At 51.5% G+C, this 115,343-nt stretch carries 81 protein-coding genes (2 of these 81 cut by a window edge); 45 read left to right on the plus strand and 36 right to left on the minus strand.

The window, feature by feature from the left end; genetic code table 11:
• The 4 genes from CRP01_RS15865 to CRP01_RS15875 all read left to right on the plus strand — a co-directional run.
• Positions 1-3,580, plus strand: partial view of a T9SS type A sorting domain-containing protein gene (locus CRP01_RS15865; RefSeq protein ID WP_099151051.1) — the 3' portion only. Its footprint begins 1,295 nt before the window's first position; the window shows 3,580 of its 4,875 coding nt (coding positions 1,296-4,875); its start codon lies beyond the left edge, outside the window; the stop codon is at positions 3,578-3,580.
• Between the two features lie 158 nt (positions 3,581-3,738).
• Complete coding sequence (locus CRP01_RS43450; RefSeq protein ID WP_099151052.1) at positions 3,739-7,968, plus strand: HYR domain-containing protein; 4,230 nt, start codon at positions 3,739-3,741, stop codon at positions 7,966-7,968.
• A 223-nt stretch (positions 7,969-8,191) separates the two neighbouring features.
• Positions 8,192-8,359, plus strand: a complete 168-nt coding sequence (locus CRP01_RS42310) for a hypothetical protein (RefSeq protein WP_170110390.1) — start codon at positions 8,192-8,194, stop codon at positions 8,357-8,359.
• 29 nt (positions 8,360-8,388) lie between these two features.
• A complete protein-coding gene (locus CRP01_RS15875) occupies positions 8,389-8,838 on the plus strand; it encodes a DUF4395 family protein (RefSeq protein ID WP_099151053.1) in 450 nt (149 codons plus the stop codon).
• Between the two features lie 69 nt (positions 8,839-8,907).
• On the opposite strand, the gene cysS is transcribed toward CRP01_RS15875, so the two are convergent.
• The 9 genes from cysS to CRP01_RS15920 all read right to left on the minus strand — a co-directional run bounded on the left by cysS (position 8,908) and on the right by CRP01_RS15920 (position 20,906).
• A complete protein-coding gene (gene cysS, locus CRP01_RS15880) occupies positions 8,908-10,398 on the minus strand; it encodes a cysteine--tRNA ligase (protein WP_099151054.1) in 1,491 nt (496 codons plus the stop codon).
• A gap of 293 nt (positions 10,399-10,691) precedes the next feature.
• Positions 10,692-12,743, minus strand: a complete 2,052-nt coding sequence (locus CRP01_RS15885; protein ID WP_170110391.1) for a tetratricopeptide repeat protein — start codon at positions 12,741-12,743, stop codon at positions 10,692-10,694.
• A gap of 170 nt (positions 12,744-12,913) precedes the next feature.
• On the minus strand, positions 12,914-13,540 hold the full coding sequence (locus tag CRP01_RS15890) for a response regulator transcription factor (RefSeq protein ID WP_170110392.1): 627 nt from the start codon (positions 13,538-13,540) through the stop codon (positions 12,914-12,916).
• Between the two features lie 163 nt (positions 13,541-13,703).
• Complete coding sequence (locus CRP01_RS15895) at positions 13,704-15,392, minus strand: tail fiber domain-containing protein (protein ID WP_099151057.1); 1,689 nt, start codon at positions 15,390-15,392, stop codon at positions 13,704-13,706.
• A 160-nt stretch (positions 15,393-15,552) separates the two neighbouring features.
• Entirely contained in the window at positions 15,553-16,632 is a 1,080-nt protein-coding gene (locus tag CRP01_RS15900; RefSeq protein ID WP_099151058.1) for an endonuclease/exonuclease/phosphatase family protein, read from the minus strand.
• 3 nt (positions 16,633-16,635) lie between these two features.
• Positions 16,636-17,583 carry a rhomboid family protein gene (locus tag CRP01_RS15905; RefSeq protein WP_099151059.1) on the minus strand — a complete coding sequence of 316 codons (948 nt, stop codon included), beginning with the start codon at positions 17,581-17,583 and terminating at the stop codon, positions 16,636-16,638.
• Between the two features lie 14 nt (positions 17,584-17,597).
• The gene (locus tag CRP01_RS15910; RefSeq protein WP_099151060.1) at positions 17,598-18,401 is read right to left on the minus strand and encodes a rhomboid family intramembrane serine protease; all 804 of its coding nucleotides are present in this window, start codon (positions 18,399-18,401) and stop codon (positions 17,598-17,600) included.
• 163 nt (positions 18,402-18,564) lie between these two features.
• Positions 18,565-20,472, minus strand: coding sequence for a DNA mismatch repair endonuclease MutL (mutL, locus tag CRP01_RS15915; RefSeq protein ID WP_099151061.1), 1,908 nt, complete (start codon positions 20,470-20,472; stop codon positions 18,565-18,567).
• A 95-nt stretch (positions 20,473-20,567) separates the two neighbouring features.
• Entirely contained in the window at positions 20,568-20,906 is a 339-nt protein-coding gene (locus tag CRP01_RS15920) for a hypothetical protein (RefSeq protein WP_143473406.1), read from the minus strand.
• 401 nt (positions 20,907-21,307) lie between these two features.
• Between CRP01_RS15920 and CRP01_RS15925 the strand changes: the two genes are divergently transcribed.
• The 4 genes from CRP01_RS15925 (at position 21,308) to CRP01_RS42315 (ending at position 26,416) form a co-directional block, all read left to right on the plus strand.
• On the plus strand, positions 21,308-23,929 hold the full coding sequence (locus CRP01_RS15925; RefSeq protein ID WP_170110393.1) for a DUF5686 and carboxypeptidase regulatory-like domain-containing protein: 2,622 nt from the start codon (positions 21,308-21,310) through the stop codon (positions 23,927-23,929).
• Between the two features lie 40 nt (positions 23,930-23,969).
• Positions 23,970-25,871, plus strand: coding sequence for a DUF3857 domain-containing transglutaminase family protein (locus CRP01_RS15930; RefSeq protein WP_099151064.1), 1,902 nt, complete (start codon positions 23,970-23,972; stop codon positions 25,869-25,871).
• A gap of 61 nt (positions 25,872-25,932) precedes the next feature.
• Complete coding sequence (locus CRP01_RS15935; protein WP_394337764.1) at positions 25,933-26,214, plus strand: 4a-hydroxytetrahydrobiopterin dehydratase; 282 nt, start codon at positions 25,933-25,935, stop codon at positions 26,212-26,214.
• Positions 26,215-26,260: 46 nt separating this feature from the next.
• On the plus strand, positions 26,261-26,416 hold the full coding sequence (locus CRP01_RS42315; RefSeq protein ID WP_170110394.1) for a hypothetical protein: 156 nt from the start codon (positions 26,261-26,263) through the stop codon (positions 26,414-26,416).
• A 145-nt stretch (positions 26,417-26,561) separates the two neighbouring features.
• On the opposite strand, the gene pgl is transcribed toward CRP01_RS42315, so the two are convergent.
• Together pgl and zwf are read right to left on the minus strand one after the other, a co-directional pair.
• Positions 26,562-27,278, minus strand: coding sequence for a 6-phosphogluconolactonase (pgl, locus tag CRP01_RS15940; protein ID WP_099151065.1), 717 nt, complete (start codon positions 27,276-27,278; stop codon positions 26,562-26,564).
• Positions 27,278-28,792 carry a glucose-6-phosphate dehydrogenase gene (gene zwf, locus CRP01_RS15945; protein ID WP_099151066.1) on the minus strand — a complete coding sequence of 505 codons (1,515 nt, stop codon included), beginning with the start codon at positions 28,790-28,792 and terminating at the stop codon, positions 27,278-27,280. The genes pgl and zwf overlap by 1 nt, the downstream gene beginning before the upstream one ends.
• Before the next feature lie 112 nt (positions 28,793-28,904).
• Here zwf and CRP01_RS15950 point away from each other — a divergent pair, with 112 nt between their 5' ends.
• The 6 genes from CRP01_RS15950 (at position 28,905) to CRP01_RS42990 (ending at position 38,864) form a co-directional block, all read left to right on the plus strand.
• Complete coding sequence (locus CRP01_RS15950; protein ID WP_099151067.1) at positions 28,905-29,360, plus strand: RpiB/LacA/LacB family sugar-phosphate isomerase; 456 nt, start codon at positions 28,905-28,907, stop codon at positions 29,358-29,360.
• 139 nt (positions 29,361-29,499) lie between these two features.
• The gene (locus CRP01_RS15955; protein WP_099151068.1) at positions 29,500-31,620 is read left to right on the plus strand and encodes an alginate lyase family protein; all 2,121 of its coding nucleotides are present in this window, start codon (positions 29,500-29,502) and stop codon (positions 31,618-31,620) included.
• 129 nt (positions 31,621-31,749) lie between these two features.
• Positions 31,750-33,162, plus strand: coding sequence for an NADP-dependent phosphogluconate dehydrogenase (gene gndA / locus CRP01_RS15960; RefSeq protein WP_099151069.1), 1,413 nt, complete (start codon positions 31,750-31,752; stop codon positions 33,160-33,162).
• Positions 33,163-33,218: 56 nt separating this feature from the next.
• Positions 33,219-34,622 carry a tRNA uridine-5-carboxymethylaminomethyl(34) synthesis GTPase MnmE gene (gene mnmE / locus CRP01_RS15965; RefSeq protein ID WP_099151070.1) on the plus strand — a complete coding sequence of 468 codons (1,404 nt, stop codon included), beginning with the start codon at positions 33,219-33,221 and terminating at the stop codon, positions 34,620-34,622.
• Between the two features lie 373 nt (positions 34,623-34,995).
• Complete coding sequence (locus CRP01_RS15970; RefSeq protein ID WP_099151071.1) at positions 34,996-36,138, plus strand: SIR2 family protein; 1,143 nt, start codon at positions 34,996-34,998, stop codon at positions 36,136-36,138.
• Positions 36,135-38,864, plus strand: a complete 2,730-nt coding sequence (locus tag CRP01_RS42990; protein ID WP_099151072.1) for an SUMF1/EgtB/PvdO family nonheme iron enzyme — start codon at positions 36,135-36,137, stop codon at positions 38,862-38,864. The genes CRP01_RS15970 and CRP01_RS42990 overlap by 4 nt, the downstream gene beginning before the upstream one ends.
• Before the next feature lie 405 nt (positions 38,865-39,269).
• Here the strand turns inward: CRP01_RS42990 and CRP01_RS15985 are convergent, their stop codons facing one another.
• Positions 39,270-39,512 carry a beta/alpha barrel domain-containing protein gene (locus CRP01_RS15985; protein ID WP_099151074.1) on the minus strand — a complete coding sequence of 81 codons (243 nt, stop codon included), beginning with the start codon at positions 39,510-39,512 and terminating at the stop codon, positions 39,270-39,272.
• A gap of 782 nt (positions 39,513-40,294) precedes the next feature.
• Between CRP01_RS15985 and CRP01_RS15995 the strand changes: the two genes are divergently transcribed.
• Positions 40,295-41,605 (plus strand): hypothetical protein, encoded by a 1,311-nt coding sequence (locus CRP01_RS15995; protein WP_099151076.1) that lies wholly within the window; start codon positions 40,295-40,297, stop codon positions 41,603-41,605.
• A 39-nt stretch (positions 41,606-41,644) separates the two neighbouring features.
• On the opposite strand, the gene CRP01_RS16000 is transcribed toward CRP01_RS15995, so the two are convergent.
• The 5 genes from CRP01_RS16000 to CRP01_RS16020 form a co-directional block, all read right to left on the minus strand.
• Positions 41,645-44,869: a fatty acyl-AMP ligase gene (locus CRP01_RS16000; protein WP_099151077.1), complete on the minus strand. Its 3,225-nt coding sequence runs from the start codon at positions 44,867-44,869 to the stop codon at positions 41,645-41,647.
• Positions 44,870-45,075: 206 nt separating this feature from the next.
• Positions 45,076-46,140 carry a fatty acid desaturase family protein gene (locus CRP01_RS16005; RefSeq protein ID WP_099151078.1) on the minus strand — a complete coding sequence of 355 codons (1,065 nt, stop codon included), beginning with the start codon at positions 46,138-46,140 and terminating at the stop codon, positions 45,076-45,078.
• A 367-nt stretch (positions 46,141-46,507) separates the two neighbouring features.
• Positions 46,508-47,809 (minus strand): TRAP transporter large permease, encoded by a 1,302-nt coding sequence (locus CRP01_RS16010; RefSeq protein WP_099151079.1) that lies wholly within the window; start codon positions 47,807-47,809, stop codon positions 46,508-46,510.
• Between the two features lie 3 nt (positions 47,810-47,812).
• Positions 47,813-48,286, minus strand: a complete 474-nt coding sequence (locus tag CRP01_RS16015; RefSeq protein WP_099151080.1) for a TRAP transporter small permease — start codon at positions 48,284-48,286, stop codon at positions 47,813-47,815.
• 21 nt (positions 48,287-48,307) lie between these two features.
• Positions 48,308-49,333, minus strand: a complete 1,026-nt coding sequence (locus CRP01_RS16020; RefSeq protein WP_099151081.1) for a TRAP transporter substrate-binding protein — start codon at positions 49,331-49,333, stop codon at positions 48,308-48,310.
• Positions 49,334-49,609: 276 nt separating this feature from the next.
• Here CRP01_RS16020 and CRP01_RS16025 point away from each other — a divergent pair, with 276 nt between their 5' ends.
• Entirely contained in the window at positions 49,610-52,321 is a 2,712-nt protein-coding gene (locus CRP01_RS16025; RefSeq protein ID WP_099151082.1) for a DUF6797 domain-containing protein, read from the plus strand.
• A 61-nt stretch (positions 52,322-52,382) separates the two neighbouring features.
• Here the strand turns inward: CRP01_RS16025 and CRP01_RS16030 are convergent, their stop codons facing one another.
• The 5 genes from CRP01_RS16030 to CRP01_RS16050 all read right to left on the minus strand — a co-directional run bounded on the left by CRP01_RS16030 (position 52,383) and on the right by CRP01_RS16050 (position 57,560).
• The gene (locus tag CRP01_RS16030; protein ID WP_099151083.1) at positions 52,383-54,254 is read right to left on the minus strand and encodes a prolipoprotein diacylglyceryl transferase family protein; all 1,872 of its coding nucleotides are present in this window, start codon (positions 54,252-54,254) and stop codon (positions 52,383-52,385) included.
• Entirely contained in the window at positions 54,251-55,015 is a 765-nt protein-coding gene (locus tag CRP01_RS16035; protein ID WP_143473407.1) for an ABC transporter permease, read from the minus strand. Before CRP01_RS16035 ends, CRP01_RS16030 begins: the two co-directional genes overlap by 4 nt.
• On the minus strand, positions 55,012-55,611 hold the full coding sequence (locus tag CRP01_RS16040; protein ID WP_099151085.1) for an ABC transporter ATP-binding protein: 600 nt from the start codon (positions 55,609-55,611) through the stop codon (positions 55,012-55,014). Before CRP01_RS16040 ends, CRP01_RS16035 begins: the two co-directional genes overlap by 4 nt.
• A 1-nt stretch (position 55,612) precedes the next feature.
• A complete protein-coding gene (locus CRP01_RS16045; RefSeq protein ID WP_099151086.1) occupies positions 55,613-56,422 on the minus strand; it encodes a hypothetical protein in 810 nt (269 codons plus the stop codon).
• Between the two features lie 262 nt (positions 56,423-56,684).
• Positions 56,685-57,560 carry a hypothetical protein gene (locus CRP01_RS16050; RefSeq protein ID WP_099151087.1) on the minus strand — a complete coding sequence of 292 codons (876 nt, stop codon included), beginning with the start codon at positions 57,558-57,560 and terminating at the stop codon, positions 56,685-56,687.
• 221 nt (positions 57,561-57,781) lie between these two features.
• Between CRP01_RS16050 and CRP01_RS16055 the strand changes: the two genes are divergently transcribed.
• A complete protein-coding gene (locus tag CRP01_RS16055) occupies positions 57,782-58,222 on the plus strand; it encodes a hypothetical protein (protein WP_099151088.1) in 441 nt (146 codons plus the stop codon).
• 128 nt (positions 58,223-58,350) lie between these two features.
• A complete protein-coding gene (locus tag CRP01_RS16060; RefSeq protein WP_099151089.1) occupies positions 58,351-58,920 on the plus strand; it encodes a dihydrofolate reductase family protein in 570 nt (189 codons plus the stop codon).
• 60 nt (positions 58,921-58,980) lie between these two features.
• On the opposite strand, the gene CRP01_RS16065 is transcribed toward CRP01_RS16060, so the two are convergent.
• The 5 genes from CRP01_RS16065 to CRP01_RS16085 form a co-directional block, all read right to left on the minus strand.
• Complete coding sequence (locus tag CRP01_RS16065) at positions 58,981-65,163, minus strand: gliding motility-associated C-terminal domain-containing protein (protein WP_170110395.1); 6,183 nt, start codon at positions 65,161-65,163, stop codon at positions 58,981-58,983.
• Between the two features lie 337 nt (positions 65,164-65,500).
• Positions 65,501-66,454: an alpha/beta fold hydrolase gene (locus tag CRP01_RS16070; protein WP_099151091.1), complete on the minus strand. Its 954-nt coding sequence runs from the start codon at positions 66,452-66,454 to the stop codon at positions 65,501-65,503.
• Between the two features lie 42 nt (positions 66,455-66,496).
• Positions 66,497-67,336 (minus strand): ester cyclase, encoded by an 840-nt coding sequence (locus CRP01_RS16075; RefSeq protein ID WP_099151092.1) that lies wholly within the window; start codon positions 67,334-67,336, stop codon positions 66,497-66,499.
• Between the two features lie 268 nt (positions 67,337-67,604).
• Positions 67,605-68,432 (minus strand): hypothetical protein, encoded by an 828-nt coding sequence (locus CRP01_RS16080; protein ID WP_099151093.1) that lies wholly within the window; start codon positions 68,430-68,432, stop codon positions 67,605-67,607.
• A 463-nt stretch (positions 68,433-68,895) separates the two neighbouring features.
• Entirely contained in the window at positions 68,896-72,963 is a 4,068-nt protein-coding gene (locus CRP01_RS16085; RefSeq protein ID WP_170110396.1) for a hybrid sensor histidine kinase/response regulator transcription factor, read from the minus strand.
• A 254-nt stretch (positions 72,964-73,217) separates the two neighbouring features.
• On the opposite strand from CRP01_RS16085, the gene CRP01_RS16090 reads away from it, so the two are divergent.
• Positions 73,218-73,613 carry a DoxX family protein gene (locus CRP01_RS16090; protein WP_099151095.1) on the plus strand — a complete coding sequence of 132 codons (396 nt, stop codon included), beginning with the start codon at positions 73,218-73,220 and terminating at the stop codon, positions 73,611-73,613.
• A 24-nt stretch (positions 73,614-73,637) separates the two neighbouring features.
• Here CRP01_RS16090 and CRP01_RS16095 read toward each other — a convergent pair whose 3' ends face one another.
• Both CRP01_RS16095 and kduI read right to left on the minus strand, forming a co-directional pair.
• Positions 73,638-74,402 carry an SDR family NAD(P)-dependent oxidoreductase gene (locus CRP01_RS16095; RefSeq protein ID WP_185154568.1) on the minus strand — a complete coding sequence of 255 codons (765 nt, stop codon included), beginning with the start codon at positions 74,400-74,402 and terminating at the stop codon, positions 73,638-73,640.
• Positions 74,403-74,414: 12 nt separating this feature from the next.
• Positions 74,415-75,245, minus strand: a complete 831-nt coding sequence (gene kduI / locus CRP01_RS16100) for a 5-dehydro-4-deoxy-D-glucuronate isomerase (protein WP_185154566.1) — start codon at positions 75,243-75,245, stop codon at positions 74,415-74,417.
• A gap of 293 nt (positions 75,246-75,538) precedes the next feature.
• Here kduI and CRP01_RS16105 point away from each other — a divergent pair, with 293 nt between their 5' ends.
• Entirely contained in the window at positions 75,539-77,032 is a 1,494-nt protein-coding gene (locus tag CRP01_RS16105; RefSeq protein WP_222845747.1) for an alkaline phosphatase D family protein, read from the plus strand.
• Positions 77,033-77,196: 164 nt separating this feature from the next.
• Here the strand turns inward: CRP01_RS16105 and CRP01_RS16110 are convergent, their stop codons facing one another.
• A complete protein-coding gene (locus tag CRP01_RS16110) occupies positions 77,197-78,177 on the minus strand; it encodes a GlxA family transcriptional regulator (protein ID WP_099151097.1) in 981 nt (326 codons plus the stop codon).
• Between the two features lie 157 nt (positions 78,178-78,334).
• On the opposite strand from CRP01_RS16110, the gene CRP01_RS16115 reads away from it, so the two are divergent.
• The 3 genes from CRP01_RS16115 (at position 78,335) to CRP01_RS16125 (ending at position 82,547) form a co-directional block, all read left to right on the plus strand.
• On the plus strand, positions 78,335-78,742 hold the full coding sequence (locus tag CRP01_RS16115; RefSeq protein ID WP_099151211.1) for a VOC family protein: 408 nt from the start codon (positions 78,335-78,337) through the stop codon (positions 78,740-78,742).
• A 408-nt stretch (positions 78,743-79,150) separates the two neighbouring features.
• A complete protein-coding gene (locus CRP01_RS16120; protein ID WP_099151098.1) occupies positions 79,151-81,496 on the plus strand; it encodes a glycosyltransferase family 4 protein in 2,346 nt (781 codons plus the stop codon).
• A 25-nt stretch (positions 81,497-81,521) separates the two neighbouring features.
• Positions 81,522-82,547 carry a glycosyltransferase family 4 protein gene (locus CRP01_RS16125; protein WP_099151099.1) on the plus strand — a complete coding sequence of 342 codons (1,026 nt, stop codon included), beginning with the start codon at positions 81,522-81,524 and terminating at the stop codon, positions 82,545-82,547.
• A gap of 39 nt (positions 82,548-82,586) precedes the next feature.
• Here CRP01_RS16125 and CRP01_RS16130 read toward each other — a convergent pair whose 3' ends face one another.
• Positions 82,587-84,050 carry a glycoside hydrolase family 130 protein gene (locus CRP01_RS16130; RefSeq protein WP_099151100.1) on the minus strand — a complete coding sequence of 488 codons (1,464 nt, stop codon included), beginning with the start codon at positions 84,048-84,050 and terminating at the stop codon, positions 82,587-82,589.
• 194 nt (positions 84,051-84,244) lie between these two features.
• On the opposite strand from CRP01_RS16130, the gene CRP01_RS16135 reads away from it, so the two are divergent.
• The 5 genes from CRP01_RS16135 to CRP01_RS16155 all read left to right on the plus strand — a co-directional run bounded on the left by CRP01_RS16135 (position 84,245) and on the right by CRP01_RS16155 (position 89,630).
• Positions 84,245-84,808, plus strand: coding sequence for a hypothetical protein (locus tag CRP01_RS16135; RefSeq protein ID WP_099151101.1), 564 nt, complete (start codon positions 84,245-84,247; stop codon positions 84,806-84,808).
• Entirely contained in the window at positions 84,809-85,519 is a 711-nt protein-coding gene (locus CRP01_RS16140) for a DUF2490 domain-containing protein (RefSeq protein ID WP_099151102.1), read from the plus strand.
• A gap of 43 nt (positions 85,520-85,562) precedes the next feature.
• Complete coding sequence (locus tag CRP01_RS16145; RefSeq protein WP_099151103.1) at positions 85,563-86,993, plus strand: pyridoxal phosphate-dependent decarboxylase family protein; 1,431 nt, start codon at positions 85,563-85,565, stop codon at positions 86,991-86,993.
• A 157-nt stretch (positions 86,994-87,150) separates the two neighbouring features.
• Positions 87,151-87,897 carry a LytR/AlgR family response regulator transcription factor gene (locus tag CRP01_RS16150; RefSeq protein ID WP_099151104.1) on the plus strand — a complete coding sequence of 249 codons (747 nt, stop codon included), beginning with the start codon at positions 87,151-87,153 and terminating at the stop codon, positions 87,895-87,897.
• A 35-nt stretch (positions 87,898-87,932) separates the two neighbouring features.
• Positions 87,933-89,630 carry a carboxylesterase family protein gene (locus CRP01_RS16155; protein ID WP_222845748.1) on the plus strand — a complete coding sequence of 566 codons (1,698 nt, stop codon included), beginning with the start codon at positions 87,933-87,935 and terminating at the stop codon, positions 89,628-89,630.
• Positions 89,631-90,025: 395 nt separating this feature from the next.
• Here CRP01_RS16155 and CRP01_RS16160 read toward each other — a convergent pair whose 3' ends face one another.
• Positions 90,026-91,672, minus strand: a complete 1,647-nt coding sequence (locus tag CRP01_RS16160) for an apiosidase-like domain-containing protein (protein WP_099151106.1) — start codon at positions 91,670-91,672, stop codon at positions 90,026-90,028.
• A 190-nt stretch (positions 91,673-91,862) separates the two neighbouring features.
• Between CRP01_RS16160 and CRP01_RS16165 the strand changes: the two genes are divergently transcribed.
• Both CRP01_RS16165 and CRP01_RS16170 read left to right on the plus strand, forming a co-directional pair.
• Entirely contained in the window at positions 91,863-92,825 is a 963-nt protein-coding gene (locus CRP01_RS16165) for a bile acid:sodium symporter family protein (protein WP_222845749.1), read from the plus strand.
• Positions 92,826-92,892: 67 nt separating this feature from the next.
• Entirely contained in the window at positions 92,893-93,807 is a 915-nt protein-coding gene (locus CRP01_RS16170; protein ID WP_099151108.1) for an RraA family protein, read from the plus strand.
• A gap of 56 nt (positions 93,808-93,863) precedes the next feature.
• On the opposite strand, the gene CRP01_RS16175 is transcribed toward CRP01_RS16170, so the two are convergent.
• Positions 93,864-94,904: a quinone-dependent dihydroorotate dehydrogenase gene (locus CRP01_RS16175; RefSeq protein WP_099151109.1), complete on the minus strand. Its 1,041-nt coding sequence runs from the start codon at positions 94,902-94,904 to the stop codon at positions 93,864-93,866.
• A 365-nt stretch (positions 94,905-95,269) separates the two neighbouring features.
• On the opposite strand from CRP01_RS16175, the gene CRP01_RS16180 reads away from it, so the two are divergent.
• The 11 genes from CRP01_RS16180 to CRP01_RS16230 all read left to right on the plus strand — a co-directional run bounded on the left by CRP01_RS16180 (position 95,270) and on the right by CRP01_RS16230 (position 108,058).
• Entirely contained in the window at positions 95,270-96,694 is a 1,425-nt protein-coding gene (locus CRP01_RS16180) for a TlpA family protein disulfide reductase (RefSeq protein WP_099151110.1), read from the plus strand.
• A 279-nt stretch (positions 96,695-96,973) separates the two neighbouring features.
• On the plus strand, positions 96,974-98,332 hold the full coding sequence (locus tag CRP01_RS16185) for an alpha/beta hydrolase family protein (RefSeq protein WP_099151111.1): 1,359 nt from the start codon (positions 96,974-96,976) through the stop codon (positions 98,330-98,332).
• 67 nt (positions 98,333-98,399) lie between these two features.
• Entirely contained in the window at positions 98,400-99,422 is a 1,023-nt protein-coding gene (locus CRP01_RS16190) for a sensor histidine kinase (RefSeq protein WP_170110397.1), read from the plus strand.
• A 20-nt stretch (positions 99,423-99,442) separates the two neighbouring features.
• Positions 99,443-100,156, plus strand: coding sequence for a LytR/AlgR family response regulator transcription factor (locus CRP01_RS16195; RefSeq protein WP_099151113.1), 714 nt, complete (start codon positions 99,443-99,445; stop codon positions 100,154-100,156).
• A gap of 10 nt (positions 100,157-100,166) precedes the next feature.
• Complete coding sequence (locus CRP01_RS16200) at positions 100,167-100,667, plus strand: DUF1648 domain-containing protein (RefSeq protein WP_099151114.1); 501 nt, start codon at positions 100,167-100,169, stop codon at positions 100,665-100,667.
• A 324-nt stretch (positions 100,668-100,991) separates the two neighbouring features.
• Positions 100,992-101,384 (plus strand): hypothetical protein, encoded by a 393-nt coding sequence (locus CRP01_RS16205; protein ID WP_099151115.1) that lies wholly within the window; start codon positions 100,992-100,994, stop codon positions 101,382-101,384.
• Between the two features lie 86 nt (positions 101,385-101,470).
• On the plus strand, positions 101,471-103,822 hold the full coding sequence (gene secA2 / locus CRP01_RS16210; RefSeq protein WP_099151116.1) for an accessory Sec system translocase SecA2: 2,352 nt from the start codon (positions 101,471-101,473) through the stop codon (positions 103,820-103,822).
• A gap of 96 nt (positions 103,823-103,918) precedes the next feature.
• Positions 103,919-104,851 (plus strand): DUF4271 domain-containing protein, encoded by a 933-nt coding sequence (locus CRP01_RS16215; protein ID WP_099151117.1) that lies wholly within the window; start codon positions 103,919-103,921, stop codon positions 104,849-104,851.
• 29 nt (positions 104,852-104,880) lie between these two features.
• Positions 104,881-105,663: a uroporphyrinogen-III synthase gene (locus CRP01_RS16220; RefSeq protein ID WP_099151118.1), complete on the plus strand. Its 783-nt coding sequence runs from the start codon at positions 104,881-104,883 to the stop codon at positions 105,661-105,663.
• 11 nt (positions 105,664-105,674) lie between these two features.
• A complete protein-coding gene (gene aat, locus CRP01_RS16225; protein WP_099151119.1) occupies positions 105,675-106,376 on the plus strand; it encodes a leucyl/phenylalanyl-tRNA--protein transferase in 702 nt (233 codons plus the stop codon).
• A gap of 173 nt (positions 106,377-106,549) precedes the next feature.
• The gene (locus tag CRP01_RS16230; RefSeq protein WP_099151120.1) at positions 106,550-108,058 is read left to right on the plus strand and encodes a serine hydrolase; all 1,509 of its coding nucleotides are present in this window, start codon (positions 106,550-106,552) and stop codon (positions 108,056-108,058) included.
• 7 nt (positions 108,059-108,065) lie between these two features.
• On the opposite strand, the gene CRP01_RS16235 is transcribed toward CRP01_RS16230, so the two are convergent.
• Both CRP01_RS16235 and CRP01_RS16240 read right to left on the minus strand, forming a co-directional pair.
• Positions 108,066-108,803: a TetR/AcrR family transcriptional regulator gene (locus tag CRP01_RS16235; protein ID WP_099151121.1), complete on the minus strand. Its 738-nt coding sequence runs from the start codon at positions 108,801-108,803 to the stop codon at positions 108,066-108,068.
• A 26-nt stretch (positions 108,804-108,829) separates the two neighbouring features.
• Positions 108,830-109,363, minus strand: coding sequence for an RNA polymerase sigma factor (locus CRP01_RS16240; protein ID WP_170110398.1), 534 nt, complete (start codon positions 109,361-109,363; stop codon positions 108,830-108,832).
• Positions 109,364-109,575: 212 nt separating this feature from the next.
• Here CRP01_RS16240 and CRP01_RS16245 point away from each other — a divergent pair, with 212 nt between their 5' ends.
• From CRP01_RS16245 to CRP01_RS16255, 3 genes are all read left to right on the plus strand, one after another.
• Positions 109,576-111,135, plus strand: a complete 1,560-nt coding sequence (locus CRP01_RS16245) for a pyruvate kinase (protein WP_170110399.1) — start codon at positions 109,576-109,578, stop codon at positions 111,133-111,135.
• A 132-nt stretch (positions 111,136-111,267) separates the two neighbouring features.
• Positions 111,268-111,618, plus strand: a complete 351-nt coding sequence (locus CRP01_RS16250; protein ID WP_099151124.1) for a PadR family transcriptional regulator — start codon at positions 111,268-111,270, stop codon at positions 111,616-111,618.
• Positions 111,612-114,368 carry an ABC transporter permease gene (locus tag CRP01_RS16255; RefSeq protein ID WP_099151125.1) on the plus strand — a complete coding sequence of 919 codons (2,757 nt, stop codon included), beginning with the start codon at positions 111,612-111,614 and terminating at the stop codon, positions 114,366-114,368. Before CRP01_RS16250 ends, CRP01_RS16255 begins: the two co-directional genes overlap by 7 nt.
• A gap of 45 nt (positions 114,369-114,413) precedes the next feature.
• Here the strand turns inward: CRP01_RS16255 and CRP01_RS16260 are convergent, their stop codons facing one another.
• The gene (locus tag CRP01_RS16260) at positions 114,414-115,118 is read right to left on the minus strand and encodes an NUDIX hydrolase (protein WP_099151212.1); all 705 of its coding nucleotides are present in this window, start codon (positions 115,116-115,118) and stop codon (positions 114,414-114,416) included.
• Positions 115,119-115,221: 103 nt separating this feature from the next.
• Here CRP01_RS16260 and CRP01_RS16265 point away from each other — a divergent pair, with 103 nt between their 5' ends.
• Positions 115,222-115,343 carry the start of a carboxylesterase/lipase family protein gene (locus CRP01_RS16265; RefSeq protein WP_099151126.1) on the plus strand. 1,513 nt of this gene lie beyond the right edge of the window, so 122 of the gene's 1,635 nt are visible here — the first part of the coding sequence; the start codon lies at positions 115,222-115,224; its stop codon lies beyond the right edge, outside the window.

Below are 115,343 nucleotides of genomic sequence, written 5' to 3' on the forward strand. Positions count from 1 at the left end.
CGAATTTTCGGTAGAAATCGAGCAGGGCCCCTCGGGCACTTTAGCCTGCCCGGCCTCCATCATCGTGCAGCCCGAAGACTGTTTACCGATCATTGGCGAATACCTGATCTATTACTACGAAGGCGAAGCTTATTTCCCCGATTTTGAGCCGCAATCCTATCCGGCCTGCAATACGCAAATCGAAAATTACATCATCCGACCGGATGGCAGTATCGATACGACCCAGATCACGCCCACTAACGAACCACTGGGGCGGGATACCTTCGATTTCGGTATCAGCACCGTGGTCTATACCGCTACCTTTGAAGATGAAAATGCTGTAGAACAGATCCAGAGCTGTGCCTTTACCATCACGGTTGAGGCCGCAACCCTTGCCCCACGCTGTCCGACCATTCCACCGGTCCAGTATCCCGATGGCTGTGGGAAAGAGGTTTCCGGACTGCTGCCGGACTACGAATGCGGCGAACTGGCCTATCGCATTACCGGACCGGAACTGGAAAACCCAACCATTACGGAGGGTACGGGTGAGTTGAACAGCTTTTTCTTCCAGTCCGGTACCAGTACCGTCGAATGGTGGTTGGCCGATATCGGCGAATCGGAAGCCAAATGTTCCTATACGGTGTACGTGGAGGAAAGTTTTTTTATGGATCGGCCTACCTTTACCAACTGCCCCGGTACCACCTATCCCGAAATTTACGAGTATATCAGTCCGGAAGCCATCCTGGCGCAGATTGACTTTGCGGCCACCGACGACTGTGGGGTGGCGTACTACGAGCTCAAGGCGAACGGCGGTAGTGCCCCCGTACTCAGGTGCGATGACATCGGCAACAGTAAACGAATGGAGATCTGGGCGTACGACCACTCCGGAGAGTATACGGTTTGTGATTTTTTCGTCGTGGCACAGGACGCCGACCGGGTAGCCTGCCCGGATGATGTAACGGTAGAAGTTGACAATCAGTGCGATGCAATGGTCAATGTGCCGGCGGCTTCCCTGGCACCCCTATGGACGGGATGTAATGTAAGCCATCGCTACACCTTACTTGACGGTAATGGGGTGCTCCTGGCTAACGGTGACGGTGATATGGCCGGTCAACCCCTGGGCAGGGGGGAATATCTGGCCTCCTATTGGTGGATCGAGAACTCGGGGGTTACAAAAAATTGCTCTTTTACGGTGAAGGTAAAAGGAACGCAAGCGCCGGTAGCCGTCTGTCAGAATCTCGCGGTACAATTAAGTGATGTACCGGAAGACCTGGCCGCCCAGGTTGGGGCCGGCTCTACCGATGATTGTGACAGCCAGCTGGACTACGATTTGGCGCTGGAACTGGACTGCGCTCAACCCGGCCTGAACACGGCCTACCTGACTGTTACGGATCAGGACGGCAACAGCAGTGAATGTGTGACGGTGATCAACGTTATTGATGATCTGCCGCCCATCATCACTTCCTGCCCGCCAGATCGAACGGTGGACCTCCTGGCCGATACCTGTGCCGTTCGGATCCCCGACCTGACCGGCGAGATCACGGGTACGCTGGAATGTGGTGATTTTGCAATTGTACAGTTTCCGGAGGCCGACAGCCTGATCGGTGCAGCTCACGGGGATGTACTGGAGGTGCTGGTGAGCTTGTTTCGCGACAATGGGGTACAGCCGGTTACCCCCTGCACCGTATCGCTAAGCGTGGCGGATACGGATGCCCCCGTAGCGCAGTGTACTGCTCCCAACGATGTGGTCGTCCAACTCAGCGCCATACCCGAGAATCTGGCCGAGACGATCGCCGCCGGTTCGACGGATAACTGCGGGATCGTCAGCTACAGCCTCGAACGGACCACCTTTGACTGTACGGATGTAGGCGACCGGCCGGTAACCGTTACGGTAACCGATGCCGCCGGTAATTCCGACCAGTGTTCTACCTACATTTCCGTGAATGATGATATCCCACCCACGTCGGCCTGCTACGAAACGCTTATCGTAAAACTGAACAGCAGCGGAACGGCCACGTTGACCGCCAAAGACCTGGACAACGGTTCCAGTGACAATTGCAGTACAGCGGAAAACCTTAATTACTATCTTCTGGATGCCAACGACACGCCCTTATCCGGCACGCAAACTTTTGACTGCGATGATATCGGTCAGTTTGCGCTGCAACTACAGGTTGAAGACGAATTTAACAATACGTCAGCATCCTGTACTACGCTGGTCACGGTAGTCGATGTCGAACTACCGCAGATCAATTGCGTAGCAAGCCATACTGCCTCGCTGGATGAGAACGGGCAACTCACCTTATCCGCCACCGGCTTGATCACGGCCGTTGACAATTGTACGCCGACCGAAGCTTTACAGTTGCTCCTGGTACGGGAGCTGGCCGACGGTACCTTTGAATATGCTCCGACTTTATCTTTTGACTGCGAAGACGTAGGTACTCAACTGATCGGGGCCTTCGCACTTGATGCTTACGAGAATGCGCCTATTCCCTGTGAGATCAATCTCACGGTGGAAGACAATACGGCACCCACGGCGGTTTGCCAGGACCTCATTGTCCAATTGGGGGCCAATGGGCAAGCCAATCTTACCGCTGCGGAAGTCGACAAAGGTTCGGCTGATCTTTGCGGACCGGTCAGTCTGTATCTTGACCGAACGTTTTTTGATTGCGATGATATCGGCACCGTGCAGGCCAATTTATTTGTTACCGATGCGAATAATAATAGGTCTTCGTGTCAAACAAATTTACAGGTATTCGATGTTACTGGACCTCAAATTGACTGTTATGTGGATTATACAGTCAGCCTTGGAGCAAACGGACAGGCCATTGTTTTACCCGAAGATGTGATCTTTAACGCCACTGACAACTGTACACCCTACCTCGGGATTCAGTTCAAATTAGTAGTGGATAACGGGGCGGGAGGATTTACGACCGTGGATAGTCTGGAGCTGGATTGTAACGATCTCGGCAACCAGTTGGTAGGGGGATTTGTCGTTGATGCTCATTCCAATACTTCTTCCACCTGCGAAGTCAACCTCACCGTGTATGACCGTGACGGCTTTTGTACGGACTGCGAGTCGACCCTTACTCTTACCGGAGATATGGCTGAAGGTACTTACCGGGCTGCCGACTGGATCGAATCTGACGGTACGGTGCAAACGGGAACGGTGGTACATTTTAGGGCCGGTAATTCCATTCGTCTCGTACCCGGCTTCCACGCCGAAGCGGGCAGCGATTTTACCGCCCGGATTGAAGATTGTGAAACGGCACCTGCGGAAATAGCCGCCGCTAGCGATCCGTCAACCACACTTAAAGAGGCTCAGCCATTAACAGCTACCGCTAACGTTCAATTCGGAGTGTTTCCCAATCCGTTCACGCAACAGTTTACGCTGCAATACGAAGTGGTGGAAGCAACCGAAACGGAAGTTAGAATGATCAGTATGGACGGTAAAATGAGACTGCAATTGTTGCTTCCGCAGCTTCAGTCGTCGGGCAGGCAACGATTGGAGTGGGACGGGAGCAAACTAGTGGCCGGCATTTATATCGTACAGTTGCGATTGGGTGATGTCTGGTATAGTCGGAAAGTGATCAAGATGAAATAGCTGGCTAAGCTACGGTTTCCCCCAAGGCCTCAGAAATTGGTCAATCGATATTCAAATAATCATTGTAAGCGCGTATTGGGAAGTCATTCCTACTAATCAAAAGTAGACAGTTCCTCTTCCGGAGATACCTGCTGAAACAAACAAAAAATCAAATGATAATGCAGCAATTGAAACCTTTATTTTTGCCAGTTGTCCTTTTGCTCTTTATTTTTTTAGCGATAGATGGACGTGCACAAAGTTTGCTCGAAGCGGATACGGAGGTACACCGCGTCAGCTATACCGGTAGCTATAAGGATTACAAAATTCCGGATGCCACTACGCTAGGCGAATTAAATCGTATCGAGTTTTATTTAAAAGGAGCCGATGGTGGCCGCCGCAGACTCTACGGTGGCACGATCGGTAAAGGAGGAGGAGGAGCGAATATCCGGGCAACATTCGATATCGGCACGGGATTACGGCAGCTTGCACCCGGTGGTACCGTGCGCATGGTGGTGGGGCAAAAAGGGAGTGGATTTAATGACATCCAGGATGGCGGGGCCGGTGGCGGCGGTGGTACTGCCGTACTTTACCGGGCTCCGAATAGTAATATTACGTGTAATGATGTCTCTACTGAATTTGAAGATGCAGATAACTGTTGGATCTTGTTAGCAGTAGCTGGCGGCGGCGGCGGTGCCTACGGCACTTTAATAGGGGGCGAACGAGGACGGAGCGGGCAGGCCGGTACTTGCGGTGGCGACGGCAAAGGGCTTTTCGGTGGCAAGGGCGGCTGTAATGGTAATGGGGGAGAAGAAACCTTGATTCAAAATGATGCAGCCGCTGGTGCTGGTGGTGGTGCTTACCAAAGTGGAAACTCGTCTTATGCTGGGGGGAAAAGGGGCAAATTCAATGGAGGAGAAGGTGGTTACAGTAGTTTTAGTACTGCGCCGTTGAACGCTTATATCAGAGGTGGGTTCGGTTACGGTGGCGGTGGTGGCGGATTTGTTACTTCCGCTACTATATACCAATACTATCCTGGCGGTGGTGGTGGCGGCGGTTACTCCGGTGGCGGTTCCGGCAATAATGGCGGCGGCGGTGGCGGCGGAAGCTTCGTCAATGCCGCAGCGGTTGATTCCGCAAAAGAAAATGGCTCGGCTGACGGTACGCCAGATCACGGAAAGGTTACTTACAATTTCGATAGAGAGACAAAACTGCTGGATGCCAAATGTAAGGATGTCACCGTAACCTTGGCCAGCGATGGTACGGCCCAGGTCTTGGCCGGCGATGTCGATAATGGTAGTTACGTAGCGTTCAATCCTGATTTGACGATCGATAGGTACTGCGTTAATACCAGCATAGTAGGTGGTGGATGTCAGTCCTCGCTCACCGTAGACTGCGAAGATATTGGTACTCAAACGATGTATATGGAGGTGTACACCACTACCTTCGCCTTGACGGATCGATGCTACTTCGAACTGACTGTTTTGGAAGACCAACCTCCGGTACCTGATGTCAACCCGAATAATCTGTATTTACCCAACATTTTTACCGATGCATGCACCTACAGTATAACCTCTTTTCCAACGGCGACGGACAATTGCAGTGGTACCGTGGTCGCCACTACCGGAGACCCGACTACCTTTACTGAACCTGGTAGCTATTCCATTTCCTGGACATACGAAGATGCATTCGGTAACTTCACTACTCAACAGCAGGATGTGTTCGTAGGACATGTGCCCCCGTCTTTCACCTGTCAGGAAAGTGTGACCATCGGTTTGTCCAGTCCCACGCTCCAGGCTACGGATCTCGTCAGTGACATTTCGGATAATTGCGCGGCAATCGAAGATATTACCGTTGAGTTCGTCAACCGACTCTCCGGCGCTCCGTTGGGAACAGCATTACTTTTTGATTGTAATGATTTGGGGGTTAACGGATTCCTGGTGAGGGTAAGTAACGGGTTCCGATCGTCTTCCTGCGAAATTCAGGTAACGGTAGTTGATGATCTGGTACCTACTGCTCTGTGCCAGAATTATTTGGTACAATTGGATCAAAGCGGGCAGGGTACCGTCACCGCAGCAGATCTGGACAACGGCTCCTTCGATGCCTGTGGAGTGGTTGATCTGAAAATAAGTCAGACCGATTTTGACTGTAGCTTACTGGGTACAAACGCAGTAGTGCTTACGGTAACGGATCCATTCGGCAATGCTTCAACCTGTAACGCTACCGTGACGGTGGAAGACAACACGCCGCCGGTACTCACTTGCCGGGATAACATTCAACTCTATCTGGACGATCAGGGGCAAACCACCTGGAATCCGGCCGGTATCCTGGTAGGCAGCACGGATAACTGTGGGGTGGCCCTCACCGTACACGATGACCTCCAGTATTTTGACTGTGAAGATATAGGCGACCAATATTTTACGTTATCCCAGCAGGATGCCAGCGGAAACACCAGCAGTTGCACCGCGAAAGTGACGATTGCGGACCCGGTAAGTCCGTTGGTAATTGCGAAAGATATTACCGTTGAATTGGACGCTCAGGGACAGGCTACGATCATGGCCGCAGACATTGACGGTGGTACAACGGATAACTGTACGGACAATGCCGCCCTGACTTTCGGCTTTTTTGACCTGGAACTGCTCGCTGCCACAACCGATAGCCCGGCTCACTATTTCGATTGTAGTAACCTCGGAACGACGAAGCTCTATTTGTCGGCCACCGACGCATCGGGAAATCTGGGTGCAACGCTCGTACCGGCTAACGTGACGGTAATAGATGCCCAGGCTCCCGGTATCACCTGCCCGGCAGCGGTAACCGTTGGCACCGATGCCGGACAATGCACCGCTACGGGTGTAAGTCTCGGCACGCCGGTGACCACCGATAACTGCTCGATAGCCGGGTTGAGTAACGATGCCGCCTCGGCTTTTGCGCTGGGTACCAACACGGTCACCTGGACCGTAAAAGACCCGTCGGGCAACACCAGTACCTGCAAGCAGACCGTCCTGGTAGAAGATCAACAAAAACCTAGTCTAAGCTGTAAAAGTGCCACCCTGGAACTCGATGCCTCGGGCAGTGTGGAGCTTAAACCGGCCGACGTATTCGTCAGCTCCAGTGATAACTGTACCGTATCGGACCCGGTGATCATCAGTCCGTACACGTCCTTCAGTTGCACCGATCTGACGCTCGGCAGTCGGCCGGTGACGCTCAGTGTCTGGGACAATAGCGGGAACCAGGCCACCTGCCAGACTTCGGTATTGATCGTGGATCAAACAGCACCGACGCTTGCTTGTCCGGAAAACCTCTCGTACGCATTGGACGCTGGCGATTGCTCCGCTATCGTGGAGTATATAACGCCCACTCTGGCCGATGCCGACGACAACTGCGAAGCAGTCAGCGTAGTAGCGGAAGGGGCGCTGGGGAGCGGTGCGGCATTCCCCATTGGCGTCACCGTCGAAACTTATCGGGTAACGGATGCCCGCGGAAATACGGCTAGCTGCTCCTTTACCGTCACCCTGACCAGTACGCAAAAAGATAGTGATGAAGACGGTATTACCAACAACTGCGATAATTGCCCGCAGGATGCCAATGCCGATCAGGCCGACTATGATGCGGATGGGGTAGGAGACCTATGCGATGTATGCCCCGGACAGGATGATCGACTGGACGCCGATGGAAACGGCACGCCGGATTGTCTGGAATCCGGTGATCCCTGCGACACCGATGTAATCGTGTTGGATACCGATGCAGATGAGGTAGATGATCGCTGCGATGTTTGTCCGGATACCTTTGATCCGGAGCAGGTCAATACCGATGGCGACGTTTACGGAGATGCCTGCGACAATTGTCCGGAAATACCGAATGATAACCAGAAAGATGAAGACGAAGACGGGGTGGGAGATCAGTGTGATCAATGCCCCGGCGTGGATGACCGTATAGATGACAACGATAACGGTACCCCGGATTGCCTGGAAACGGATCCCTGTGATCCGGCAACGGGTGACCGGGACGGAGACGGTATCGCCGATGGTTGCGACAACTGTTTCAAGGATTACAATCCGGATCAGGCTGATACCGACGGGAACGGCAAAGGCGATGTATGTGATAAAGGCAAAGGCGGCAAGAATGCTTTCACGGTGAACGGCGAAAACGATCAGGCACAACTGCGGGCCTTTCCCAATCCCTACCGTAATGGCTTTAGCCTGATCTACCAATTGAAAAAGCGACAGGAAGTGGAAGTGCAACTGCTCGACCTTTCCGGAAAACTCAAAGAACAGCTATTAACCTCACGGATACAGGATCCGGGAGAACATACCCTACAATGGTCCGATAGGGGTTTGCCAGCAGCCATTTACATTCTCCGCATTCGGACGGGTGATGAATGGAGTACTATGAGAATAGCAAAGGGAAAATAATCCGGAAAGAGGACAATACCGGTGGCCCCTTCGGGGGCTACCTCTCCAATCCGGAGGGGTGCTCTCGGGGCCACTTACCAACGAATGGTGATTAATTACCAAATACTAGCAAAAGACGACGGCTGAATAATTACCTGTTTCAAACCGGCACTTTAAGCCATTAAATTGCCGAATGGAAATATGGACATATGTTAATGCATTAGCGTGCACCTAATCAAAAACCATGGCAAATACAACCTATACCCCGACCCCTGAAGTGAAAGAAAAGCAGCAGCCTGTAGAAGAAAAAAAGAAAACGAGTATCACCCAGATCCTGATCGTGATCGCCTGTCTTTCTTTTTTTCCGCTGCTTTATCTGATCGGCAGTACGATCGTCGCTTTTTTTCAGTAGTCCCAAGACTGATCACCAAACCTATTATTATGAAAACCCTGATTTGTCCGGTTTCTACCAAGCGGGTAGATAGCTCGGTTAGCCGGCTCACCATTTTCTTTATCGTCGTACTACTACTACTGTTTTTGGTCACCAAGGCCCCCATTTTTGCTATCATTGCTGCGGTCGACTACAGCTTCCGCGCCAGCTGGAACGGGCAGTATAGTCCCCTGCGACTGGCATTGGCCGTCCCGATCACAAAAAGTCTGAATGTTCCGGAAAAACTGGTACAGGCTGCCCCCAAAGTTTTTGCTTCCCGTCTGGGATTGCTTTGCGCGTTGGCGGCGGCGATACTATCTTTATTGGGATACCTTACTGCAGCTCAGATCGTTGCCGGTTTCCTGGCCGTTCTGGCCTTTATGGATGCCGCTTTGAATCTATGCATGGGCTGCATGATCTACCATTATCTGGTATTTCCCTTACTGGGAGAGGAAAATTAGTGGATAGGCGAAGGGTCTGGTGCTGGGATCGTATACAGCTTCCCGGCACCAAACCTTTCTTGATCTGTTTTACTCTACCGTCCAGGTAGCACCTTCCTTACCATCCTTCACCTGGATGCCCAGGTCCTTGAGCGAATCGCGGATCAGGTCGGAAGTGGCCCAGTTCTTATTGGCCCGGGCATCCTGGCGGATATTAAGGATCACGTTCATCAGGCCGTTCGTCAGGCCCTGACCGTTATCCGATCCTTCGATCTCATCTTTCAGCCCGAACAGGTCGAAGATGAAGATGCGGAAAGTTTCCTTTAACAGGCTAAGAGTAGGAGTGCTTACCTCCTCGGCCGGCAGGTGACCGTCCTTCAAGCCGTTGATGCGGGTAACCAGTTCGAAAAGACGGGCCAGGGCGCGCGGCGTATTGAAGTCATCGTTCATTTCGGCGTAGGCCTGATCGATGATGTCGTTGATCTCTTTGTCCAGTTCACCGGCACTGGCGTTGGCCGGCGCCTGCAGATCCTGCAGTACGCGGTTGGCCTCCATCAGGCGGCGATAGCCTTTTTCGGCGGCCTGGAGGGCCTCATCGGTCAGGTCCAGGGTACTGCGGTAATGGGATTGCAGCATAAAGAACCGAACGATCATCGGACTGTAACCTTTAGTCACATGGGGGCTGTCGCCGGTAAAGAGTTCCGTCGGAGAGATGGTATTGCCATCACTCTTGGACATCTTTTTACCGTTCATCAGCAGCATGTTGGTGTGCAGCCAGTAATTGGCCGGCGCGTGCCCGCAGGAGCCTACGTTCTGGGCAACTTCGTTTTCGTGGTGCGGGAATTTCAGGTCGTTACCGCCTCCGTGAATATCGAAAGTTTTACCCAGGTACTTGGTACTCATGGCGGAGCATTCCAGGTGCCAGCCGGGGAAACCGACGGACCAGGGAGAGTTCCAGCGCATGATATGTTCGGGAGAAGCCTTCATCCAGATGGCAAAATCCGCCGGATGTTTTTTCTCACTTTGATTTTTCAGATTATCTCTTGATTCGGACAGCAGGTCTTCCACTACCCGCCCGGACAACTGCCCGTAAACATTGTCGTTTTCGGCAATGAACTTCATCGTATCGAAGTAGACCGATCCGTTCTGTTCGTAGCCATAGCCGTTGTCAATGATCTGTTGCACCATCTCGATCTGCTCCAGAATATGCCCGGTGGCCCGGGGTTCGATACTGGGAGGCAGAGCGTTGAAAATGCGCATAATATCGTGGAAACCGTTGGCGTACTTCTGAGCTACCTCCATCGGTTCCAGCTGATTCAGGCGGGCACCTTTGGACATGCGATCTTCACCGTCGTCCAGCAGGTGACCGACATCGGTGATATTGCGGACGTAACGCACCTTGTAGCCCAGGTGCAGCAGGTAGCGGTAGATGACGTCAAAACTTACAAAAGTCCGGCAATTGCCCAGGTGCACATCGCTGTAGACGGTAGGTCCACAGACGTACATTCCTATTCTGCCCTCGTTGATCGGCGTGAAAGTTTCTTTCTCTCTGGTCAGACTATTGTACAGTTTCAGATTCATGTTCTTGTGACGTTTGGCCCAAATCGGGGCCGCAAAAATAAGAAGATATTATAAAGCTTTACAGCAATAAGCAATAAAACGACGGGGGAAGGGAAATAGTTTCAGCTTAAATCCTTCTCTTCCATGATTAAGAGTGTGTTTTGGGGGTTTTTCTTTGTGGCGAAAACAGTCAATTTTTTGTTTAGCCAAAGCTTATTTTGAAGTGCATACCCTGAAGGTACGGACTGAAAAATAGCTGAAGGATAAACGAAAAAGTGGCGTTTGTAGCCCGATTAATAATTCCCAAACACACTCTAGAGCATCATATTTTCCAATTTTCGGTAATTCCGAATGGTGAGCCGGAAAGTTGTTCCTTTTTCACTTTCTATCCGGAGGTCTCCTTCCAGCTTTTCGCGAAAAGTTTCGATCATACTCAGTCCGTAAGATTCAGGAGAACCTTTTTCCTGAAAACCCCGGCCGTCGTCCCGGACCATCAGGATCAGCTGTTCATCCCGTTCTTCCAGAAGCAATTCAATAATTCCCTCCTGCCGTTCGGCAAAGGCGTGCTTAAAAGCATTGGTGATGAGTTCGTTAACGATCAGGCCGATGGGGATCACGGTGTCTACATCCAGCCGAAGGGGGGCAATGGAGGTTTGCAGCTGAATGCGATCAGCAGTGATATTGTAGATCCGGAAAATATCGCGGGCCAGTTTGCCCAGATATTCCGGCATAAAAACCCCCGAAAGATCATTGTCCCGGTAGAGGTCTTCGTGGATCAGGGCCATACTGCGCACCCGGCTTCGGCTTTCCCGGATCGCTTCGCGCGCTTTGCTGTCCGTTACCGAGCGGGACTGGATGCGCAGCAGAGATGCGATGATCTGCAGGTTGTTCTTTACCCGGTGGTGGATCTCCTTCAGCAGTGTTTCCTTTTCCCTGAGGTTCTTCTGGATCAGCCGGTTTTGCAATTTGATGCGCCGGTACAGCCGGTAAATACCGAAAAGCAATCCGGCCAGCAGCAGTGAGCCGATGGATACCAGGAGCAGTTGTCGTTGCCTGGCCCGCAGCAAATTACCCTGTAGCCGGTTTTGGGTATTGAGCTGTTCAATGGTCCTTTCTTTTTGTTCTGTCTCGTATTTTTCGGAAACTTCGGCTACGGCCTGGGCGATATTCTCATTGAGCAGGCTGTCTTTGGCGATAACAAATTCATTCTTGTACTGTAATGCTTTGCGGAAGTCGTTTTGGTCGGCATACCATTTGCTTAGATCGGATGCCACATCTCTGATCCTTTCCTGTTCTCCCTGAGCTTTGGCAGTTTCGTAAGCATTCAAGAGCAGGGGCAGGGCCTGATCGTACTGATCTCTGGCCATATACACCCGGGCCAGTTGGTGTTCCACGATGGCCAGTTGGCGCGGATTATCAAAAGTTTTGCGGATCTCGTAGGATTGCCGGAGATGGTGGTACGCGGAATCGTAGCGGCCGGCCTCCAGGTACCAGTTGCCCAGATTTTCGGTACTATATCCGAGCGCATAGTCATTTCCCTGATCCAGGGCCACCGCCCGCAGGAGATAGGGTTTAGCCTCCTCTATTTGCCCGGTTTCCATCAACAGGTTGCCGAGGTTCATAAGGGCTCTGGATTGTCCGACTATATACTCACGGGTTTTCCAGTGTTGATAAGCCTTTCGGTAGGCAGTAGCGGCTTTGTCGTAAAGCTTGGCCCGGCGGTAGGCGATCCCCAGGCTGTTATAGGCGTAATTAGGTCGGTCCAGCTGGTCGTCAATTTCTGCAGCGACCGTTAAGGCCTGAATGCTTTCCTCCAGTTTGCCGAGGTTGAGCAGACACACGCCGATCTGGAACTGGCTGTTGGCCACATTGGCACTATCGAAAGGTTCGGAATAATGTTCGAGGAAATTTTGAAAATAGGTGAGCGCTTTTTCGGAATCGCCGCTGTTCCGGTAGGCTACTCCCCGGCCGAACTCGTTGCGCCAGATCCCCCGCTCGTAGTTGAGTTCGTGGGCGATCCGGTCGGCGGTATCCAGTTGTTGCAAAGCCAGTTCCAGATTGGTCTGGTTATTGCTCCAGGCGAGCTCGTTGTAGCGGTCCGCTTTCAGGTGCGCCACGGACAGCCGGTCTTTAGGAATATCCGGATAGCGTCGGTCCATCATTTCGAAAAATGTAATGTAGCGCAAAGAAAGCCGGGGCTCACTGCGGGTGGCCCGGATCCGATCGATAATTTTGGCAAAGCCCAGCGAATCCTTCAGCCCGGCTTCCAGTACGATCCGGTCCTGTTGAAAATCAGGAAGCGTATCCCGGTCGGATTGAGCACCGGCATCGCCAATAGTGATCCATAGCAAAGCAATAAAGATCAAGGTACATTTTATCATCCCTAACATAAGATCGAAGCGTACGACGACTTGGTTTTATGGTGCCGGGCGGCTCTACCGTTCAATATAGGCAAAAAATAATGATTACCTACCCGGCTTTTCAGCCCTGCAAGTTAACACAAAACTACCCTTTTGGCAACTGCTGGTCGGTACGTTTAGGATGCCCGCAACAACTGGTTGACGCGGGTAAAGAGCATGGAACGGGAGCTGACATCGAATTTGAGGAACAGGTTCGACAGGTGGGTTTTTACGGTATTGGTGGAAACGTACAGGTCCGAGGCGATCTGTTTGTTGGTCTTTCCCTGCAGCAATTGTTGTAAGGTGGCAAATTCCCGATCCGTCAGCGGGTTGGACAGTTTTTGATTGATCAGCTTAAAACTAAGGTTGGGGCGCTGATCGGCCCACAGCTGGGCGTGATTGTACAGGGCGATCTCGATGGTGGTGATCAGCGTCCGTTCCTCGAACGGTTTAACGAGATACCCCATCGGATTCGTGGATTTTACCTTTTCAATGGTGGCGCGGTCGGCGTAGGAAGTGATAAAAATAAAGGGAAGCTGGTACTGCTCGTTGATAATTTTGGCCAGCTGGATACCGGACAATTCACTGTTAAGCTGAATATCGAGCAGGACGATATCCGGAGTCCGGTTGCGCAATTCTTCGAGCGCTTTTTTACTGTTGTAGGCAATCGCGGACACACTATAATCGGCATCTTCCAGTATGAACTGGATATCTTTTGCGATCAAGGCTTCATCTTCAACGATTAGAACGCGAATGTCGGACATGAAAGGACCAATCTTTTTGATTTGGCCTAAAATAAATAATTGCTCAAATATGTACCGAAACATTTCCGAAAATTAACTGCGGGTAAAAAAAAGCGGAGGCACGATCTAACCGGCCTCCGTTTGAGTGAATAGCTCTGTTTCTTGCTGAATGTCAGTTGCCTGCCTATCGGGTCAACACCATTTGCCGACTGGCGGATACCTGTCCGTCGAGGATCAATCGGTAGGTATACTGCCCGGCGCTCAAGGTTTGTCCCTGTAGTTCCACCTGACCGTGCCCCCGATTATCGATGGCGATTTCCTTAAGTAGTCGCCCACCGGCATCCAGGATCTCCATCCGCGCCCGTTGCACCTGCTCCGGAACGAAGTAGGCGATCCGGGTGGTTTGTGAAAAAGGGTTGGGAGCGTTCTGGGCCAGTTCGGCGCTGGTCAGAGTATGAATGCTGGTAGGATCGGATGCCGGCGCATCGGTGGAGGCCAGGCGGGTTTCCAGTTGGGCCAGCCGTTCCAGCAGCAATTTATTGGTGGCCTGGATCTCCTCGATCTGTTCCTGTTGGGTTTTAATCTGCTCTTCCTGCTCACTGATCTGCTGCTGTTGTTCCTGGATCGCCAGGGTCAGGTGGGGGATAAAGCCGACGTAATTGACACCGGTAAATTTCAGAAAGGCTTCTTCCTGGCCGGCGGCTATTTCTTCTGGACTGGCGAGTGGTTGGGCTACCTCTCGGGTGAGTTCGGGGAATACCTCTTCTACCTCATGCGCCAGAAAGCCGGTTTGTGATCTTTGATCCAATCCCATTTTCTGCTGGTATTTGGATTGGTACCGGTACGTGCTGACCTGCAGTTGGCGCAGGCGATCCAGACTGGAATCCGCTTTGCGAATTCCGCTTTTTAATTTCTGATCGGACGGTAAATAACTGCCGCTGGAAAAAACATCCCCGGCAAAATAACCGGCCCATACCGGTGGTGAAGTAGTGGAATTCCCGCCGGAGGCCTGGGCGTAAATGGCATAACTCTCGGCCCCTCCGATACCGTTAACGGTGCTGTGCACACCATAATTAGTACCGGTCCCAATACCGGCGTAGGCCGAAACCGCGGTCTTGGTCGACCCGGAACTACGCGCACTGACCGCTAAACCGATCTTTTGTCCCTGCGTGGTGATATCTACGCCTTCCGCGGCTCCCGAGACGTAACTGTAAATTCCGTAGCGGGTCCAGATGGAAGGTGCCGGCCGTGTATAAATATCGTAGTTGGTGCCTAAATTGTTCTGATCTCCACCATCTTCATTGTAAACCAGCAATTTTGCGTTGGGTGAAAATTGAGCAGCCGGACCGATCCTGGCCGTTCCGTTGGTTCCGTTCAAACTCAAGATCGAGGTCTCTGCCTGTCCGTCGGAGAAAGAGAAGTTTACCTCCGGATTGACATCCGAACGGGCGCCCAATTGCCAGAAACCGGCCGAATTGGAATTGTTGAATCGCAGCCGGGCAAAGTCTTCGGCGGTCGCTTCCGTTAGTAAAAGTTGGCTGCTGTTAGCGGTAGAATTAGAATAAATACCCACTTGGGCGGAAGCATCGGCGATCCCGATGCCGATGCGGCCATCGGCGAGGATGCGCATGCGTTCTTTGGCGCCTGATGTGGAAAAGATCATGGCTCCGTTGGATTGAAGGTGCAGATCGGAATCTTTACCGGCCTGGTTGCGGAGGTAGAAGTGTTGCCCTTCCCAATTGAGTCCCGCGAGCGTAGTGGAAGTAACATCGACAATATTAAGCCCTCCGGGAAGAAGTTTGGTCTGTACCTGGGCAGATGCCCCACTGATCACGATACACAGGCTGAATACACAGGAAAATAATGCTTTCATATAATACAGGTTTTTTATGGATTAGGACGGTTATGATCGCAGCGTGGCCGTTCGGGGAAGGGGCGTCCCATTCGGCGTATTTTATTGAAAATCAAGATAAGGGGATAAGTAATAGTTTATTTCACCCATTTGGGTGAAATGCGGACGCAGCTTGCCTTGCTCACTGTTCGAGTTCCAGGATACTCATGACCGGATAATGATCCGAGAAATCTTTTTTCAGAACGCGGTAATCCAGCGTACGAAACTCCGGAGAAGACAGAATGTAATCGATCCGCAGGGCCGGCAGGCTACCGTGAAAAGTAGTGCCGAGGCCTTTTCCCTTTTGTTGGAACCCATCCGTCAGCTTATCGCTGATGCGGTGGTAGGCGTAGGAGAGCGGCACATCGTTGAAATCTCCGCAGAGAATGACGGGGTAGGGGCTTTCGTCCAGCAATTTCCGGATCTCCCGGGCCTGATCCGACCTCAGCGCGGCCGAGCGTCGATACCGTCCGATCATGCCTTTGATCTGGAGCCAGGTCTCTTTTTCCCGCAACTGGCCGTTCTGGGCCACATCCTCAGCCATCTGGGAAACGGCATTGGTCTGCAGGTGGATATTAAATAGCCGGATCGTACGGTCACCGTGTTGAATATCGGCGATGAGGTAGCCGTTAATGGCGTTGTGATCCCCGAAATAATGGATCTTCACCCCTTTGACCGGATAGCGGGAAAAAAGGGCCAGTCCGGTCTGGGGTTCGAAATAGGCATTTTTCAGGGCCGTATTGGACTTGATCATTTCGGCGTACTGATCCACGTATTTCGGTACGGTCGTAAATTCCTGCAGGCACCAGATGTCCGGACGGTATTGCTGGTAAAAATCCACGATTTCGGCTTCCGTCCATTTGGCCCGGGCGTCTCTTCCGCCCGCTCCTTCATTAAAGAAGCCAAAAATATTGTAAGACATCACCCGGAGCGAGGTTTCGCCGTCTCCCAGGCGGCCACCCAGGCTCAGACCGACAAAACTGGTGAAGTGATTCCACCCGAGCATAAGGCAGGCAAAGGACAGCAGCGCATAACGTCGTTTGCGCACCAGCCAGAAAATAATAAAAGCGATATTGAGTACCAGCAGTACCGGATAGAACAATCCTAAAACGGCAAAGAACCAGATGGTATCCGGATGAATATAAGGCGAGAGATAGGCAAAAAACGTTAAAAAGATCAGGATGACGTTTGCCCAACGTAATGATCGCTGTAAGCGCCGCACAGGTTATTTTTTACTGGCATTGAATAGAAATTCTTTCTCTTTTTCCGAAAGGCTTTCGTATCCGGATTGTTTGATCTTATCCAGGATCGCGTCCAGTTCTTCCTGGTGGGAAGACGGGCGGGTGTCGGAAGCCGCTTTGCCCCTCGTACGGGTTGCCGTTTTTTTAGTTCGGTTCGGATTTCGATAAGTCACCCTCGGCCCCCGGGATTGCCGTGAGGTCGAAAGGTTATCGAAAAAATGACGGATCTTATCCAGGAAGTTATTGACCGGGATGGACCAATCGGTACCCTGCCGCAACTGATAAACGAAAAACCAGCCGAAAAAGGCACCACCCAGGTGCGCAAAGTGCCCACCGGTATTGATATTACTGGCCATACCGATCAGGTCGATCAGGACCAGTACCGCCACGATATATTTCAGCTTGACGTCTCCCAGGAACAGCAATCGCATGTAATAATCGGGAGAGATGAAACCGGCCGCGACTACAAACGCCATCACCGCACCGGATGCCCCCAGGGCGTAATGGGTGGCGTTGCCGCCGTAGGGCAGGAGATTGACGGAAATAAAGTAGGCCAGTCCGCCGACGATCCCCCCCAGCAAATAGAGCGGAAGAACGCGGTGGTTCCCCAGGAAATCCCCTACGATCCGGCCGAACCAGTAGAGGAAAAGCATATTCCAGAGGATATGCCAGAATCCGTCGTGCAGAAACATACTGGTGATGAATACCCAGGGGTGGGTCAGGTTGTGCAGCCAGTCGGAGGACAACATGAAAAATTGACGGATGGATTCGTAGATGTGCATCCCGTTGTCCGACCAGCCATATCCGATCCGGAGTACTACCCAGATCAGGTTAATGACCACAAATACCGCTACGTTGATGATCACCAGGCGGGTAACCATGTTACCGAAGCTGTATTGTCGTTTTATATCTTCCCAAATTGAACTAACCATCTCTAATATCTATACTATCGTCCTGTATTATCGAAACGTGACCCGAAATTTCGCCAATACAAAATTAACAAGAATCCGGTTAATGCCCCTCCTAAATGCGCAAAGTGAGCGATATTATCCCAAGAAAACTGGTTGACGCCCAGGAATAACTCCACCACCATCAGAATGGGAATGAAGTATTTCGCCTTGATCGGGATGGGCAAAAAGATCAGCATGAGTTCCGCATTCGGGAAATACATGCCGAACGCCAGCAGCAAACCGTAGATCGCACCCGAAGCTCCCACAATGGGAATGTCGACTTTGGCCCGCAGGAATTCGTTCATCCGGAAAACGCCGGCATCCACGGCATCCGCGGAGGGGTTGCGCATCGCTCCCGCCAGCTGTTCAACCGAATTCTGATATTCCGGGTTGAGTTTATCGAGTGGAACATCGTTAAAATAAGCCCAGTAAGTTTCGGGCGAGGGGTTAGCCTGGAATTGGGCAATAGCCTGTTCCATCTGTGAAAAGTCCCACCAGCTGTAACCCAGGTGGAGGACCGCCGCGCCGAAGGCGCAGGCAAAGTAGAAGTACAGGAATTTTTTGGGCCCCCAGAGTGCTTCGAGTGCACTCCCGAACATGACCAGGGCAAACATATTGAAAAACAGGTGCATGAAGCCCCCGTGCATGAAAAAGTGGGTAGCGATCTGGTAGGGGCGAAAATCAGCGGACGTAGGAAAGCGCAGGGCTAACATATTGGTGTCCAGAAAAAATTCACCGGCCAGAAAGACCAGCACGTTTATGATCAACAGATGTTTGACGACTTCCGTAATTCTCAGCATAATTCGGACAGGATTCGCAGAAATGGGGGGATCAGTAGTGTTATCTTGTTTTCATCTGAAAACCCCGTGTCTGTTTTTTATTGAAAACTAAGCCTATTCCGGGCCTATTCCTTGCATTTATCGACCATTGCCCCGGCCTCATGGATAAAAGTCCGCTCCTGCATTAGTCTTTCTCAAAACGTTTGGCAAGCTCATCAAGTTCAAACGTGAGAAAACAGTTGCGACCGGTCGGGCTCTTAAACGGGAGCTGACAGGCGAAAAGCTGATCGATCAAAGTTTGCATTTCCGTGGAGGATAGATTCTGTCCCCGTTTGATGGCATTACTGCGGGCCATGGAGCGGGCGATATTTTCGTTGGTCCCCAGGTGGAGATCCAGATTGTTCTTGTACTGCGCCAGCAGGCTGTCGATGGCGGTTTCTTCCTGCCCTTTGCCCTTGGCGTCTGCCGGTATGCCGTGAACGACGAAGGTGTTACTGCCAAATTCCTTGATGTCATAACCCAGCAGATTGATCTGGGGCAGGATCTCCAGCAACAGGCCCGCATCGGCGGGAGGTAGACTGAAGGTACGCGGGAACAACTGTTTTTGCGTACTGGCCTGCTTATCCTGCAGGGCTTCCAGGTAGCGCTCGTAGAGAATGCGCTCGTGGGCTGCCTGCTGATCGATCAGGATAAAACCCGATTTGATCGGACTGGCAATATAGGTAGCATGGATCTGATACGGCTCCCGCTGGGCCTTCGACATTTCCCCACCGGTATGACTGTCGAGCGTGGGATCGGCAGACCAGCTGCTTTCGATCGTGGTCACTTCCGAACTTTCGGAAGCGGTGGCCGGAGCATCTTCACTTTCGGCGAACTCTTCCAGACCTTCGAATAGTTTTTCCCAGTTTTGCAGGTTATTCCTTTCGCGGCCCGCTTCGCTGCCGTTGGAAAAACCGCCGCCACCCTGTCCGGAAGTGGGCGAACTCGGCGTTCCCTTTTCCCCCGAACGGAAGGTACGGATCGTCGGCCGCGCCGGAGACACCGGTTTCATCCTTACCGAAGAGAAACTACCCTCCTGGTCAAAATCAAGTGTTGGGGTGACCCGGTATTTACCCAGACTGTGGCGGATGGCTACTTTCAGATAATTGTAGATCAGCCGGTCGTCCTCAAATTTGATCTCCTGTTTGGTCGGATGGACGTTGATATCGATCCGTTTGGGGTCAATATCGATGAAAACGACGTAGAGCGGATACGTATCGCTGGGCAGCAGGTCTTCGTAGGCCGTGAGTACCGCGTGGTTGAGATAGGCGCTCCGTATGAAGCGCTGATTAACGAAAAAGAACTGCTCGCCCCGGGTTTTCTTGGCGAATTCCGGTTTGCTCACAAAACCTGTGAGTTTCATCTCATCGGTCTCTTCCTCTACGGGAACCAGCCTTTTGTTATACGGATTGCCGAAAATATTCACGACCCGCTGCCGGAGATTGCTCGGCGGCAGGTGGAAGATCTCAGAATTGTTATGGTGGAGAGAAAAGAAGATGTCGGAATTAGCGAGGGCAATGCGCTGAAATTCGTCGATGATGTGGCGCATTTCCACTGTGTTGGATTTCAGGAAATTGCGCCGTACCGGTATATTGAAGAAAAGATTCTTAACACAAATGTTAGTGCCGGCATCGCACTGGCAGGGCTCCTGCGTCTTGATCTCGGAACCTTCGATGACAATCCTTGTGCCCAGTTCGTCACTGCGGCGACGGGTGCGCAGTTCCATCTGCGCAACGGCGGCGATGGAAGCCATCGCTTCCCCGCGAAAGCCCATGGTGCGAATGGAAAACAGGTCTTCCGCTTCCCGTATCTTGGAGGTAGCGTGCCTTTCCAGCGCCATTCTGGCGTCCGTTTCACTCATACCACAACCGTCATCGATGACCTGTATCAGGGTTTTACCGGCATCCTTGACCACCAGTTTCACCGCCGAACTGCCGGCATCGATCGCATTTTCCATCAACTCTTTCACCACGGAGGCCGGGCGTTGGATTACCTCTCCGGCCGCAATCTTATTGACAATTGCATCGGGCAACAGCTGAATGACATCAGCCATAGATCGTTTTTTTATGATTGACGATTGACGGCTTCAGTTCGCAGGGCCGGATGGCATTTTGTCGCCAAACCTCCCGGACCGTCAACCGCGAAATATTAATTACCTAACAGGTTAGCCAAACTCGGCATGTAGCGGGAAAGGAAGTAGAATGTCAATAAGCCTAAAACGACGAAAGTGATCAGCAAAATGTAATTCGAGCGGGCCACTTGTTTGCGTCGGTATTGTGTATTCCAGGTTCCGTTCCCTTTTCTAAATCCACCCTTTTTAAACCCTCCGGCGATGCGCGACTTTGCGGCATCCACGCTGCCGTTCTTCAGGTCTTCCACCCGCTTCAGGCGCTCGTCCAGGTCTTCTTTTTCAGGGTCCCAGTAGCGCGGTTTGTAGCTATACACACTGTGCTTGGGCAATTTAAAAAATCTTAATCGTAAAGACATAATATTGTGAATTAAGGAGGTGTAAGATACGTATTTTTTTGTTCATCTGATGAACCCGGTCGGGAAGGATCGGATGGTGCAACGGATGCAGCAACACCCACTCTGGAGCCCGGGACGATCATAATAAAGATGATTAATCGGGCAGTTGTGGCGGCACCAAAAAGTTAAAGCCCCGGTAAAGCCTGTTAATTCAGGTTAAATCCGGCTCCATTCGTAGAAAAATACCAACCGTTTTGCCTAATTTTTTATCCCCTTAGCAACGGATGTTTAATCTTTACCGTCAGAAAGGTAATCGCAGGCCAGTAGTTTATCAGCCGGATGAATCCCACAATTCGGGTGGGTCTTACGGCATTGGATGACCGCTCACCTGTGATCATCGACAGATGACTAAAAATCTACCTATGAATCGCACTCTACTACTATCCTTCATTTTTACACTGATCTCCGCTTCCATGGCCTTTGCCGGTGGGGTGAGCGGTTATGTACGCGACAGCGACGGCAATCCGCTGGAGTTTGCCAGCATTTTCGTGCAGGAAACCGGCAGCGGGACTATTACTAACGTGGAAGGTTTCTACGAATTGCGGCTCGACCCCGGAAATTATACGTTGGTGTTTCAGTTCCTGGGTTACGAAAGCAAGGTGGAAAAGATCTCCGTTGGAGACCGGATCCGCGAATTGAACGTCACCATGGAGCAACAGGCCCTAGAGCTCAAGACGGTCGATGTCATAGAGGGGAGTGAAGACCCGGCCTATACCGTAATGAGGAAGGCCATCGCCAAAGCCAGTTACCACCGCCAGCAACTGGATGCCTACAAAGCCCAGGTGTACGTAAAAGGTTCCGGCCGGCTGATCAAAGCGCCATTCTTCCTGAGAAAAGAACTGAAAAAAGAAGGCATCGACAGTACCAAGGCCTTCACCAGTGAATCCGTCAGTATCATCGAATACGAACGGCCGAATACCTTTCGCGAACGGGTGATCTCCATCTACAGCCAGGGAGAGGACAATGGTTCGAGTCCCGGCTCATTCATCAACGGCAGTTTCTACGAGCCGGAGATCGCGGAGGCCATTTCCCCATTATCTCCCAAGGCTTTCGGTTATTACAAATTTAAGCTGGACGGCTTTTTTATGGACCGCGGCTACGGCGTAAACCGCATTCAGGTGATCCCGCGCAGCCGGGGAGAGAATGTATTCGAGGGGACCATCTTCATTGTAGAGGACCTTTGGAGTATCCACAGCCTGTCGCTCAAGACCTATAAATTCGGGATCGGCTTCCTGGTGAACCAGACCTACGCTCCGATCGCCGAGAAAGTATGGTTGCCGGTAAGTCATCGCTTCGACGTAGAGGGCAAGATCCTCGGATTTGCATTTGAATATAAATACCTGGCCACCGTGAGTGATTACGAGATCACGCTCAACCCCGATCTGGATGTGGATTTTGACGTGATCGACGAAAAACTCGAAAAGGAACTGGCCAAAGAGCTGGAAGCGCAGGTAAAAGATAACCCCAGATCTTCCAGCGCACAGGAAAAACTGGCGAGTGGAGAAGAACTTACCCGGAAGGATCTGCGCCGACTCATCCGGGAATACGAAAAAGAAGAGCGCAAGGAAGATCCGGAACCCGAAGTGGTAGTCAACCGGGAATATTCCGTCGATACAATGGCCCGCAAGCGGGACTCTTTATACTGGGCCGAGATTCGGCCAGTACCCCTCACGGCCTACGAGGTGCGCGGCTACGCCGCTGAAGACAGCCTCGCCCGGGCGGACACCGTACAACAGGCCACCAATACCATCGGTGGGAACGGTCGCCGGTCACGGGCGTTCAACATAAGTGATCTTCTGCTGGGTGATTCCTATAAGGTGGGCAAAAAAAGCCGCCTGATCTACGAATCGCCCCTGCTCCACCTGAATTTTAACCCCGCGGAGGGCTTCAATGTCAGCACCAATCTGACCTACGCCAACCGGGCGGAAAAGCCTTTCAAGCTTACTTACACACCCCGCTACGCGTTTGCCCGGAAGAAATTTACGGGCAAGGGAACCATGGAGCTGTCGTACGGCAAACGCTACCAACGAACGACCCTGCAACTGGAGGGCGGTCGTTATATCCAGCAATACAATCAGGAGAAACCAATCAGCGAATTATTCAACACCTTCGCCAATCTGCTGAGTGAGCGAAACTATCTGCGTATCCTCGAAAAGGACTACGGTCGGTTCAGTTTCGAACGGGGACTGGCCGAAAATTTTAAACTGAACGGATACGTGGAATGGGCCCAGCGGTATAAGCTGGAAAATGTGACAACCCAGACCTGGTTCAATCGCGATGATCGCACTTACGCTTCCAATATTCCGGCCAACGAAGAAGTGGACTATCCTTTCCCGGATTCCGAAAAGGCATTTTACTTTTCCCTGGGGCTCGAAGCGCGCCCGTGGCAGAAATATCGTTTGTACAACGGCAAACGGCAGCCGATCGACAATACCTCGCCGCGTCTGGCCCTGAATTACCGCAAGGGAGTCGCCGGATTGCTGGACAGTGAGGTCAATTACGATCTGCTCGATTTCACCATTCAGCACAAATTCCGGGCGGGTGCCCGCGGCCTGATCGATTTTAAGATCAATACGGGGATTTTCCTCAATAACGAAGCGCTGGGTTTTGCCGATTACAAACACTTCAAAGGAAACCAGCTGGTGCTGACTACTTCGGATCCGGTGGGTAGTTTCCGTTTGCTGGAATATTACCGGCACAGTACGGCCGACAAGTATCTGAGCGCCCATGTGCACTACCAGTTCCGGAAATTATTGTTTACCCAGATTCCGGAAGTGTGGCTGATGGGGATCAAGGAAAATGTATTCGTCAATTATCTGGCCGCGCCCACCTCTAAGAACTACTTCGAGTTGGGATATTCCCTGGATAACATTTTCCGCGTTTTCCGCATCGAACTGGCCGCTTCTTTCCAGAACGGGAAGTACCAGGATTGGGGCATTCTCTTTGGGATCGCTTCCAATTTGGGTTTCATTACCATCGAGTAACGTACCTTTGTAGGAAAATTAAACCTACAAGCGTTATCTGATGAAAAAAATTTTACTCTACTCAGTGCTGAGCTTTTTCTGCTCAGCACTGACTGCTCAGGCCGATCTTTTTTATCCCATTTCCCAGATCCCGGACAGCCTGCTGACCTATGCGAACGAGGTGGTCCGGGAAGAGCTGACCGAATTTCGGGTGGAATCCCTGCATTCGGGCAGTCTCACTTACCGCAAAGTAGTGAGTGTACTAAACGATAAAAGCGATGCCCACCGCGAGGTCGTTTTTTACGACGAAGATTCCAAGATCCGCCGTTTTAAAGCCAATCTCTACGATGCACTGGGCAACCTGGTGCGCAAAATAGACAAGGATGAGATCAAGGATTACAGTGCCGTAGCGGATTTCTCCATCTATCAGGACGACCGGATGCAGGTATTGGAGATCCGGCACAGCCAATATCCCTATACGGTAGAGGTAGAATACGAAATGCGGGTGGCCGGTCACCGTTATTGTACCTATCCGACCTGGTATATTCAACAGTTCGGCACCGCCGTCGAGCACGGTAAACTGGTCCTGGACCTGCCCGCCGGGATGGCCTTCCACCAGCAGATCCTGAACATCGACCTGGAAGCCCGGCGGGTGGCGGATAAAAACCGGGAGATCTATACCTGGGAAGTAGAGCAGTTGAAAGCCCTGCGTCCTGAATCCTACCTGCCGCCCAGAACGCAGATCCTGCCGGTAGTGATCACCTCACCGGATAACTTTCAGTGGGGCAAATACGAGGGCAGCATGGCCAGTTGGGAGGCGTACGGCCACTTTATGGGTAACTTGTTTGACGGTCGCGATGAGTTGCCGGAAGCCGCAGTGACGGAGATCCGTGACCTGGCTGCCGGTGCCGGCAGCAGTGTGGAAAAGGTGCAGCGATTGTACCGTTACCTGCAGGAGAATATGCGCTATGTGAGCGTACAATTGGGGATCGGCGGCTGGCAGCCCTTTGATGCCGCCTACGTAAACGAAAAACGTTACGGTGATTGCAAAGCGCTGAGTAACTATATGAAAGCCGTATTGTCCGTAGCCGGGGTAGAGGCCTATCCGGCCCTGATCTACAACGGAGATGCCGACTATGAAGTGCAGGAAGATTTTACGGTTCCCCGCTTCAATCACATGATCCTTTACGTGCCCGGAGATGATCTCTGGCTGGAGTGTACGAGCAACAGTTATCCGCCGGGTTATATCGGTCAGCGGAACTCCGACCGGAATGCGCTGCTGATCACCCCGCAGGGAGGAGCACTAAAACGAACTCCGGTTTTAATGCCGGAAGACAATATCGAGGCCCACCGGGCTACCGTTCAGTTGAGTGAGAACGGGCAGGCATCTCTTGAGGTCAGCAGTCATTTCTACGGTGCGGATCACGAAATTTTCCGTAGCCTGCAGCATCAGCTTTCCCTGGAAGATCAGAAAAAGTGGCTGCTCAGGCAACAGGATGATGCGGGATTCAGCCTCCAGGAATACCAGCTGGATTGTGATAAGGATCGCCCCCGGAGCCAGCTGGCTTATTCGGCCCAGGTGGCCCATTACGCGCAAAAGGCGGGGAAACGACTCTTTGTGCCGATCAAATCTATCAGTCCGGCGCTGAGCATTCCGCCCAATAATGATCACCGGCTCTATCCGGTGGATATTTCCCGCAGTTATACCGAAAGAGATACCGTAGCCATTAGTTTTCCGGAGGGATATACCGTCGAGAGCGCTCCCGAACCGGAGGTGAACGTAACGGCAGATTTTGGTTCCTACCGGCATTCCTTACAGATCGAAGGTGACCGGCTTGTCTATATCCGGGAATTGACCATAAAAGCCTGCCGTCTGCCTGCCGACCGGTATGCGCATTTTCGGGATTTTTATAAAAAGGTGGTGAAGGCGGACGGCGCCCAGATGGTGTTGAAGAAAGAGTAGTAGCGGGTGCCGGGCGGAGAACGAACAATAAGGAGCGATATTTATTGTAATAGCAGCGGGGATGCCGAATTCCCGGACCAAACGTCAAAAATTAAATACCATGTGGAAAGAATCCGACAATAAGTTATCCGCCACCTTTAAGTTTGAAAATTTTGTGCAGGCCTTTGCTTTCATGACCGAAGTAGCTTTTCACGCCGAGCAGCAGGGACACCATCCCAATTGGTCGAATGTGTATAATACCGTAGAGATCCACCTGAATACCCACGATGCGGGGGATGTAGTGACGGATAAGGATCACAAGCTGGCCAGGGCCATTGATAAAGTTTATCAGAAGTTTAATTGAAAATTAGCGAGTCACTTATTAGCTTTGCGGCTTAAATAACGGACAAATGGAACAGACTCAAGATAAAACAAAGACTTACTGGCTGTATACTTTCATTTCTCTGGCCGTGATGATCGGCCTGTTGATCGTTATTCCGGCCTGGTTTTGGTTAGCCCTGCCTTTTTTTCTGACTTATCTGGTATTGGCATTCGGCGCTATGTAATAGCGGCTTCCGGTCGGATGTTTGGTTGAAACCTTTCACCTATCCGACCGGAAGTTATATCAGCTTTTTTTGGAATATCTCTCGAGAATGCTTAAACGGGGGCCAAATCCGCTTGTGGATACACTTATTGGCTGCTGGTCCTGATCTATAACTCCGCCGCCGCCGCTTCGTCCAAAAACCAATCCAACTGACCGGACGAAGGCCGGATATGAGCGGCCGGGAAACTTAACCAGTCACCCTCTTCCCGAATAATCTGTCTGACTTTATCGGTTTTGCTGGCACCCGTCACCAGAAAGGCTACCCGTTTGGCCTGATTGATCACCGGTCCGGTGAGGGTAATGCGCTGTTGTCCGCTTTCCGGATGGGTTGCTACAGCACAGGTGGTTTCAGCGAGTAGTAACTCACTTTCGTGCGGGAAGATAGAGGCCGTATGACCGTCCGAGCCCATCCCCAGAATGATAAGATCAAAGACCGGTACTCCTTTTTTTAGCTCCAGTTCCTCCTCGATGACCTCTCCGTAGCGAACGGCTTCTTCTCTCGGTTCGTCCTCACCGCGCACCCGGTGAATATTAGCGAGAGGAATATCGATATGTTTGAGCAGCAGCTCCTGCGTCATACCGTAATTGCTATCCTCATCGTCGGCAGGTACGCAACGTTCGTCTCCCCAGTACAGTTGCACCTTACTCCAGTCAATAGCATCTTCGTATTGCTCAGCGAGCAGGCGGAAGAGCACTTTCGGCGTGCTGCCGCCCGAAAGGGCAATGGATACTTCGCCCTTACCTTTTAGCCAATTGACCAGCCACTCGGCAAAACCGGCAGCAACAGCATCATTATCGGGGAAAATATGTACCTCAGGTAGCATTACAATTCGCAGTTTTCTTGTGAATTTGAAATTTCTTCGCAGGGATTGCGCCAGCCTTCCTCACCTTCAATCAGGTCCTCTGCGGCGGCCGGACCCCAGGTGCCGGAAGGGTAACCGTGAACGGTAATATCGGGATTATTTTTCCAAGCGTTAATAATCGGGTCGATAAATTTCCAGGCCGCTTCCACACTGTCGCCCATGGCGTAAAGCGTCGGGTCGCCTTTCATACAATCCAGGATCAGGCGCTCGTAGGCTTCGGGCACGTAAGCGTCCGTAAGATCAGAGTAGTGGAAATCCATATCTACCGTCTTCACGTGGAAACCGGCCCCGGGTACTTTCATGCCGAAGTGCAGCGCCAGACCTTCCTGCGGCTGGATCCGGATCACTAACTGATTGGGCGTACTCTGGATCTCGTTGACGTTGAAGAACAGGCGATGGGGTGGTGATTTGAAGGTGACCACTACTTCCGTTACTTTGGTCGGCAACCGTTTGCCGGTACGGAGATAGAAGGGAACCCCGGCCCAGCGCCAGTTGTCGATAAAGAACTTGATGCCCACGTAGGTTTCGGTGCGGGAATCCTCCGGCACGCCTTTCTCTTCGCGGTATCCTTTTACTTCCTTACCGTCCATTTCGGCGGCTATGTACTGTCCACGCACCACGTAATCCGGCACTTCCTCCTCGGAGATGAGCCGGATCGACTGGAACAATTTCAGTTTCTCATTACGGATGGCTTTGGCATCGGCCGTGTTGGGCGGCTCCATACCGATATGGGCTACGATCTGGAGCAGGTGGTTCTGGACCATATCGCGCAGGGCACCGGATTCGTCGTAGTATCCGCCTCGGTTCTCTACCCCAATGCTTTCGGCCGAGGTGATCTGCACGTGCTGGATGTAATTCCGGTTCCAGAGCGGTTCGAAAATACCGTTGGCAAAACGGGTGACCAAGAGGTTCTGCACCGTTTCTTTCCCCAGATAGTGATCGATCCGGTAGATCTGATCTTCCTCGAAATATTGCAGCAGGATCTGGTTGAGTTCCCGGGCGGATTTGCCATCGTAACCAAATGGTTTTTCGATCACCAGCCGCTTCCAGCCGCCGTTCTTGGCGTTCAAATCGTGGCGGTGCAGGTATTCCGGTATCGTTTCGTACAGACTCGGAGGCGTAGACAGGTAGAAGATATAATTGCCCCGGGTATTGTATTTATCATCCATTTCGTGCAGCCGATCCTTCACTTTGGCGTAATCTTCGGGATCGTTGGTATCGATCGGCTGGTAGAACAGGCTCTTGGCAAATTCTTTCAGTTGCTCCTCTTCCCCTTCTTTTTTCTTAAGGTGTTTGTTGTCCGTTGTGACGGCCTCCCGGAATGCTTCATCCGTGAATTCCGTACGACTCACTCCCAGTAAAGCAAAGTCCTTGGGTAGCGAATTGTTTTTATACAATTGGAAAATGGCGGGGATCAGCTTCCGGCGGGTAAGGTCTCCGGAGGCACCGAAAATAACGAATACATGTGGATCCATATAGCTTGTGGGTATTGTTCAACTTCAGTATTTTAGCTCGACGGCACAAGATAAGAATGTTATGTAAGTGCCGATTGTTCTTGTATCCCGATAAAAATTTAAATTAGAAATTATGAAAATTGGCATTGCAGCGGACCACGGAGGCTTTGAATTAAAAAATCAAATGGCGGATTATTTAAGGGAGGCTGGTCACGAGGTCATCGATTTCGGAGCCGAAAGCTACGATGCCAATGATGATTTTCCGGACTTTGTGATCCCGCTCAGCCGGGCCGTGGGCCGGGAAGAAGTGGAGCGCGGACTGGCAATTTGCGGGAGTGGGGTAGGCGCTTCCATCGCCGCGAATAAGGTTCGGAACGTACGGGCTGCACTGATCACTGAAACCTACTCCGCCCACCAGGGTGTAGAACACGACAACCTCAACATGATCTGTCTGGGCGGCCGGGTGATCGGGATCGAACTGGCCAAGGCGATTATCGATGCATTTGTTGGCGCCGATTATGAAGGTAAAGAACGGCAACTGCGCCGCATGGGCAAGGTGGCCGAACTGGAAAAAGACTGGGAATCGTAATGACATGAGCGTAAAGTGCCGCGATAGCGGATCGGACCTGTAAAGCTCTACAGAAATCATCCTCCGGATGTTGTACTCTCCAATCAATAACTATACGTCTTATCACTGAGATTTTATTTTTCAAGTAGACTCTAGACCTATGTTATTGAGATATTGCTATTGTTTTTTACTATTCATTCTATTGGGGTGCGTTGGAACGACTGATCCGTCGGATTGGACGGGTGTAGATACGGTGGCCGAAGTCTGGGAGGTTTATCCCGAAAGGATCCGATCACTGTTTGCCGCTTTGGATACCGACCGGGATGAGCTGGCAGCCGTACAACAACAACTCAGTGAAGGAGACACCCTTGCCGCCGCCGAATCGCTGGTCGCCTATTTCCGGCAATTAGACCGCGATTGGGTAGCGGGAGCTTTAGATCCCATGTCGCAGGCGGAAGCATTTCCAATAGCCCTGACGATGCTGGCCGATTCGGTAAGCATCCACGAAGTGAAGGACCGGATTCCCCGGAACGAAGACGGTGGCTGGCAATGGGATCATACCGGACCCGAGCAGGATGCCGAATTCGCCTATTCCTTGAATACCCAATCTTACCTACCGGCCTTATATATTTATTTTGCGAGTATTGAAGATGCGGAAAGTGTGGCACTATTCGACCGCATCGTCAAGGATTGGGTGGTGCACCATCCTCTTCCGGCCGAGGGCGATTCCATCTATCTGGTATTGCAGACTCCTTCCAATATAGATTACCGGGATATCGGAGAAATGGAATGGCGAACGCTGGATACCGGCCGTCGCCTGGGTTCGGCCTGGCCGCAGTTGTTTTACGCCTTTCAGGGAGTAGATGCGTTTAGCCCGGCGACCCGACTACTGATGCTGTCCAGTATGGCGGAGCAGGCGGCTTACCTGCGCCAGTACCACAAAAGCGGCCATAACTGGACGACCATGGAAATGAACGGTCTGGCGCTGGTTGGACTCGGTTTTCCGGAATTTCGTTCATCCGAAGATTGGGTGGATTACGCGCTGGGAGTAATGTCCGAAGAGATCAACCGGCAGGTATATCCGGACGGCATCCAAACGGAAGTGTCTACCAAAACCCAGTGGGTGGCGCTGCGGCGCTTTGAGACTATTGCTGTCAATCTGGGTAAGGCCGGGCGGGAGGTGTCCGATCAGTATATCAAGCGACTGGAAGAGATGTACAACTATCTGGCCTACGGAATGCGTCCGGACGGCAACCAGCCGCTCAACAATGATTCGGATCTGGAGGACCTGCGCCCCCGCGTGCTTACCGCGGCGGAAAAATTTGCACGGACTGACTGGGTTTACATCGCTACAAATGGGGAAAAGGGCGTCCGACCGGAGGTCGGGCCAACACTTACTTTCCCCTGGGCGGGAATTCACATTATGCGCAACGGCTGGGATGCAAAGGCACACTGGTCGCTCTTCGATACGGGCCCCTACGGCACCGGCCATCAACACCGCGATAAACTGCACCTGTCGGTCACCGCCTTCGGCAAAGACCTGCTGGTGGATGGCGGACGGTATACCCACCGGGATTATTTCAGTTTTGACCCAACGATGTGGCGGGGATATTTCCGCAGTTCATTTTCTCACAATACCATACTGGTAGACGGGAACGGACAAAATGCGGGTGCGCTGCGGGCCGATGCTGCACTTGAATCTGGTACAGATTACATTCACCGGGCGGATCTCGATTACGCCGCGGGAAGTTTCGAGCAAGGTTACGAAAATGTGGAAGGCACGGCGGTGCATAGCCGCTCGGTGCTGTACCTGCGGGATCAATACTGGATCGTATTGGATAAGTTTGCCACCGATCGTCCCCGCGATCTGCAGGTCTTGTGGCACTATGCACCCAGCTGCGAAGTTGTACTGGAAGATCTGCAGGCCGTATCTACCAATGCCGATGGAGCTAATCTGCGGATCGTTCCCGCCGGTAAGGAGAACTGGGCCCCGAAAATTATCAAAGGGCAGGAAAAACCCCATATCCAGGGATGGTATAGTGCCAACTATGGCGAAAAAGTGCCCAATCCGACGCTCGTTTATTCCACAAGTATTGAGCAATCTGCTACATTTGCCTGGGTTTTGGTACCGAAAGACGGTCTGGTAGGGGCTGTAGATGCGAAAATCGAGGAAAAGGCCGAAGTAGTAGTGATCACCGTGACCGAAGCGGGTCACGATCCGGTCGTAATCACCCTGCCCAGAGATAAAGATCTGGATCGACTCAACGTAAGCGGGCAGTGACCTGTTATCAGTAGTCAGTTGTTACATTGACCGATAAGATTACATCAATAGCAATTTCAATGGCAATAACAATCACAATACCTTCCTGCCACTGAAATCGGTGTTGAGATTGATATTAAAACACACATCATGGATACGAACAAATTCGACTTTGGAATGGTGGGCCTCGGGGTAATGGGCCGCAATTTTTTATTGAATGTCGCCGACCACGGTTTTTCGGCCCTGGGCCTGGACCTGGACGCTGAAAAAGCGAAAGCACTCGATGAGGAAGGGGCCGGACGTACGGTAAAGGGGACGACCTCCACGGAAGAATTTGTAGCCGGTCTGAAAACCCCGCGACGGATCATGCTCCTGGTGCCGGCCGGTAAAGTGGTAGATTCGGTGATCAACAGCCTGCTGCCGCACCTGGATCAGGGTGATATGATCATCGATGGTGGGAATTCTCACTTCCCCGATACCGAACGCCGCAATAAAGAACTCCAGGAAAAAGGCTTCTACTTCGTCGGAGCCGGGGTATCGGGCGGTGCAGAAGGCGCCCGCCGCGGACCGAGTATTATGCCGGGTGGAAATCCTAAAGCTTACGAACACATCCGGCCGGTGCTGGAAGCCGTTGCCGCCAAAGTCAATGGAGAACCCTGTGTGGCCCATATGGGCCGCGGTGCCGCCGGCCACTATGTGAAAATGGTGCACAATGGCATAGAATACGGTTTGATGCAACTTATAGCCGAGGCGTACGACCTGTTGAAAAAATTAGGTGGACTGACCAACGAAGAGTTGCACCGCACTTTTGCCCGCTGGAACGAAGGACGCCTGCAGTCCTTCCTGATCGAGATCACCGCAGCCATCTTTGCGCAAAAAGATGATCTGACTGACGGTGATCTGGTGGATGGCATTCTGGATAAGGCCAAGCAAAAAGGCACCGGCAAATGGACTTCCCAAAATGCGATGGACCTGGGTATTCCCATTCCAACCATCGATGCGGCGGTGACCATGCGTGGCCTATCGGCTCTGAAGGACGAACGTTCCCGGGCTGCTGCCCACTATCCTTCCGATCGGAAGATCAAAAGTGTAGAAAAAGGGACCATCGTCAGTGAGGTGGAGCAGGCACTTTACTTTGCCTTTATCATCACTTACGCCCAGGGTTTGAGTCTGCTGGATGATGCCTCCAAAGAGCACGATTATGGTTGCGATATGGAAGCCATTGCCCGTATCTGGCGGGGTGGCTGTATCATCCGGGCGGCTTTGCTGGAAGATATCCGCAAGGTATACCGGGCTCAGCCGGATCTGACCAATATGCTGTTGTCCAATGAATTCAAGGACGAACTGGCCGCCACCGAAGAGGCTACCCGCAGTGTATTGAAAAAAGCTATCGATGCGGGTATTCCGACGCTGACCTTATCTTCTACGCTTAATTATTTTGATGCTTATCGCAGTGAGCGCCTGCCGTTGAATTTAGTGCAGGCCCAGCGGGATTTCTTCGGCTCCCATACCTACGAGCGGCTCGACCGGGAAGGTATTTTTCACACGGAGTGGGGGAGTTGATGATATGATTTGTTGATGATGCGATTATTTGATTTTGGATCAATGATTATTAGGTAATGGCTTATTCTGCTCTGGATCTACGCGACACAATAGTTGCCCTGGCTACACCGCCGGGTGTGGGGGCAATTGGGGTGATCCGCCTGTCGGGCCCGAAGGCGATCGAAATTGTGAATGGTGTTTTCCCTGGAAAGGATTTGCTGCAACAGAAGAGCCATACCGTGCATTTCGGGACTATTCGGGGTGAAGGAGAAAGGATCATTGATGAGGTACTCGTTACTCTCTTCGTCGCTCCGACTTCCTATACCGGAGAAAATGTAGTAGAGGTTTCCTGCCACGGTTCTAACTACATCATTCAGGAACTGATTCGTTTATTCATTAAAAAAGGCGCCCGCCTGGCGCAGGCCGGTGAATTTACCCTGCGGGCTTTTCTGAACGGACGGATGGATCTCAGTCAGGCCGAAGCCGTTGCCGATCTCATTGCTTCGGATTCGGAGCGCTCCCACGATCTGGCGCTGCAGCAAATGCGGGGCGGTATTTCGCAGGAAATTGCCGAACTCCGGCAGCAACTCATCGATTTCGCCAGCCTCATCGAACTGGAACTGGATTTCGCGGAGGAAGATGTCGAATTCGCCAACCGCGGTGAATTGCGGGTACTAGTTGAAAAGATCCAGCGCCTAATCCGCCAACTCCTCGATTCCTTCCGACTGGGGAACGCCATCAAACAGGGCGTCACCACGGTCATTGCCGGTAGACCCAATGCTGGGAAAAGCACCCTGCTCAACGCTCTGCTCAACGAAGAACGGGCCATCGTCAGCGAGATCGCCGGCACTACCCGTGACACCATTGAAGAAGTGCTCAATATCGACGGCGTCCTGTTCCGTATCGTCGATACAGCCGGCATCCGCGATGCCCAGGATCAGATCGAAGCGATCGGGGTGGAAAAAACCCTGGAAAAAGTACGTCAGAGCAGCCTGCTCATCTACGTTTTCGACGTCATCCGCACCTCACCCGAAGAAGTCCGCACCGATCTGGACCGGCTGATCCACAGCAATGTCTATCCCGTTGTTGTTGCCAATAAAATGGATCTGAATCCCTACACCAAACGCGAACATTATTTTCCCGCCAGCGAAGCACGCTTTGCCGACCTTCAGTGGGTGCCTATCGTCGCCAAAGAGAGTATGAATATCCCTCACCTCAAAGAAGTCCTCTACCAGGCCGTACTTTCCGAAAAAGTGGGCTCTGACGAAACCATCATCAGCAACGCCCGCCACTTTGAGGCCTTAGAGAAGGCCTACACTAGCCTCACCGACGTCCTCAACGGAATGAATCAACAGATCACCTCGGATTTTATCGCTATGGATATCCGGCGGGCATTGTCTTATCTCGGGGAAATTACCGGGGAGGTGAGTACGGATGATTTGTTGGGGAATATTTTTAGCAGGTTTTGTATTGGGAAGTAGATTGGTGAAATTGCCAGTGCTCGCCAGTACGATTTGTGATGTTACTCAATTATAAAAAACACGATTTTATCATTTGTGTCATGTCGTTAGATTATTATAGAAAATAAGTTCTCAAAATTTAGATGTGTCTGCACGGTTGTAAAGAAATCTCTTTTTCAAAGATTAAAATTTTTCTATTATATTTCATCTTTATGCATAAAGTTCCTGTGGTCCAAAATTCAATGTTTATTGAAAGCATAATGATTGCTCTTATGGCGAACTTCTATTATGCTAGTTTGATGGATATTCCATAATTACATTCACAATGAAGCTAAGGATTAAAATTGCAGGTTAAAAATTATTGCTAATTGTAAAGCCAAGTTACCTATTATTTATGGAAGTAACGACCTCAGTAAGCACCTTCGATTGGGAAGATATTCTTGACGCACTGCAAGAAGAAAAATGTATTCTATTTCTCGGGCCAGGAGTTTTCCGTACTACTGATGGAAGAATGTTAGAAAGTCAGCTTTACGAAGAATTAGAAGTAAATCACCCGGAACATCCTTACATTCGGACATTTTACGAAGACGATGGTTTTTTTCTTTTCAGAGAAGATCATTTTAAGCGAAAAGTGATTAGGCGAATCAGACGTTTTTTTCAGGAACCACTAATTTTGGCAGATGAAGTACTTGCTAAAATAGCCCGGATTCCATTTCATATCATCTTTACTTTGACTCCTGATGGATTGTTAGCACGGACCTTTGACCAGTTACGATTGCCTTACCAACATGACTTCTATAATAAAAATCAAAAACCTCAGGAGTTTATACAACCCAGTGCTAAACGTCCATTAATTTACAACATGCTAGGATATATTGAGGAGTACGATAGCTTAGTACTTACTCACAATGATCTATTCGATTATCTGAATTCTATTTTTGCAGGGAAAAGTATGCAACCGGAATTGAGGCAACAACTTAAACAGGCCCATAGCTATATTTTCCTAGGACTCCAATACGAAAAATGGTATTTACAATTGTTGTTGCGCGTCCTTTCATTACACGCTCCGGAACTGGTCCGTCTCGAACGCTACGCTAGCCATCCAACAATAAAGATGAAACAGCAGCTTAAAAGGCTTTTTGAACAAGAATTTAATATCGAATTCGTTCCTAACAATCCAATTGGATTTATCAATGAACTACATATGCATTGCAATGCAAAAGGTTTATTACGAATTCTACCGGAAGTGGAATTTTCTAATACGAATTTTCGTGACAAGATACGTAAGGTAAGATCCTTAATCGCAGAAAATAAAATATTGCCAGCTATTGTAAGCTTGAAGGAAATCTTAGAGTCACATGGACCTAAATGTAATCACTTGCGTGATGAACTAATTCTACAAGAACGCAATTTTCGACATCTGAATCAAAAAATAATTGGTAGAATGGCCTCCGAGCAGGATCGTATCGAATTAAACCAAGTTCTATTTGCCCTGATTAGCCTTATTTCTCAAACCGAAAACTGCTTGGGCTCATGAAAAACCGCTACCCTGGAGCACGGCCGTTTACAACTGATCAACAGAATATCTTTTTTGGCCGAAGAGAAGACATTATACTACTTACCCGATTTATTGAATTAGAGCAATTAGTTGTAATCTATGGTAAATCTGGATTGGGGAAAAGTTCTTTAATTAATGCAGGATTAATGCCTATGCTCTCTGCATCGAGTATTTACCAACCACTAATCATCCGATTTGGAGCCTGGACTGAAAGGAGTGTTGTTTCACCTAATGAGGTAGTCTCACGATTTTTGCGTGAAAATCGTTCGAATAATACTATACTGGACAAGATTATTCCTATTGAAGGGTCATTATGGTATCACGCTAAGTCTAGGATGCTAAATGTCACAGCGGAACAATTAGTCCTATTCTTTGACCAGTTCGAGGAGCTATTTAGTTATCCAGAACCACAGGTGCAGGATTTTCAGAAACAAATGGCCGAATTGCTACGAGCTCGCCTGCCGCAGCGTTACGAACAAATGCTAGAAGTGATGGCGCTGCAGGATAACAAATTATTAACGGAGGAAGAAGAGTTACGTATACTTAAACCACTTAGGATCAAAGCTGTCATTGCAATTCGGTCCGACCGCATGCACTTACTAGATCGCCTTTCTAGTTATTTGCCTGCTATACTAAGAAATAACTACGAATTACGGGCACTTAGTCCAGAGTCTGCTAGAGAGGCCATCTTATTACCTGCAGCCGAATTAGGGGATTTTATTAGCCCTCCTTTTTCATATACAGAACTAGCAATGAATCAAATATTGAATTTTCTCAAAGATGATGTCGGAAGAGTTGAGGGAATTCAATTACAAATCTTGTGTCAGGCATTTGAAGAAAAGGTAAGTCGGGAATTTTTAAATGAATTGGATATTCAGGATATAGGAAATCTTAAGCAAATAATTGCCCATTATTATCACGATAAAATAGCTTCAGTAGGTAGCAAATTTGAGCAGCTAGCTGCTCGTAGGCTGATTGAAGAAGGATTAGTATTAGAAGAAGAGCAACAAAGACTAACATTACATGAAGGACAAATAACAGCCCTTTTTAGAGTACCACCTGGCCTTCTTCAAAAACTTGTGGACAGTCATTTGTTGCGTATGGAGCCAGCACCACGAGGTGGCTATACTTATGAATTAAGCCACGATACACTTGTGAATCCAGTATTAGAGTCTAAACAAAAGAGACGAGATGAAGAAAAGAGAGTAGCTGAAGCTAAGGCACTGAAAGCGCAAATGCAAAGATTAGAGGAAGAAGAAAGGAAGAGAAGAAGTGCGTGGTTGTTTGCAACATTCGCAGGAACACTAGCTTTATTAGCACTAGCAGCTTTGCTTTGGGCATTGCGTCAGAAGAAAAATGCGGAAGTAGCAGAAGAAAAAGCCCTAATTTCCCAAACAGAAAGTGATCAAAGAAGAGAAGAAGCAGAAAAGGAAAAAGAAAGAGCAGATGGCCTCTCTATTACTGCAACTTTACAAAGAGATAGTGCCCGGCAGGCCTCCAAACGAGCTAGTCAGGAAAAACGACGGGCAGATAGACAAGCGCTCCGCGCACAATTAGCACTTATTGATGTAAAAAGAACTTCCTCCTTAATAGTTGATAATTTAATAGAAGATGCTGTTGCAGAGATCTTTCGTTTGGATTATGAAACAGCACTTGAAAAATTATATGATGCAACTAAAATGCATGTGCGAGAAAAGTCGGCAGACATAACGGACCAATTGCTAGAAATGGCATATGTGTTTGCAGAATCTGGAAAATTTGATCGAGCTTGGAATATTCTTGATTCAACTCTAAATCTTTCTGAAAGCCATAGTCTATCTTCTTTAAGTGGAATAGATACGTTGAATTGGTTCAGGAATCAGATTAATCGTTTTAAACCAGAGCGATTTGCAGAATTGGAAAGGCGTTATTACCCACAAATGGTTAAAGTAAAAGGTGGTATTTTCTGTTTAGGATTATTGGACGGAGATTGTGATACCTCAAAATATTCATTGGTTACAGTAAACGATTTCTTGATCGCGCGTACAGAAACTACGGCTTGGCAATTTTCTTTATTTGTTGAAGCTACAGGATATCAAATGGAAAAGCCTACTTGGGGAAAATCAGGTAATAATCCGGTAGTAAATGTTAGCTGGTATGATGCTGTAGCGTATGCGAATTGGTTAAGTAAGCAAAGGAGTTTAAAAACGATTTACGGATTAGACAGTATCCCTCAGGACCCTAACGATCTTAATAAGGAGGAGATTGATTGGAATCTTTTACCTAATTGGTCTGCCAATGGATTCCGACTTCCAACAGAAATTGAATGGGAATATGCCTCTAGAGGTGGTATTATGCAAGATTCCTTTAAATACAGTGGAAGCGATTCGTTGGGATTGGTGGGATGGTATAACGGTAATAGTGATAATGTTTTTGGAGTTTATCGAACCCATCCAGTTGGTGAAAAGCTACCTAATTCATTGGGAATATTTGACATGAGTGGCAATGTCCTAGAATGGTGTTGGGGGTGGAGTGAGGCTTACCCTACTGGAGAAATAAACGCTTTTGTTAATTTGGAAAGTGGATTATATCGCATCCTGCGTGGAGGTTCTTGGGGCGACGATAATTATTTCTGTGGAGTGCTAACTCGCTCTGGAGATGTTCCAGATCTTCGACGCGATGCTTATGGCTTCCGTGTTTCTCAAAGTTTACGCTATAGCAATTAAAACGTTTAATCAGAATTTTATGGCTGAAGAAAAATCGGTGGTAATAAATATGTGAGGATAAGGGCAAAAAAATCTGGCAAACGTAAGAGGTAATTATTTTTGAAGCGACGAAACTTTAAAAAGAAGATCTGATGTCCGAGTTGCCAAATAAAGATAGCCAAGAATGGCAAGATTTACTATGGCAAGCAAAATAACAAGTGTAAAAGACTATAGTCGGCAGTTTGTGCTCAACAATAATCATCAAATCATGCAAGATCGACGTGAGATGATCAAGAAAGCGCTGAGCGAGCAGATCAATTTACTAGGTGTATATCGACGAGTATCCCTGATTGTTTTTCGCTATAAAATGTATTACATCCAAAATAATGTATTAATTTCAAGGGATCAACCCTTATTTCGGATCTTTTAATGGGCATGGATTGGGGTTAAGTCTTCTTTAAGATTACCGGAAATAGTGAAAGATACATTAAGGATGTTTGAAATCCCAAACAGCTTTAGCGTTCTTATAGTTCCTTGAGTGGTTATAGCCGGACGTCCTTCGATAAAGAGATCGATAAAATCTGGATACCATTGGATTTCTTTCATAGCGTTTTCGAGAACCAGGGTACCGGTGCGATCCGGTGCTTTAATAGATTCTTGCCAGTTCATATTTTATTTTCCTGGCAGAGGCCTTAAAAATTTCTCTCAGATCAATTCCCAGGAATCATTATCATTAATGGCAAATGAGTGGGTTGCTATTTGACCGTCGACCATTATAGTGCGGGTAAACTAGGAAAGTTAGTAATCGTCGATATTATCTATTTCGACAATTGGATTTTGGGCAATCATTCTTTCTTTAGTATCCGCGATCTAACCAGCGTCTTCTATACCTTCAGCAATTTCCTTCCTTCTTTGTTCCAAATCATCCTTTGGAAATTCCAGTGGGAGAATTTTCTCTCGAGATCTTCAAATTTTTTCCAGTACGGTATAGTAATGTTTTTCATATGTGATTTGGAGTGTGATTTATTGCTAGTAATTATTTCTGGTAAAGAAAGGACTAATAAACATAAGGCTGTACCTCAAGTTAAAATAAGAATACCAACGTGCACAAAAAATTAAAAAAATCGTGCATGTTCTCAAGATATGCACAAAAATCAGGCTATTTTATGCATATCCTGTAGATAATATGAACGATGCTGGGTAACAGCCGCAGAGAATAGATCTGGATACGGTGTGGATATTGCCATAATTCGCAAAATCAAGTCGCGTCTTGGCAGAGTTGAAAGGAGAGAAGAAGACCATTCCCAATGAAGCCATACCGCTCAACACTTATGGAATACAGGAAACAAAAGGCTTTTCCTGAAACTTTTCGATATCGATAATCCCATCATCCTCACCGAACAGCACCCCCCCAAATCCAGTTTTTAAAATAAGACCATTTATATCCTCCAATGCTTAAAAAGATAGTACTAGCCGTATTTTTTGCAATCCTATTCTTTATTGCTTTTTGCTACCTGTCCGTTTCGGGTACAAAAGCAACGGTTTCCCAGTGCGTTATTCCGGAGGCCGAAGACCTTTCCGCCATTGATTTCAAAAGCCATGATTCGGTGTTGGTAGCGGCTTCGCACCTCTACCAGGGCAATCCGTTCAAAAATGTGATGCAGGGTGATCATTACCGGCAGGCCTGGAGCCAGCCGATCAAAGTGCCCGTGCTGTGGCTGGACGATCCCGCTATTGATCTGGATGTGGTGGATGTAGGAGGAGGGACACAGACCCGTTCTTTAAAAGTAGAAGATCCGGAGGGTACGCTTTATACCCTTAGGAGTGTTAATAAAGATCCCAGTAAATATGTGCCGGAATTTCTGCGTCAGCTCGGACTGGAAAACATCGTTATCGACGGTATTTCCGCCCAGCATCCGTACGGTGCCATTGTAGCAGCGGCGCTGGCCGAAGATGCCGGGGTATTGCACACGCATCCGCGGGTCGTTTTTGTACCGCAGCAAGACCGCCTGGATACTTTGAATACCGCTTACGGCAACCGGCTTTTCCTCCTGGAATACGAAACGGAGGGCGAGCGAAACTGGACCCGCATACCGGAAGTAGATCAGATCGTGGAGATTGACGACCTGGTAGAACTTAAAATGGAATTGCGGGAACGCCTTCAGATCGATAAACCGGCGCTGGTGCGGGCCCGCCTGCTGGACTTTCTGATCGGAGACTGGGACCGCCACAACAAACAATGGGGCTGGGCCCTGAAAAAAGACAGCTCCGTACTAACGGCCATTCCCATTGCCGGTGACCGGGATAATGCCTTTTACAAGGTTAGCGGGATCATCCCCAGTATTATCACTTATAAAAGCGTTACTCCCAATTTGCGTCCTTTCGAGGAAAACATTGACTACCTGGAAGGCCTGGTGAAAAAGATGGATACGTATTTCTTACTGAATACGGATGAAACGGTATTTGTAGGAGAAGCGACTCACTTGCAGCAGATTTTGACCGACGAAAAAATTGAAGCTGCACTCAGAAAATGGCCGATTGAACTGTACCAACTGGACGGAGAAGCCATTAAGCAAAAAATAATCGCCCGTAGAAATCATCTGATTGACTACGCCAAACAATTCAAGCAGCTCATCGATAGCCGAAGTTTCAATACGGAAAAATTGTCCGCTATCGACGATATGGAGCTGCCGGATGCGCTGATCGCCTGTTTTGAATGCCAAACCAGCGACCTGCCCTATAAAACCGCCTTTCGTCCCTGACCGGTAAATCTGCTGCCGGCCAGGGACGACCGACCGTCCTTATACTTTCATCTTCACGTTAATAACTTCCTTGCGCTGCATGAACAGAAGCATCCCGCGCACCGTTTCTTCCAGTGACGGATCCGGTGCCCCGTGCTTTGATCTATTCCGGGCTTCCTGATATTCCTGATTGCTGTATAGTTTCAGTTCCATCGCCGAGATGTTTTCCACAGAGCGGATCAGGAAGTCAAGCAATGGGAACAACAGGTCATCTTTGGTACAGCGATCTACGATCTGCGGGACGAATTGCGGAAGTTTCAAATTATTGAATTCCTGATCCGTCAGCTTTGAAATGATATCCGTGATGTCCATCATATTGTTGTAGTTATCACGGACAATGTGGAACGTCTTATTGATCGTATCCGGCAGTGCAGAAATAGCGACGATATTATTGCCCACAACATCTACCGGAGTGAAACTGACCTGGTTGTTGGTATCGACGCCGATACCGTGGTTGATCATAAAGGCCAGCAGGCGGATCGAGATATCAAAGTTGTTACCACCGCCGTGTACGGAAGGTGTGATCAGTGCGGGGCGGAATATCCTGGCCTGGAGGCCGTATTTCATCGCATCCTTTACGATCTCCTCGGACACCCACTTGGTTTGGCTGTAGCCGAAGTCCAGCAGGTCGAGCGAATCGTTGGTATCAGTCTCGTACAGTACGTCCTTGACGGCCCAGCCGAAAATAAAGGTCGTAGAGACGTGGTTCAGAATTTTCGGAATGCCGGCAAACGCAAATTTGATCACCTCATTGGTCCCGCTTACATTGGTCCCCTTCATTTTTTCGTAATTGAAGAGGTAGTTCACCAAAGCGCCGTTGTTGTAAATGGCGTGGATATTTTCGGTGAGGTATTTCCATCTTTTCTCGTCCATTCCCAGCCGCGCTTTATTCATATCTCCCCGCACGGCAATTACCCGATCTTCAAATTCGCCCTGGCATAGCTCATAGATCCCGGCCAGTTTCATACCTTCGATCAATCGCTCCCGGCCCTTCTGATCATTTTCACTTCTGACCAGCACATATATATCATCGTCGGTTTGTTCGAGCAGACTCTTTAGGATGAATGGCCCCAAAAAGCCCGTACCTCCCGTCAGAAGGATCTTACCCGTTGGCTTGTAATTGGAGGCCGGCGGTACCGATTCGGGTTTGAAATTGAGCTTGACATCCCGTAGCATCTGTCGCTGCTCCGCATCCTTATGCTCGCTCTGGAGCTTGGAAATGATATTTTTCAGGCGGTGGATCGCCACCAGCGAAGACGTATCGAATTGCTCGATCAGATCAAAAAACTCGGAAACGCTGATCTCCTGCAACAGCCGGGTATCGATCTCCTTGGCCATTTTTGGTGCACCACTCTTTTTGAGCAGTTCCTTGAGGTCATTCAGCAGGAGCACCAGATCCAGTGAGTCGAGGGCGGAAACCAGGGAGAAGGTTTCTTCGCCGGTGAAACCGTACTTGTGTTTGATCTCATCGAAGGGAGAAGCGGCCTTCCCGTTGGACCTTGCTTCGGATTCGTGGATCAATACACAATTCTTAATCACCTGCAGCCCATCTTCCATCCAGAGCTGCTTCGCTTTCCGGCGCATGATCTTGCCGGAAGAAGTGCGGGGAATGATCTTATTGGGCACAAAGGTGATCGTGTGCGGTAAAATATTCAGCTTCTTCCGGATCTCTTCCGAGATCTTAAACGGATCGGGTATTTTGCTTTTGCTCTTGATTCCGACTACCACGATCAAATGCTCTTCCCCGTTCTCCTTCAGGCCGAAGGCCGCCACATAACCTTCCCGGATCTCCTTGCTGGTCTTTTCCACGATCTTCTCCACATCCTGTGGGTAGTAGTTCAGTCCGCGGATAATGATCATATCCTTGAGTCGGCCACAAACGTAGACTTCTCCTTCGTGGAGCAGGCCCAGGTCGCCGGTGCGCAGGAATTGCTGGCCCGATGCGTCTCCGGGGATTTCCGCTTCAAAGGTTTCCTTGGTCAGGGTCGGTTTATTCCAGTAACCCAGACATTTGGAAGGGCCGGACACCCAGATTTCACCGATGGCGTCTGCTCCCAGGTCCGTACAACTTTCCGGATCTACGATCCTGACCTGGTGGTCTCCGAGCGGTTTGCCGCAGCTCATGATGGACGAGGTCGTATGACCGTTCTGTCCCGGGCTGGCCAGTAGCAAACGGTTTTCCTGCAATTCCTGCCGGTTGACGGCAATGAATTTGCGACCGTGATTGGACAGGGCCAGCGTGTTTTCCGCCAGACCGTAGGCCGTAAAATAATATTGCGGATCAAGTCCATACGGCTTGAAGAACTCGAGGAACCGCTGGTAGGTGGAGACATCTACCGGCTCGGCTGCGGTCATCAACGAACGCAGACAGCTCAGGTCCAGATCGTTGAGGGTCTCTTCCGTAAGTTTGCCAGGTTGGAGGCAGTATTCGTAAGCGAAATTAGGCGCGGAAGACGCCGTTCCCCGGTATTTACTGATGGTCTCGAGCCACAGTGACGGTTTGCGGATAAAGTCGATAGGGGAGAAGCCGTAATTGGTACCTCCCTTGATCGCTAGGAACAGGTAGTAGCCGATCAGGCCCATATCGTGGTACTGGGGTAGCCAGGACACGCCGGTAATGGGATAGTGATCGATCACGATATCGCCGTTGTAGATAATATTTTCGTGGGATACCATCACGCCTTTGGGGCTGCTGGTGGATCCGGACGTATACTGCAGGAACAGAATATCGGCCTGCCGCTCGGGAATATCCGGTACGGAAATGCTCGAGATCTCACTGGTATTTACCCAGGTGATCTGGGACAGGCGGTTCTTTTCCCTGACGTTATTTCGGTTAAGGTTCAGTTTGAGTGACCAGTAATAATCCTGACTGGTAAGCACGCCCACTGCCCCGCAATCCGCCGCGATAAAATCCATTTTGGACATGGAGGACTGGTACCCCAGGCTACTCGGAGGATAGGTCGGCACGGGAATTAGCCCGCTACGCACACAGGCGAAAAAAGCACAGATCATCTCGATACCCGGAGGGTAGGCCAGTAACACCCGGTCGTTTTGCTTGAATTTAAATTCAGACATCAGGTGTGCAGCTATGATTTTGGATCTATCCTCAAATTCCTGGTAGGTATAGTCCTCCTTGATATTCCCATTAACGTCAAGAAATGCGAATAAACGTTGTTCCGGGTTTTTATCAACCCACTCATTGAATCTTTTGATAACAGACTTCATTGGACTTTTTTAAAACTGGTCTCGTTAATTAATTGGTTCTAGACATTTTAGCATTCATTGGTTCTGGCCCGGCCTCGGATCTTCCAGTTGCCCAGGCGCAATGGCCATGAGGGCTGGACGGGGAACTCGTCATTCCCCGTGCTGACGGATCTTCATGATCCTGGATGACTTCCGATATGACGGGCTAACGGGATGCGGCAAAAGTCTTAAGCCGGTTTTCCTAACTTTTTCAACAGTTTCAGATGATGCACGATGGCCTGATACATAGACGGGTTTTCCCGGTAGTCGACCCCATATTCTTCTGCAGTTGCTTTTACAATTTTGGTTAGAGGTGGGTAATGCGTATGAGCTACATGTGGAAAGAGATGGTGGACCACGTGATGATTGAGCCCTCCGCAGATCACGTTGGCTACCCGGCTACGGGTGGCATAATCCGTGGTGGTAGCAAAAATATGATCAACAAAGTCGAGTTCGTTACGGCTTTCGGGGAATTCATTGATGTCGAGCAAATGGGCGATCTGGATGATCCAGGCCGCGATCATGCCCATAATAAAATGCGTGACCACGAATACCAGGAGTACCTGCCACACGGAAAATCCGAGCAACATTACCGGCAGGGCGATCATGTAGAACAGATAAAAGATCTTACTGCCGATGATCACTATGTATTCGCTGGTAGGGATCTTGGTGTCCTGCACGTGTTTGTTGTTTTTTAACAGCAGATATTCCAGGTCTTTGACAAAAAGGAAATCCATAGTAGTGATCCAGTACATGAAAAAGACGTAGATATGCTGGTAACGGTGCATTTTTCGCCAGGGAGCGTGCGGCGTGAAACGGAAAATACCGTGCGCAAATATGCCCTCGTCCTCGCCGTGGATATTCATCACCGAATGGTGCCCTTTGTTGTGCATTACCCGCCACATATAAGAGCTGATCCCACAGGCATCCAGTACATAGCTCAGTATCTTGTTAACCATCCGGTTGTTGGAAATAGCGTTGTGATTGGCGTCGTGGGCGATATTGAGGAACATAAAGATCTGACCCAATCCCATAAAAACATAGAGTAGAAAAAATTGCCAGAAATTTAGCTCCAGCACGAAAAGCAGCAGGTAACTGCCGATCCACCAGACCAGGGCCAGGCTAACCTTTAGGTTCATTTCCCAGTTGGCTTTTCTGGAGCGTTGATTTTCCTTGAAAAAGTTATTTAAACGTTCGAATAACACTTCCTTAAACTCCCGTTGATCCTTGATCTGGGACGGAGAAATTTCCATGAATCCTTGGATTTTGCTTGTTAATAGGAACCCTTTCTCAGGAATCGCAGCCAATTGTTAGTAGGAGCGCAAGCAATATCACTACCCGGTTACAGATCTAAGTCGTACTGACAATTTTCGGCTATTATTCCACGAGAGTTCACCACAAGGTAAAAATTATTAGTAATACGGTGGCCCCCATAGTTTAATTGAGCTGACGAAGATAGCAGGACGTAGCCGTAAAACAGGAAATTTTTTTTGTAAAAAAATAGCAGAATGCCAGAGATTTTCTCCGCCAGGAAGGCCCATTTGGGCCGGATCAGCGGGGGAGAACAGCGGCAACGCAGAACCGATTCCTGCCAGAAGCGCCTTTATTTGAAATTATTTTTTAGAAAAACTCAGGCATGAGCAAACGCGGCAGCCATAAAATAAGGTCGGGTAATAAAACGATCAGCAACAGCACAATAAGCATGGGTACCAACATGATCACGACATCCCTGAGCGCATCGGCTACCCGGATGTTGCCCAGAGAACAACTGATCAGCAGACAAAGCCCGTAGGGAGGAGTGACCAGGCCGAAAGCCAGGGCAACTACCCCAATGATGGCAAAATGGATGGGATGATAACCGGCCGCTTCCGCTACCGGCCAGAGTACTGTTCCCAGAATAATAATGGCCGGAATGGCGTCAATGAACATCCCGATCAGCAGAAAGGCTGCGGCGATCACCATGCCGGTGCCGATAAATCCCAGTGACAGATCCTGCAACTGGCTCACGATGGCTTCCGGGACCTTAAAAAAGGCTAAGAGGAAGGCAAAGGCCGAAGCGGTGCCCACTGCGAACAGCGCAATAGCGGAAAAACGGGCGGATTCGTAAAATACTTCCTTCAGGGCTTTCAGGTCCAGTTTTCGGTATATCAGTCCCCCCAGCAGCAGGGAATAGAGCACTGCGGCCAGTGAAGCTTCCGTCGGCGTAAAGAAACCGCCGGAGATCCCACCTACAATAATGATAGGCGTGAACAGCGCCAGCAGGGCGCTGCCGGCACTATTGAAAAAAGCCCGCCAACCGGCCAGCGGATAGCGCGGATAGTTCCGACGCCGGGCGTAGACATAGACGGTAGCCATCATGGACAGACCGATGGCAATACCCGGAATGATGCCCGCCAGGAATAATCCCCCAATGGAAACCGACATGACCCCGCCCCAGATGATCATCAGGACGCTGGGTGGTATGATCACCCCCATCACGGAAGAACAGGCGGTCACCGTAACGGCCAGGGAGGCATCGTACCCTTCCTTTTTCATGGCGGGGATCATAATGGCTCCGATGCCCGCGGAGTCCGCCGTCGAAGATCCGGAAATGCCGGCAAAAAGCATACTTACCGTGATATTGACGTGGCCGAGCCCACCCGGCAAATGACCGACGATGGCCTTAGCGAAATTCATCAATCGGTCGGTAATGCCGGCGCGATTCATCAGATTGGCGGCCAGCAGGAAAAAGGGGACCGCCAGTAGTAGAAAGGAATTGTAAGCCCGGAACATCTCGGTAAACAGCAGCGTGACCGTCAAGCGGTCGTGCATGAGAAAGATCGGCACGGTGGCCAGCCCAAGTGCAAAGGAAACCGGCACCCGCAACAGGACCAGAACGATGAACAGACTCATTAAAATAACGGCAACTTCTATGGGACCCACGGCTCAGGATTTCTCTTGGTGATTAAAATGCTGGTAGATCTGTTCTACCAAAAATAACATCCAGCTCAGTCCGGCCAGTGGCCAGGCGATATAAATGGTTAGCATCGGCAGACCGGATATCTCCGAAGACTGGGTGAGACCGAACAGTGCGAACTGAAATCCTCCGGCCACAAAAACAATCGCCAACAGTAGCATGAGCATCAGCAGAATGACGCGCAGGTTATGCTCCGTTTTTGGCGAAAACTTCGGCAGGATGTCTACGTGAAAGTGCGACTGATCCCGCACGGCGATACTGGAACCGATCAGAATAATCCAGATGAAGGCAAAGCGGGCAATTTCTTCGGTCCAGATGTAGCGGGGGATAAACGGCAGGAAACGGGACAATACCTGGATCAGTACGGGTACGACCAGGACGCACAGCATGATGGTCAGCAGTCCCTGCAGGAGTTTGAAATATCGATCGATGAAATGAGCCATAGCACTGTTTTTATGGTAAGCTTACTTCAAGGCATTTATGGCATCGAGGATAGCCGATGCTCCGACCTCCCGGGCGTAGGCGGCCTTAACGGGAGCCGCCAGTTTCAGTAACGTATCCCGATTTGCGAATTCGTGTAAACGGACTTTTCCATCGGCCGCCAGTTGCTGCATGAGTGGATCGTCAATGGCAATTTCCAGTTCCCGTTCAAACTGCATCGCCTCCCGTCCCGCTTTGAGGATGGCATCCTGGAGCCCGGCCGGTAGCGCCCGAAATCGCTTGCCGCTGAAGAGCAACGGCCGTACGATAATAGATACGGCAGTTAAGGAAACATCCTGGGCCACTTCGTACCATTTGAAATAATCCAGGGCCGTAGCCGAATTCTCCGCGCCGGAGATCACTCCCGTCTGGATGGCGTTGTAAACTTCATCACCGCTAATGACGGTAGGGTAGGCGCCGAGGGCGGAAAACATCCGCGACTGGATGGGCGATCCCATCACCCGCATATCGAAACCCTGCAGCTCTTCCAGGTTGCGTACGGGCCTGCGACCGAAAATGTGCCGCTTTTCTCCACCACCATACCCGAGGATGCGGACGTCGGCCCGATCGTAAAGCTGCTGTTCCAGATCGGCAAAAACATCCGATTCCATGGCAGCGAGGTAATGCTCCGTATCCTGAAACAGAAAAGGAACATCCATAATGGTGATCATGCGGGAGAAGGTCGAACCGTGCGAAGGAGAAGTAATGGCAAAATCTACCACCGCTCCGATATTCATGTAGCTAAAATACTCTTTTTCCGTACCCAGTTCGCTGTTTTTGTGCAAGACGAATTCCAGCTTTTCCGGCCCGGTGTAATAGGACGCTACCAGCTCGCTAAAGCGCACCAGGGCCCGGGTGTAGGAATGAGAATCGTCAAATTGGGAAGCTCCGTGCAACACAATAGTATTGTGGTCCGGGCGGTAGCGGGCAAATGCGACAAAGGACAGCGCAAACACCAGGGTCAGGCTGCAGACAATAATGGTTTTATACAGTGGAGAAAGAGATTTCATAGTCGGTCGGTCTCCAGTTTTTCGAACGTTCGGGACATGTGTCTTGCTTTTCCAGCGTGCAAAAGAGTTAAGCGTTCTCGGCCCGCTGTGTAGTGGTTAAGATAAGAGAAATATTGTAGAATTTGAGTGGATCATCCGCCCGGCCATCACCGTCGGCTGAAAACCGGGATTTTTTCGGAGCGCCTGGGAGGGATACCCGGATGGCCGGAAAAACAATCTGCGGCGCATCTTCTTATCTGCAACAGGATTTTCTATATTTAGGAAACTCAACACCGCATGCGTTACCTGCTTTTTATTTCTAGCCTTCTTTTTTTGATTTCCTGTAGTCAGAATAACCAAACTTCATCGGAAGAAAATGCCATGCCGGCGGCCTACCTGCTGGAAGACGGCGATCTGCCGGATTACGAAGCCCAACTGGATCACCGGGGGCTGATGGCCAACTGGACCGAGGAGTTTTACCACAAAGGTATGGTCACTTACCGTACGGTATGTTTCAATTGCCACGGCAACGAAGAGCAGCCCGGTTCCATGCCCACGGCGGCCAAATTCTGGAGCGATAAGCTGAAAAATGGATCGGATCCCTACGCAATGTACCAGACGCTGACCAAAGGTTTCGGTCTGATGCCGCCCCAGGTGCGACTGACTCCGCGGGAAAAGTACGAGGTGATCCACTTCATCCGGGAGGAATTCATGAAAGAGCAGAATCCGGATCAATATTTTGAGATTACGGAGAGCTGGCTGGATAGCCTGCCGGTCGGAGATACGCTCGGGCCGGATCCCCAGCCTTACCATCCCTGGGCGGACATGGATTACGGCAACTTTTTAATGCGGACTTATGATCTGTCCAGCACCGGTGATCCGGAACGGGGCATCTCCGGCGGTCGCAGTCCCCTGCCCAACGAAGATTTTCGCGATGTCAACTTCGCCTACAAGGGCATCGCCATTCGGCTGGATCCCGGCGAAGGAGGCATAGCGGCCGGTAATGCATTTGTATTATTTGATCACGATCTGTTGCGGTTCACCGGTTTCTGGACCGGCGAGGGATTCATTGACTACGAAGATATCCTGCTGAATGACCGCCATAATATTTTTCCCCGGACAGTCGGCCAGGTGCGGATCGAAAATCCGATCACCCCGGGCTGGGCCGACCCCGAAGCCGGAAATTTTGACGATCCCCGCTTCGTAGCGGTCGACGGCCGGCCTTTTGGCCCCCTGCCCCGCGAATGGGCCCATTACAAAGGTTTGTACTACCACGGAGATCGGGTCGTGATCCAATATACCGTAGGTGAGGCTGAGATCCTGGAAACTTACGACCTGGAAGCCAATGGCGAAAATCCGGTCATCAGCCGGACGTTGAACGTTGCCACTTCCGACCGCCCTCTGAAGATGAGGGTCGCCCCCGCCGGAACGGCGGTACGGCTGCTTGGCGACGGGGAACTGGTGGAAAAGGATGGCTATCACCAGTTACAATTAAAAGCGGGGCAGCCTGCGAAAGTCAAATTATTGCTGACTCCGAATGCATCCGGCCTGGAAGCGCTTTCTAACCCGACCGGCCCGGAGGACCTGCAGCAGTATACCCAGGGTGGACCAACGCATTATCCGGAGGTACTGAGCAGCCCGATCCTCCGGGCGGAAGACGACGCAGCCTATGTGGAAGATGTATTCGTTTTGCCTTTAGAAAACCCCTGGAAGAGTCGCATGCGTCCTACGGGTATCGATTTTCTGGATGATCCCGATCAGGCGGTGGTTTCGACGATCGACGGCGAGGTGTGGCGCCTGGAAGGCATCACCCAAAAGGAAGGCCTGATCAAATGGCACCGTATCGCCACCGGTTTGTTCCAGCCATTGGGCATCAAATACCACCAAGGTAAGATCTACGTGAGCTGCCGGGACCAGATCGCAGTACTGGAGGACCTGAACGGCGATGGAGAAACGGATTATTACCGAAGCTTCAACAGCGACCATCAGGTGACAGAGCATTTTCACGAATTCGCCATGGGATTGCAGGTGGATGAGGCCGGTAATTTCTACTACGCCAAAAGTGGCCGGCACGCCCGTACGGCGCTGATCCCGCAACACGGCACCCTGATCCGGGTGAGCCCGGATGGGCAGACTTCCGATATCATTGCCCACGGCTTCCGGGCGGCCAATGGGGTTTGTCTCAACCCGGATGGTTCCTTCATCGTGACCGATCAGGAAGGCTACTGGAATCCGATGAACCGCATCAACTGGGTGGAAGAAGGGGGCTTTTATGGCAATATGTACGGCTACGGCGCCCCGGCTGATACTTCGGACGCCGCAATGATCCAGCCGCTGTGCTGGATTGACAGTAAATACGACCGCTCTCCGGCCGAACTCCTGTGGGCGGAGAGTGAAAAGTGGGGCCCATTGAGCGGCAGCCTGCTTAGTTTATCCTACGGTTACGGTAAAATGTTTGCAGTATTGCCCCAGCAGGTGGGGAATACCCGGCAGGGCGGCATCGTCGAATTGCCGGTTCCGCAATTCCCTACGGGTTTGATGCGGGGACGCTTCAATCCGGAAGACGGTCAGTTCTACGGCTGCGGAATGTCGGCCTGGGCCACCAATCAAATGATCCAGGTGGGAGGGCTGTACCGGGTGCGATATACGGGGCAGCCGCTTCACCTACCGGTGGCTATGGCGGCTACCGAAACCGGTATGGAGCTTACCTTTTCGGATCCGCTGGATAAGGCTTCCGCCGAAAATGCCGGCAATTTTCAGATAACGGTATGGGATCTGAAGCGAAGCCACAATTACGGTTCAAAACGCTACAACGTCCGGGAATTATCCATCGAATCGATGCGCCTGGCGGGAAATGGTAAACAACTCACCATTTCCCTCCCGGACATCGAGCCGACCTGGGTGATGGAAATAAAATACCAACTGAAATCGACCGATGGCAAAAAAGTAGAAGGCGCTATTCAGAACACCATCTATGAGCTTGGCAAGGCCGGCGATCAGTCGATCTAGTTTTTTGGGCATTAAGTTTCGTATACTTGGGGTGTGCAGGACTTAGTTCCCAAGGCACTAATTACACCAGGCGCGAGAAACGTGCATTGGAATACGGAAAATCAACACCCATGGCAAAAGCGGTGAAAAGTCCGCCCAGAGCTGCGGCGAGTACTGTATTCCAGGAAAAATCCGGCCGCAGGAAGAACGGTTCAACTGTAATCAGGGTGAAACCGATCCCGATAAGCACGGACAATATTGCCGTCCACTGATACAATCGCAATCCCCGCAGGATGGGCGTTTGTACTTCACCCCGATACGCTTCTTCCACGAAGCGACCCAATCCGGTCAGGATGAGATAAAGGCCAAAAATGAAGGGTGCGGAATAATGATGGTTCCAGAGCCCCAGCAGGATGAAACCGACCAGAAAAAGCCAGAGTATGGCGTAAAGCGGAGTGGGGTGGAGCAGCTCTCCCTTCAGTCCGGAGATCCCACATACCCGGCTTCGCTCGTGAAAATAGCGGATACCTACTTCCGGGTTGTCTACCGGATGACCGTGGCAGCAGCCATTGACCAGGCAGCGCAAACGACCGATAGCCTGGACCCAGGGCATCACCACGGATACCGTTCCGATGATCACCCAGCCGTTGAATCCCAAAAGGCGTACGAGCAGACTACCGAAAATAATACCCACCAGAGCTCCGTAGTAACCAAACGGTCGCTTCAGTTTTTCGGATCCTTCGATCAGTTGCGCCCAGAGCGCGGAAAATACGATCACGGTAAAGGTAAAAGCCAGAATGCCCCAGGCGTAGGCGGCACCGGCGAGGATGCCGGCCAGCAGGATACCGAAAAAAGCACCGAAACCGACATAGAAACCGTGGTTGATCACCCGGATCTTGCCGAATACCCACTCCTGCCAGGAATTGGCCACCAGCTCGGCCTCCATTCTCAAAAATTGCCAGATTCGGTCGGCATTGGTGGCCAGCAGGTAGATCCCGCTATGGACCGCTAATTGCAACAGTATCCACGGACTGACGGTCAGTCGGGTTACGACTAATGCCAGTACGACCACAGCCATTAACCAGCCCGCTGTTCTGGATCGCTGGAATAGCGGCCGTATGGAAAGCAGGAGCAGAAACAGCGGCATGGCCAGCCAGCTTGTACTGCCCGGTTCTAATAAACGCGTGCCGATCCTGGGAAAGACCAGACTAACATAGAGGTATAGCGCCAGGCCCAGCAGCGCTGAAACGCTCCAGACCCGAAGCTGGGTCCGGCTGGTCAGGAGGAAAGGTACCAGCAGTACCAGGAAAATACTCAGGTAATAGGCGGCCTGAGGGAGTGTAGGTACAAGAATAGAAAGATCGAAAAGCGAAGGCGAATGACTGAGTAATAAATGGAGGATCGTATTGACTACCAGCCAAAGTGAACCCACCCAGAACAGACTCGCCAGGCGGTCACGAAGCTGCGGTCGCTCCGGCCCTGCTGCGAGTAGGGCGAGTACCGTACGAATGGATTGCCCCGGGAATCGGACCCGCAGGTCCAGCGCTTCGTAGCCGGTTACCAAAGCGATCATACTGAGGATACTGATGGGCGTGACCAGCCACAATCCACTGGCCGACCCTGTATAGAGGAATAGCCCGATCAAAAAGAAGGCAAATCCCCAATAAATAGGATGGCGAAACAAGCGATATGGGCCACTCCGGACGAATTTTTTGGGTGGATAGGCATTCATTGGCAGTCCTTCTCCGCGAATTTTCAGGGCAGCCATGGCCCAGAGCATCAGACCGACTCCGGCCCCCATCAGTATCCATCCGCCGGCAGTGGATTGCACGGCGGGAAATCCGATTAGATCTTCGGTAGCTCCGGCCCAAAACCACAACCCAAGGGGAATAACCAGCAAAAATAACAGGGCGTAAAGCAGTTTACCGGCGAAGTGATTGTTTGATGTTTTCATGACTTAACTCGCATTTCGTGGAAAAAGATCAGCATGGAAATGAGCAGAAAAATGGCTCCGTATCCAATGCTGTAAATATTTGCACTGGCGGGGGAATAATCCGTAAAGGAGGTAATAATAGCACTCTGCGCGGGATAATAAGCCGGCAGGAACCGGATGATAATCTGATTCTGGGCTTCCGCGTAAAAGAGGGGATTCTGTAGCCAGCCGACGTCGATATTAACCAGGAGCACGATCAGCAGAATCCCTTCCAGTTCTCCACGGATCAAACTGCCCGCCGCCAGTCCGTAACAACCGTATACCAGACCGATGAGCATCAGGCTGAATATAAAAGCAGGAAGATGCTCGACGGGATAAAAGGTATGGGTCAGCAATCCGATATAAAGGGCGATACCAACGATCATGAATGCCAGTGCTCCGAGTATGGCGATCAGTAATTCGAGCGGGTGGTAGCCGCAAATGACCAGGCGTTTATTGACGCCTCTTCCTTTCTGGATGAGATTCAGGGCCAGAAAAGCGACTAAGAACCCGGCGGATGCCACGGCAAAAAAAATGAAGGAGATCCGCTTTTCGCTGATCTCAATGAAGGTCTCCTCATCGAGAGAGGCGAGCCGGAACGGCAAGATCCGCTCCGAAGTGGTAAATTCCACCACGCCCAAAAATACGGCGGGTATGACCAGCATCAGTATGAATACGATCTTCCGGCGTACCAGCGCCCGGAGTACCATGGAAATTCCTATGTAGATCCTTCGGCTTTTCACATCAGTTGTCCGTTTTTCAGGTCATAGATCCGGTCGAATCGCTCCCGTTCACTGAGTAGGTGCGTGACCACGAGTACCGCACAGCCTTGTTGCCGCAGTTGCCCGGTATATTCCCAAAATCGCAGATAGGTATCCCAGTCAAATCCATTGTAGGGCTCATCGAGTACCAGCAGATCCGGTTCGGGAAGGAGGGCCAGCGTGAGGTTGAGCTTTTGTTGCGTGCCACCACTCAGATTGGCGACCTTTTCTTTTTCGTATTTTTTAAAATTGAAATGATCCAGCAGGTGGTCGGCGCGTTTTTTCATAATGTCTTTGGGGATGCCGTAAGCTGCCGCAAAATACCGGAAGTGTTCGGCTACGGTGAGCAGTGGGAAAAGCAGTGCTTCCTGGGGGCAGTAGCCGAGCTTGCCGTTTAGGCTTATGGTGCCGCTATCGGCTTCCCAGGCGCCCACGATTATCTTGAGCAGAGTGCTTTTTCCCGATCCGTTTTCGCCGACAATACCGTACAGCGATCCGGCCTGCAGCTCAAAGGAGATATCCCGCAGGACGTGCTTCCTGCCAAAAGACTTGCTAATATGCCGGGCGGTCAGTAGCATATCATCGGGAGTTGAAGTTTACAAATTCGTGGATCGTCAAACCCGTAGCGATGGGGTCTTTACCCGCCAGCAGTTGGCTATGGCTTAACCACTTGAAATTATCGGCCATCAGGAACTGGAGCGGCATCGCTTTATTGAAGCCAGGTAGAAAAGACAACATCTTTTCCACCACGGTGAAAATATTCTTGTCCGCATTCAGTACGGCCTGCTGGTCCATTTTCAGAGTGAGTTCCCGATCTGGTAGTATGATCCGGTCATCCGTAATGCTGCAGTTATCCTGTCGCTTTCCGTTGAGCCAGAGCCATTGCCGCTTATCCGTTTCCCGGATCTCGATCCATACCATTTGATCCGACTCGCCGCCGAAGCGGCCCCAGCGGAGTTCGTGCATAGGGATTTTCCAGGCGGGGACCGTCATGATCAATTGTTCGGCGTAGCCGCGGCCCGTCATCGTGCGGCCGTTCCATTGCAGGCGTACCTCGGAAGCCGGTTGCAGGCAGTGCCAGTCGAGATAGCCTTCTTCGGACTCAAACAATCTGGCTGTTATCGGATCGGCAAGTCCCTGCCAACTGCCAGCTACGCCAAAGCCGGCGTCCTGCCAACTGATCGTCGAACTTTGCTTTTCCGGCATATGAATACTGCGGTATCGCGATTTTTGCCGAACGCCCGTTTCCGGAGTATAATGTAGCCAACTGGTGTAGGGGACCGTGAGCCCGCGCCAGGTGAGTTTAGCCGCGTAGAAGATCATCGCTTCTCCCTCCGGGCTCACAAAGTCGAGGAACCATTTATCCAGATAAAAATTTGGTTTGGGCATGAGCGAAATATTGAATCCAAAGTTGACAAAAATCAGCGTAGAGGCGATTCGGTGACCAGGAGACGGGGAGAGTGGGAGAGGGCATTGCTTTCCTCTTTTCCTCCGGGTCTTCTAGTCTGCTGCTCTGCGCATTTTGAAGGTAATGTTCAGAGTGTGATTTAAGGTTTTAGGTATTTTTGATCCGGTATTGATCAATGCCTTTTCAAAATGTATGAGTTGAACTGTGGGAAGGCCGGCTTGCGGCTACTCAAGTTTCACAATATCAAACCTTGCATTCCCGCAACACCTGCATAAAGCGTTTCCGCGCCGGGGCTTCGTAAACCAGCGGGAAGGTGGCCCGGGAAAGCAGCGAGAAGCGGCCTTGCGGCAACCGGCGATGGTGTTCTTCCAGCAGGGCTAATCCGGCTTCCGCCTTCCAGCGAAACCAGCGCCGGATAGGCAGGGATGAACTATCGTACAGGTGCGCCCGGGTAATTCCCCATTGGTCGCATTCTTCCCGGGAGATATTCACGTAGCCGGCTGCGATGTCTGCCTCAAAATCTTCGAGATCGAACTGGTACCGGCTGGCCATACCCAGCGGTTCGAGAAAGAGGTACTTATCCGGATCTTCGTTAAAGACTTTCAAGGTCGCCCGGATGGTACCCCGGATATCCATTTTGTGGAAGTGATTGCTCAGTTCCTCGTGGGGGAAGATCTCCAGGTGACCGCGCCGCCGGGCATCGAATAGCAGGGAATTCAGGATATCACTGGTCTCTTCCCGAAAATCGGCGCCGAAGCGATCCGCCACCTCAAAACAGTAGCACATGAGATAATCCACTTCATCCTCCGGATGGAGGGGCAACTTCGAAAATTCGATCTTTTGCAGGATGTAGGAAGCTTCGTCGGGGTATTCGGGAGGCAGCGGAGCGTCCCCGTCCACTACATCATCCAGATAACGCATCAGGGTGTAATAGGATTCCAGAAATTCTCCCCGGGTGGGAGAGAATGCCGCGTATTTGAAAAGCCGGAGATACCGCAAAAAAGCCCGGTATTTCCACCCGCGGGTTTTCAGCATGTGCTGAAATACCCGGGAGCGCATATCCTTCATGCACTTGTCTTCAATGTCCCTGCGGACCGGAGCACCGATTTTCTTAACCATGGGGCTTCTTTTTAGTGAACGGAGAATTGTTTCTAAAACTAGGGATATCTTTCAGGGAGGTCAATGATATAAATCAGCTGTCCGGATAACTTCCGGTAGTGATCAGGTCAAAGAAATTCCCAAAACACTTTGCGTCGAGTATATCTGGTGAACAACTTTCCCGAAAATCCTTTTAACATTCTGTACTGCTGGTTTGCCGTACATTTCAAAATGCCAGCCCGATGAATATACAACTCAAAACACCGGTAAAAGGAGACTATCGCGACGTCATGGCCCGCTTTGACCGGCAGCTTTTCGAAGCCCTTGCACCGAAAGGAGCAAAAATGGAGATCGTAGCATTTACCGGTTCCCAAAAAGGAGATACCGTGCACATCCGCTTTGTGAGCCCGATCCAGGCGGATTGGGTCAGCAAAATAACGGAACACGGCTCCAACGAGAAGGAAGCCTGGTTCGTGGACGAAGGTGTACAACTTCCTTTCCCGCTCGGGTACTGGAAACATCGCCATCTCGTGCGCAAACTTACGGATGATACTTCTTGTATTATTGATGATATCACCTTCCGGGGTACCAACCGGTTCCTGAGCCTGTTACTTTATCCTGCTATTTACCTGGGGTTTTATCCCCGAAAAAAGATCTACCGTCGTTATTTCGGTGCGGCCTAGCGCATTTTTTTCGGAGGAATTCGGCCGTACCACCTATTTGGCGCAATCCCCCCTCGACAAAGGCGTTTTTCCACCGGGGGAAAGCCATATATTTCGTTCATATTTGTACTGCATAAAAAACGAATAGCATGAGAAAGTTAAAATTGCAAGTACAGATATCGGTTGACGGATACATCGCCGGACCGAACGGTGAAATGGACTGGGTGACCTTCGACTGGGATGATGAACTTAAGGAATATGTCACTTCCATTACCGATCCGATCGATACCATCGTGCTGGGCCGGAATCTTGCCGAGGGCTTCATTCCCCACTGGGCCAGTGTTGCGGAAGATCCGGACAATCCGGAACATACTGCCGGTATTAAATTCACCGAAACGCCCAAGATGGTCTTTTCCAGAAAATTGGACGAATCTACCTGGGACAATACCGTGGTCGCCAAGAAAGGACTGGTTGAGGCCATTCAGGAACTTAAGGCACAGGATGGACAGGATATCATCGCTTACGGTGGTGGCGAGTTCGTTTCTTCCCTCATCAAAGAGGGCCTCATCGATGAATTTCACCTGCTGATCAATCCGGTAGCACTCGGCGACGGTATGCCGATCTTCGAAAGTATGGAAGAGCGCCAGCCCCTAAAACTTAAAAAGAGCATCGCCTTCGATTGCGGTATCGTGCTTTTGTGTTACGAACTAAAGTCCTAGGATCGTTGAAACAATTTCCGGACTCAGATTGCTGCGACGCGCCCGCAATCTGAGCCCGGGTCAACGCAATAGGCTCACATCTCCCGCAAATTGCTGCCGGAACTGCTCACCTTGTTCTTCAAAACTTACTTCCAGCATAAAAACGTAGACCGAAGATGGCGCCGGCAATCCGTTGTCCCGACCGTCCCAACCCAAACCGGGAGATTGAGACTGGAACACGAGTCGGCCCCAGCGATTGAATACCTTCAACTGGTAATTCGTGACGTTGTAAGCGGGATCCAGATTGGGAACGAACAGGTCGTTCAAGCCATCTTCATTTGGGGAAAAAACATTGGGTACAAAGACCTGGATCTGGCCGCAGGAAGACGAACTAACGATAACGGAGGCCGTGGTCTCGCAACCGGCCTGTTCCACTATGGCCGTGTACAAGCCGGCCTCACGCACGGTGTATTCCGGATCGGTGGAACCATCCTGCCATCGGATTGATCCGGTGCCGATGTTCGGACGCAGCGTGATGGTTTCGCTCCGGCAGAGTACCAGGCTATCCGCCAGACCCAGATCGAGTGACTCCTGAATGGTTACAGAAATGCTGTCCCGCGTAACGCAGTCCCCAAGGGTCGCTTCCAGCCAGTAAATGCCGGTTTGTTCGGCCAGCAGGGAAAGTCCCATGCTGCCGTCCTGCCAGAATAATTCATCACTTTGGCTGACACTGGCTTCCAGCAGTGCGGACTCACCGGAACAGATCGAAATATCCGCTCCCAGGTCTACCGTCGGCGCGGCCACGGCGGTGATCACCACGGTATCCGCGTAGCGGCAGCCGGCAGCGCTGAGCGCCAGGGTATAGGCTCCTCCTTCCGTAATGGTGTAGTTGGGCGATGTATTGCCGTCCTGCCAGCGGTATTCGTCTCCGAGGCCGCCAAGATCGAAATTAATGGTTTCTTCCGGGCAAAGGTTCCGGTCTGGTCCCAGATCAAAACGGGGCAGCGGAGTGACGGTAATGCTGACATTATCCTGCCCGGTACATCCGTCGGCGGTCACCGAAACGGCGTAATCACCGGATTGATCCACTGTAAAGGAAGAGAGGGTACTACCATCCTGCCAGCGGTAGGTGAAGCCCGCATTTCCGGGAGCAAATAAAGTAGTGGTTTCCCCTTCGCAAAGTGCAAGGTCCGGCCCGAGGTCGACGTCGGGTGTTGGCGAAACGGTGACGTTCAGTTCATCGGTGGTAGAACAACCATTGCGGGTAATGGAAAGAGCATACTGCCCGGATCGGTCAATGTTGTAAACTGGTGCGTCGGAATTGTCTTGCCAGCGGTAGGTGTCACCGACACCGGAAAAGTCGAAAAGCAGGGCTTCTCCACTGCAAAGGGTGGTATCCGGTCCGAGGCTGAACTGTGGTAAAGGCGTGAAGGTCAGGCTGATCTCATCCTGCCCGGTACAGCCGTTGGCGGTCACTGAAACGGCATAACTGCCGGACTGGTCAACGGTGAGAAAGGAGGTGGTACTGCCGTCCTGCCAGCGGTAGGTGTTCCCGGCTGCCATTGGCGCATTGAGGGTCGTGGTTTCCCCTTCGCAGAGGGCGAGATCCGGTCCGAGGTCGACGGTTGGCGTTTCAAAAAAATTGACGTTTATTTCATCGGTAGCAGCGCAGCCGTTGCTGGTGATGGCCAGCGTATACTGTCCGGTCTGATCAATGGTATAGGCCGGTGCGTCGGAATTGTCCTGCCAGCGGTAGGTATCACCGACACCGGAAAAGTCGAAAGCCAGGGTCTCTCCGCTGCAGAGCGAGGTATCCGGTCCGAGACTGAACTGCGGTAAAGGCGTAAAGGTCAGGCTAATCTCATCCTGTCCGGTACAGCCGTTGGCGGTCACGGAAACGGCATAACTGCCGGACTGTTCAACGGTGAGAAAGGAGGTAGTGCTGCCATCCTGCCAGCGGTAGGTATTCCCGGCTCCGGTGGGTGCATTAAGCGTCGTGGTTTCCCCTTCGCAGAGGGCAAGATCCGGTCCGAGATCGACGGTGGGTGTTTGCGATACGCTAACGTTCAATGCATCGGTGGCAGCGCAGCCATTGCGGGTAATGGACAGCATATACTGTCCGGCCTGATCAATGCTGTAGACGGGTGTATCGGCGTTGTCCTGCCAGCGGTAGGTATCGCCGGTACCGGAAAAATCAAAAGCCAGGGTCTCTCCGCTGCAGAGCGTGGTGTCCGGTCCGAGGCTGAACTGCGGTAAAGGGGTGAAGGTCAGCGTGACTTCATCCTGCCCGGTGCAACCATCGCTGGTCACGGAAACTGCGTAGCTGCCGCTCTGGCCCACGGTAAGTTGCGGCTGGTCACTGCCGTCCTGCCAGTTATAGGTCGCTGCGGCGGAAGCAGTGGCATCGAGGGTAAGCGTTTCGCCCGCGCATAAAGTCTGATCCGGCCCCAGATCAACCATTGGGGTGGGAAGGGCAAAAAGCTCAATGGTATCGGAGCTGATACAACCCGACCGGTCGAGATGTACAAAATAGGTGCCGGCCTGGGTGACGGTAAAGGTGGGTTCGGAACTGCCGTCTTGCCAGCGATACGTTATCCCCGCATCGTTGACGGTGGCATCGAGCAACTGGTTTTGGTCTTCGCAGATGCCGACATCCGGCCCGAGGTCGACGGTGGCCGGGTTAATGGTGCTGATGGTAATGCTGTCGATGATCTGACACATGTTACCGAAAGTGACCCGGGCCCAGTACGTATCCGCCTCGGTTACCGGTATGGCTGCTTCGGAGCTGCCGGTTGACCATTCGTACGTTTCTCCCGGACTGTAATTATAGGCGCTCAGACTCAGTACGTCTCCGGTACAGATACTGCGATCTTTCCCAAAAAAACCGACTTCTACAAAATCCGGCCGACTGTCGAAGATCCACCCCTGATTGGAATTGCCGATGTTCGTGCTGTGGGAGCCCGCAAAAAAGGAGGCGCCGCCGGTACCGATCTGGTCCTGCATCTGGATAAAATCTCCGTTGACCACAGCCGCGGCCGGCATGGAAAAGGTTGCTTTTTCGCCGGGTAGGGTAGAAAACAGTTCGATCGGATTGCAGTTGTTGCCGAGTACCAGAAAGTATTCATTGACCGTTTGGGTCACGTGGTGTTCGAAGCGATAGGATTTGCCCGGGGCCAGCAACAGGCTATCGATGTTGTGGTACCCCTTGACATTGGCATCGCCACCGATCTCCAGCAGATTGAAGTTGGCGGGATTGTTGATGTTACTGGAATTCTCCCGGTGGCAGATATTGATCAGGCCTTCCGTTCCGCTGAATACAACATTGTTAAAGTGGAGCCCACCGCTTAACAGCATTCCCGCGTTTGGATGAAGGAGTTCTATGATTGAAGTACCGGGGTTGATGACAGTATTATTTCCGAAAGGTGCTTCGATGCTGTAGTACTCATAAAAGTCTACCACGGTGGGCTCGGATATAGTGATCGTAGAGTTTCCTAAACTTAAAGTGAACAGGTTATCGCTATTGAACATCTCCAACCTGCCCAGTACCAGGCGCTGGTCGTTGGTATTAAGGGCACCGCTCTCCAGTAGTAATTGGTTGGCGGACAGCCCGTCCAGCAGGGTACATTCCCCTTCGTTTTCGATAACCACATCCTGGAAGGATCGCCCATTGGTTAGCAGGGTCTGGGCTCCGGAACCACTCATGTGGAAACCGTAGACCTGATTGACCATGCTGGCGGAGAAGCGCCCCGAACCGTAGACGTAAAGCTGATTGAGCGTAATGGTCGGATTGGGCAAATTATCCGTCCAGGTAATGTCGTGACAATAATGGAAATCCAGTTTTTGTCCGACTACCTGCTGGTTCGGTCCGGTAAAAGAGTTGGTGTCGAAGATCACGTCATCGAGCAGGCTGGGTATACAGGCACCACCGGTGCCACCGCTGGTAAGCGACCAGTGAGCCGGGTCGGCCCAGTCACCGTTCCCGCCTACCCAGTAGAGGGTACGACTGCTGAGTTCGTTGATCGTCCAGCCCTGATTGTTGCCCAGGTCAATACTGTTTTGGGCGGTGAGCTGGCCGCCGCCGGTATTGTGCATGTCTTTCAGGGAGAGGTATTGTAGGTTATGGTCGTTCGGAATATTGAAAAAGGCGGCATTTCCGGCGAAATTCGCCTGCAGGGTGATCAGGCCGTTGCAGTCGCCGGGAGCTGCGATGTTACCGATATTTTGGGTGGTGCCCGATTCAAAAAAGTAGGAGAAGCCGGGGGCGAAGATCACGGTGTTGATGGTGAAATCATCGGAAAAATAAGCTCCATCCGTAAACTCCAGCGAATCGATGATGATATTCGCGCCGGAAGTATAGTGCAACAGATGGCCGCGGTTGCGCGTGAAGAGTACCCGGTGGTAATTGAGGGTTTTGGGGCCAAGGTGTTCAAAAAAACCATTTATCCCCCGGAATTCGATGGTAGAAGTACCCGCGTCCAACTCGAAATTGCCGTTAAGATTAACATTCCAGCGGTCTTTATCCACATCGGGAAAATGCTTGATCACCCAGAGGGAATTACCCAGCTCCAGCCGCCGGAGGATATTGTTTCCGCTGGAGAAGAACTCTTTACACTCCACGTATTGATCGTTAGTGGTCAGGGTACCGGCCTGGAAATCGATATAAGTCTCCACTTTCAAGCTATCCTGGAGTGTCCACTGCCCCCCGGGGCCGTTGAAGGCGAGCGTATTGATCTGGTGGTTAGCGGTAGTGATCGTCTTTCCCGGTTCCGGACTTTCGAAATGCACCTGGCCGAGATAACCGAAATTCATTTCCCTGATCTGGGTCATCGAGCCGTAGATATGCAGCCAGGGCTCATAATCGGATTCCAGGCGCGGGAAAAACTGGGCACCGGACCAGTCTATGTCGCGGCAGAAGGCATTCTCTACCTCGATGCGTACGGTCTGGCCCGGCTGGGTGAAAGAGTTGGCGTCAAAAAACACATTATCGGTACCGGATGGCACGCAGGCACCGCCCGGTCCGCCACTCGTCAGCGACCAGTGAGCGGGATCGTTCCAGTTGCCGGAATCCCCTACCCAGTACAGATTATTTACCGAACGGGCATTGATGACCCAGCCACTGTTCCCGCCCAGGTCCACACTGTTGTTGGCGGTGTAATTGGACGTTCCGGTAGCCGTAATACCTTTCAGATTGACGTAATCAATCTCGATCGCTTCACCGTCCGACCGGAAGATCGTCGGTCCGTCATTGCCGATCCTGGCCTGAATGGTGATCGTACCGAGGCAGTTCCCGTTGGCCGTGATCTGCTGGATATTGTAAGTGTGGGAAGACAGAAAATCGTAAGTTTTTCCGGGAGTTAGGATCAGGTGTTCGGCGCTCATGGTGAAGTCCACCCGGGCACTGCTGTTGAAGCGGATCTCACCGTAGCTGACCGGATCGTAGCCCTGTACCAGAGCTGCCGCTCCGTTAGAATTCGAAAATAAAAAATCGTTGAAGATCAGCGGATCCGTGGATTCGATATCTACCTGTACCTCATTCGATGTACATTCGATCAGGGAATTTCCCGGATCAACGGAAAAGGAGGAGCCATGTACCCGGACCTCCATAACGAAAATGGCGTAAAGATTGTCATTGGTGGCAAAGTACTGGTTGCGGCCATTGAGGGTAATGTGGGAATCCCCAAGGGTCAGGCTGCCGCTATTCTGAATGCGGATGTGCAGAAAATCCGCGGTGAGATCCTGGCTGTTCGTATTCAGATGGCCGTCGTTCATGACTATGGCACTGTCCACCACCACGGTACCGTCCAGTCGCCAGCCGCCACTGCCGTTAAATACCACACTTTTTCCCAGAAAATGATCGGCCGTTTGCACGGGAGTGTCCGGGTTGGCCGAGCGAAAGCGAAATTCTCCCGCAAAATCGAGGACCATGCCGGTAATGAAATGCAGACTGCCGAAAATATTGATCACTTTTCCCGCCGTTCCGCGCAAAACGGGATTGCCCGTGGCACCGGTCCAATCCAGCGCTCGACAAAAGATATTCTCGTTGTTGATGGTCACCACCTGATCGGGGCCGGTAAAGGAATTGCCGTCAAAATAAACATCATCATCCGCAGTGGGCACCTGATCGTGGGTAAGGATACCTCCGGAACTGGTCGCCCAGTGGGAGATATCCGACCAGTTGCCGCTGCCGCCGATCCAGAAGTAATCGGCGGCAGTAAGGCCGGTTGTGAATAGGGTACATAGAGCGGTTAAAAGAATGTTTCTCATACGGAATGTAGTGGTAGATAACATGGTCGAGGGGTAATACAGGGTTCAGTTTTTAATCAGGGTCGTTTAGCGTGATTTGGGAGATCATCCCGCATCCGGCGCAACTCACTCCGGGATCCAGGCGTGATGGGCCCGTTCCGGAAGATCATGGTTACCGATCCGCGCAATAATTTCCCAAAACGCGCTATTGCTAAATTGCAGGAAAAATCATCGCTTCACCTGGAGAAATCTTGCAAATAGTTGGATTTTTCTTCCAGGGTTAAGTATTGCTTGGTTTTTTGGAGTTTTCCTGCGGGTGGCAATAACCGCCGGTAGGAATAAATGGTGCGACAATGATCTATTTCGAATTCACCCGCCAGGACATTAGGTGCTGATCAAAAACAGCGGCCGTTGCCGGTTCCGTGTGAGGGTTATGACTGGCTTCGTCCATCAAGATGTAATCGATGCGTTCGTTGCCGGTGATCAGCTCCTCCCAGGCCCGGTGGGGAATGGCAAAATCAAGCTGCCCGAGTACCAGTAGCGTCGGCACCTTTACCTCCTGCAGTTTATCCCGCATGGCTTGCTTACCCGGCAGGGCGCCGACCAGTTGGCCGAATGCCGCCGGGCACGTTTTCAGATCGCGCAGCAGAGGGGTCGCATCAAATCCGGGGTCGGCCCAGTAAAGGGGCGAATTGTAGTGGTAAGAAACGGCAAAGTGCCGGGGCGCGGGCGTCGTATCCAGTACCGTTGATGCGATCTGGGAATTGATCTTCATCCGGGTTTTACGCTCGTCATCGGCCCCGGCCTCCCAAAGTTCGTTTTTTAAAGTCTGTAGGTCGTCACCGAGATAAGGTACTCCGGCGATCAGAATGAGCTGACTGACATGCTGAGGATAACGCACCGCATAATCCAGGGCGATCTGAGCGTGGATGGAGTGTCCGATCAGACTGATCTTTTTCAGGCCGAGTTGCCGGCGGAACTGCTCCACGTCCTCACTGAAAGTAGCCAGCGTGTAGGCTTCCGTAGCGGGGCAATCTTCCACAAAGTGCCTCGAATCAACGTAGATCATCTCGAATTCCTGTTCCAGTTTTTTAGAAAAAGCCCGGGAGTAATAAGTGGCTGAACCGACCACCAGCAATGGATCGCCGCTTCCCCGGCGGATGTATTGCAGGGGATACCCATCGAGGATGATCTCGCCGGTTTTCTGAATATGCTCCGCATTGGCCTGGGAGGTGGAAACCCGGGCATTGCTACAGGAAAACAGCAGACACAGGACCGGTAACAGAGCGGATAAAAGATGCTTAAGTTTCATAAACGTTTAATTTGAACGAGCTAAATGATCGGGTGGACTTATCTACTGGCTTACTTTCGAGATATGCAGATGCACCGTCTGCCATTTCCCAGCTTCCCAGGCCATGACGGAGGTGTATTTACGCCGGCCATCGACGACCTGGCCGTTCGGAAAGCGATTGGTGCCGGTTTGGTAGCCGGTTACGATGGCGGTATTGCCGTGAAAAGCGACCCGGGGCTCTTCCAGTTGCATGTCAAATTCGAGGCCGTTCTCAAAATCGTCAGTCATTTCGTCCACCGTCATCTCCTGCGTAAAAAGGGTGGGCCCCGTGGGCAGGAAGCGGGTATGGGCCGGGTGGGAATGAGCCAGATAGGCTTCAGCGTTTTTGTCGTTGAGCGCATCCATGGCGCTTTGGACCACGGCAATGACCTGCTCCGGATCATTGGGCGGTTCGCTGGCATTTTGCAAAACTTCCAATAGGTCACTTTGTCCCCATTCCTCGACTATTTTGCCGTTTTCGTAGCGGGAAAGGATCACGCTTTCCCAGGTGATCTTTTTGCCGGTTGGCGGGAAACCCATGATCGTTCCCTGGTGCGTACCGGTATGGATGCGCCGCCAGCCGGTCATATCTCCTTCCGCAATAATGGGATCGATTTTTACCTGCAGATCGGGGAAGATACCGCGTAGATCTTTCGCCATTTTTTTGATCGCTTCCGGACCGGTATCGCGATAATTATCGGTGAATACTTCATCGGCGTAATCGAAATTACCCAGATTGAGCAGCTCTTCGTTGGCCTGGAAGATCAGATCTTTTTGGGCCTGCAGGTCGCTACCGCCCGCCGGTTGGCAGGAGTTGACCACCAGAGCAATAAGCAGACAACAAAGTATAATTGCGTTTTTCATAATCTTGGGTTTTAGGATAGTTGAAAATTAAAATTGGGGGCGAGTGTGGTTCATCCATTTCCAATTACCGTAGATCCCGGGTTTTAAGATTGCTTAGGTAGCAACACCAAATTTGTTTCATGTGAAGGTCGTGAGGCTCTATTGACCTTTGTATTACCGGAGATCTTATTGGCGGTTATATACCGGATGATGGATGTCCCTTACACCCGCTCCCCTGCCGGAGCAAAAGCCTGTGCAGACCAGTGCTTCGGACATTCGCGCTCAGGGCTCAGTCTTTCATCCGAACGGCTTTACCGCCACCGCCGGTCCGTTCGCCTTGCTGGTTCAGGAACCAGAACTCGAGCCGGTCCGGGCTCTGCTGATTTTCCGTTGGGAAGGAGACGCCTTCTCCCCGGTAGTTCTTGGTGTGCAGGTTTTTCCATTTTATGATACTTGGTTCATCGCAGGAAAAGGTACCGGCGGCAGCAGTGATGGCGGCGAAAGCGGTGGCTTTATTTTCGGGGGTACTTAAATCGGTTGGGTGGTCCCAAAAGGTTTTATCCACCAGGATCCATCCAAAATGGCCGTCGGCGATTGCCGCGATACCGTACTGATCGGGCTGCTCATATTGCCAGAATCCGTCGGAGATCTCACAGGACATTTTGGAGGAAGTGGCGAATGTCCCCAACTTGCGGGATCTGCCTTCCGGCCCGCGACTGCCGTCAGCCTGAAGGACCCAGTATTGTTGCTGTTTACCCTGTACGCGGTAATCAAACTGGAAAGACTGGCCGGCATCGGCGGGATCTTTAGTATAGGTATGGGTGATGGTGCCCCGGTTTTCCGAGCATTTTACGTTGCCGACACTTAGTATCAGCCCATCATAAGCCATCGCCATTTCTTCGGTGGTAGGGTTGTCCGCCTGGAAGGAGGCTCTTTCCTTGGGGACGAGGATCCACATGTAGTGATCGTTGTGGCTAAACCAGATGCCTCGCTGGTCGGGCAGGTCATATTCCCATACGCCTTCCAGCTCGGCACAGGTTGGTTTGGGTTGAGCTCCCACCAGGATGGGGAGCAGAAAAAAAGTAGTTAGTAAGGTGTTTTGTACAATCTGTTTCATGGCAGAACACACTTTGTCCGGAAGCTCTTACCGGGATCGGATAGCGCAAAAGAAGGGTAGATACAGTCTCTTAGCGAAGGAAAGAGGGATCTGCCAAATATTCAATTAAGCAGAGCCGCTGCTTCAGTGACCAATTATCGCCTTGATCTTTGCCCGTATACCGATGGTAATACCATCCGGGATGAATCAGAAGCCGAACCGGAGATTAGACTTCCAACGCCAAAAATTGGCTTTCAAAGTGTTGCGTGTTTGCCATCAGAGTGTAGCTGTTGAGTATCGCTGGAGGATTCGTGGTATCGATAAGGGATGAAAACAAGTTGCGGCAACATCCAATCACCGCAACCTGATCTACTAATTATGAAACTTATTAAGTTCGTTGCAGCAAGGTCCATAAACGTTCGGAAACGGCCTTGGACAATTCAATCATACTCTTGGATTTTTCTTGCAGGGTCCGTTAAAACGCTTACTGGTAGCGGACACGGTAGGAAGTTGGGTTCTCTTTGAGTTCTGTGGAGAATACCCGGGAGAAATAGGCCGGATCATTGAAACCGCACTGATAAGCGATCTCCGAAATGGATAATTCGGTATCCTGGAGCAGCTGCCGGGCTTTACTGATCTGGATATTGCGGTAAAATTTGCTGGGGGAGAGACCGGTCAGCGCCATCATTTTGCGGTACAGCTGGGCGCTGCTCATGTAGAGATCGCCCGCGAGACTTTCGATAGAGTAGTCTCCCTTCTCCAGATTTTCCTCGATCAGTTGGCGAACCTCCTGGAGGAAGATCTGCTCCTGCGTGCTGGCCTGCGCTTCTTCCGGCTCGGTCACTGGCATCCCGCTGGCCAGCAGGTAGTGCTGTTGCAAGCGCCGCCGGGATTCCAGCAGGTTCTTGATCCGGATCAGGAGTTCCCGGCTGTTGAACGGTTTGGCCATGTAGGCATCTGCGCCCCGCTCAAAGCCGATGATCTTGGAGGGCAGGTCCGCTTTGGCGGTGAGGAGGATGATCGGGATGTGACTGGTCTTTTGCTCACCTTTTAGCTGTTTCGTAAGTTTATACCCGTTCATCCGGGGCATCAGCACATCGCTGATGATGAGATCGGGGATGTGTTCGGTGGCCCATTCAACGCCCTCAGCTCCATCTCTACATATGTGGCACTGGTAGCGTCCGAGCAGACTTTCGGCCACAAATTCGGCAACATCGGCATTGTCCTCTACGATCAGGATCATCGGTGCATTTTCACTGACCTCATCGCTTTTGGGCGCATCTTTTCCCGACTGCTCCGTTTGCTTGGGAATATAGATCTCCGGGAAACTGACCGGACTGCCGGTTTCTTTTTTAGTCGCGCGGATGGGAAGGATCAGTCGGAAAGAACTGCCTTTCCCCAGGGTGCTTTCCACGAATATATTGCCTTCCATCAGTTCGGCCAGCTTTTTGGACAGGGCCAGACCGATGCCCGATCCGCTGGCTATGGATTCTTCTTTGCCGCTTCCGTTCGGCCGTTCGACCTGATAGAAGCGATCGAATATTTTTTCCAGTGCGTGTTGGGGAATACCGGTACCGGTGTCTTCTACCTTGATGACGAGCTGCGGGACTTCCGGTTCCCGATCGGCGTTCACTCTGACCCGTACTTTTCCGCCACCGGGAGTGAATTTGATGGCGTTGGATACCAGGTTGGACAATATATCCACCAGTTTTTTGGAATCAGTGTCCATGAAAACCGGCTCATCCGGAGCGTGCAGTTTGAGGTCTACCCCCTGGCTTTCTGCGAAGGAGGAAAAGGAGTCGACAATGTACTTCACGGTGGGCAGAATATCCATATAGGTGTAGGCGGGGGCAAGCGCCCCGGCTTCCAGCTTGCTCAGGTGCAGCATCTGGTGGATGAGGTGCAGCAATCGGCGGCAGTTCTGCCGGATCTTTTCGAGATCAGTCCTGCCCAGAACGAATGAAGGCGTGTGCAGGGCTTTATCCACCGGCCCCTGGATCAGCGTAAGCGGCGTGCGAAATTCGTGCGTAATGTTCGTATACAGTTGCGTTTTTACGATATCCAGTTCCCGCAACCGTTCGGTCTCCGCATCGGCCAGCCGGCGATTCAGTTGGAAGCGATACAGGAAATAGATGGCCGATGACAGCCCTAAAATATAGATCAGATAGGCCCACCAGGTCGCGTGCCAGGGCGGGAGGACGACGAATTTCAATCTGGCCGGGGTTTCGCTCGAGATGCCGTCATTATTGGTGGCGGTCACTTCGAAATAATAAGTGCCCGGATCGAGGTTGGTATAGGTGGCTTCGGTCTTCTGTCCTAAATACTGCCATTCATCCTTAAATCCCTCCATTCTGACGGCATATTGGTTTTTTTCGCTGTTAATGAAGCTGAGTCCGGCAAAGTGGATCGTAAAGACATTTTGGTCGTGCCGCAAACGGATGGTTGGCGTCTGGTACAGTGGGACCTGCAGGATCTTATGGTCCGGATCGGGTTGGATGCGTTCGTTGAACAACAGAAATTTGGTGAACACTACCCGGGGGCGGTAGGGGTTGTCCCGAATGCTGTCGGGATGGAAAACCTGGATGCCCTCATCACCACCCAGATAGAGATATCCCTCCTCGTCCTGGTATCCGGAGCGTTCCCAGAATTCTTTTACCACGAGGCCGTCGCTGGTAGTGAAGTTGGTAAAGGTTTTCCGTTTGCGGTCAAATCTGGATAGAGCACTCTTGGAGCCGATCCAGATCTGATCCTGGTGAGCGAAAAGACTTTTGACCACATTATCACCTAGTCCATTCGTTTTGTCGTAATTGTGAATGGAAGGATCAGCGGGGTGAAAATGCATTAAGCCTCCCGCGGAGCCAAGCCAGATCCCGCTTTTATCGCGCAGCATGGTGATGATCCGCTGGTTGTAGATGTGACTGCTGTCTTTGAATAGGCCGGACTGATTAAAGATCATTTCTTTGCGCAGATCGTAGAAACTCAGTCCGGCTTCGCTGGTGCCGATCCACAGACTGTCCGGATGCGTCAGCAGCAGCTGATTGATCCGGTTGCTGCTGAGGCCGGTCGGCCGGTTCGAATCGTGTTGGAAGATCTCCAGCGTATCCAGTTGCGGAATATAGTGGATAAGTCCGTTGTGAGTACCGAACCAAAGACTACCGTCCGGGTCTTCGGCCATACTCATGGTGGCAAAGGAAGAGAACAGTTCGGACCGTCCGGTGAAGTTCGTCAGCTCTTTGCGGGTAAGGTCGTATCGGTAAAATTCAAAATCCGCATCGAAACCCTTGATGACCGCCAGCCACAAGTGCTTATTACGGTCCAGATGAAGCGATGCAAAACGGTCGTGGTTAAAACGGGAAAGAAGCGGGTGTTCCGTCAGAAAATCCTGATGTACCTTTTTCCGTTCCTTGTCAAACTGGAACAGACCTTCATTGGAGCCGATCCAGATCTGATCGCCCCGGCCCGCCAGCGCGGGTACGCCCCGCTTATCCTCCAGAGGTGCTCCGGCCTTTTTTACATAGTAGTGATCGAAAGGTTTTTGCCGGGGAATCAAAACGACCACCCCGTCATTGGTGCCAATCCAGACCACCCCGTCCCGGCTCTCACAAATGGACAGGAATCGGTCTTCTTCCGTGAAAGTATAGGTCGAAAGGCGCAATGGTGCGTTCGGATCATCCAGTTCGACCAGGAAAAGGCCACTGTCCGTACCCACCCAAAGATTGCGGTTGCGGGAAAAGTGCAATTTCCAAATGTAATTTTGGGGTTCGCCGGAAGGCCAGGCCGGGTCGGTGACCGGAGTTCGCAGGGTGTTGGTGGTCGTATCCAGATATCTCAGACCGCCGTTCTGAAAGCCGGTCCAAAGTCGCTGGTGATCATCCCGCGCAATGTCGCGCAGGTGGTGGCCCTGGTCTCCGAGAAAAACCTGCTCCGTAAACACGCTATCGACCGGATCCCACTTGCAAAGTCCAAAATAGCTGCCCAGCCAGAGTTGGCCCTCCGGGTCTTCAAACAGCACGCTGGGGTTACTGCCGACTACTTTGGGTTGCGGAAAATTGCGAAAGCGATCCAACCGGGGTTCGTAAAGCTGCAGCCCTCCTCCGGCGGTCGCTATCCACACCGAGCCATTTTTTTGCACGGTGATGTGATTGATCTTGTTACGTCTGATGGAAAATTCATCCGCAGGATCGTACTGGTAGCGGTGAAAGGTACCGGTTGTGCGATCAAAATAGTGAAGACCGCTGTACATGGTCCCTACCCACAAGTTACCGAGACTGTCTTCCGCTATGGCGGTGATTACATTGCCGGCGAGACTATTGGGATTATTAGGTTCGTGCTGGAAAGTTTCCTGCTGGTGCCCGTCGTAACGGGTCAGACCGTATTCCGTACCGAACCACAGGAAGCCGAATTTATCCTGGATGATATCAAAAACAAGCCCCTGGCCCAGCCGTTCCTGAAACAGGTAATGACGGGTAAAATAATCGTCGGGGTTCGTCTGGGCGAACCCGGAACTAAACAGGAACAAACTTAAAATGACATACCAGTAGCTTTTTTTCACATGCACGTTTGGGTTTTCAAAAAAAGGAAGGCCCTGAGCAAGTGGGCGCTTTCGAGTCGAGTATGTTTAAATATATAGAAAAACCGAGAAATGAAGCGGTTTTTGCAGGAAGGATATCTGTTGCATTACGTTAAAATGATTGACGGGAAGTGTACCCTATGGCGTGATCAGCCCCGCAAACAGCCGGTTTTCCACCCGCCGATTTTATGCAGATCTGCTCACCTTTGTCTTATCATTTTTATCAAAATAATACTATGAAAAAGACAAAGATCATCTACTGGCTGACCACTACGCTCATCTTTCTCTGGGAAGGACTTATGCCCGCGCTTACTTCTCATACCGAACTGGCGGTGGAAGGGGTAAGAAGCCTCGGGTATCCGGATTATTTCCGGGTGCTGCTCACCGTTTTTAAGGTACTGGGCGCCCTGGCCCTGATCCTGCCCATGGTTAAGGGGCGGGTCAAAGAATGGGCTTACGCGGGCATGACCTTTTTATTCATTTCCGCGGCAGTTTCGCACTGGGCCGTTTCCGGTTTTGGTGCATTTGTCCTGATGCCCCTTTTCTTCCTGGGCGTACTGGTGATTTCTTACCTGACCTACCACAAACTGCAGGAAGAACCAACAGGCCATCTGGTTTCCGACCTGACCTGAACCACTAAATACGGTTACTAATCCTTAGCGACCCATCCAGCCGCCGTCTACCAGCATGACCGAACCGCTCATGTAGTCCGAAGCGGCGGAAGCAAGGAAGACCACCGGCCCCTTGAAATCGTCCGGCGTGCCCCAGCGGCCGGCGGGAATGCGGGCTAATATAGACTTACTGCGATCGGGATCCTCGCGCAGCGCTTCGGTATTATCGGTGGCTATATAACCGGGAGCGATCGCATTTACCTGCACGCCCTGGCCGGCCCACTCGTTGGAAAAGGCCATGGTGAGCTGACCGATAGCACCTTTGGACGCCGCGTAGCCGGGTACGGTGATGCCCCCCTGGAAGGTGAGCAGGGAAGCGGTAAAGATCACCTTGCCACTGCCGCGCCGGATCATTTCCCGGCCGATCTCCCGGGTTAGGATAAACTGGGCGTTCTGGTTTACTTCGATCACCTTATCCCAGTACTCGTCGGGGTGTTCGGCGGCCGGTTTACGCAGAATGGTACCGGCATTATTGACGAGAATATCCGGCACCGGGTGGTTGTTCCGGACCGTTTCGATAAAACGGTAAAGCGACTCCCGGTCACTGAAATCACACTGATAGGCGGTGAACTTTCGGCCCAGGCGGGTAACGGCTCCGGCGATGTCCGAGCCTTCCGGTTCCAGCGTAGCGGAAACGCCAATGATATCGGCACCGGCTTCGGCGAGCGCTTCGGCCATAGCATATCCAATGCCGCGTTTGCATCCGGTCACCAGGGCGGTCTGACCGTCGAGTTTGAATTGATCCAGTATCATAATCCTGTTTTATAAAACGTCCTGTAGCGGCACACCGTCCATATCCGAAAAGGATTTGTTCTCTCCGGCCATGCCCCAGATGAATTTGTAATTTGAAGTGCCGGCACCGGCGTGAATGGACCAGGGCGGAGAGATCACTGCCTCTTCGTTCTTAACGGCCAGGTGCCGGGTCTCCTGGGGTTGCCCCATGAAGTGCATCACGATCTGGTCGTTGGGCAGATCGAAATAAAAATACACCTCCATCCGGCGATCGTGCGTGTGCGGCGGGAAGGTATTCCAGATATTACCGGCTTTGAGTTCGGTTACGCCCATTACCAACTGGCAACTTTGAATGCCGTCTTCGTGGATGAACTGATAAATGGTACGCTTGTTGGCAGCTACCTGGGTACCCAGGTCCACGATATTGGCGTCTTCTTTGGTGGCCTTTACCGTTGGGAAGCTTTGGTGGGCGGGACTGGAGTTGAGATAGAACTTAGCAGGGCTATTCGGATCGATACTTTCGAAAGTGATCTCTTTTTTCCCCTTTCCGATGTAGAGCACATCGAGGTTCTGCAGCTCAAATTCCTCTCCGTCTACGGTGACTTTACCTTTCCAGCCGACATTGATGATGCCGAGTTCCCGGCGTTCGAGGAAATAATCTGCCTTGAGGGCGTCGTAATTCGGCAGGCTAAGCGGTTCCCAAACCGGGAATACGCCTCCGTAAATGAACCGGTCGTAATGCGTATACACCAAATTGATCTCTCCCGAGACCATCAGGTTACCACTGTGAAATTCGGCTCTCAGCCTGGCGGTATCGTAGGATTTTACATCCTGCGGGTGGGCTGCGTATCTAATCTCCATATTGATCTGCTTTGGATGGCTATTCGAAATAAAACGCAGTATAATAAGAATTTGCACAAGAGGACGGATTAATCCGGGAGAAGCTGACCGATTTTGGAAATTTGACTTATAACTGATAAACTTCCGAGTCCTGAAGCCGATAGTTTTTACAGCTCCGGGCATCTGGCGAAAAAGGTGACCTTCCGGAAATCTGCAGGTCCGGGAAATTCCGGTAATAATGAGCGACCTAAAGGATACCGTCACCGTAAGGGTACGCACTTTCCCGCATCGTCAGCAGCTTAAAAGCCTGGTCTATGCAAATCAAAACTGTTCTTCCCCTCCTGGCCCTTTCGTTACTGGCCCTGCTGAGCTGTAATACCGAACAGCCGGCCATCGACGGCCCTTACTTCGGCAACGGTTTCCGCAACGGCTGGGCCGATGAGCATTCGGTGGTGATCTGGACGCGCCTGACCACTATTCCCGATGGCCGCGACAGCGATCATCAGTTCCTGGAGATCAGCCGGGAGGAAAGTGACTCACTGGGTAAAATGACGGACGTAGCGGTCCTCAACCGGTCGCAGTTGCCGGAAGGAGTAAGTCTGGAGGAGATCCAGGGGGCCTGCCCGGGGACCGATGGACAGGTGAAACTCCGCTATTACCCGGAAAACCGGGAGAGCGACAGCCGGGAGCTGGATTGGACTTCCGTTGACCCGGCCAGAAATTTTACCGTTCAGTGGAAATTGCAGGACCTCGCACCCGGCACCAGCTACCAGTTGGAATTTCTGGCCCGTAAGGATGCCGGGAGCGCCGTATCCGATACCTTCCACGGAACGTTCCAGACGGCCGGTGGTGCCGAAATGGCCGGCCCGCTGAATTTCAGCATCGTTTCCTGCCACGATTATGATCGTAAGGACCATCCGGACGGGCACAAGATCTACGCCGCCATGCTGGAAGATGATCTGGATTTCTACATCCATACCGGTGATATTGAATATTACGATAAACCCAATCCCTACGCTTTTACCGAAGAGCTGATGCGATTTAAGTGGGATCGCCTGTTTGCGCTACCCCTGCAACGGGATTTTTACGCCCGGACCACGGCCTATTTTATGAAGGACGATCACGATATCTTGTACGATGACGCCTTCCCGGGCATGACCTACGGTCCCGTTACTTTTGAACGCGGTCTGGAGATCTTTGACGAGGAGCAATTTCCCAGCCGGGATACGACCTACACCACGATCCGCTGGGGAAAAGACCTGCAGATCTGGATACTGGAAGGGCGGCGCTACCGGAGCAAAAACACCGATCCGGACAGTCCGGCCAAAACCATCCTGGGGGAAGCGCAAAAGCAATGGCTGTTCAATACCCTGCAGGCCTCGGATGCGACCTTCAAGGTGATCGTTTCGGCTTCTCCGGTGCTCGGGCCGGACCGCCCCCGCGGAAAAAATGACAATCATTCCAATAAAGCCTTTCAGACGGAAGGAGATGAGATCCGGGCCTTCGTTAACCAGTTTGACAATATCTTTTTCTGCAACGGCGATCGCCACTGGCAATACGTTACACACTTTGAAGATACCAATCTATGGGAATTTGGTTGCGGTGCCGGAGCGGACGAGCACGCCGGCGGCTGGAGCCAGGATAACGTCCAGCCCGAGCATCGCTTTCTACGGGTAAAGGGCGGATACCTATTCGGCCAGGTGACGTACGAGAACGATCAGCCCCAACTGCATTTTCAGCACCGCGATGTGGACGGGAAAACCGTCCACGAGGAGGTTTTCGATAGTTCCGGGGCTCCGCTGCAGTAACAGGAGTCGTTCGAATTCGGAGATAAATTTGGGGCCGAAGTGTCTTTAGGCGCAAAGTGAAGGTAGCAAAATGACCATTTCCCGGCTAAGCATGCCGTAGGTATGTCATGTAAAACCATATTGCTACCCCGCAGCGCATCGGAATTCATCCGTGCGTTCCAAATCTAAGCCAGTTCCGGTTCCCGGTAGTATTTATTGCGGTATTCGATCGGGGTGAGCCCGGTGATCCGCTTAAACACCGAGCGGAAGGATTTACTATCGGTATAGCCTACATCGTACATCACTTCGTTGATGTTTTTCCGGCTTTTTTCAAAATCTCTCTTCGCCGCTTCAACTTTCACCCGTTGCATGTATTCCACCACGGTGTTGTTGGTCGCTTTTTTGAATCGCCGTTCCAGGCTCCGGCGACTGATCGCAAACTGATCGGCCAGTTGGTCCACACTGATCTTTTCCTGATAATTGTTCTCCAAAAAATCCTGCACCTGTTTGATCTCCTCGTCGTTGTGATCCTTCTGGCCGTTGAAGATGGTGAATGCCGCCTGGCTTTCCCGATCGATATCGATGGCAAAGTATTTGGCGGCCAGAATGGCCGTATCGCGATCGGTGTACTTTTCCACCAGGTAAAGCAGCAGGTTCCAGTAGGAATTGGCCCCGCCGCTGGTGTAAAGTCCCTGGTCATCGGTAATGATACCGCCGTCCACGAGGTTCACTTCCGGGAAGGTATTGGAAAATTCATTGGAAAATGCCCAGTGGGTGGAACACTGCCGCCCGTCCAGTAGCCCGGTAGACGCCAGCAAAAAGGCACCTACGCAAAGGGACGCGATCTCGGTACCTTTCTGATGGTGCTTAACGATCCAGGGGATGGTATCCCGGTTCAGCTCCACTGCACGCTGCATATCCCCGAATAGGGCGGGGATGAGGATCAGGTCGGTATCGGTGACCTCATCGAGCAGTTTGTCGGTATGTACGGAAAAGGCTCCGCCGTGCAGGCGTATTTCGCGGGTTTGGCCCACCAGTTGGACGTTAAATAATTCCGGCCGGCCGGCGGCCTGAAGGAATTGATTGGCGGCGGTAAAGAGATAGCGCGGATCGGCAACGGCTTCCATCACTGCGGATTCCGGTACGAGTATCGATATGGTTTTCATAACCTAAAGATAGGATATTGTTTTGGCGGGATCAACCCTTAAGACAGCCGTTTTTGCCCCCGCTATCCAAAAAATATAAATCCCAAATTTGTATGGAATTCGTTGACATCGCCCGTCGGAGATCCACTTCCGAAGGCCAGCAACCAGCAGGATGAATATGACCAAATTGATCAGTTACCTAACTTTTGACGGCAATTGCCGGGAAGCCATGGAGTTTTACCAGCATTGCCTGGGCGGCCATCTGGAGATCCAGACCATAGGCGAGTCTCCGCTCGCCGACCGTCTTCCCGATTCCATGAAGCGCTGCATTCTTCACGCTACCCTGGAAAAGGGTTCCCTACAGCTCATGGCTACCGATCTGGTCGGAGATGCCGGTTTTCGGCGCGGCAATTCGATATCCCTGCTGCTGGACTGTTCCGATGAAATGGAATTGACCGATTATTACGATCGGCTGGCCGAAGGAGGGCAAAGGACCCATCCCATCGCGCAGACTTTCTGGGGCGCATTGTTTGGGGAGGTAACGGATCGTTTCGGCACCCACTGGCTGCTGCATCTCGATCAGTAGATGCTGTAGTCTCCAGGTAGTTAGTGGTCCTCATCCCAGGTACATTCCGTTCTGGTAAGGTTTGCAACCCAAAGCTCAATTTTCTTTTTTAAAAAATCCCGGCCCGATGGTATGAAGGATGCCGACCGCTGTAATTTTGGCCGGAGCCCGGGGATTAGAAGCCTCTCCGGGGAATAGGGGGCGGAGTAAGCCCGTACGGGGAACTAACTTTAACGTTTTTATTCATTTTTGCCAGCGAACATCCTTTCCGGCCTCCGGGTTGTCCATATTACACGCCACAATCTGTACCCGAGCCTCATCTATTTCAAATAGAAATTTAAGCCCAATTGCTCATAATCGTTCATTCATCTTCCCGGAAGATGCGGTCGGACTATGTCCTAATCCCAAAAACCAACTTAAATCAGTCTAATGAAAAAACGGAATAACATCAAGGTAGTTTATATCGGCAATTATCCTCCCCGGCAATGCGGTATCGGCACCTTTACCGAAAACCTGGTGAGGTCCATAACGCAGGCGGCGCATCAATCCGATTGTGTGCTGAACACAGAAGTCATCGCTATGAACAACGGGGTTGCCCACACCTATCCGGACATCGTCAGCCGCACTATCCAGGAAGATACCCTGCCGCATTACCTGCAGGCAGCTGATTACATCAACCGGGAAGCGGATGCCTGTATTATCCAGCATGAATACGGCATCTTTGGTGGCGACCACGGTCGCCATATTCTTCGCCTGGTGGACCGCCTGGAGGTGCCCCTGCTGGTGACCCTGCATACCGTTTTGAAACAGCCGTCGGTCACCCAGCGGCAGATCGTTCGTCTGTTGGGTGAGAAGGCCCATCAGTTAGTCGTGATGAGCCAGACCGCTAAACAATTCCTGGTGGATTCCTACGGGGTATCGGCCGGGAAAGTGGCCATTATCGAACACGGTGTGCCCAATTTTCCACTGGGACCAAAAGAAACCCTGCGCCGGGAGCTGGGCTTTACCGATCAGAAGATCCTGCTCACTTTTGGTCTGCTGGGACCGGGCAAGGGCATTGAAACGATGATCCGGGCACTGCCCGCAGTAGTGGAAAAGCACCCGGACGTAGCTTACTGGGTACTCGGCAAAACCCATCCCAACATTGTGAAAGCGGAAGGAGAACGCTACCGCGAATCCCTCATCGCCATGGCGGAGGAACTCGGCGTGGGTGATCACCTGGTCATGAAAAACGAATTTGTGGATGAAGAGACCCTGTTCAACTATCTCCGGGCAACGGATATTTATGTAACCCCATACCCGAATGAGGCTCAGATCACCAGCGGCACCTTATCCTACGCAGTAGGAGCCGGTACGCCGGTGGTCTCCACGCCCTATTGGCACGCTCAGGAATTACTGGCCGATGGAAGAGGCCGGTATTTTGACTTTAGGAATGCGGATCAATTGGCGGAAACCCTGATCGACCTGTTCAATCAGAAGAGCGAACTGACGAAGATCTCGACACTTGCCGCCAGCTATGGGAACACCCTAAAATGGTTCCGGAAAGGGCAGGAATACCTGGATATTATCCAGGATGCCCTGGACCATACTCCCCAGCTTTCGATCCGCCCCGGTCCGAACCGGGAGGGCGTGGAACTGCCTCCGCTTAACTTTGAACACCTGATCAATATGACGGACAGTACCGGGGTGATCCAACACGCCAAATACGCCATTCCCAACTTCCGGGAAGGCTACTGTCTGGATGATAATGCGAGAGCGCTGTTGCTGGGAGCTATGGCTTACCGGCAGGGCAACCGGCAACTGGAAAGTGTGATCCGGTCCTCGCTCAGCTATCTGTATTATGTACAGCGGGAAGATGGCCAGTTTCGGAATTTTGTCAGTTATGACCGCCGTTTCCTGGATGAAACGGGCTCGGAAGATGCTTTCGGACGGGCGATCTGGGCTCTGGGGTACGCGCTGGCCAATCCGCCCGGCGAAGAACACGAACCGCTGATCCGTGAACTGTACTACCGGGCATTCGATCAGATGGAAAATCTGGGTTCGCTTCGGGCCATGGCCTATTCGCTGCTGGGGATCTGTTCCTACCTGGAAAGATATCCGGAAGACGAAAGGAATCTGAGTCAACTCCGGCGTCTGCAACAGCGAATGGTGCGGGAGTACCAAAGTAGCGCAACGGACACCTGGCCCTGGTACGAAACGGTTTTGGCCTACGGGAACGGCCTGCTGCCCCTGGCCCTGATCCGTACGCTGGATTATTCAGATGATCCCGAAGTGCGGGAAGTCGCTTTCCGGTCAATTAATTTTTTAACGGAGATCACTTTGCAGGAAGGTTACCTGCGGCCGGTTGGCTGTAATCCGTTTTACCGCCGGGGAGAGGAACTGTGCTATTACGATCAGCAACCCATCGATGCGATGGCGATGGTCCTCCTGTACGATCGGGCCTACCGGCAAACGCTGCAAACGGCGTTTTTTGACCGGGCCTGGGTCTGTTTCGAATGGTTCACAGGGAAAAATGATCTGGGGCTACCGCTGTATAATGCGAATAACGGAGGGTGCTACGACGGGCTCATGGCGGATGGCATCAACCTCAATCAGGGAGCAGAAAGCACGATCGCCTACCTGATCGCCCGCTTAACGATGGAAGAACTGCAGCGTCAGCGGAAAGTAGAGATCAAAGAAGTGCTCCAACGAAGTGGACATAAACACCTGGAAAATAAAGATGCCGCTCTGGTCCGGATCTACCGGCGGAAGCGCGTGTCGTATATGAAAGATTAAGTATTAATCTCAACAACAAGAACAAATGAAGGTTGCTGTACTTGCTCCCATTGCGTGGCGTACGCCTCCGCGGCGATACGGCCCCTGGGAGCAGGTCGCAGCCAATGTCGCCGATGGTATGGTGGCGGCGGGGCTGGATGTGACCCTGTTTGCCACCGCGGATTCCTTTACCGATGGTAAGTTACAGGCAATCGTCCCCAAAGGCTATGCGGAGACGCCGGAGGCCGATCCGAAAGTTCTGGAATATCAGCACATCAGTTTCGCCATGGAACAGGCTGGTGATTTTGATCTCATCCACAACCATTTCGATTTCATGCCGTTGGCCTATTCCCGCCTTATTTCCACTCCGATCATTACGACAATCCACGGCTTTTCTTCGCCGAAGATCCTGCCCGTTTACCAGCGTTTCAACGATATCGGGCATTATGTATCCATCAGCGGTGCGGACCGGAGTCCGGAACTGGATTATATCGGTACCGTTTACAATGGGATCGATACGGATGATTTTACCTTCAACGCCAAGCCGGAGGATTACCTCCTTTATTTCGGCCGTATACATCCGGACAAAGGGACCTCAGAAGCCGTGCAGATTGCACAGCTCAGCGAAAGGAGGCTGATCATTTCCGGTCTGATTCAGGACCAGGATTATTTTGACCGCCGGATCGCCCCCTATCTGGACGATGAACAGATCATGTACGTCGGAAACTCCGGCCCGGAAAAACGGGATGAACTGCTGTCGGGGGCACTGGCATTGCTCCATCCCATCAGCTTTGAAGAACCGTTCGGACTGAGCGTGGCCGAGGCCATGTGCTGCGGCACGCCCGTGGTGGCTTTTAAAAAAGGATCGATGCCGGAACTGATCGAAAACGGAAAAACCGGCTTTCTGGTAAAAGACGTGGACGCCGCTGTAGCGGTAATCGAAAAGATAGGCGGTATCTCCCGGCATTACACCGCCAAAAGAGCCCGGAAACTTTTTTCCCGTGAGCGGATGATCGAGGATTATCTGCAGCTCTACGAGGAGGTCCTCCGGGCCCGGGTTTTGTACACCTGATCGGGTGATAATCCTTATCCCAAATTCCTGAAATTACACCTAACCTCTCACTAACTTATCCAACAACTGATCCAGCGGTACGCTCATAAAGGTAGATGCGTAATCGGACATCGCATAGGGAACGATCAGTTCGCCGTGTGAGATAATACTGCCGCAGGAATATACCACGTTCGGCACATAGCCTTCCCGCTCTTCCTCATTGGGGTAGAGTAGGGGCTCCTCCAGGCGGGCGATCACCTTGGAAGGATCATCCAGATCCAGGAGGCAGGCGCCGAGAGAATACCGGCGCATCGGACCTACCCCGTGGGTGATCAGCAACCAGCCCTGGTCCGTTTCGATCGGAGAACCGCAGTTCCCAATCTGGACCAGTTCCCAGGGATGTACCGGCGTTTGCAACAGTTTGGGATTTTCCCATACCGTCAGCCGATCCGAGAACATAATGTAATTGTTGGTGCCGTCGATCCGGGCCAGCATAACGTACTGACCGTTGACCTGACGCGGGAACAGCGCCAAATTCTTGTTCTGTGCGCCTTCACCGTATATGGGTTTCACCTTAAAATCGAGGAAGTCTTCGGTATAGATGAGTTTGGGCAGTATGGTATAGCCGTCGTAGGCGGTATACGTGGCGTAGTAGGCGACCCGTCCGTCCGGATACACAAAACGAACGAAGCGGGCATCTTCGATTCCCCGGCTTTCCCAGGCACTGTGGGGAAAGATCACCCGTTCGGAAATATCCGTATCCCGGGAGAATTTCAGTTCGTGGTGGGCTTCGGCCAGCCAGAGGATCTCTTCGGCCTCGGGGCTGTTGTCCACAATATCCGGATAGGTTTCCCGGGTGCGGTGGATCAGGTCCCGCAGCTGGTTATAATTGAAGGTCTCGGGCAATTCATTGATGATCAGTTCGAAGATCTGCTCCGGCAACTGCATCTCCCGCAGCTTGTTGGCGAACGTGGTTTTTTGGTAAATATGTTCCTGGATCACTTCGGCTTCTTCGAGGCGGTTGGCCGGCGGGGCCAGATAAAGCTCGTTGTGCTGATCGATGGTCAGGTGCCGGAACTCAATGGAGGAAATGTGTCCTTCACCGGTAGCGCGCATACTGGCGATGACCCGCAGTTCTCCTTCGGCCAGTCCCGACTGGTCGGGGGACACAATGAGAGAAGGATTGAAAAAAGCCGCGGACTCAATGGAGTACTCGTGGGTGAAATAAGCACCGATGAGCAGCCGCTGTGACTCCGAAAGGGTCTCGACCGATCGCTCCATATCCTTTAGCAGATGACTGACTTTTTTGAAATGACGCTCGAAGATCTCCGTGACATTGCGATGTCTCCAGGCGAAATCGCGGAGTACCTGATTCAGCGTGGTGGCCACCAGGGCATCATCCATGCGTAGTACCTGGGCGATCAGGATGCGGGCTTGTTCATCGTTTTTATAAAAGAAGCGGGCGATCACCCGGGTCATATCGGATGGAATGCGTAGGCTTTTGCGTTTGACCGGTATCTTCATTCGGTTACGGGCTGTTTTGGGTTTATAATTCCTTCATAGAACCCGCATTTTTGGCTGAGGTTTGGTTTTATCAGTAAGAGTGAGCAGATTTTCCACGGGGCGAAATCCGGATCCGGTAGAGGCGGCGGGCCGATCAGTTCGGTATGGGGTAATACACCCTGGTCAAAAATGGAACAAAGTCCTAAATTTGCCCAATGATCAGATATTTTTTTCCGGAAAGTCGGCTGTTGATGATGACGGTACTGTTCCTGTCTGGCATGTTTGGGGGAACGGCCACCCAATTGCTGGCCCAGAAGGTCGAAATGGAAGAACGGGTTTCCGCCGATGAATTCCCGCCGGACGCTCTTCGGGAAGTCCGGGTACGCTATCCGAATGGCCGCCGGATGAAACTCTACCGGGAAAGATCAAACGCCGATTCGCTGACCTACGAGGCCAAACTGCTGGCCGACGGCTACTGGTACAGTGTGGAATTCTTTCCGGACGGCAGCCTGCTGGATATCGAAAAAAAGATAAAGTTCAGCTCTTTACCGACCACTGTGCGGGGGCGTATTCAAACGCGCTGGCAGGAAGATTTCCGAAAATACAAAGTGGTGAAATGCCAAGAGCAGCGTGCGGACGGTACGATCCGTTATGAGATCGAAGTGCGGGGGAAGGGAGCGGAGCGGACGGCCTTCTATCAGTATTTGTTCCGCGCCGACGGGACCTTTGTTCACCTGGAAAAAATAGCATTGCGCCCCAGCGACATGACGCTTTATTAAATGATGAACTGGAAATTGCTTCTGGCCCTCGCGGTTGTACTTCCCGCCTCCTTATCCGCTCAGGATGTTCAGTTGTACGGTACCATTCCGATGGTGTTGGTGAAAAAAGAAGTGAACGAACAGACGGGGTTTTCTACGGCCCTGTCCAGTGAGATTAATGGGATCGATCGACGGATCGCCGATCGCCGGTACACCGCCAAAGTGATGAACCTCAATCTGGAGTCTGCACTGTCTTACGATGCCAATCCCAATTTCAATCTGACCGCCGGCTTGCTTTTCCGCCTGCGTGACCCTTTCAACGGCACTTCCATCGAACTGCGCCCCTGGCAACAGGTGACCGTGATCCACCGGCTGGGAAAATACCGCCTGCGCAATCGCCTGCGGACCGAAGAGCGCTGGACCGGTCGGAACCTGGATTTCGATCTACGACTGCGTTACCGCATTTCCACGGACTTTCCTTTGGAAGGGGAGCGGCTGGACAGCCGGGAGTTCTACCTGAACGTATCCACCGAAGCCCTCATCACGCCTACCGGAATGCGGGCTTTTTATTTCTGGGAAAGCCGCACCTATCTTGGGCTGGGATATCAACTGAACGAGCGCCAGCGGCTGGAACCGGCTTTGGATTTTCGGAGCCGCCGTCGTGATGACCTGGGAAACCGGCGCAATTTCCTCTTCTTCCGGCTGGTTTGGGTGACGAAAGTGGGGGCGTGATTGCTGAAAATGCTTGTATATTGCCGATCCTAAAGCCTGAGCGATGCTAGAAAAAAAACACTTCCAGCGGGATGCGACCAAAGTAATGGAATGGATCGATGATTATTTCGCCCAACTCGAGTCTCTGCCCGTTAAATCCAAAGTTAAACCGAAAGCGATATACGAGCAGATACCAGCTGCTCCTCCCGAAAGTTCGGAGGATCTGGATCAGATCCTGCAGGACCTGAGCGAAGTGATCGTGCCGGGGATCACCCACTGGCAACATCCCAACTTTCACGCCTATTTCCCGGCCAACAGTTCACTTGAATCCGTGCTGGCGGAATTTATCACGGCGGCTATCGGGGCCCAGTGCATGATCTGGGATACTTCACCCGCTGCGGCCGAATTGGAAGAACGGGTCATGGAATGGCTCCGCGATGCCATGGGCCTGCCGGCAAATTTTGAAGGGGTTATTCAGGATACGGCCTCTTCTGCTACTCTGGTGGCCATCCTGACCGCCCGGGAGGTCAAAACGGATTTTCGGGCCAATGAGGATGGCGTTCCGAACAATCTGCGTGTCTATTGCTCAACGGAAACCCACTCCTCCATCGAGAAAGCCGTCGGGATCTCCGGGATCGGAAAGAAAAACCTGGTGAAGATCCCGGTAGACGAAAAAATGCGCCTGCGGGCTGATCTGCTGGAAGCCCGGATCCGGGAAGACCTGGAAAATGGCCTGGTACCCTGTTGTGTGGTAGCTGCTATTGGTACCACCGGTACCGTGGCGGTGGATCCGCTGCCGGAACTGGCCGCGATCTGTGAACAATATGGCGTCTGGCTTCATGTAGACGCCGCCTACGCCGGTACTGCTCTACTGCTGCCGGAATACCAGTGGATGATCGAAGGTATTGATCGCGCGGATAGTTTCGTATTCAATCCCCACAAGTGGATGTTTACCAACTTTGACTGTACCGCTTATTTTGTAAAGGATGTGGACGTACTGATCCGGGCTTTTGAGGTGTTACCGGAATATCTGAAAACCAAAAGCCGGGGGCTGGTGAATGACTACCGGGACTGGGGGATCCCGCTGGGGCGCCGGTTTCGGGCGCTGAAGTTGTGGTTCGTGATCCGGAGTTTCGGTATGGAAGGGCTGCGTAAGAAACTGCGGCACCATATTGCACTGAACGAAAAGTTCGCCGCTGCGATCGGAGAGCACCCGGAATTTGAGTTGGTCATTCCGCCATTTCTCAATTACTGTGCTTTCCGTTGGGTTCCGCAAAACGAAACGGACGAGGCTCGGCTGAATGCGTGCAACGAGCAACTGCTGGATACGATCAATAAAAGCGGAAAACTTTTTCTGTCGCACACCAAGATCGGAGGGAAATATGTGCTGCGGATGGTGATCGGCCAGACCTATGTGGAGGAGCGACACGTACTGCAAGCCCTGGAAATACTCCGGGAAGCCACTAAAATGGTGCCTTTAGGGCGTCCAAACTAGTCATTAAACTGACGAACTTACAATTGAATTAGTCAGATTAAGGACATATATCAATTTTTCAGTAGTTTTGAAATTACACCTGTGCTGTTTAAAATTCGGTCTGTCTGAACGAATATTTGGAAATTGAATTAGTATTTCATGAACCTATGTATACAGTATGATCAGGGTTGTAATTGTGGATGACGAACAGGCTACCCGGAATCTCCTAAAACAGTTGTTTAAGGATTATTTTCCGGATGTTCAATTGATTGGGGAAGCGGACGATGTTGCCAGCGGTGTGGAGTTGTTGAAAAAAGAAACTCCGGACCTGCTGTTATTGGATATTCAAATGCCGGACGGAAGTGGTTTTGATCTGTTGAACCAGTTCCGGAACCCCGGATTTCAACTCATATTCGTTACTGCCTTTGATAAATTTGCCCTCAAGGCATTTGATTACAATGCCATCGATTACCTGTTAAAACCACTGGATCCTAAATCGCTGAGAAAGGCGATCGATAAAATTCACCGAAACTCAGACCGGGCACTGGAGCCACGCCTGAAAGGTATGATGGACATGCTGGAGACGAGGCAGACCCAGCGAATTGCCTTGTCCTCGGCCGAAGGTTATGCTTTTTACAGTCTGGAGGAGATCGTCCGTTTGGAATCCAGTGGTGGCTACACCACCTTTTTTGTTGCCGACGGGCAGCGTACCACGGTGGCCAAAACGATTAAAGATTACGAAGAACTGCTGCCGGAAGATATGTTTTTCCGGGTGCACCAATCCCACATTGTTGCTTTGCAGTATGTCCGCAAATTTCTGAAAGCGGAGAACGGCCAGGCTTTAATGTCGGACGGATGCAAGATCCCGGTAGCTCGTCGGAAGAAAGATAAGTTCATCGAATTATTAACTAAGTATACCTTATAGTTCCTCTTCCATTTTATTTCCAAAAAAAATCATCAATGAGCAAGATACTTACAAGTTGTCGGGGGTGGATGCTTATGCTCTGCCTGATCCTTTCCGGCGGATTTGCCGCTTTTGCGCAGGGCCTGGCGTCCGGCCCGCAGGTGCTGACCTTTCATTCCAGTGTGGACGATACCGAACAGCCCTATGGTCTGTATCTCCCCGAGAATTACGACGCTTCCCGGGCGTATCCGTTCGTGCTGATGCTGCACGGGGCGGGATCCAACCATCGCCTGGCTCTGAAACGGGTTTTCGGCAAAAGCAATACGCCGGGCGAAACGGATGTGGAAGCCAGCCGCTATTTTCAGGACTGGCAACCGGAGGAATATATCGTGGCGGCTCCGCTGGCGCGGGGTACGATGGGCTACCAGGGGATTGCCGAAAAGGATGTGCTGGATGTAGTGGCCGATGTAAAAAATCGATTTCTTATTGATGAGAACCGCATGTACCTGACCGGCCTGTCGATGGGTGGTGGCGGTACGCTCTGGATCGGATTGAGCTATCCGGATATGTGGGCGGCTATCGCTCCGGTTTGTCCGGCTCCTCCGGGGGGAACAGATATTTTGGCCCCCAATGCGATCAATTTTCCGGTCCATATTTTCCAGGGAGGCGCCGATCCGGTAGTGCGTCCGGAAACCGTCCGCGCCTGGGTAGATCGCTTCAAGAAAGAAAGTGTTTCTGTCGGCTACGATGAATTTCCGGGCGTTCAGCACAACAGCTGGGAGAACGCCTATGCGGATCAGGCCATTTTTGACTGGTTCAGTCAGTATGAGCGCAATCCTTTCCCGGATCGGGTGCGTTACGTAACCGACCGGTTTCGGCACGATGGTGCCTACTGGGTTCGTTTTGATCAATTTACTCCGGGGCTGCCTGCTTCCATCGACGCCAAAATGGTCAAAGAAAACCAGGTGGAGATCACCACCGATAAACTCAAGGCTTTTTCTCTGCACCTGACTGGTCACCCTAAATACGTCGGCGGCAAAGCGGTAAGCCTGCGGATCGACGGCCAGTCGGTACGGGCGGATGTGGGAGCGCCTTTAAGTTTCGTACGCAACGGTAGTTTGTGGGCGGTACAAAAAGACCTGGAAACGGACGGACTGATGAAGAAAAAAGGAGCCGAAGGTCCCATGTCGGAAGTGCTATCCGACCGCCATGTCTACGTTTACGGTACTGCCGGCGAACCTTCGGAGGCGGAACTGGCCCAAAGACGCGAGCAGGCCGAAAAGGCGGCGAACTGGGCTTATTACCGTGGGGAATTCCTGGGGCGTGTCATGGTCTTCCCGCGAGTACTGAGCGATAAGCAGGTACGTCCTTCCGATCTGGAAAGTGCCAACCTGGTGCTTTTCGGGGATGCTGCTACCAATACGGTTATCGCCAATCTGCAGGGGGAACTGCCCCTACAATTTTCCGGAGATCCGGCCACTACAGGAATAGCTTATATCTATCCCCATAATGGACATTACGTACTGGTGAATTCCGGCCTATCCATTATGGAGGCACCCGATTCGGAAAAAGCGATCGATGGGCTCACGCGCTTCTCCTCTCCGGCCATGGTGTTTGCGCTGAAAAAATTTGATGATTACGTGATCTTCAGTAAGGATAAGGTCCTGGCCGGCGGTTTATTCGATAATCAGTGGCAGTTGCCGGCCGCGGCGCGAGGGCAGGTACAGGCTACGAAAGCGGTTACGCTGAAATAGCGGACCTATCAGAAGCGCACCAAAAAAGAAATGCATCATCCCGAATAAACGAATGCATTTTGATCTTTTACTGTATATCAATTTGTTGTGAGTTGCGGGTTGGCTAACCCGCAACTCACGATAGAAAAACGCATTATCATAAGAGTCGTGAAGATTTAATATGACTAATGTGAATCAGGAGTTAAAAGTCCTGTAAGGACGAAATATAGGTAGACCGTCCAATGATCCGATAGGTTCAGCGTGCTGTAGGTACGCAATATGGTTTTACACGGTGTACCTACAGCAGGCTAAGCCGGGAAAAGATCATTTTGCTACCTCCATTTTGTGCCTGCCGACACATTTTCGCTGAATTTAATCCCTGATTCGCATGAATAATGTTCCTTGAGCATACTGCACTAACCGATCACCAATACCCAGGGATCGTTTCTCGGAGCAGTAAAGCTGTTCCCGTCCACCGGGAATTTTTCCCCAAACGCACCGGTTTTGGGATTGAACCAGCGGTAGGTCAGATCTCCGGGGACATCTTTGATCTCAATGGTACCACCTTTCGGCAGGTAGCTGACGTAGAATTTTCCCTCCACGGCAAGCAGCGGGTGTTTGTCGCCCGTCAGGTCCGGCCGTTTCTGCATATCGGTAAAGTCCATACCTTCGAATACCTTGCTGACGTAGCCCACGTAGCGGGAACCTTCCATCGCCATGGCTTCTCGCCAGGACTTATTCTGACTGGCCCAGGCGGTCCAGCCGGCTTCGTCGGCGGTGATCTTCCATTGCCATAAGGCTGCTGCACCGTACACCACGCCCATGGTACCTCCGGACATCAGCTGCATCCAGGCTTCCTCTCCCTGCCACCAGCCGAGGCCGTTCTGGCCGTCGTTCATGCCTTCGTAAGTAGGTTCGCCGTTGGCAACGGCTTTGGTCGGTTTGTTGTAGTACATTCTCTCCACCTTGTGGTAGAGGTGGTCGTCACTGTGGCCGGTTTGCGCCCATTGGAAATCCAGCCAGTCTTCGGCCTGCCATTCCTTGTTATAGTGCTCGCAGTGTTTGATGGGGTTATCGACGGCCCAGGGGGCAACGTAATCGTCACAGGGGTTGTAGTGCAGCCCCGTCGGCTGTTGGTAGCAGTCTTCTTTTTCCATCATGATCCCGCTTTCTCTCACGCCGGGATCGCGGCCGCCGTTATCTCCGGCGAGCAGCCAGAATGCCGGCCGGCTACCGTAGCGGGCCAACAGGTACCGGCAGTAGCGCACATATTCGTCGGGATTGACGTAATTGCCCAGTACATCCAGGCCCTTCCAGCCAAAACCGTGGAAAACCGGCTGGTAAACCGGTACGATCTCATGGTCAATAAGGATCTCGATGAGGGTGTCCAGATACTGGTAGTATTCGGGTTGCAGCTCGTTGAGGTGACCGTCCGACAGGTCGGCAAATCCCCGGGCAAATCCCTGATCGGTATTACGGGCGTTGGGGCCTTCGGCCTTCATGTCCGGCTGTACACTCATGAGCAGTGCCGCATTAAATCCTTTTTGCTGCCGGTCGGCGGCATAGGTCTGGACCTGTTCGGCCGTGGCCCGGAAGGGGATGGCCCAGGGCGTGTCGCCCACTACGAGAAATGGGGTTCCGTCCTGATGGACTACGTTGCGTTTTCCCTCCGACATGTGCAGTAAACCGTGGGCCAGCAGTGGATGTTCTCCCGGTTGCTCTGTGGCTTTGATCTTTCCTGTCTGCTGGTGCAGCCCGGCATCATCGGGATTGGAAGCAGTGGTACTCCAACTCCATACCGAATGATCATCCGGTGGTGCAAAGCGGATCTTCCAGGTATTGCCGCCGTCCCAGAATCCGGGCCGGGTGAGTTGCTCACCGGCATCGTTGGTAAAGGTAGCCGTGAGTTCTACCTCAGTATACGGATTGGAATAATCGGAGGTAGCATCAAGCGTGATCTCATAGGTCGACCACTGAGGTACTTCGATCAGATTCGTCGCTTCTTCGGGGGTACAGGCTCCGAGGAGCAACAGACCCAGTAAAGCACATGTTGCGGTTCTCATTTTTTGGTGTGATTTTAACGAATGGCCGGATCAGCGCTTTCGGGAGCGGCCCGGCCATTATGCCTATTTTAATTTTTTGAAATTGCTGAAATTAAACTCAATAAAAGGAGATTCAGGGTCTTAAAAGAATATCATTCCGAAAAAGATGGTATCTTTTTGCCACAAAACGAAAAAACTAACTTTTACAAACATGTTCAAAAAGATCTACTACAGCCTGATGATCATCGCTGCGGTCGGAGTAGCCATGATCATCCCGGATCCCTTTGTTCGCTGGGGCGATTTTGAAACTAAATCCCTGATCGTACCTCTGCTACAGATCATTATGTTCGGGATGGGAACGGCCATCAGCCTCAAAGATTTCAAAGGCGTTATCCAGATGCCGAAGGGCGTTTTCGTCGGTATGGCGTGTCAGTTTACCATCATGCCTTTTGTCGGCTTCGCCATTGCTACCAGTTTTGGTTTTCCTCCCGAGATCGCTGCCGGTATCATCCTGGTGGGGTCTTCGCCCAGTGGACTGGCCTCCAACGTGATGTCCTACCTGTCGCGCGGGAATCTGGCCTTATCCGTTACGCTCACCGCCGTTGCTACCTTAATGGCACCGCTGATGACTCCCTTCCTGATGGAAAGCCTCGCGGGGCAACTCGTTCCCATTGATTTCTGGGCCATGATGTGGAGCATCATCAAGATCGTGATCATTCCGATCATTCTCGGACTGGTATTCAATCACTTTTTTCACGGCAAATTTGCCTGGCTGGATAAAGCTATGCCGATCGTTTCCATGGCGGGTATCGGGATTATCATCACGATCATCACCGCCAACGGGCGGGACAGTCTGCTGCAGGTTGGCGGTCTGCTGATCGTGGCCTGTCTGATCCACAATTCCGCCGGTTACTTCCTGGGGTACTGGGCCTGTCGCTTATTGAAAATGGACGAGCGGGACTGCCGGACCATCGCGCTGGAAGTGGGGATGCAAAACGGTGGCCTGGCGTCGGGTATTGCCGTGGAGATGGGTAAGATCGCGACGGTCGGACTGGCTCCCGCGGTATTCGGTCCCATGATGAACATTACCGGTTCTTCTCTGGCCATGTGGTGGCGCGGACAGGTCGACGCGGAAGAAGGGACGGATACCCCCGAAATGATCACCAGTAGTTAACCGCAAATCCAAAAACACAATATCCCAATTAATAACTTCTAAAGTTCCAACTTCCAAACCTCCAACCATGAAATACTTACCACTACTCATAACGATCTTCGCCTTTTATACTTTACAGGCCCAGGTTCCCGACCGGAAAACCATGGAATTCTATACCCAGGAATACAGCGGTGAGCGCTTTGACGACGGCCGCCCGAAAGTGCCGGATAACCTTTTGCAGCGTATGGAAAAAGTCTCTATCGAAGAAGCCTGGGGCACGCTGCGCAATAAAGGTTTCCACAACCAGTTTGCCGGAGAATGGGAGATCCTGCATCCCGATCAGGTAATGGTCGGCCGGGCCCTGACGGTGCAGTACATGCCCAACCGGCCGGATTTCTCGCAGCGCATGCTGGAAAAAGGCCACGCCGAAGGGCAGGTCGGCGCCATGAATTCCTGGCCGATCGATATGCTGCAAAAAGGCGATATCTACGTAGCGGACGGCTACGGCAAGATCGTGGACGGAACCCTGATCGGCGACAATCTCGGCAACGCCATCTACGCCAAATCCGGTAAAGGGGTGGTTTTCAATGCCAGTTCGCGGGACCTGGAAGGACTGGAGCGGATCGATGGCTTCAACGCCTGGGTCAAGGGCTGGGATCCGAGTTTCCTGCGGGAGAGTATGGTGACCGGCATCAATACCCCGATCCGGATCGGAACGGCTACCGTTTTCCCGGGAGATGTCGTGCTGGCCAAAAAGGAAGGAGTCATCTTTATCCCCGCGCACCTGGTGGAAGAGGTGGTGATCAATGCGGAGTTCATTATGCTGCGGGACGAATTCGGGATCATGCGCCTGAAAGAGGGAAAATATACGCCCGGAGAGATCGACACCCGCTGGACGGAAGCGATCAAGACCGATTTTCTGGGCTGGCTGGATGCGAATCCCGATAAATTGCCGATGACCCGCGCGGAGCTTGATGCTTATTTGAAGGAGCGGAATTGGTAGGAGGTGCCAGGTGTCAGGATTTTAGGTGTGAGGTGTCAGGGGACAGGTGTGAGGTGTCAGGTTTGGTTGAGGATGGCTTTGTTAATGTTCTTGACCAGTGCGGGGCCTTCATAGATCAGACCGCTGTAAACCTGGACCAGACTGGCTCCGGCTTCTAACTTTTCCAGGGCGTCCGCACCGCTGGCGATCCCTCCAACCCCGATAATGGTGATCTTGCCGCCGGATTTTTGGTGCAGGTAGCGAATAACTTCCGTGGAGCGATCCTTAACCGGCTGGCCGCTCAGGCCGCCGGCTCCAATAGTCTCTACCGTATTCTGGTCCGTATCCAGATCGGCGCGGCTGATGGTCGTATTGGTGGCGATCACGCCGTCGATACCGGTATTTTCTACAATCTCGATAATGTCATCGAGCTGGCTGTCGGTGAGGTCGGGCGCAATTTTCAGTAAAATAGGTTTGGGGGCAGTTTTGGCCCGGTTCTTTTCCTGTAGAACGCTCAGCAGTTGAGTGAGCGGTTCCTTGTCCTGAAGTGCCCGCAGATTGGGCGTATTGGGCGAACTGACATTGACTACAAAATAATCCACATAAGGGAACAGCGCTTCAAAGCAGATCACGTAATCGTTGGTAGCTTCCTCGTTGGGCGTCACTTTATTCTTACCGATATTTCCGCCGATGATCAGTCCCTGCGGTTTGCCGCCCTGCTTTAACCGGCTGACCAGCGCGTCTACGCCTTCATTGTTGAATCCCATCCGGTTGATGAGCGCTTCATCCGCCGGCAAGCGGAAAAGTCGAGGTAGGGGATTGCCGTCCTGACCCTTGGGTGTTACCGTACCGACTTCAATAAAACCGAAACCCAGGGCCGACATGGCGCGAAAATGTTTTCCGTCCTTGTCGAAGCCGGCCGCCAAACCTACCGGATTGGGAAATTTCAGGCCGAATACCTCCCTTTCCAGTCGGGTATCCTTAAGCGAAAAAGCCATGCGGAACATATTGCCCACCAGGGGAATGCCCAGCACCATTTTCAATAAAAAAAGGGTGAGATGGTGGGCCCGTTCGGCCGGGAAGAGGAAGAATATGGGTTTGATGATCGACTTGTACACGGAAGTGGGATTGGTGATGGGGCGAAAATAGGGATAAAGCTTTTAAATGTTCAATGAGACTGGGGCATCTTCTTTAGAATAGTTGGAAATTCTTATTGCAGTATACGTCTCCCGTATTTTTTAACACGACTCCGCTGCCGTTAGTTTATCTTCACTACGAGCGGCTGCATCAACGCCAGCAACATGACCGCCAGCGGGGGAATAAGCCAAATAAAATGCCTAACTTACTTTGGCTGTATGTACTCAGCAATCAGTACCGCGTCTATTAACAAAGCAAAAAAAACTACGAGAGCGGCTTTATGACATAAAAGCCTCGAATTAGCCAGCATTCAATGCGTGTGAAATCTTGAAACGGAATTACCATTATGAAAAATTCGCTTTCTCTGCTAAGCCTGGTATTGCTGATCACGTCCTGCCAGGAAAAACCTACCTCTTTTCCGGAAAAACTGGATTATTTCTTTAATCCGCAAGAGACGACTATCGAGTTATCCTTTCCGGATATAGATACCGTCGATTTGTCGCTCAGTCTATGGCAACACATTGAAAGAGGTTACAAACTGGATACGATCATAGAGCCGGCGGCTCACCCCGGGAAGGTCACGAAATCATTGCTTCTGGAAAAACCGCTGCTGGTTGAGGTTACCGTAAACGGATACAGAGATGAGATCTTCCTACTACCCAATAAAGCATATGCTATTGAATATGCTATAGTCGACAATGGATTAAGCGCAAAATTTTCCGATCAACAAGCTGGTAACATCAATCTATACTACGATCAAAAATCATCATTAGTCGACAATCACGACATCAGGTTTTATTACAGTAGCCTGGCTTCGTCCTCAACATTTGAAAAGGTGATCGATAAGTTTGATGCTTTGGAAAGTAGCTTTTTGGATCTGTTGTCAAAATCAAGAGCTGCTTTACAACTGCCGGATTGGTTCGTGGAGTACGAATCAAAAAATATTAAAACCGCTTCCGTAGTCTACGCATTGGGCCTTGCCGGCTATCAGGAGTATTTGGGGGTAGAGAGTGGATCTTCACAAACAGTCGAAAATAGGATCGAGACCATATCCATAGAAGACACGATGGTCATGATGAATAATTTTCATCTCGGGCTGTTGGATATTTATTTATCCGAATCGATCGACAGAGATAAATTAAATGGACCGGCGGAGCTGTATTTGCAGCTGCATCAAAACAGTAGTGAGTTAAAGAGCGAAAGGGTCCGGGATCTTTTTAACGCCAAACTGCTCAGTAACATTAGTAAATCCGGCTACGATTATCCCGAAACATTAAAAGCAAGCATTTTAGCATCCATAAGTCCAAAGAATAGGAATTATGTAGATCAACGGTTTAACACCATAGAAATGGCCGGAGAAAAGGCGCCTTACTTCTATTTAAAAAACACTGAAGCTGAATTTATTGATTCTAAAAGTCTGGAAGGAAATTTAGTATTGCTGAATTTCTGGTCGACGAGTTGTCCTCCGTGTTTTAAGCAATTTCCTTTTGAAAACGAATTATTGGAAGCGCTGAAGGGGGAGCGTTTTGAACTGGTGAAAATTTGCATGGATACGCCGGAAGAAAAATGGAAAACCGTATTAAAAAAACACCAGGTGCAGGGTATTAACCTGATCTCCAATCCCGGATGGGACAAAAAGTTAAATAAAGGATATAATAACCCCGCCTGGTCACAGTATATGCTGATCAGTGCCGAGGGTGAAATATTGATTGAAAAAAGCCTGAAACCGGATGATCCGGAGCTTTTAAAATTGCTTAGGTCTCATCTCTGAATGACAAAAAAATACGCCAGTTGCAAACTCCGGCCAGCGTCGTGAGGCTGACTTTATGTTGACTGTTTACGTAACATCAACTATACACTACAACGCAATTTGCGTTAATAGTTAGAAATGCTTATTGTGGTCTGTGAATATATTTAAAATCCCGCCCATCACTGCCCAGAACCGTTCGTCATATTTTTTTGGCGCTAAATAGTCAAATGGGCTACTTTTCCCGAAAAAAAGATGCGCAAATCAGTTTTATTCACTTTTGGAATATTGTTAGTTTGTAGTATGCAAGGGCAAACGCTGGCAGGTGACTGGCACGGTACGCTGGATTTCAGCGGAATGAAGCTGCGCCTGGTTTTCCACATCGAGGAAGCGGATGGTAATTATACCGCCACGATGGACTCCCCGGATCAGGGAGCCAGTGGTATTCCTGTGGAAAAAGTGTCCCTTACGGATCAGGAAGTCGAGATCAATTTACCCAAGCTGGGGATCTCCTACAAGGGAGAATTGGATGCAGCCGGAAGCCGGATCACCGGGAATTTTCAGCAGGGAGGAGCGGTGATCCCACTCGAGTTGGGACGAGAAGCCCAGGAAAAGCCCGTGATCAAGCGCCCGCAGGAGCCGGAAGGGCCGCTACCTTACCGGGAAGAAGAAGTGACGTACGATAATGCCGAAGCAGAAGGTGTTACGCTGGCCGGCACGCTCAGCCTGCCCGTCGGAGACGGTCCTTTCCCCGCCGTTATCCTGATCAGCGGCTCCGGCCCGCAGGATCGCAATGAGGAATTATTAGGGCACAAGCCTTTCCTGGTGATCGCCGATCATTTTACCCGGACCGGCATCGCCGTACTGCGGTTCGATGACCGGGGTGTGGCCGGATCGACCGGAGATTTTAAGGCTGCGACTTCCCAGGATTTTGCCTCCGACGTGCGGGCGGGCATATCATTTCTCCAAAAACGGACTGAGATCGACCGGCAGCATATCGGTCTGGTCGGACACAGCGAAGGTGGCCTGATCGCACCCATCGTTGCTGCGGATAATCCGGATGTTGATTTTATCGTCATGATGGCCGGCCCGGGTGTGAACGGTACGGAGATCCTGCTCCTGCAGCAACAGCTCATTGCCCGGGCGGAGGGCGCTTCCGAGGAAGAGATCGAACGGACGCGAAAAGCGAGCATGAAGATGTACGAGGATATCCGTAAAACCAAAGATCTGGAGCGCACCAAGAAGGAACTGGTGGAATACGTGAAAAAAGAACTTGATCGCCTGTCCGAGCAGGAAAAATCCGGCTTAGGGGATCTCGACAAGCTGGCGAAACAACAGGTTGAGACCCTGTCGGGGCCCTGGTTCCGTTACTTCCTCAGCTACGATCCACAACCGACACTGAAAAAAGTAAGCTGCCCGGTATTGGCCATCAATGGCAGCAAAGACCTGCAGGTGGACGCGGAGCAGAATATACCGATGATCGAAAAAGCCCTGAAAGCCGGTGGCAATAAGCAGTTCACCACCCGGGTACTTCCCGGTTTGAATCACCTGTTCCAACACTCGGAAACGGGGCGCTCCAGCGAATACGGACAATTAGAGGAAACCTTCGCTCCCGAAGCGCTGGACCTGATGACGGACTGGATCAGGGAGCAGGTAGAATAAGCGGACCTACGGAAAAGGATCCGGCAAGCAGAACAAAATGATGCAAAAAAAACAAAGGCACTTCTGGATGGCTCAAATTGGGGGCTGGTCGCTGGCGACTTTCCTCAATATTGTGATCAATCAACTGCTCCAGCCCTATCCGGGCCTGGTGATGGCCAGCATATTGGCCATGAGCCTGGGGTGCCTGACCACTTTGCTCTACCGAAAGCTGATCCACCGCTGGGGCTGGAGAAACCGGTCTCCCCGCGGCCTGGTGATCCCCGTTTTGTTCAGCGTGCCGGTGATTTCCACCCTTTGGGCCGTATCTTTTGCTCTGGCGGCGAGCCTGTTCGGGGCCTGGCTTGGAATACCGCGGGCGCCTTTTCTGCAGTATTTTCTGGGCGTATTCGTCAGCGGTCAGATGATCATCCTCATTTGGGTGAGCAGTTACTTCGCCTACCATTATTTCACCAAGTTTTCCCAGGCGGAGGTGGAAAAATGGCGTCTGAAAGCTATCGCCAAAGAGGCGCAATTGGGGGCTTTGAAAGCACAGATCAACCCCCATTTCATGTTCAACGCACTGAATAATATCCGGGCGCTGATCCTGGAAGACCAGTCGCGTTCGCGGGAAATGCTGACCCATTTGTCGGAATTGCTGCGGTATAATTTTTCCAGCAACAACCAGCAACTGGTGCCGTTAGATCGGGAAATGGATATCGTCCGGAGTTATCTGGAGCTGGTCTCCATCCAGTACGAAAAGCGCCTGTTTGCCCAGATCGATTACGACCGGACCCTCTCCGAAGTGCTGGTGCCGCCAATGGTGATCCAGCTGTTGGTGGAGAATGCCATCAAACACGGGGTGGCGCTGTCTCCGGATGGCGGGAAGGTCATGATCTACGCCGAACGGGTCGGTCAACTCATTCGGCTGGTGGTTAAAAACACCGGTTATCTGCAGGCGCAGGAGCGACTGGAAGCCCCTTCGGGAGTGGGACTACAAAACATCAGGGAACGCTTGCGCCTGTTGTTCGACGACAAGGCGGATTTCCGGATCGAGGAACGCAACGGCTGGGTGACCGCTTCCGTGCTCTTTCCGATTGAAGAAATGATCTGATCGAAAAACGATGGTATACGATGACGAGCATAATTGTTGAGGATTCGCGCTTAGCCCGGCAGGAACTGAGGAATCTGCTGGAAAAACACGCCGAGATCGAGGTGGTCGGGGAGGCTTCCCACGCGGAAGAAGCCCGGCAACTGATCGAATCCCTGGAGCCCGATCTGCTTTTTCTGGACATTCAGTTGCCGGGAAAGAACGGCTTCGACCTGCTGGAAATGCTGGAAACCAGTCCGATGGTGGTTTTTACCACGGCTTTTGATGAGTATGCCGTCAAATCATTCGAGTACAATACCCTGGACTATCTGTTGAAGCCAATTAGGCCGGAGCGCCTGGCGGCTACCGTCGAACGCCTGCTGGAAAGATGGAACCAACAGGATCATCCGGAACGGGGCCTGATGCAGGCGCACAGCCAGGTATTTGTGCGGGACGGCGAGTCCTGCTGGCTGGTCCGGCTCAGTGAGGTTCGCCTCATGGAAGTGGTGGGCAATTATACCCGGCTTTACTTTGAGGACAACCGTCCGCTGATCCAGCGGTCCCTGAACCAACTGGAATCGCGACTGGATCCCCAGTTGTTCTTCCGGGCCAACCGGCAGCAGATGATCAATCTGCAGTGGATAGAACACATCGATACCTGGTTTAACGGAAAACTCCGGATCCGCCTGCGGGGTGGGGAAGAAGTGGAAGTTTCCCGCCGGCAGGCCGCAAAATTCAAAGACATTTTAAGTTTGTAAATAAGCACCAATGAACAAGAATCAGCCTAAAATCTTACCTCCGAAAAGTTCTCTCCAACAGTTAATGAACAGTCTGGCCCTGGTCGGACTGATCGGATTCGTTATCTTCTTTCTACTCAAATGGCCGGGCTTGCCCGATCCGGTGCCACGCCACTTCAACGGTGCGGGAGAGCCGGATGCCTATGGCAGTAAATACATCATGATGATCCTGCCCCTTCTGGCAATTGGTATGTACCTGTTCTTTAATTTTATATCCAAACGCCCGCACACCTTCAACTATCCCGTTCCGATTACCGAAGAAAATGCGGAGCGGCAGTATACACTGGCTTTGAATATGATGAGTGCACTCTGTGCCGGTATTATTCTCGCCTTCTTTTACATCAGCTGGCGTACCGTCGCGGTGGTGAATCAGGAAGCGTCCGGTCTGGGTTGGTGGTTCATGCCGGTTTTCCTGCTGGTTACTTTTTTACCGATCGGTATCTACCTGGCTAAAGCGAATAAAAAGAGCTAAGCTCGACTTTAGCATTTTATGTTGCGTCGGGTTAAATAGAATAGGAAAACGGACATTCCAGATCAATACATGGCCAGGGCTACGCCCTTCGATGTAAACCCCGTTACTGATCTACAAATATTATCGCAGCTACGCCGCTTACATGGATAAGGGCATCGCCCTGGAGATAAAATGGGGTTCCTCCACCCAGTGAGAGGTTTTCAAACAGTCTTTAAGCGGAATTTGCCCGGCCGGCGGTCTGCCAGTTTGGCAAAACGCCCACTTTCGCTCTGCCAGATAGGGCGATATAACGAAAATGGTATAACATTTGATCCGGAACTGTTTATGAAGCGATCTTCCGAATCTCCATTCCGGTCCCGGTCCAATCAGGCGCTTTGGTTTTTGCTCCTGAGTAGCCTGTTGGCCGTTGCTGCCGAAGCAGCAACACCGGTAACGACCGTGGTGTACGATGAGGTTCCGGAATTGTTGGACCAGCCGGCCGACCTTTCTTCCATAAGCTATGACCTGCCGCTACTTTCCCCGGTCGGCATTTTTCCGTTGCGGGGGAACGTAGCGCCTGGCCGGTCTGCGGTATCCGCCTGGCGGCTGCGGCACTACCAGCATGCGGTTACCTTGCTCATTCAGGATAGTCACCGACACTACCTGCACGCCCGGCCGCTACCGATAGATCGATTAACTTTCCACCATACTTCTCTACCTGATCCACAGGAATTGTAGTTCACCTCCAACGGAATACTTTCATTAACCGGCAGCCAGCATTGCCGCAACTCCGGCCGGTCTGTGCTGCCATCAACTGTGGATCCATGTCTGCTTTCAAAAAAATAAAAAAATCTCCGATCGAGGAAGAGTTCGGGCAATACAGGGTATTACTACCTCAGATCGATCAATATTTTCAATACTATCATCAGGTTCCCGATCATGAATTACAAACCGCTGCGGCCGGTTTGCGGGCCGCAGCAACCGATCACCAGGATCTGGCGCTATTGCTGCCGGACGCATACGGACTGGTGAAGGAAGCCTGTTTCCGGCAATTCGGGCTGCTGGCTTACGACGAACAACTGATCGCGGCCATTGCGCTGCACCACGGTAATATGTTGGAGATGCAGACGGGCGAGGGAAAAACGCTGACGGCGCTGTTCCCGGCCTTCCTGAACGGCCTGTTGGGAAAAGGAGTACACATCCTGACCTTCAACGATTATCTGGCCCGGCGGGACGCCGATTGGAGTCGTCCGCTCTTTACCCGGCTCGGTCTTAGTTCGGACTGTATCCAGCAGGGAATGCCACTAGACGAAAAACGACACGCCTACCGGGCGGACATCACCTACGCTACGGCTAAGGAAGCGGGCTTTGATTATCTGTACTCGGCCATGGCTTACGCACCGGAAGAACTGGTCCAGCGCCCTTTCTTCTTTGCTATCGTGGATGAAGCCGATGCACTGATGATCGATGAAGCCAGGAATCCGCTGGTACTGGCCGGTCGGATGGATCCTACCGAAGTGGATGCGAAAGCGATGGCTGATCTGGCGGCTGGCCTCGAACAGGGAGCGGATTTCGAACTAAACGATTATGCCCGGAATATCTTTCTGACCGAATCCGGCATCCGGAAGCTGGAAATGCAACTGGAGGTCGAAAACCTGATGGCGGATGAGCACCATGCCCTGCTGACTGCCCTTAATCTCGCGCTGCACGCCCGCATGCTCCTGAAGCGGGATATCGACTATGTGGTCAAGAACGGCGCGATCCTGCAGGTGGACGAGTTCACGGGGCGGGTAGTTCCCGATCGAAAATGGCGGAATGGACTACAAACCGCCGTAGAAGCCAAAGAAGGTCTGCCGGTTCGTTCGGAAGGCACTATTCTGAATGCTATTTCGCTGCAGCATTTCCTCTATACCTACCCCAAACTGGCCGGAATGACGGCTACGGCCCGCGCGGCAGCGGAAGAGTTCGAAAATTTCTACAAACTCCGGACCGTCATTGTACCGCCACATTTGCCGGACCGTCGCCAGGACGAGCCCGATCTGGTCTTTGCCGATCTTGCGGCGAAAAACCGCGCCATTGTGGAGGAAGTAAAACGGGTACACCACCGGGGGCAGCCCATTCTGATCGGCACCCTCAACGTAAAAGAATCTGAGCAACTGGCTAATCTGCTGAGCGCAGCCGGGGTCAAGTGCGAAGTACTCAATGCCAAGGAGGACGCCCGGGAAGCCGCGATTGTGGCCCGGGCGGCCCGGCCCGGTCAGGTAACCATATCTACGAATATGGCGGGCCGGGGTACGGATATTACGCTCGGCGGCGGGGACCAGGCGGAGCGGGAACAGGTGATCTCACTGGGCGGCCTGTACATTCTGGGCACCAATCGGCACGAAAGCAGCCGGATCGACCGGCAGTTGCGGGGCCGGGCCGGCCGGCAGGGTGATCCGGGCCAGACGCGTTTTTTTATCAGTTTACAGGATGAGCTGATGGTAAAGTATCGCCTGCAGGAAGCGCTCCCGAAAAAATATCGTCAGCTCAGCGGACCGGAACCGATCACGGAACCCAAAGTCCTGAAGTTCATCGACCACATCCAGCGGGTGATCGAAGGGCAGACCTACGATATGCGCCGCAATCTGCTCCACTATTCCGAACTGGTGGAAAAACAACGCCTGATCATCCAGAGCGAACGCCGGGAGATCCTCCTGGACGATAACTGCTTACTGGAGCGTATCGGATGGGAAGGGACCGAACCTCCTGAGAACACTTTGCTGGATGGATTGAGAAGGCTGGCGCTGGGACTGTACGATCGGTACTGGTCGGATCACCTGGATCAATTACAGCAACTGAAGGAGGGGATCTATCTGGTGCGTTTCGGGGGGCAAAAACCGCTGCGGGAATACCAGCGGCAGTCCGACCGCTGGTTCCGGGAGCTCTGCGAACGGATCGATACGGACCTGGTCCGGAAAGCGGCCCTGCTGATCGAGGATCCTGAACTGGACCTGCGGACGCTCGGAGTGCAAAAGCCGGCATCTACCTGGACGTACCTGATCAATGACAATCCCTTTGGGAATCAGCTGGCCATCATGCTGCTGGACAACAGCAATCTGGGTTTCCAGGCGGATCCGATCTCGGCAGTATTTTTATTCATCGCGGGTTTGTTACAACGAAGAAAGAAGCGCTGAAAAGGAGAGGACGATAAAATATTTCGGGTAATTTAATCATAATCGTCAACTACTGCGTAACTTTGCATTTACCAGTTGGATACAAAAGCTAACTCCATGCTGAAGGTCTCCCGAAGACTTACATCTTTTCTTACTTTTTTTGTGTTAACCGCCGCAGTCGTACTAGCTACGGGTGGCGGGCTACGGGCCCAGGGAGAAGGCAACCCCTTCGACATCAAACCCCGATTGGGGCAGATGCCGGAGAGTACCGGACCGGCGGCAGCGGATGTACCAACGGGCAATCCTTTCGATATCATTGCCCCGGACAGTGCGGATACCCTGGCGGCGGGTGAAAGCCCACAACTGGACCTGGGAGGCCCGGATGTACTGACCGCGCCGGAGCCGCTGGAAGGATTTATTCTCGGCCTGATGTTATTCAGTTTTTTATTGCTGGCCATTCTGGTGACTTTGTTCAGGCCCTATTTCCAGAAAGTGCTGAGTTCGATCGGGAACGACAATTTGTTGTCCCAGGCGCATCGGGAATATCAGCAGGGGCAGCAATTCCCCTACATCGTTCTTTATCTGACTTTCATGATCAATGCGGGCATCTTCCTTTTTCTGCTGATCCGGAGATTTTATGAGCTCCCGGTCGCTTACGGAAACTGGACCCTGCTCCTGTTATGTATCGGAAGTATAGTAGGCATCTTTGTATTCAAACATTTATTGTTGTTTTTCATCGGGCGTGTTTTTCCGGTGCAGAAAGAGATAAATGTGTATAGTTTCACGATTATGGTTTTCGGTATTTTTATCGGTATTGCCCTGTTTTTGGGCAATGTAGCCCTGGGATTGGCCGCCGAAAACCTGCTCAGACCCATACTGTGGGTGATTGCCGGCTTCATCGGATTGGTCTATTTGGTACGATCGGTTCGTGGCTTGTTAATCGGGAGCAGATTTATCCCATTGCACATTTTTCACTTTTTGTTGTATATTTGCACCGCGGAAATTGCCCCGGTGGCAGTGGTGGTTAAACTGATTATGAAACAGTTATAACCCTAAGAGCATTATAAAATTCTGAATGGATGACAGCAAATAGCAAAGCTCAAGTGGAAACGTATAAGAAGGTAAAAACCATCTTGGTGTCCCAGCCAAAACCAGAACGTTCTCCTTATTACGAATTGGAAAAAAAGTACGGCCTACAGATCGACTGGCGTCCTTTTATCCACGTTGAAGGGGTGATCGCGAAGGAGTTTCGCAAACAAAAAGTAAAGCCCGATGAATTTTCGGCCGTGATCTTCACGAGTAAGAATTCAGTCGATCATTTTTTCCGCGTCTGCGAAGAGATGCGCATTAAAATGTCACAGGAAACTAAATATTTCTGTCTGACGGAAGCCATCGCAAACTACCTTCAGAAGTTCATCGTTTACCGGAAACGCAAAGTGTTTGCGGGCAAACGTACCATCCAGGACCTGGCAACAGCCCTGAAGAAACATCGCAATAACGAGACTTTCCTTTTACCGTGCTCCAACCTGGGTGCACAGGCTGTACAGCAGTTTCTGGACAGCAATAATTTCAAGTGGAAAGACGCGATGATGTACCGCACGGTGAGCAGTGACCTGTCGGACCTCAGTGATGTGAAGTACGACGTATTGGTATTTTTCAGTCCTCTGGGTATTAAATCGCTGTATGAAAACTTTCCTGATTTTTCTCAGGACGAAACGCGGATGGCTGTTTTCGGAAACAGCACCTGCCGCGCGGTAGAAGAGCGGGGACTGACGATCAATATCAAGGCACCGGCGCCCGAAACGCCGTCCATGACCATGGCACTCGAAAAGTATCTGCAGCTGTCGAATGCTGAAGATTAGCGGTAGTATCGATGCCCGTTTATTTGCTTCCGGATGACGAGATCCTTTTTCCTCCCCCCCACCTCGCTACGGCCGAAGGTATTTTGGCCGTAGGTGGTGACTTGTCCACAGAGCGACTTTTAAAGGCATATAGAAATGGAATATTCCCCTGGTTCAATCCGGGGGAACCCATTCTCTGGTGGTCACCTGACCCCCGGTTCGTGCTTTATCCGTCCGAATTGCGCATTGCCAAAAGCATGCGCCCGTATTTTAATCAGCAGAAATTTAAAGTGACTTTCGATCAGGCCTTTGATCGGGTGATCAAGGCCTGCCAGGTGCGTGCTTCCGAATCCGACCGCCGCCGGCGGGCTATCGGTAGCTGGATCACCAAAGATATGATTACGGCCTACACCACTTTGCACGAACAGGGATACGCCCATTCCGTCGAAGTGTGGGAAGAAGAACAACTGGTAGGTGGTCTTTACGGACTGGCTATCGGAAAAATATTTTTCGGAGAGTCTATGTTTACCCAGGTGAGCAATGCCTCCAAATTCGGCTTTATCAGTCTGGTAAAATGGCTGGAAGAACGTGGATTCGTACTGGTGGATTGTCAGCAGGAAACCCGTCATCTGGCCAGCCTGGGAGCCAGAAGCATTCCCCGCAGGGAATTTTTGTCCTGGCTGGAGCGATTCGCGGGAGCGGAAGAGCCCGCTCCCGGAAAATGGAAAAATTAGGGATACCGACTTTTAGATCGGGATCATTTTGTCGCTATTAAATATAAATGCACAGTAATCGAGGCCTGTTTCCGAAGCGGGGTGCTGCCGTTGGCCGGCACCGAAACTTCCGGCTTCCGATGAGCTAGTGATAGAGGGGCAGGGAGCGTTTGCGGTGTAATAAGTCATTCATCATGTTGAGATACATTTTTCTCCTGCTTCTGCCGGCGGCTTTGATCAGCCCTGCCGGTTTACTTTCCGCTCAGGATTATTCCGAAGAAATTCAATACCTGGATCAGTATATTCGCAAGACCCAACAGGACTGGAAAGTCCCCGGGCTGGCGATTGCCGTGGTTAAGGACGGTGAGATCATCCTGGCAAAAGGTTACGGGAAAAGGAACCAGGACGCTGACGATCCGGTGGATGCTGAAACCATATTCGGGATTGCCTCCACTACCAAGGCGATGACTGCCGCCGCAATGGGCATGTTGGTAGACGAAGGCAAAGTAAAATGGGACGATCGGGTAGTGGACCACTGGCCGGAATTTCAGTTGTACGATCCCTACATTACCCGCGAACTTCGGGTGCGCGATCTGTTCACCCACAATGCCGGTCTGGGAAATGCGGACTTTTTGTGGTTCGACAGCGACCTTACCTCCGAAGAGATCCTGCAACGGATGCGTTTTTCGAAACCTGCCTACCCTTTCCGGGGTGGGTATACTTACCAGAATATCATGTACCTGGCGGCCGGTGAACTGATCGAAAGACTGAGCGGTAAGTCCTGGGAATTTTTTGTGCAGGAGCGCATCTTCGATCCGCTTAATATGTACGATACCTATCCCAACCAGGAAGAATCAAAAGGGGAAGCCAACCGCTCAACGCCTCATTATAAACAGAACGGTAAGATCCGGACCATACCCGATTCCGATGCGGATGCGATCGCCCCGGCCGGTGCGGTTTGGTCCTCGGTTGCGGATATGGCCGTCTGGACTAAATTTATGCTCGACAGCGCACGTGTCGGCAGACAACAACTGCTGAAACCGCAAACCTATCAGGAATTGCTGAAACCGCAGACCATTGTTCCCAGCGCGCAGTTTTACCCAACCACCCGCCTGACAAAACCGAACTGGACGACCTACGGACTGGGCTGGTTCCAGCACGATTACCGGGGTAAAAAACTGAATTTTCATACGGGGAGCCTGCCGGGTACCACCGCTATCCTGGGCTTCATCCCGGAAGAGAGGGTAGGGGTGTATCTACTGGGCAATCTCGATCACGCGGAACTTCGTCACGCCCTGATGTATAAGGTATTTGATCTGTTTGCATTTAATGATCGAAGTCGGGACTGGAGTACGGAGTTGAAAGCCCTGTACGATGATCTGGAGTTGACTTCCAGGACGCAGCGGGAAAAACGGATGTCGGCCAAAATGCCGGATACTTCCCCCAGCCGCAGTCTGGCGGCCTATGCCGGTACGTACAAGGACCCCTATTACGGACAGGTAGAAGTCGTGTTTCGGGACGATCATCTGGAGTTATCCATCAGTAAAGATATGAACGCGGTGCTCAAGCACTGGCACTACGATACGTTTCTGGCCCAATGGCAGGAAGATTGGAGATGGGAGAGCTTTGTGAGTTTTGACCTGTCGCCGGAGGGGAAGGTGACTGAGATAGCATTTGACGGCCGCGTTCTGAAAAGAAATTAGCGCCGGCTCAATTCTCGGATCGCTGGACCATATTTTTAATGGTCGCCATATTCGTGATCCGACTGCTGTGCAACAAACCGAAAGTGAAGAACTCCAGCATGGTTTTTACCTCTTTGGGGAGTTGTTCGTCCTGACCGTCGAGATCGGTGAGGCGGGGCAGATGCCGGGCAAAATACAGATTGTTGTTGGCCGTCTCCACCAGGGTAGAAGCCAGGGCCCTGGGGTAAGGAAATTTGGGATTGATCTCGGTGATCAGATCGGCAATGCGGCTGCAGAGATTTTTATAGGGTAAAAAGAAACCTTCCTGGTTTTCTTCATCCACCAGTTTGTGGTGATAGCCCTTCGCACCTTCGGTAACCACGATCCGGTGCAGCACTTCCTCGTCGACAAAATGAATGGTGGTATTTCTTTGGGCTGTATCTACGATCACGCTCAGGGCAACGGTGAGCCGTTCGACGGGACTTTTAATGTTCAGGGTATTCAGATCGATACGGATGATCATCCATTCCCAGTACCAGTTCAGGAGGTAGACGAATAACTGGTGTTTGTTTTCAAAATAGCGATAAATAGAAGCCTCCGTTGAGCCGATCACCTCCGCCAGTTTTCTGAACGTAAACTGTTCCAGGCCGATCTCATCAATCAATAGCACACTCTGTTCAATTATCCTTTTACCGAGATCGGTTTTTTGGGGATTCTTGTTGTAAAGATTAGGATTGATGGTCAGGTGCACTAGTAGAGGCTTCATTGACAATCAGTTTAGGCATAAAGAAATCAGGCGGCCATTTCGGTGCTGGCCGATTCCCGGTATAATTTTTTGATCTGTTCCTTCAACTGCCTGCGGGCCATGAATATCCGGCTCTTGATCGTGCCGAGTGGTAGTTCCATCCGGTCGGCGATCTCGTGGTATTTAAACCCCTGGAGCATCATCAAAAATGGTACCCGCATGCCCTCATCGAGATCGTTTACCAGTTGCTCGAGGGCTTCTCCGCTTACTTTTTCCTCGCCTTTGTTCCAGACGGCCTTACTCTCGTTCTCCATCAGATAATTCTCGTCCGTCTGTATGATGACTTTGCTCCACCGCTGCTTGCGCCGAAAATTGTTGATAAAGGTATTTTTCATAATGGTGCTCAGCCAGGCTTTCATGTTCGTGCTTTTCACAAACTTATCCTGATTGTTGAACGCCCGGAGCGCAGTATCCTGAAACAGGTCTTCGGCCAAATGACTGTCACGGGTTAATTTGTAAGCAAATGACCGCAGGTAATGGGATAATGTGTTGAATTTATAGGTGAACTCTGTCTCGCTCATGTTGGTATGTTTTGCATTTGCTTGTAATAGTAATACTATTTTTTGTAAAATAAACACTCTTTTTTGATTATTGTTTTGCCAAATGCTAAAAAAGTGCGACCGGGTGATGATTATCATAACATCCCAGTCCTTTTATGAATAATATTGTAGAGCTATCGGGTTAGCACGGTAGGAGTGGGCTTTGGAATTGGCATGACCAAAAGATGCTGCACATGACACAGGAACAAAACGTCCGGGCACTCATCCGTAAATTACTCCGGGTGAGAAAAGACATTATCGAAAAGGAAATCGCGGTGACCGAAAGGCTTGGAGACCTCAACGAGAACCACCGACACAGCGCCAGTAATCTGGTGCGTTATCTTGCCCTGCGCACTTTTAATTTGCGGAATATCCAGCCGGAATTATCCAATCTGGGGATCTCCTCTATCGGCACCTCCGAGCGGTATACCCTGACCAATCTGGACAACATCCTACACCTGCTGCATTTACTGGTGGGCGAAAAATACTACGGCGAAAAGCTCAATTACCAGCACCGGACGACGGTTTTCAGCAGCTGGGATCGACTGCAGCGCAATGCCGTTAGCTTATTCGGACAAACCTCCAAGCATACTCCCCATATCATGGTCACCATGCCGTCGGACGCAGCGGAACACGCAGAACTGGTGGAACGCTTACTCAACGAAGGCATGACGGTGGCCCGGATCAACTGCGGGCACGATGATGAGGAAGTGTGGCTGGCCATCATCGATCTGGTAAGGACCACGGCCGCGAGACTCAACAAATCCTGTAAGATCTACATGGACCTGGCCGGTCCCAAGATCCGGACCGGGCCGGTGGCAGTGATCCAAAAGAAGAAGAAAAAGAAAAACAAAAAACCGGTAGACTATCTCAGTCTGCATATCGGTGATCCGCTCCGACTCTACCGGACACCACTGATGGGCATGGATGCGGTCTACGATGATCAGGGTAATCTGCTGCAGCCCGCACGGATCGCACTTTCACTGCCGGCCATCTTTGACGATCTGGGGATAGGAGATGCCATCTGGTTTGACGATGGTAAGATCGGTGCCGTAGTACACTCTCTGCATGAGGATTACGCCCTGCTGAAAATCACCCACGCCGGCATTAAAGGTGGCCGCCTGCGGGCGGAAAAAGGCATTAATCTTCCCGGTACGCACCTGAATCTGCCTTCCCTGACGGATGACGATCTGGCTGCCCTGCCTTTCGTTGCGGCCCACGCCGATATTGTCGGATATTCTTTCGTTCGTCACCCGGAAGATGTACATACCCTGCGTCGTCACCTGATCAGTCTCGGCCGGGAAGACATCGGTCTGGTGCTCAAGATCGAGAACCGTACGGCTTTTAAAAACCTGCCAAACCTCTTGCTGGCCGGCATGCAGCACGCCAGTCTCGGAGTCATGCTGGCGCGGGGAGATCTCGCCATAGAGGTAGGCTGGGAGAGGATCTCCGAAGTTCAGGAACAGATCCTCTGGATCTGCGAAGCAGCCCATGTGCCCATTATCTGGGCGACCCAGGTGCTGGAATCGCTGGCCAAACGGGGAACGGCTTCCCGGGCGGAGATCACGGATGCGGCCATGAGCAACCGGGCGGAATGTGTCATGCTGAATAAGGGGCCATTTATCGTCGCTGCGGTGCAGATGCTCGGTGATATCCTCAACCGCATGTACGCCCACCAGTGGAAGAAAAAGGAAACACTGCGGAAATTACAGGTAGCAAAGGATTTTTTCAGGCAGGAGCTGGTTGATCTTTAAAAATTTTCGGGCATTTTAAACGACCGGATACTATCTTTTATCTACATTTATAGATAAAATAATCTGCGTATGCTTGACTTCGGTAAGTTTTTTATCTACATTTATGGATAAAATAACTTTTACCGGATAATAATGCTTAGGAAAAAAGGGAATCATCTGGGCGAATTCGAGGAGATCGTAATGCTGACCATTGCGGCCCTGCAGGACGAAGCCTACGGTCTGGCCATTAAGAAAGAACTGGTGGAGCAGGCGGAACGCAAAGTTTCCATCAGCGCCGTCCATGCCGCCTGCAATCGTTTGGAAGAAAAGGGATTGCTTTCCGCCCACTTCGGGGAAAAATCCGACCAAAGGGGAGGGAAGCGGAAAAAGATCTATACGGTTAGCCTGAAGGGCCAGCAGGCCCTGCACGATGCTCAGGAATTGCGCATGCGACTGTGGCAACGCATTCCGCGTACCAGCTTCGATATCGATATCGCATGGTAGATCCGCGGCCGCCATATCACCCACCTCCGGCCCGCATCATGACGTTTTTGCGCTGGTTCTGTGCCGCTTCCTTCCTCGAAGAGATCGAGGGTGATCTCAATGAACTGTACCAGGAAGAAGTGGAAGAGTACGGTCTGAAACGGGCCCGCCGCCGTTTTCTGTTCACCGCCTTACGGTACATCAATCCCTATTTCTACGGTAAAAAAGACCTGACTGTTTACCTTTCACACCAACCCGATATGTTAAAACATTATTTCAAGATCTCGCTTCGGCAGTTGCTGAAACAGCGATTTTACGCCCTGATCAATATTCTGGGGCTGGCCATTGGTATGGCCTGTTGTATCACCGTTTTGCTTTACGTCTACGATGAAACTTCCTACGATGCTTACCACGCGGATGCCGACCGGATCCACCGGGTATCTCTGCAGGTCGTGGAAATGTCTTCCGGGAATGAATCACCGGTAGCCAATTCGCCCATTTTGTGGGGGCCGGCCCTGAAGAAAGACTACCCGGAAGTGGAGGACTATGCGCGCTTCGTACGCCTGGCCAGTGCGGAGAATCCTTGGGAAATGCAGGTAGGGGAGAACGCATTTATGGAATCGGAGATCCTCTACGCGGACCCCTCCGCGCTAGATCTATTCAACTGGCCACTGCTCCGGGGCAATAAAGAAACAGCCCTGGCGGAGCCCCGTTCGGTGGTGCTCACCGAAGATATGGCCCGGAAGTACTTCGGAGAGGAGAACCCGGTAGGGAAAGCGATCGAGCTCGATCCCCGGCTGCGTGATCGCGAGGGCAAGCTGACGGGAGAAACCTTCGAACATACCGTTACCGGTGTGCTGAAGAATATCCCGCATCGTTCTCATTTCAGGTTAGATTTCCTGCTGCCTTCCCGGGACCTGAACGGCATTTACGGAGGAGACATCACCACCGGCGCCGATATCAACTCCTGGTTTTGGCGGGGTAGAGTAGGGTACACCTATGTCAAGCTGCGCGAAGGCGTACAACCCGAAGTACTGGAAGGCCGGTTCGAAAAATTTATCGATCAGTACGTGGGCGACGGCACTACCTCCCGCGGGTACTACTACGCTCCTTTTTTGCAACCACTGGATAAGATCTATCTGGAGGGAAATATAGAAGCCCAGTTGCAACCCGTGGGCGATATGACCTACATCTACATGTTCTCGGTCATTGCGCTTTTCGTGCTGTTTATCGCCTGTATTAATTTTATGAACCTGGCTACTGCCCGCTCCACCATTCGGGCTAAAGAAGTAGGTCTGCGCAAAGTTGTCGGCGCCCACCGCAGCCAGTTGATCGGTCAGTTCCTGAGCGAATCGGTACTGATCAGCCTCGTTGCTTTTCTGCTGGGGATCGGTTTGGCCCGCCTGGCCCTGCCGGTATTCTACGGCTACCTGGGCAAGGAATGGGTGATCGATTACAGCCGGGAGATCCCGATCCTGCTGAGTTTATTGTCTATAGGACTGATCGTCGGCATAGTTGCCGGAAGTTATCCGGCCTTTGTCCTTTCCCGTTTTCGGCCCGTGCAGGTACTACGTGGACTGCTTCCCAAAAGTATGGGCAGTGCTTATCTGCGAAAGGGACTGGTGGTATTCCAGTTTGTCATTTCGGCCTTTCTAATCATGGCCACCATGACGGTATTCCGCCAACTCAATTTTATGCGGAATCACGACCTGGGGTTTGATCAGGAACGCGTATTAGTACTACCGCCCGAAGTGACGAGACCCGTTTCCGGTCAGTATGAAGCTATTCGTGAACAACTAAGGGGATTGCCGCAGGTTGAAGATGTTACCATCTCCTTCGGAGTACCCGGGCAGGGCGGCAGCGGTGATCTGTACGGAGAAAAAGGCGCGCCGCCGGAAAGTGCCCTTGGCCTTGGAGAGTTTTTTGTGGATCACAACTTTGCCGACATTTACGATCTGCAGATCCTGACCGGCCGGAATTTCGATATCCGGCAGGGTACCGACCAGCCGATAAAGGATGAGGATGGCCGCATCCGGGAAGTCAAAGCGGTGATCAATGAGGAAGCCGTTCGTCGCTTTGGCTGGGCTTCCCCCGAAGAAGCCATCGGTAAGCAGATCATCCGGGACCCCGGCGCGGGGGACTGGACCGCTACCGTCATCGGGGTCATGAAGGATTTCCACGTCCGTTCGCTACAGGAATCGATCGATCCCGGGGCGTTGATCCTGATGCCGCAGTACAGCCATATATCCATTAAACTCCAGCCGGGAGATCCCGGGGAGGCCATTTCCAGTGTGGAAAAGATCGTAGAAGGCTTTGCTCCGGATGTTCCCTTTACTTATAATTTCCTGGATGAGACTTTTCAGCAGCAATACGAGGTAGAACAAAAACTGGGTCGGGTGTTCAGCTACATTTCCTTCCTGGCGATCTTCATTGCCTGTCTGGGATTACTGGGGCTGGCGGCCTTTACCACCAACCGGCGGATCAAGGAGATCGGCATCCGCAAAACTCTGGGAGCGTCCGTTTCGGATATCGTGATGCTGCTTTCCAAAGATTTTACCAAACTGGTCATCATTGCCGTTGTGCTGGCGGTACCCATTGCCATCTGGGCAACCAACCAGTGGCTTGAACTCTTTCCTTACCGCATTGCTTCTAATCTGGTGACCTACATCCTGGCGAGTGTGATCGCCGTTCTGATCGCCTGGCTGACGATCAGTTTTCAGACCATCCGGGCGGCCCGCTCGAATCCGATGGAAAGTTTACAGACAGAATAGCGGGGGCGTGGTGCTGATGTTCGTCCGTCAGCACCATATCCAACTTTATTCTCCTTCAAAGCTGTATAGATAGGGCGCTTTGTGCGCTTTGCCCGAGTAGCGCTTTTCGTGCCGTTTCAGAATGCCCAGGCTGAGCATTTTCCGCTGGAAGGTTGTTCGCCGCAAGGGCGTGCCGAGAATGGCCTCGTATACTTTTTGCAATTCTTTCATCGTGAAACGGGAAGGCAGCAAATTCATTCCAACCAGTTTTCGTTCCAGATTTTCCTGCAGGGTCCGGTGGGCTTTCGCTACAATATCCGCGTGATCCAATATGAGGGGCGGCAGGTCGTTGAGCGGATACCACTTGATCGAATCGGATAATGCATCCGGTTGGGCATTCACCTTATTGTAGTTGATCAATGCGTAATAGGCTACGGAGATGAAGCGATCCAGCATCCAGCGAAAGTCGTCGACGGCAAAGCCATTGGCCTGCAATATCGTTTCCATTACTTCCGGCTGGTAGCGCTCCAGGCTGCCGAAGGTGTAAAACTGTTCGAGGTATATATTGTCCAGTCCGGTCCTTTCCCGAAGTCCGCGGCGAACGGCATCGTTCAGCGGTTCATCCACTCTGACGAAGCCGCCGGGCAGGGCGAACATCCCCGTATTGTGGTATTCCATGATCAGTATTTTCAGTTGTTCTCCCGAAAAACCGAAGATCACGGAGTCATAGGCGATATGTGGTAAAAATCGTTGCTCAGGCACTGATCCCATGTGCTTATCTTGATTAAAATCCAAAAATAGATAGGAATTTCAGAAAAAACTAATTACTATTGTCTCATTATGTGACAATAGCAAATGTCAACAAGCAAGCATCATGAAAAAAATTATCCAATCTGCCATTCTGGTATGTTGTTTCAACCTCATAGCCATGGCTCAGAACCACAACGCCTTCCCCGTCCAGACTACCGTCCGGAACGGGATCATCGAAGGCAATTA

Origin of the sequence: Flavilitoribacter nigricans DSM 23189 = NBRC 102662 (assembly GCF_002646595.1) — a bacterium.
In the GTDB taxonomy this organism is placed as follows: Bacteria; Bacteroidota; Bacteroidia; order Chitinophagales; family Saprospiraceae; genus Flavilitoribacter; species Flavilitoribacter nigricans.

What these genes read in the sequence shown, in the direction of transcription:
- CRP01_RS42990 (WP_099151072.1), top strand. Translation starts at nt 36,135, where the DNA reads ATGAAAAACCGCTACCCTGGAGCACGGCCGTTTACAACTGATCAACAG.
- CRP01_RS16190 (WP_170110397.1), top strand. Translation starts at nt 98,400, where the DNA reads ATGGCTCAAATTGGGGGCTGGTCGCTGGCGACTTTCCTCAATATTGTG.
- zwf (WP_099151066.1), bottom strand. Translation starts at nt 28,792, where the DNA reads ATGGATCCACATGTATTCGTTATTTTCGGTGCCTCCGGAGACCTTACC.
- CRP01_RS15875 (WP_099151053.1), top strand. Translation starts at nt 8,389, where the DNA reads ATGAAAACCCTGATTTGTCCGGTTTCTACCAAGCGGGTAGATAGCTCG.
- secA2 (WP_099151116.1), top strand. Translation starts at nt 101,471, where the DNA reads ATGTCTGCTTTCAAAAAAATAAAAAAATCTCCGATCGAGGAAGAGTTC.
- CRP01_RS16125 (WP_099151099.1), top strand. Translation starts at nt 81,522, where the DNA reads ATGAAGGTTGCTGTACTTGCTCCCATTGCGTGGCGTACGCCTCCGCGG.
- CRP01_RS16200 (WP_099151114.1), top strand. Translation starts at nt 100,167, where the DNA reads ATGAACAAGAATCAGCCTAAAATCTTACCTCCGAAAAGTTCTCTCCAA.
- CRP01_RS15925 (WP_170110393.1), top strand. Translation starts at nt 21,308, where the DNA reads ATGAATCGCACTCTACTACTATCCTTCATTTTTACACTGATCTCCGCT.
- CRP01_RS15910 (WP_099151060.1), bottom strand. Translation starts at nt 18,401, where the DNA reads ATGCTGAGAATTACGGAAGTCGTCAAACATCTGTTGATCATAAACGTG.
- CRP01_RS42315 (WP_170110394.1), top strand. Translation starts at nt 26,261, where the DNA reads ATGGAACAGACTCAAGATAAAACAAAGACTTACTGGCTGTATACTTTC.
- CRP01_RS16040 (WP_099151085.1), bottom strand. Translation starts at nt 55,611, where the DNA reads ATGCTACTGACCGCCCGGCATATTAGCAAGTCTTTTGGCAGGAAGCAC.
- CRP01_RS16155 (WP_222845748.1), top strand. Translation starts at nt 87,933, where the DNA reads ATGAGCAAGATACTTACAAGTTGTCGGGGGTGGATGCTTATGCTCTGC.
- cysS (WP_099151054.1), bottom strand. Translation starts at nt 10,398, where the DNA reads ATGAATCTGAAACTGTACAATAGTCTGACCAGAGAGAAAGAAACTTTC.
- CRP01_RS16240 (WP_170110398.1), bottom strand. Translation starts at nt 109,363, where the DNA reads ATGAGCGAGACAGAGTTCACCTATAAATTCAACACATTATCCCATTAC.
- CRP01_RS15920 (WP_143473406.1), bottom strand. Translation starts at nt 20,906, where the DNA reads ATGTCTTTACGATTAAGATTTTTTAAATTGCCCAAGCACAGTGTGTAT.
- aat (WP_099151119.1), top strand. Translation starts at nt 105,675, where the DNA reads ATGCCCGTTTATTTGCTTCCGGATGACGAGATCCTTTTTCCTCCCCCC.
- CRP01_RS16170 (WP_099151108.1), top strand. Translation starts at nt 92,893, where the DNA reads ATGAAATACTTACCACTACTCATAACGATCTTCGCCTTTTATACTTTA.
- CRP01_RS43450 (WP_099151052.1), top strand. Translation starts at nt 3,739, where the DNA reads ATGCAGCAATTGAAACCTTTATTTTTGCCAGTTGTCCTTTTGCTCTTT.
- CRP01_RS16180 (WP_099151110.1), top strand. Translation starts at nt 95,270, where the DNA reads ATGAAAAATTCGCTTTCTCTGCTAAGCCTGGTATTGCTGATCACGTCC.
- CRP01_RS15890 (WP_170110392.1), bottom strand. Translation starts at nt 13,540, where the DNA reads ATGTCCGACATTCGCGTTCTAATCGTTGAAGATGAAGCCTTGATCGCA.
- CRP01_RS16130 (WP_099151100.1), bottom strand. Translation starts at nt 84,050, where the DNA reads ATGAAGATACCGGTCAAACGCAAAAGCCTACGCATTCCATCCGATATG.
- CRP01_RS16000 (WP_099151077.1), bottom strand. Translation starts at nt 44,869, where the DNA reads ATGAAGTCTGTTATCAAAAGATTCAATGAGTGGGTTGATAAAAACCCG.
- CRP01_RS16215 (WP_099151117.1), top strand. Translation starts at nt 103,919, where the DNA reads ATGCTGAAGGTCTCCCGAAGACTTACATCTTTTCTTACTTTTTTTGTG.
- CRP01_RS16145 (WP_099151103.1), top strand. Translation starts at nt 85,563, where the DNA reads ATGCTAGAAAAAAAACACTTCCAGCGGGATGCGACCAAAGTAATGGAA.
- CRP01_RS15905 (WP_099151059.1), bottom strand. Translation starts at nt 17,583, where the DNA reads ATGGTTAGTTCAATTTGGGAAGATATAAAACGACAATACAGCTTCGGT.
- CRP01_RS16220 (WP_099151118.1), top strand. Translation starts at nt 104,881, where the DNA reads ATGACAGCAAATAGCAAAGCTCAAGTGGAAACGTATAAGAAGGTAAAA.
- CRP01_RS16090 (WP_099151095.1), top strand. Translation starts at nt 73,218, where the DNA reads ATGAAAAAGACAAAGATCATCTACTGGCTGACCACTACGCTCATCTTT.
- CRP01_RS16260 (WP_099151212.1), bottom strand. Translation starts at nt 115,118, where the DNA reads ATGGGATCAGTGCCTGAGCAACGATTTTTACCACATATCGCCTATGAC.
- CRP01_RS16230 (WP_099151120.1), top strand. Translation starts at nt 106,550, where the DNA reads ATGTTGAGATACATTTTTCTCCTGCTTCTGCCGGCGGCTTTGATCAGC.
- CRP01_RS16025 (WP_099151082.1), top strand. Translation starts at nt 49,610, where the DNA reads ATGCGTTACCTGCTTTTTATTTCTAGCCTTCTTTTTTTGATTTCCTGT.
- CRP01_RS16195 (WP_099151113.1), top strand. Translation starts at nt 99,443, where the DNA reads ATGACGAGCATAATTGTTGAGGATTCGCGCTTAGCCCGGCAGGAACTG.
- CRP01_RS16045 (WP_099151086.1), bottom strand. Translation starts at nt 56,422, where the DNA reads ATGCCCAAACCAAATTTTTATCTGGATAAATGGTTCCTCGACTTTGTG.
- CRP01_RS15895 (WP_099151057.1), bottom strand. Translation starts at nt 15,392, where the DNA reads ATGAAAGCATTATTTTCCTGTGTATTCAGCCTGTGTATCGTGATCAGT.
- CRP01_RS16050 (WP_099151087.1), bottom strand. Translation starts at nt 57,560, where the DNA reads ATGGTTAAGAAAATCGGTGCTCCGGTCCGCAGGGACATTGAAGACAAG.
- CRP01_RS16165 (WP_222845749.1), top strand. Translation starts at nt 91,863, where the DNA reads ATGTTCAAAAAGATCTACTACAGCCTGATGATCATCGCTGCGGTCGGA.
- gndA (WP_099151069.1), top strand. Translation starts at nt 31,750, where the DNA reads ATGGATACGAACAAATTCGACTTTGGAATGGTGGGCCTCGGGGTAATG.
- CRP01_RS16055 (WP_099151088.1), top strand. Translation starts at nt 57,782, where the DNA reads ATGAATATACAACTCAAAACACCGGTAAAAGGAGACTATCGCGACGTC.
- CRP01_RS15995 (WP_099151076.1), top strand. Translation starts at nt 40,295, where the DNA reads ATGCTTAAAAAGATAGTACTAGCCGTATTTTTTGCAATCCTATTCTTT.
- CRP01_RS16250 (WP_099151124.1), top strand. Translation starts at nt 111,268, where the DNA reads ATGCTTAGGAAAAAAGGGAATCATCTGGGCGAATTCGAGGAGATCGTA.
- CRP01_RS16255 (WP_099151125.1), top strand. Translation starts at nt 111,612, where the DNA reads ATGGTAGATCCGCGGCCGCCATATCACCCACCTCCGGCCCGCATCATG.
- CRP01_RS16080 (WP_099151093.1), bottom strand. Translation starts at nt 68,432, where the DNA reads ATGAAACAGATTGTACAAAACACCTTACTAACTACTTTTTTTCTGCTC.
- CRP01_RS16005 (WP_099151078.1), bottom strand. Translation starts at nt 46,140, where the DNA reads ATGGAAATTTCTCCGTCCCAGATCAAGGATCAACGGGAGTTTAAGGAA.
- mutL (WP_099151061.1), bottom strand. Translation starts at nt 20,472, where the DNA reads ATGGCTGATGTCATTCAGCTGTTGCCCGATGCAATTGTCAATAAGATT.
- CRP01_RS15935 (WP_394337764.1), top strand. Translation starts at nt 25,933, where the DNA reads ATGCCGAATTCCCGGACCAAACGTCAAAAATTAAATACCATGTGGAAA.
- CRP01_RS16110 (WP_099151097.1), bottom strand. Translation starts at nt 78,177, where the DNA reads ATGAAAACCATATCGATACTCGTACCGGAATCCGCAGTGATGGAAGCC.
- CRP01_RS16075 (WP_099151092.1), bottom strand. Translation starts at nt 67,336, where the DNA reads ATGAAAAACGCAATTATACTTTGTTGTCTGCTTATTGCTCTGGTGGTC.
- CRP01_RS16065 (WP_170110395.1), bottom strand. Translation starts at nt 65,163, where the DNA reads ATGAGAAACATTCTTTTAACCGCTCTATGTACCCTATTCACAACCGGC.
- CRP01_RS16030 (WP_099151083.1), bottom strand. Translation starts at nt 54,254, where the DNA reads ATGAAAACATCAAACAATCACTTCGCCGGTAAACTGCTTTACGCCCTG.
- CRP01_RS15985 (WP_099151074.1), bottom strand. Translation starts at nt 39,512, where the DNA reads ATGAACTGGCAAGAATCTATTAAAGCACCGGATCGCACCGGTACCCTG.
- CRP01_RS42310 (WP_170110390.1), top strand. Translation starts at nt 8,192, where the DNA reads ATGGCAAATACAACCTATACCCCGACCCCTGAAGTGAAAGAAAAGCAG.
- CRP01_RS16105 (WP_222845747.1), top strand. Translation starts at nt 75,539, where the DNA reads ATGCAAATCAAAACTGTTCTTCCCCTCCTGGCCCTTTCGTTACTGGCC.
- CRP01_RS16135 (WP_099151101.1), top strand. Translation starts at nt 84,245, where the DNA reads ATGATCAGATATTTTTTTCCGGAAAGTCGGCTGTTGATGATGACGGTA.
- kduI (WP_185154566.1), bottom strand. Translation starts at nt 75,245, where the DNA reads ATGGAGATTAGATACGCAGCCCACCCGCAGGATGTAAAATCCTACGAT.
- CRP01_RS16245 (WP_170110399.1), top strand. Translation starts at nt 109,576, where the DNA reads ATGACACAGGAACAAAACGTCCGGGCACTCATCCGTAAATTACTCCGG.
- mnmE (WP_099151070.1), top strand. Translation starts at nt 33,219, where the DNA reads ATGGCTTATTCTGCTCTGGATCTACGCGACACAATAGTTGCCCTGGCT.
- pgl (WP_099151065.1), bottom strand. Translation starts at nt 27,278, where the DNA reads ATGCTACCTGAGGTACATATTTTCCCCGATAATGATGCTGTTGCTGCC.
- CRP01_RS16185 (WP_099151111.1), top strand. Translation starts at nt 96,974, where the DNA reads ATGCAAGGGCAAACGCTGGCAGGTGACTGGCACGGTACGCTGGATTTC.
- CRP01_RS16150 (WP_099151104.1), top strand. Translation starts at nt 87,151, where the DNA reads ATGATCAGGGTTGTAATTGTGGATGACGAACAGGCTACCCGGAATCTC.
- CRP01_RS15955 (WP_099151068.1), top strand. Translation starts at nt 29,500, where the DNA reads ATGTTATTGAGATATTGCTATTGTTTTTTACTATTCATTCTATTGGGG.
- CRP01_RS16115 (WP_099151211.1), top strand. Translation starts at nt 78,335, where the DNA reads ATGACCAAATTGATCAGTTACCTAACTTTTGACGGCAATTGCCGGGAA.
- CRP01_RS16020 (WP_099151081.1), bottom strand. Translation starts at nt 49,333, where the DNA reads ATGAAATCTCTTTCTCCACTGTATAAAACCATTATTGTCTGCAGCCTG.
- CRP01_RS16160 (WP_099151106.1), bottom strand. Translation starts at nt 91,672, where the DNA reads ATGAGAACCGCAACATGTGCTTTACTGGGTCTGTTGCTCCTCGGAGCC.
- CRP01_RS15930 (WP_099151064.1), top strand. Translation starts at nt 23,970, where the DNA reads ATGAAAAAAATTTTACTCTACTCAGTGCTGAGCTTTTTCTGCTCAGCA.
- CRP01_RS16205 (WP_099151115.1), top strand. Translation starts at nt 100,992, where the DNA reads ATGAAGCGATCTTCCGAATCTCCATTCCGGTCCCGGTCCAATCAGGCG.
- CRP01_RS16120 (WP_099151098.1), top strand. Translation starts at nt 79,151, where the DNA reads ATGAAAAAACGGAATAACATCAAGGTAGTTTATATCGGCAATTATCCT.
- CRP01_RS15950 (WP_099151067.1), top strand. Translation starts at nt 28,905, where the DNA reads ATGAAAATTGGCATTGCAGCGGACCACGGAGGCTTTGAATTAAAAAAT.
- CRP01_RS16235 (WP_099151121.1), bottom strand. Translation starts at nt 108,803, where the DNA reads ATGAAGCCTCTACTAGTGCACCTGACCATCAATCCTAATCTTTACAAC.
- CRP01_RS16140 (WP_099151102.1), top strand. Translation starts at nt 84,809, where the DNA reads ATGATGAACTGGAAATTGCTTCTGGCCCTCGCGGTTGTACTTCCCGCC.
- CRP01_RS16060 (WP_099151089.1), top strand. Translation starts at nt 58,351, where the DNA reads ATGAGAAAGTTAAAATTGCAAGTACAGATATCGGTTGACGGATACATC.
- CRP01_RS16015 (WP_099151080.1), bottom strand. Translation starts at nt 48,286, where the DNA reads ATGGCTCATTTCATCGATCGATATTTCAAACTCCTGCAGGGACTGCTG.
- CRP01_RS15970 (WP_099151071.1), top strand. Translation starts at nt 34,996, where the DNA reads ATGGAAGTAACGACCTCAGTAAGCACCTTCGATTGGGAAGATATTCTT.
- CRP01_RS16070 (WP_099151091.1), bottom strand. Translation starts at nt 66,454, where the DNA reads ATGAAACTTAAGCATCTTTTATCCGCTCTGTTACCGGTCCTGTGTCTG.